The following is a 106,019-nucleotide window of genomic DNA, read 5'->3' on the forward strand; positions in this document are numbered from 1 at the left end:
ACATTTCGCTAAAATATCCGATTGGAGTAAATTATGGCCATTTCTATTGAAAACAAAGTCGCAGCAATTACCGGAGCTGCCTCAGGTATTGGGCTTGAATGTGCACGCACACTGATCAAAGCAGGTGCAAAAGTCGTTCTAATTGACCGCGCAGAAGAGCGATTAAACCAACTTGTTGAAGAATTAGGTGAAAATGCAATTCCATTAGTTATCGATTTAATGAAACCGGAACAAGTTGATGGAATGTTAGATGCCATTTTACAAAAAGCAGGCGGTTTAGACATTTTCCATGCTAACGCTGGTGCCTATATTGGCGGCCCCGTTGCTGAAGGTGACCCTGATGTATGGGATAAAGTTTTAAATTTAAATATTAATGCAGCTTTCCGTTGTGTTCGCGCGGTATTACCTCATTTTATTGCTCAAAAATCAGGCGATGTGTTATTCACCAGTTCAATTGCAGGTGTTGTTCCTGTGATTTGGGAACCGATTTACACCGCATCAAAATTTGCTGTTCAAGCCTTCGTCCATTCAACACGCCGTCAAGTCTCTGAGCATGGTGTGCGTGTTGGTGCGGTATTACCCGGCCCTGTGGTTACTGCCTTACTTGATGATTGGCCAAAAGAAAAAATGGAAGAAGCCTTAGCAAATGGTAGCTTAATGCAACCAATTGAAGTGGCTGAAGCGGTATTATTTATGTTAACTCGCCCACGTAATGTCACTATTCGTGACCTTGTTATTGTGCCTAACAGTGTTGATCTCTAACTTGTCATCTCGCAATTCATTGCAGTTAGCACCTTGGAGGGAAAATGAATAATTCACATGCACCATTAAAAGATAACGATAAAGTCGTTATTGGTATCGATGTTGGCACAGGCAGTGCACGCGCAGGTGTCTTTGATATGTCTGGCAATATGTTAGCGTCTGCCAAACATGATATTACACTATTTCGTGACAACGCCAATTTCGCGGAGCAATCAAGTAACGAAATTTGGGAAGCGGTTTGTTATTGTGTCAAACACGCAATGGCATCATCAAAAGCAAAACCACAACAAGTGACTGGTATTGGTTTTGATGCAACCTGTTCACTAGTTGTCATCGGAACAGATACACAACCAATTACAGTTAGCCCATCGAATGACCCTGAGCGCAATATTATTGTGTGGATGGATCACCGCGCGACAGAGCAAGCTGAACGTATTAATCAATTAAAACATCCGGTTTTAAACTATGTTGGCGGTAAAATTTCGCCTGAAATGGAAACGCCTAAGATTTTATGGCTAAAAGAAAATTTACGTCAATCCTATGATAATGCATGGCAATTTTTTGATTTAGCCGATTTTTTAACTTGGAAATCGACTAATTCTTTGGCTCGTTCAACCTGTACGGTAACCTGTAAGTGGACATATCTAGCCCATGAAAAGCGCTGGGATGCAGATTACTTTCAACAAATTGGGTTATCTGAACTCGCAGATGAAAATTTCGCGCGTATTGGGCAGCTTATTGTCGAGCCAGGAACGCCTTGTGGTGAAGGCTTGACGGAAACCGCAGCTCAGCAAATGGGCTTACTAGCAGGAACTCCTGTCGCCGCAGGTATGATAGATGCTCATGCTGGCGGTATTGGTACCGTTGGTGTTAATGGCGATGCAACCGCTAATATGGCCTACGTATTTGGTACATCTTCATGCACGATGACGACCACCAAAGAACCCGTATTTATACCCGGTGTATGGGGGCCTTATTTCAGTGCAATGGTGCCAGGTATGTGGCTAAATGAAGGTGGCCAAAGTGCGGCAGGTGCTGCAATTGACCAGTTACTTTCCTTGCACCCCGCTTCAGCACAAGCAAAACTCACTGCAAAAGAACAAGGTAAACCCTTGCCTGTTATGTTAGCGGATTTAGTATTAGAAAAAGCATCGTCACCATCGCAGTCTGTTGAGCTAGCTGAAAAAATACATGTTGTCCCTGAGTTTTTAGGAAATCGAGCACCTTTTGCTGACCCTCATGCCAGAGCCGTCATTGCTGGCTTAACCATGGATAACAGCATGGAAAATTTACTTTCTTTCTATGTTGCTGGTGTGTGTGGCATTGGCTATGGGTTACGACAAATCATTGAAGCACAAGCAAAATCCGGTGCAGCTATTGAAAATATTGTCGTCAGTGGAGGTGCTGGCCAACACCCGTTGATCCGCCAATTACTTGCGGATGCGTGCGGTGTCCCTGTGATTTCAACACAAGCCAGTGAGCCTGTTTTACTCGGTTCAGCTATCCTCGGTGCAGTTGCAGGAAAAGTCTGTGACGATGTTGCACAAGCCATGGACCAATTTAGTGCAATTGACCTCACCTATCAAGCCAATGAAGCTTATAAAGCACGCCACGATACAAGATTTACCTCTTTCTTGCATTTACAGCAATGTGCTAGAGAATTAAAAGGCTAATCACGCTAATATGACGTTGAGTCATATTTATACTAAAGAAAGCCGGCTTACGGCTTTCTTTATTTAGGATTCGTATTACCTATTGCGTTTAATTTAATAAAAGGCATACGCTATCACTCAGTTTAAAAACAATATCTTGCCCATAACGAATCCACCATTTCTTTTGGCATTAAATCGTAATCTCCCTCAACCATAGGAATTGACAAGGATACCTTCCCTTGTTTATCACTATAGGCTTTCACAATGAATTTTTTATACCCTTCTAATCTTGCATTCTTAACCCGAAACACTTCACCACAAACGTAGCCTAAATCACCCTTATCCGCAGTTTGGCGAATAAAATTATATTTCACATTTTTAAATGAAGCGGATTCAGGGAAAGATAAATAGTCTTCAACACTACTTTTTGCCATTTTCACAAGATCAGGTGTAGGGGAATAGTTCAATGTCACCCCTAAAATAAAAGAGCCCCCAGTTAACAATAAAATTGTGAGCAACTTTATAATATTCATATTCTTAAGCTCTCATTTATTCAATAACAAGCCAATTGACCTGGATGACCTAATCACCCCGCCCAAAAATACACTTAAGTAGTTATCATTAGCCAATTGTAAGTAAATAATAATTATTTTAATAATATCCAGCCTTATCTATATAAGAATACCTTATTAGATAGCTTGTTTTTTCTAATTACTATCTCCGATAACCATCACAAACAGAGCAAATAAACACAATTAAATTTATAAAGTCTGTTCGTATTTATACTTTATTTTACACATCACATGAGTAAGTATACCAGTATTAAACTAAGAATATAAATAGTACTTGAAACATTAACTGTTTCAATTTGTATTTTTTGAACTAGAGAAGTTTCATTTACCAAAACACAGAAACAATAATAAGCCTTAATTGTTCATCATAGCTTAACAAAAATAAACCCAAATATGTAATAAAACAATTCAATTTAATAATAGCCATGTCTAAATGTTAATTAACTCACTTTGTGAGTATTTAAACTCAATATAAGCGTAAATTAAAATTAAATTATAATATATTCGTTATTTTCAAATAAGCCATCCTTGCTAGATCTCACCATTAAAAAACAAAAAATATTTAAATTTCAATTTGATATAAAAAATACATTAATTCATGCCATTTGCCATCTTAATTTTTAACCTATTGTTCATTAATCTCTTTTTTCAAACTAAATTAGCCGAGTTATCGCTTCCACCTTAAGCGCAATAACGCACAACCAATTGATTAATAAGATAAAAACAAACAAAGAGTTAATTAATGAAATGTTAATGTTATGATACCAAACAGTTAACATCAATAGTCAACCTCAAAATGCATAAGAATATTTAACAATATCCATATAGTAATTTACTATTAAACTTCTCGATATATCTTCTTTTATCCAATTTTTGATATATACCACCAACCTAAATTACAGAATATTCCTAGTAAAAATTGCTTCTTTTAGCCAATACATAAAATTATCCGGCCAAATTTGACAAAATATTTTTTTTATCTCATGTAGCATTGTTTTCCAAAGAAAAGGGTAAACCATGACAAATATTCAATTACTATTACTTGCAACTAATAACATCAAAAACAACACAGAGCTAAGCCACTCTCAGGAGTCTTATGTATACCAATTTTACTATGCTAACGTCGCAGGCCATTTCGATAGCATTCAAGATTTTCTTACCGTATTTAAGCAGCAGACAGATGCAACATTAGATGCATCGCAACAATTAGCCGAACAGAGTCAGCAAATATACTCAACAGTTGAGTCTTATTTGGAAGTAGCCGAAAAACGGTATATTGAAAGGAAAAAATTGCTAGCCAATTAAGTTAGCATTTACAGTTGAAAAGGCCTACAAACTAAATGAGGCCTTTTATCGATAATTTTTCTGTTAAACTTCTATTGCTCTTGTAGCTCTAATTCAGCAATTATAGGTAGGTGGTCGCTAACACTTGACCATTGAAACTCTTTGCTATCTGTTGGGATTTCCATATTTTTCACATCCCAAACTTGGCCTTTAAATGTAAAAATATGGTCAATATCTATCGCTGGGTTTACCGCTGGCCAGCTACGGTAATCAATACCTTTAAATTCAACTGGGTTCCACATATAACGAATTTCTTGGATAGGCTGTTCATTCGCTGTTGAATTAAAATCCCCTGCTAATATTTTTATTGATGCCGCAATATTATCAAATCCCGTATCCGTATCCCCAATACTTGCATCTAAAATATGGCGAACCTGTCCAATGCGAATGGTTGGATCTTTCTGCCAATCAAGGTGCGTTCCCATCACTATAATTGGCGCATCAAAACCTGGTTTTGATATCTGGGATATTAATACAACACGTTGTTCAGCATCACCCGAAGGTAAATTAATTACTTTAGATTTATCGATTTTATATTTTGATAAAATTCCTACACCATATTCTCCACCATCAAAATCCAATGCCTTACCAAAAGCAAAATCCATCTTATTAGCTTTAGCTATTTCTTCTAACTGGTGAACTTTTTTACTGCGGGCTGTTTTATTATCAATTTCTGTTAAAACAATCACATCAGCATCTATTTTCGCAATCGCCTTATTCAATCCATCGAGATTACTGACATCTGATGCCAACTCATTTTTACCAATGTTATAGGTTGCAACTTTAATTGTCGGTTTGTTTGAAGTGTAAGCTTTATTCGGCGTTCCTCCATCCTGTACTTTTAAAACTTCAGAACCCGTCATCGATGCCATCGCACCACAAGAAACTAAAATTGTAGTGGAAATAACTGTTTTTAGTAATTTCATTGTTTTCCCCTGTGAATATCTAATATGACAAAATAGTGCAAGTGTTGAATAAAATTCTAGCTAAGCTGAATTCATTAACTTGCAGTTTTCATACATTAACAGAGAATAAAAAAGATGTAGTGACCAAGTCGACAATCTTATTTCGAGAGAAAAAAAAACCACCATTGTTTATACAAAATAGTGAGTTACCGCACTATTATTCACTAAGGACAAGCAAGATATTCAATAAAACGTGATTAATAACAATAAATTAAATTTTACGCACTTTGTCTTGCTTCAAATTTATACGGAAAAACAACTCCTTCTTTACGTTCAACAAAATCACAATCGACATCAGCAAGCCATTTTTGTAGTCTTTTCGCTGTTTCTCGAGCCATTTTACTGTAATCAATCCGCACGGAAGTCAGTGATGGATGAATGTGATCACAATTTGAAGAACCTTCAACACAAGCAATTGCTAACATTTTAGGTATCTGAATTAAACGTCTCTGGCACTCAAAAATGACGCCAAGCGCAATCATTTCATGGCTGCAAATCACAGCTTCAAGCTCAGGTTGGCGAGTCAACATCTCACTAATTGCCTGACGACCAAAATCCATCGTTGCAACATACGGCGTTGTAATACTTTGATCTGCACTTTGGTTATACGTCAGCATCGCTCGGTTCCAGCCACTTAATTGTTGGCTTTGCATTTTACTGTCCATTTGAGCGCCAATATAGCCTATCTTCTTATACCCTTTTTGTAACATATAGTTAGTTAAAAAATTAACCGCATCACCAACGTTACTCTTGATATTCAACGTGACTAGATGGTTCGACTCCCCTGCAACACTGACAACTGGAATATCTAAATTCTTTAGATAATTAGACACACTTTCTGAATTTATTGCCCCAAAAATAATCAATGCCGCGGGGTTACTCTGTAATAGTGTCGATAAAACTTCAGACTCTTTTTTTTGCTGGTAATCATGGCTACCAATAACAACTTGATAACTATTTTTGTTCAGCGCTTCTTGTAAAGATTGCAGAAAAACTGAACTGGCATTATCACGCAGAGACGGAATTAAAACAGCAACAGTACGGCTTTGACCAGAAGCCAAAATACCTGCCGCAGAATTAGGTATATAACCAAGTTCTTCAACCGCAGCATTAATTTTTTCACGTAATTTGTCGGATACTAATTCAGGTGTACGCAGAGCTCGAGAGACCGTCATGGACCCAACGCCTGCAAATTTTGCGACATCCTGCAACGTGACTCGCCCTGTATTTTTTCTTTTTCGTATTTTTTGCATGTAATACTTTTACTTAGCCTAAACTCATTATTAACCCTAAGGTTGTTGATCTTCAATGGACAATTTTCATTCGAATCAAGCGTGTTTTTTTGCTTTTTTCGTGTTCTAGATTAAATGAGCTAAAAATAGCCAATATGGTTCTCTGAAATCTAAAGAAACACTAAAAATCACCAGCTCAGATTAACTTACCACAGGTTGAATTTGTTAATCAGCCGACAAGTGTACTCATTTTGTTTTTGTTCGCTATATTTTCTTAAAATGATAGCGCTATCACGAAAATGAAAGATTCAGCTAGATAGCGCTACCATAGAACACTACTATTCATTCAACCATTACAAAGATAATAATTTCACTCTACCAGGAGCAACCCGATGCTAACGACATTACTGACCCCTAACGTCATTCAAGTCGTCGACAGAGCCAGTGATTGGCAAGAAGCGATAAAAATCGCCTGTAACCCATTAATTAATAATAAACTCATTGAACCGAGATATGTTGATGCAATAATTCAATCGCACGAAAAAATCGGTCCTTATTATGTATTAGGTCCAGGAATTGCCATGCCTCACGCACGCCCAGAAGATGGCGTGAACCAATTATCCCTTGGTTTAACCGTTCTTAAACAAGGGGTTGAATTTGGTTCTGAGGGCAATGACCCAATCAAATTATTAATTGTACTCGCAGCAACCGATAGCAATAGTCATATCGGCGCCATCGCAAAATTAGCTGAACTTTTTGATAATCAAGAAGATATTGACCGCATCATGCAATCAGAAAACGTAGATGACATTCTTAAAATCATCGCTAAATATGAATAATTAGATATTAAGGTAAATATTATGAAAATTACTGTTGTTTGTGGAAATGGCTTGGGCACAAGCTTAATGATGGAAATGAGCATTAAGAATATTTTAAAAGATCTGCAAGTCAGTGCAGATGTTGACCATGTGGATTTAGGTTCCGCAAAAGGCACCGTAAGCGATATCTTTGTTGGTACAAGCGACATTGCAGAGCAATTAGTTGCTCAACAAGTTGGTGGTGAAATTGTTGCTCTGGAAAATATGATTGATAAAGTTGCAATGAAAGAGCGCCTGACTGTTGCTTTACAAAAACTTGGTGCAATGTAAGCGGAGGCACTATGTCATTTTTTCGTTTTCTGATGCAGGATGTTTTATCTGAGCCAGCCATTCTTGTAGGTTTAATCGCACTTATTGGTTTGATCGCGCAGAAAAAACCGGTAACTGAATGTATTAAAGGCACCATCAAAACCATCATGGGTTTTGTGATCTTAGGTGCTGGTGCAGGCTTAGTCGTCAGCTCGCTAGGCGATTTCTCAGCCATTTTCCAACATGCCTTTGGTATTAACGGCGTTGTTCCAAATAACGAAGCTATCGTGTCTATCGCACAAAAAAGCTTCGGCCGTGAAATGGCAATGATTATGTTCTTTGCGATGCTAATCAATATCTTGATTGCTCGCTTAACACCCTGGAAATTTATTTTCCTTACAGGGCACCATACTTTATTCATGTCCATGATGATTGCGGTTATCTTAGCTACCGCAGGAATGGAAGGAACCCTATTAGTGACTGTTGGTTCATTAATTGTTGGCTTTTGTATGGTATTTTTCCCTGCAATTGCCCACCCTTATATGAAAAAAGTGACGGGTTCAGATGACGTTGCGATTGGTCATTTCTCAACGATTTCTTATGTTTTAGCTGGGTTCATTGGTAGCAAGTTCGGTAACAAAGAACATTCAACAGAAGATATGAATGTCCCGAAAAGCTTGCTGTTTTTAAGAGATACTCCTGTCGCTATCTCTTTCACCATGTTCATTATTTTTATCATTACATGCTTATTTGCCGGCGGTGATTTCGTTCGCGAAGTCAGTGGTGGCAAGAATTGGTTCATGTTCTCATTGATGCAATCCATTACATTTGCTGCCGGTGTATATATTATTCTGCAAGGTGTGCGCATGGTTATTGCAGAAATTGTTCCTGCGTTTAAAGGTATCTCTGACAAATTAGTCCCTAACGCAAAACCGGCTTTAGACTGCCCAGTTGTCTTCCCATATGCACCAAACGCGGTGTTAGTCGGTTTTTTAAGTAGTTTCGCTGCTGGTGTTTTGGGAATGTTCGTTCTGTATGCATTAAATATGACGGTGATTATTCCAGGCGTTGTACCGCATTTCTTCGTGGGTGCTGCTGCAGGTGTTTTTGGTAATGCAACAGGCGGTCGTCGTGGGGCTATCTTGGGTGCATTTGCTCAAGGATTACTAATTACCTTCCTACCTGTATTCCTATTACCTGTTCTTGGGGATATTGGTATTGCTAATACGACATTCAGTGACGCTGACTTTGGCGCAATCGGAATTTTATTAGGCATTATAGTTCGCTAAGGTAAGACTCCCCATCGCAAATTTGCGAGTGGGGAGTTGTTTGCGGTTACCCTACTTTCCCAGCCAAGCCCCATCTCTAAATAAAAACTCCTGTAGCATAATTAAATCTTCCGGTGTTACGTGGATCATACCTTCTCCGGGAACATCAATTTCCGCAATCATAAATAGTGCTAACGTGGTTAATGATGGCAATATGAGTATCAACCAATTTTTCCCTTTTGTTCCGCGTATATTGTAACCAATAAGAATATTTGAACAGATAGCAAAAAAGATCAGCAAAAACCAAACCGCATTTAGATTTTCATTCAATATATCAATAAAAATTCGTTCAATCTTAAGATGAAGCGCCTCTAACTAAGGATCATACATAGAAACATGTACGACAAAGGACAGCGCTTGTAGCCCCATAGCTCTATTTATCAAATGCCATAATGCAACTTGTTGCAGCTTACATTAATAACACAGACTAACCTTATCTTAGTTATATTGACAATTAAAACGGAGACCTGTATTGTCCTTGTTTATAAATAGATGCTTAGGAAATTTAAATAAATGGCACACATTACTGTCAGTGTTGAATATGGTATCCATTGTCTACTTTGGTTTGTTGATAATCCCGAACGCTCTCTTAGCAGTAGAGAACTTGCAGAGTTACAAGGCATCTCTCCAAGTTTTCTAGCAAAAATTTTGCCTCGGTTAGAAAAGGCTGGGATCGTGAGTTCGAATGAGGGAATTAGAGGTGGATATCGATTGGCATTGCCTCCTGAAAAAATTACATTTCTATCTATAATTGATGCAATAGAAGGCTATAAACCTCTTTTCGAGTGTCAGGAAATACGGCGCCGTTGTGCTGTTTTCGAAGAAAATGATCTACCACAATGGGCTATTTCTGGTACCTGCTCCGTACATAAAGTCATTCTTCAAGCTGAAAATGCAATGAGAGATGTATTAGCTAACCAAACCCTTGCTGATGTGGCGCAGCGTCTATGTCAAATCGCGCCTAATAGCTTTTATAGAGATGTAAACTCCTGGATGGATCAAAAAATTGAGGCTAGAACAGTTCGTTCGAGTAAAGGAGGTCGTGGGAAAACATAACATATAATCCTATAGCCTTACCTTAAATTCACATCGTTTGTATTTAATTAATAACATCTTCACTGGTGCGGGTTTTTATTATTTAAAATTTGCATATGAGCACTTAACGTTAATCTTCAAAGGAATTCAATAATGACAGCTAAAATTGTTATTGCAGGATCGGGTTTTGCTGGTTTTTGGGCTGCTATTTCAGCAATGCGGGTAATTTCACAAGCTAATAAAGAAAATAGCATCAAAGTTATTTTAATTTCACCAAGGCCTAACCTCACTATACGACCGCGTTTATATGAAGCAAAGCTGGATAATATGTCCCCAGATATTTCAAAGCAGCTAGCTGCCGTCGGAGTTGAATATATTGCAGGTAAAATCCAAAATATCGATACAGATGCAAAATTATTAACCATTAATCTAGCTAATGGCAACCAAACTTCACTAGTTTATGAGCGCTTTATTCTGGCAACGGGTAGCCAATTAAACGTACCTCCTGTTCCTGGATTTGATAAGTATGGCTTTGATGTTGATTCATTAGAAGCTGCGCATCGTCTTGAAACACATTTACAAGCACTAAAGAACAAACCGGAAACTTTAGCTAGAAACACCGTTGTGGTAGTAGGTGGAGGGTTAACAGGCATAGAAAGCGCCGCGGAAATGCCAACACGCCTGAAAAAAATTCTAGGTGGATCTACAAAGAGCCGAGTATTTATAATTGACTCAGAACCCACTGTGGGAGCCGGAATGGGAGCAGACATCTCTCCTGTAATTCAACAAGCTTTAATTGAATGTGGCGTTGAATTACGCGCGGGATTACGAGTCGAAGCACTAAGCCATGATGGAGTTACTCTGTCAAACGGTGAGTACATAGAATCAAATACTGTCGTATTAGCGACAGAAGTAAAAGCAAGTTCTCTAACGGAACAGATTCGCGGTGAACGTGACGCTAGTAATAGGATTATCTCGGATAATTATTTACACGCACAAGCTGTCTCAAATGTTTTCGTCGCAGGAGATACTGTCAAAGCTCCCACTGATAATCAAGGAAATCATAATTTAATGACTTGCCAACATGCCCTAAGTTTAGGCCGTGTTGCAGGGCATAATGCAGCCGCTGAACTGTTAGGGCTTCCTCTTCATCCTTACAGTCAGCCTAAATATGTAACCTGCCTTGATTTAGGGGCTTGGGGGGCTCTTTATACCGAAGGTTGGCAGAGAGAAATACATTATATTAAAAAGGAAGGGAAAAAAATAAAACAAGAAATAAATACTAAGTGGATATACCCGCCTGAATTAGAAAAAAATGAGCTATTTGCTATCGCCGCTCCAGATTATGTCATCGTTCCTTGAGGTAAAATTTAGATTTAATATATTCAAGTAAAATAAATCGGAATAACCGCATAAAAATACAATAAGTATGATTTGTATTGCTTTGTGTCGTTTATTTTTCAATACTGATAAATAACTAAATATTAATAAGGTTTAAATATGTATATTAAAAAAATTATATTTGCTTTTTCATTACTTACTTTTGGGTCAGTATCACAAGCCCAAGTTGTTAATAATAATAACCCTTTAAAATATAGGCATTTTAAAACAGATTACGCTACGATGGTCGAACTAGCGAATAAAGAACGTTTACCTTGGAGAGTCTTCTATGAAAGCCCTAGTGAAGGCGTCAATGCCGAATGGTTTGATGCCGTAAAGCAGGGAGATTTAGACAAAGTAAAACAAATGGTTACTGAGGGGCAAGATATAGAAGCCAAAGACACCGGTAGCTTAGACCAAACGGCTCTGGGATGGGCGGCCTTTATTGGTGATGAAGCAATGGTTGATTATCTTATATCCCAAAATGCTAATCTTTGGGCAACCGATACAGGTGACGTATATAACGTACTAAAATCCGCGGTACTCGGTAATAATGTCAATGTTGTAAAAAAAGTCCATCAGCTAATGAAAGACGAAGTAGACTTGAATAATCAGCAAATTGAAAGTGATGGTGAAACATTAGTCATGATAGCTGCAAGTAATAATAGAATGGAAACGGTTAAATACTTATTATCGCAAGGCGCAGATATTAACCGAAGTACAACGACTGATGATGTAACCATGTTTTCTTATGACCAAAGTGCATTAACTTATGCATGTAAAAATAATCTTCCAGAAATGCAAAAATTCCTTATTGATAATGGTGCACTAAATCATCGTACCGGTAAACCATCTTGTAATTGATTTATAGGAATATTGGGTAATAACAGAATTATTTTCACCAATCATGCAAATAAGTTATTTTTAGCATAACAAAAGTATTGGACGTACCCTTCTATATATTAAATAGCCTGATTCCGATTATATATCGAAATCAGGCTATACAATCAATTGACTAAAAGTGCCCAACTTTATGTGGTTACTTCAAGCTTAATAGAACAGGTTGTAAATATAGTCATTCTTTTAATGAGAATTACTGGCTATTACGCATATCCATAATCATTTTGCCATCATAGTCTGCACCAACCACAATATTAGGCACCTCACCTTTATATTTGTGAGCTTTAATTTGTTCAATCTCTAACTGTTTCCAATTGATCATTTCACGGGTAATAGTACGTTGTAATATCGCATTAGCTTCAGCTTCTTTCTGTGCAGCATACAATTTTGCATCCGCTTCTTGGCGCATCGCAAATGAACTTGCTTGTGCATTACGTTCTCTAGCGATGGCTTGTTGTTCAGCAGACTCTCTTTCCGCTTCAGCAATAACAACCTTTTTCTGAGCTAATTCACGCTCTTTTTCTGCCTCTGCTTTTGCTTGGTTAATTTGCTCTTGGCGCATTTTAGTATTAACCACTTGCTCTTGTACAACTTCAGGCAAAGTAATATCTTGGATCATAATTTCTTTTATTGTATAGCCATAAGGGGATGCATACCCTTGAATAGCATCACGAATAGATTCTTGTAATTTTCTTTGTGTATCTGCTGTATAAAGATCTTGCGCATTAGCAACATCTTTACCAAATTCCAAAATCGTTGAAATCAATTTTTGGCGTACATATTTATCTAAAGCTTCACTTTCTGTACCACCATTAATACGTAATACCGGAGCTTTAGAACCATCAAACTGAAGCATTACCGTAATATCAACAATAGATTTTAGTTTATCTTGTGAAGGTACTCTTAGCTCTTTTAGTGATACACGAATATCTTTTGTTGAGTACGTATCAAACGTTGTAAACGGGTTAATTGGAAAATGTAAACCTGCATCATAAGCAACTGGATCGACCTTTCCTAAAAATGTTCCTACCTTAACCGAACCATCTTGGACAATGGTATATGAGTTAATACCTACAAGGCCGATAACTAGTAGTAATGCAGCGCCAACAACCAATTTAATCATTGATTTAAATTGCATGAGTTAATCCCTATCAAATAATAATTATAATAAAGCGCCTATTGTCACTACTTGCTTTCTAACTACAAGTCTAATAATCCTAAATTTAAAAACACTAAATTTACTGTTTCTATCTTGGTAAAAATGTATTGCTAAGTCATTACAGATAATTTTTTTATAAAGCTAGTTTTATCCTTTTAAATTATTACTGCTTATTTTCAATCATAAAACATATGAATGATTATTTATAATCACCACCTTAATCAGTTGAGATGACGTTCACCCCATCTTAAAATCAATAAATCGTTATTTTCAACCAAAAAAACAGCAATTTTAAGCATGTAACGCCGATTAATAATAAAGGGGATTATTGCGATCTTGATCACTGTTGTTTTTGATTGATTAAATATAATCATTGTGACTAAAATAAATCATGGCGGAGAAAACCATGCAAATAAAAAAATCGATTGAACGTATACCTGGTGGCATGATGGTTGTGCCATTAGTACTTGGTGCCCTAATCAACACCTTTGCTCCTCAAGCTCTCGAAATCGGTGGCTTTACGACATCACTATTTAAAAATGGTGCTCCTGCTCTTATTGGCGCATTCTTGCTTTGTATGGGTGCAGGAATTAGTTTCAAGGCAGCACCTCAAGCTTTATTACAAGGAGGTACAATTACCTTAACAAAATTAGTCGTTGCGATTGCTCTTGGCCTAGGAGTCGATTATCTCTTTGGAATGGAAGGGATTTTTGGTTTAACTGGTGTTGCAATTATTGCAGCAATGAGTAATTCAAATGGTGGTTTATATGCCGCTTTAGTTGGGGAGTTTGGTAATAAACGAGACGTTGGTGCTATCTCAATTTTATCTCTTAATGATGGCCCCTTCTTTACGATGATCGCGCTAGGCGCAGCTGGTATGGCAAATATCCCTTTAATGGCATTAGTTGCGGTTCTTGTTCCGTTAATTGTTGGTATGATCTTAGGAAATCTAGACCCACATATGCGCGATTTTCTAACAAAAGGTGGGCCAATATTAATTCCTTTCTTCGCGTTTGCACTAGGCGCAGGGATCAACTTAGAAATGCTATTACAAGGTGGGCTCGCGGGTATTTTACTCGGTGCGCTGACTACGTTTGTTGGCGGCTGGTTTAATATTCGAGCAGACCGTCTAGTTGGAGGCTCTGGTATAGCAGGTGCTGCAGCCTCAAGTACCGCAGGAAATGCAGTGGCAACACCACTCGCTATCGCACAAGCCGACCCATCCTTAGAGGCTATCGCGCTTTCTGCGGCTCCATTGATTGCTGCATCCGTGATTACCACCGCTATTCTAACCCCTATCCTGACCTCTTGGGTTGCTAAACGTCAACAAGCAAGACAACCCCAACAAACTGAAGAGTAAGGAGTTATTTATGAAGCTATTAGTTATTGCGGATGACTTTACAGGGGCAAATGATACCGGTGTTCAATTTGCTAAAAAGCATGCGCGTACAGAGATACTTCTTGATAGTACACAAAAACATTCTTGGTTTGCTGATGTCGTTGTGCTTAACACAGAAAGTCGTGCATTAAATGCACAAGTTGCTTCAGAAAACCTACGAAATAGCCTGAAACCTTTTTTATCTCAGAAGGATAAACCTGTCATTTATAAAAAAATTGACTCAACATTTCGCGGTAATATCGGTGCAGAAATAGAGACAATTATGTCAGAAACAGGCTTAAAATTTGCTATTGTTGCCGCAGCTATTCCTGCGGCAGGACGCGTAACGTTAAATGGTGAATGCCTCGTTCATGGAAAAGCACTTGTTGAAACTGAATTTGCTTCTGACCCTAAAACACCAATAGTTTCATCACGCATCCAAACTATCGTCCATCAACAGACTACCCTGCCTGTTATTGAAGTGTATCTAGACCAAATACGTTCAGGCCAATTCGTAACATGGTTACAAGCACAAAAGCCAACGCAAGCCAGTATCATCGTCACGGATGCTGAAAATGATGAAGATCTAACCCTAATTGCTAAGGCTGTATTTTCAATAGCTCAACCTTGCCTACTCGTTGGAGCTGCGGGCTTTGCAAATGCATTGCCTGAGATTATTTTCATGGATAAAAAGCAAGGGCTACCGTTATTTATTGTCGCTGGCTCAATGAGCAGCGCAACAATTGAACAGGTAAACTATGCACAAACGCATTGTGATGCCAGTGTTATTGATGTTGATGTAACGCAAGTACTTGCAGCCACTACACAAGATAACTATATGGCTGCGCTCATCAAAGAAATTAGTCAAACATTAAACCAACAAAAACACACCATCATACGAACCAGCCGAGATGTGCAAGATAGGCATCATATTGATGACCTATGCACTACCTACGGTATGACCCGTAATGAATTGGGAAAAAATATCAGCGACTTTATTAGTTTGCTGACCTTAAAAACGCTGTCTGTTTCCAGCATCGGGGGACTTTTTTTAACAGGTGGAGATATTGCGATTGCGGTTGCCAATACTTTGGGAGCAAAAGGTTATCGAATTCAATCTGAAGTAATGCCATGTATACCTTGCGGCACTTTTATTGACAGTGAAATTGATGATTTACCCGTGATCACCAAAGCGGGAGGGTTTGGTCAAATAACCACTTTATGCGAAGCCATCAAATATATTGAGGAAATTTATTGTGAAAAATAATGTTGTTGCTATTACGATGGGAGATCCTGCTGGTATTGGCCCAGAAATTATCGTCAAATCCCTTGCAGAAGGTGAACTTGCAGGAGCCTCTGCCGTTGTTATCGGTTGTGCATCAACAATGCAGCGATTAATTAAATCGGGGTTAGTTCCTCAGGTAAAAATCAATGTGATACAAAATATCAAAGAAGCTCAATTTTCAGCGGATACCATCAATATTATTGATGAACCCTTAGCCGATCCTAGCGCGCTTATTGCGGGCAAGGTCCAAGCTCAAGCTGGTGACTTAGCATTTCGTTGTATTAAACGTGCGACTGAACTAGCACTCGCAGGCGAAGTGAAAGCGATTGCTACTGCACCTTTAAATAAAGAAGCATTACACCTTGCTGGGCACAACTACCCAGGTCACACTGAACTTCTTGCCCAGCTAACCAATACCAAAGATTATGCCATGGTGCTTTATACAGAAAAATTAAAAGTCATCCATGTCACGACACATATTGCATTGCGTAAATTTTTAGATACATTAAATAGCGAGCGTATCATAACCGTGTCTCGTATCGCATCAGACTTTTTAAAACGCGTTGGTTATGAAAAACCGCGTATTGCTATCGCAGGCGTTAATCCTCATGCTGGGGAAAATGGTTTATTTGGTGATGAAGAAATCGTATATTTACAACCAGCTATAGAACAGGTAAGGTCTGAAGGTATTGATGTTTATGGCCCTTGTCCTCCAGATACTGTATTTTTACAAGCCTATCAAGGGCAATATGACATTGTCGTTGCCATGTATCACGACCAGGGTCATATTCCTTTGAAATTATTAGGTTTTTATGATGGTGTTAATATCACTGCGGGTCTTCCGTTCTTGCGCACATCAGCCGATCACGGTACCGCATTTGATATTGCTTGGACGGGTAAAGCAAATCCTGAAAGTATGGCCATCTCACTTAAACTTGCGATGAATGTAGTATAACTAATGAGCACAATGGATAGATTAGATTTAATACTTGAGTATCTTAAACAGCATAACCTCGTCACTGTTGAGGAACTAGTACAAGCACTATCCGTATCAGCGGCTACTATCCGGCGTGATCTCATTAAACTTGATGAAACTGGGGTTATCTCTCGCACACATGGCGGTGTAACCCTCAATCGTTTCATTCCTGTTCAGCCCACTACATCGGAAAAAAACCAGCGTAATCTAAGAGAAAAACGGGCTATTGCGAAAACAGCAGCCCGTTTAATTGAACCAGGTAGCACAGTTTTACTTGACGCAGGAACAACCATGCTTGAGCTAGCGCGGGAGCTCACTCATATGCCCCTGCGTGTTATCACCTCTGACCTCCATATTGCTCTTTTTCTTTCTGAATTCAAACAAATTGAAGTCACAATTGTTGGTGGACGAATTGACGATAGTAGCCAATCTTGTATTGGTGAGCATGGGCGCGTTTTATTACGTAGTATTTATCCTGATATCGCATTCATTAGTTGTAACTCTTGGAGTTTAGAAAAAGGAATTACAACACCAACAGAAGAAAAAGCTGGGCTAAAACGTGATCTAATAACAAATGCTACACGTTCTGTTATGCTTGCTGATAGTAGTAAATACGGTAAATGGTCATTATTTCGTGTCGCTCAAATAGACGAATTCACAGATATTATTACAGACAACCAACTTCCTCTCGATATTCATCAAAAATTTATAGATTCTTGTCGTACTAATCTAATATTGGTTTCCACAAATGCCACTTAATGCTATTGAACGTGATTTCTTTATAAAATAAAGTAGCGCAACCTTCCAACCAAACCGCACCAAACATTGCATTTTATCTGACAACAAAATATGTAAGGAATCACTCATGAGTGAACTGAGATTAGCCTATTACAATTTATCACCTGAAGCTTATAAAGGGCTTATTGATTGCAAAAATGCATTGGATAAGAGCGGGTTAGATAACGAACTGATAGAACTCATCTATTTAAGAGTTTCACAAATCAATGGCTGTGCATTTTGCCTAGATATGCATGCAAATTCATTGCGTTCAAATGGCGTTAGTAACAAAAAAATTGATACTCTCGCTGGCTGGCAGGTCAGTCATCATTTTAATTCATTAGAACGCGCTGCATTAGCTTGGACAGAAGCGGTTGTTAATATAGCTACCAGTGGTACATCAGATGCTCTCTTTAATGAATTAAAACACCATTTTTCTGATGCTCAAATTTCTGATCTAACCATCGCTATTGGTTTAATGAGTGCATTTAATCGTATAGCAATAGCACTGAGACAATAGTAAAAATTTGCATAAAAAAAGCTTGTTACCATAATGGCAGCAAGCTTATAAACTCTATTTTTAACGCTATTTTTCTTCATCGCGTAGTGTTAAAACTTCATAACCATCTTTAGTAACTAATACCGTATGTTCCGATTGAGCAGATAATTTTTTATCTCGCGTTACGACTGTCCAGCCATCTTTTTTTGTTTTAATTTTCATTCCACCTTGGTTGATCATTGGCTCTATCGTAAATGTCATTCCTTCTTTTAATTCTACCCCTTTCCCTCGTACGCCATAATGAAGAACTTGCGGGTCCTCATGCATTTCACGGCCAATACCATGCCCACAATATTCACGTACAACACTATAACCTTTAGATTCCGCATAATGTTGAATAGCAGAACCAATATCACCTAACGTTGCGCCTGGTTTAACTTGCTTTATGCCTTCCCACATAGCGGCATAAGTATCTTTAACTAACTTACGTGCCAGTGGTGAAGCTTCCGGCATCACATACATTTTACTTGAATCGGCAATGAAACCATTTTTCTCTAGCGTAATATCAACATTAATAATGTCTTTTGCTTTTAAAATTTCATCTGTTTTTGGAACGCCATGGCAAACGACTTCATTTAGAGACGTGTTCAAAACATATTGGTAGCCATATTGCCCTTTACTGGCAGGCCTTGCTTGTAACTCATTAACAATATAGCTTTCAACTTTATCATTAATTTCCATCGTAGAAATACCAGGTACGATAAATGAATCCAACATCTTAAAAACACTAGCCAAAAGTCGTCCAGACTCACGCATCAGTTCAATTTCTTCTGCTGTTTTAATTGTAATATTATTCATGAACCTTTCCTTTTAATTCAATTGACTCTTTCTCTAACATTTCATTGATTAACATAGTAAATGTCTTATTCGGGTTTAATTCAGCTTGCATTCCAATTTTAATCCAAAATTCTGCCTGTGAATTAATCGACCGGGACATAACTTGGCTCGCATGGCGTAGATAATCATGCAATTCATCTGAAATTTTTACGATACCCAAAATAACCTCAACAATATGATATGTATACAAACCATGTATAGATCATATAACAGGAAGGTGATGATTCAAAGTACTCACGTTTTGTATAGCACAAAGCGCATGAAAAACAGCCTATAAATATCACCATTAAGTTTCTTAAGTTAAATCCGCCATCAAAGTATTTATTTTGTTGATCCGCTATGATGGAGCCCGAGGTATGTAATTCCTATGTGTAAATTAACATTATTTTGATTGACTCGGCCATTTACTAATTTAACAGCTCTACTCTTTATAAACTAACGACCCGATTACTGCATGAACTCAATAAATAAAAGCTGGAGAAAAATATGTATAATAAGATTTTGGTTCCGATTGATATAACAGAAAAAAGCTTAGCACATTTAGTTATGGCACATATTCAATACCTTGCTGAATATGAAAAAGCACACATTCATTTTTTAGCGATTATTCCTACTATCCCTTTCTATACCACGATGGGATTTGGTTTTGCTGAAAAAGCGGATAGTGAACAAGATAATGTAACAAGACAACTCACTGAGATTATTAAAGAATTTAATCTTTCAAGTGATAAGTACAGCGCGCAAGTTTTAATGGGAACACCAAGAGATGAGATTTTACGCGTTGCTGAAGAAATTTCTGCTGATTTAATTGTAATTGGCTCAAAGCGTCCCGGTATGTCCACATATTTTTTAGGTTCGACAGCATCAATGGTTATTCAAAATTCAAAAATTTCTGTTTTAACGGTTCGATAACCACTATCAATTATAATAACCTAGGTAACCTATTATTGGGTTACCTTGTTTTTTCGTGTTAAGCTTACATATCGAGATTATTCACTCTACTAGGCTATATATTACAGGTTTATTTTTCACTCAAGGAATGTAATGAAAAGATACTTTCTCTGGATCAGTATAAGCATCAACATTATTCTTGCTATCGCCTTAATTACATCTATTACCTTGTTTTTTAACATGAAAAATCAGGTAATGACTATCGTTGAGCAAGTAAAAACAGGAAAGTATATCGAGCAGGTACAACAGCAAACCAAGCAACTGATTCCAAATACGCTAAATGAATTAAAAACCTTAGAAATTGATGGTGACTCCTGTGGCCAATTTTATCAAAAAGTTGATGAAGTTATTGAATACTTAAATAATAATCCAGAGATTATTGGGGCACAAACCTACACAGATCAACTGTCTTCAGTAAAAATGGCTATTGATAAAACTCCGACTATATTAAAAGACAAGGCCTGCAAAAAGGGTGTTTCAAGTATTAATTATATCGTTAATGCACTGCAGCCTGATGAGCTATAACGGGTTTATTTATTAATACTATTAGAGCGCTCACAATCTAACCAATTGATAAACTGGATTAATTTCTCCACGAATTGCTCATCAGCAAACGGAACAGTTCCTTGATATAAAAAATAATTTATCTCAGGTTGCCGTTCAGGGTAACGTTGGACTAATTTCTGTGTATATTCAGATAATGTTTCTGGCCAGTCATTGTCTTTTTTCCAACGTAAAATGTTGGTCGAACGAATGAGTTTTCTCGATGCCGCCCGATATAATAACTTTAGTTCAGCGTCATCATTACAATGATTAATTTGGTCAATATAATCATTGAGCACATTAACAAAATCACCATTAACTGCTTCTGCTATTTCCCGCGAAGGGATAAGTTGGCTAAAATATGTAGCTAAATCATGCCCATAAATGCAACGGCAATGATGCTTAATCCAATATCCCCAACTATATAAATTAGCCTCACTCATCACATCCGTAAGTATACCAATATCAAAATCAATTTTGCTTATCTCGGTGTGACTAATCGTTAGTTGTAGTTGTATTCCATTAAGTCTGGTTGTCTCAAATTGGGTAAGATCGTCACGTAATATGATGCACAGATCTAAATCTGATTGTTGAGGTTTTGCACAGCCCTTTGCAACACTGCCATAAACATATAGGCTATGGAGCTTTTCTTTTAGTATGTGACTCAGCCAGTAAATAGATTCTGTTATTACTAACTGAAATTCCGATTGAAAAGGCCTTTCCTCAAGAACAGGGATATACGCATAATCTTTTAATTTCATAACCCACTAACTCTCTAAGATAAGTGTTTCTGTTTGTACTAACCATTCATAATAGCCAATAACCTCACGACCATTTAACCAGCGAAACAGCATATCTAGTACTAACATTACACTGACTTCTTGCTTTTCTTTCTGCGAATGATTATTTGGTAAATAGTGAATTCTTTGCACATAACACTTATCTGGGGTTGATAATGCAACGTTTAGATACTGCTCCTGATATTCACCAATCACTAAACCAATAGATAAGGGGTGGTTAATCGTTATATTCTGAGCTCTTTGCGCTAGAGTTTCTAATGTTTGCTCCACATCAAGTGGTAAAATTTGACTGTCAGAAATAACGATTCCTGCTGAATCCAATGTCCAATTTAATAACCCAGCACTATATTGTTCACTAGCTATTACGTTTAATTTCTTTTCTTTTAATAAGTTACCAATTTTTTGTGCTAAACCTTCAGTACCTTCAAATATCAGATTATCCCCTACTCCTTGCTTCACGAGTTGCCAATCTCTCTCCATCAATTCTTTTTGTGATGCAGGCCCCGTCAGTTTTAATTCAATAATAGGCATTGAGGAGCGGTAGCCTAAAACACAATTTTCAGGTAAAGGTAAGCTATCAAATTGCTTCGCAAGACTACTTTCACTACGACCAAAACTGGTTAGACGTAAACAAATTGGTGGCTCTGGCAATGTAAACCGTTCACGTAACCTCGGCAAAATTTGCTCATTCACCATAACTTTAAACTCTGAAGGAACCCCCGGTGTAAAAAAAATTAGACAATCATTCAAAACTAATGAAAAGCCACAAGCTGTTCCGACTGGGTTATCAATTAATTCCGCATTGGCAGGAAGTAGCGCTTGCTTACGATTTGTCTCAGGCATAACTCGCCCTCTGGCAATAAAATAGCGCTCCATAACCTCAATCCACTGTGAATGCTCAACTAATGGAACTCCCGCAGCTTTAGCCGCTGCCAAAGCACTTAAGTCATCACTTGTTGGCCCAAGCCCACCATTAACAATCAGAACATCTGCAGATAAACTACGTTCAAGGAAAGTAGCGACTAAACTATCTAAATCATCACCAACAGTTGTTCGGCTACTCAAAGGGAGACCTTGTTGAAAAAAACAGTCTGCTAACCAAGCGGCATTTGTATCAATTATTTGTCCGTGTAAAACCTCATCGCCAGTACTCAACATTTCAACAACTAACATCCATAACTCCCTTATTATGCAAATTACATTAACTTGCTAAATTACCTTATTATTAAGCTGACTAACATTAATATTTATTCAGCAAAACTGCTCTTCAAAAGTCACCTATAATCTATTAGAAACAAATAGTTTAGGATAACTATCACAATATGTGAGTCATAAAAAGGCTATAGTTTTATATGCAATTGAATCCATTATTTTTTATCGTAATAATAGAGGCTACATTTTCAAGCTAAAACTAATTAAGTCTATCGCACTACTTTCTTTATTTTTATTTCCGGATGTCAACTTGGGGGCTCTACAAATTCCAATTCAAACTCAGATTCAAAATTTGGGGAATTAAATGAGTTAAAAACGATAGAGTTTCCTTCCACAGAAACACCTAAAGATCTTGCTGAAGGCGCATTTGAAACTGAGTACGATAATGGCCAGCCAAAATTCAAAACTTGGGTATCTAAAGGATGTCTGGATAAATACATCAAAACCTACTATGAGAATGGCCGTATCGATATCGAATTAACCGCGCTATAAGGCACCATTTAAAATCTACCATAACACTCCAAGTAAAAACCAAGCATTACTGGTACTTTTAAAAATGGAGAACTTGTTGGCACAGTAACTGAATTTGATGAAAATGGAGAACTTGTTGGCACAGTAACTGAATTTGATGAAAATGGAGCGATTATTTCTAAAACACTGATCCGTGATGGTAAGGCCATCGTAGTAGAATAATTTAATGAACAAAATAAAGCAGAAGCATATGATTTACAAAATAGCTAAAAAAGAAACCCGCAATTAGCGGGTTTCTAAGATATTAACAATCAAGGACAAAGCGACTAAATCAGCTCTTTTACTTCAAAATTCACTTCACCGCTAAGGTCAGCATCATAATCAACACCGTTTAGACCGAAGCCAAACAAACGGAGAAACTCAGCTTTATAACCTTGGTAATCTGTTAGCTCATTGATGTTATTATCATTCAACTGCTGCCAAATTTCACGACATGTATTTTGAACATCATCACGCAATTCCCAATCATCTAAACGTAGACGATGCTTTTCATCGGTATCTGGCACTGCGTCATTGAATAATTTAGTGGCAAATAAGCGTTGAATTTGTTCAATACAACCTTCATGGATCCCTTTCTCTTTCATGATTTTAAAGACAATAGAGATATATAAAGGCATTACAGGAATTGCAGAAGAGGCTTGTGTTACGACAGATTTTAATACAGCAACATACGCTGCCCCACCCTTAGCTTGCAATTTTTGGTTAATTGCATGAGCCGCACGGTCTAAATCTTCTTTTGCTTTACCTAATGTACCATGCCAATAAATTGGCCATGTTAAATCTGTACCAATATAAGAATAAGCCACAGATTGTGCATTATCAGCTAAAACACCTGCTTCATCTAATGCATTCATCCACAGTTCCCAATCTTGGCCGCCCATGACTTTTACTGTATCTGCAATTTCTTGTTCATTTGCGGGCTCAACAACGGCTTCAATTAGCACATCTTTGTTGGTATCCAGAGCAACAGATTTGTACGGTTCGCCAATAGGTTTCAAGGCCGAACGTACGATTTCACCTGTTTCAGGCATTTTACGCACAGGTGAGGCCAGTGAATAAACTACTAAATCAATTTGGCCTAAATCTTGTTTAATTAAATCAATAACGGTTTGACGGCATTCATCAGAAAAAGCATCACCATTAATGCTTTTCGCATACAAGCCTTCTTCTTTCGCTGCTTTGTCAAAACCTGCAGAATTGTACCAGCCCGCAGAGCCTGTTTTACCTTCACTGCCTGGCTTTTCAAAAAATACACCGATGGTAGCCGCACCGCTGCCAAATGCAGCATTGATACGAGAGGCCAGGCCATAACCGGTAGATGCACCAATAACTAAAACTTTCTTAGGGCCGTTTTTCAGTTCACCACGTGATTTCACGTAGGCAATTTGCTCACGCACATTGGCTTCACAGCCTGCCGGATGAGCTGTAGTGCAGATAAAACCACGAATTTTAGGTTTGATAATCATAGTCATTTTTTCTTGGTAGCTAACAATCAGGGTCTAATATACCTGATATTATCCATTTACTTAAGACAGAGTGAAAATAAATAGGGAGAACAGACCAGTTTATGGCTTATTTTCTCATTAATTATCTATTTTAAATCGTTAAGCGCTTCAATAACACGACGTAATGAATCTAATTCCCGCTCAAGGCTAGTTTCTTTTCCTCTAGAATAATGGTCATATATTCTAGTAGCGCCAGAGTGGCTATCATAACACTTATTACTAATTTTATGGATTTTCTTCCTGATTTTGGACACTTTGTTTTTATTACCATGGTATGAAGCGTGACGCAGTTGCTGCTCTAAACTCATGAGCGTTTTTCCGCAATCATAGTATTTTGAGCCTGCTTGCGAAGAAAATGGGATAAATAGCGCCAAGAGAGCGACTAATAACGTTTTTCTCATGATAATTTCCTGATATAACTCATAAAATAATTTCTACTAGTCCAACATTTATGAGTATTTTCATCTACGAGATTTATCTTAGTTAAATAATCATCGCACTTATGTATAAAATATTGAAAGATAGCTATTCTTGAAACATACACTGTTGAGATGAAGGAATTTATAATCATGTCCCCAGATCAATTCCATGACCGCATGTGGGAAATACTGCAAGATATTAACAAAAATGAATTTCATGCTGTTGCAGCTAAACCGCCTACGGATAAAGCAATTGCCAATTTAGCTACATCCACAGGAATAGCATTACCCAAAGATTTTTTAGCCTTTTCGCAAAAAACTAATGCTCTTTGCATCATGGCCCGAGAAGAATTATGGCCTGAAGCTAAATTATTCGATGTTGGCCCAGCATGGACATTTCATCGAGGTTTAGTCATTTTAGGAATCGAAGCAGAAGATCTTCCTGAATGGGCTAATATACAAAATGCCTATGAAAGTTTAGTTGAACTTTATGAGCTAACCGATGTTTTGCCACTATTAAAAATCATGGGTGACGGTAACCATTATTGGGGCGTAAAACAGGATGGAACTTTTGTTGAAGTTTTCGATGGTGAAGCCACCACTCTCGAATGCAGCTTTATCGACACTTATGCGACAGAAATTAAAGAACTCATCCAGCGGCAAAAAGATATGTGCGAGCTGATAACTAAACGAAATAAAAAACAACATTAGCGTGTGTCAAATAACTTGATAGCCGCTTATTGCGGTTTAGTTGGTATTAAATTATGGATAACCATAACTGAGTAAACAATATCTTTTTTATCGTGAATTTTGCGAAAATGGGCATTACTAACAATACCAACCATAATCTGCATGCCATTTTTTTCATAAACTCGCTTAAATGGCGTTGTTTCGTCATCAGATATTTTATCTAAGAAATAAATATCCCGTTTATAACGCTCGATTGTTTGCTTTGGCAAACCATATGCTTCAAACATTTTCTGGTTAATCGCATCATACTCGGCCAAAATGACTGATTGGTCGCGGCTATCTTTTCCTTGAGAAGAAACTAACATTAATGTATTTTTTTCCCGAGAAAACATCAATAAAAACAGTTTATTTGCTATTTGAGGAGAGTTTTCTGATGAACATAAAGCACCTCCCTCTTCAAATTCAGTGCATTGTAATCCTTTTAAATGCAATTTTTTTATATCAACGGGGGTTTGCCCCCATTTGAACCCATAGGGGGCATCCAATTTTTTCGTTGTACAACCAGAAGCAAACACCAGTATTAACGTAAACAAAATCCCTTTATTCATCACTTCTCAAATTCCAATTAAGTCATCTAATTTGATACTACCAAAAACGAATAATTAATCAAAAATTAACTTTTCTATCATTACATTAAATGACTCGATTAATTTCTGCGTAGTTAAGGCCATCTTATTCTTCTTTACTCTCCTGCTGTTTAGCCTTTGCCATAGCAATTTCTTTCAGCCAATCCGCTAATAAAGGTTTTGTTTTTACTGTGTCTAGTAGTGCTCGTTCGTGTTTCGTTAATCGTACAACAACAACTTCAGTTTTCATGTTAGACATAGCTCGATCCTCTTCAAGAATCAAAATAGTGCCACAAAACATCAACAGAACGGTCTGACTTACGGTTTTTTACACGAATTACGCGTTAGCTGACACAACAAAGCAACTTTTGCGCTCTTATAAAAATAATTCATTGAATATAAAGAAGAAATATAACTAACAAACCGATATTAGTTGAGTAGATACAACGAATTTAAAGAGGATTAGATACAAAAAAACCACCTATAGGTGGTTAATTGTTAATTTCAAATCATCACTGATTGAAATTGAGATGGTGCCCAGGGCGGGACTTGAACCCGCACAGCCTAAAGGCCGAGGGATTTTAAATCCCTTGTGTCTACCGATTTCACCACCTGGGCCAAATTGTCTTTCTCACAAACTTGGATAAATTATTAATTTACCCAACTAACCATATATTCAATAACGATGCATAGTGGTTAGCTAACTTAAAATAAAACACTTAATGGTGTTTAATTACTTTAAGATGGTGCCCAGAGCGGGACTTGAACCCGCACAGCCTAAAGGCCGAGGGATTTTAAATCCCTTGTGTCTACCGATTTCACCACCTGGGCTAAATTTTGGAGGCGCGTCCCGGAGTCGAACCGAGCTACACGGATTTGCAATCCGGTGCATAACCGCTTTGCTAACGCGCCTTATCCGAATTTCTTTCGAAATTTGGAGCGGGAAACGAGACTCGAACTCGCGACCCCGACCTTGGCAAGGTCGTGCTCTACCAACTGAGCTATTCCCGCGTAAAGCTTCACTTTTCAGCTTATGCTTTTCAAACTGGCTGATTTACTTATTTATTTTCGTAAACCATGTTGCCGTTCGATGCGTTGCATTCTACTGATTTCACCTATCGAGTCAATACAATTATTGAAATAATTGGATCGTTCGCTGTTTTTTCAATCATTTCGATCACGCTTCGCTCAAATCGCCCCATGCAGCCTTTAAATATTGGAACATTGACCAAAATGTTAAGATAGCAGCCACATACATAAGTGCAATTGAAAGGTTTTCAATTAATGGTGTTGGGCGCCACAATAAACCGACTAATGACATCATTTGAGCTGTTGTTTTAAATTTCCCGATCCAAGAAACAGCCACACTGCTACGTTTACCTATCTCTGCCATCCATTCACGTAAAGATGAAATAATGATTTCACGTGCAATCATAGTTGCCGCAGGTAAAGTCACATACCAAACATCATAACTTTCTGTGACTAACACTAACGCCGTTGCAACCATGACTTTATCAGCAACTGGATCTAAAAAAGCACCAAACTTTGTGGTTTGCTTCCACAATCTGGCTAAAAAACCATCAAACCAATCAGTTACCGCTGCGATAACAAAAATAAGCGCACATGCAAACGGCCCCCAAGTAACAGGGAGATAAAAGGCTAATACAAAAAACGGTATTAGGATGACGCGAAATAATGTCAACCACGTTGGTATGTTTAATTTCATCACGCTCACTAACTTTTTGACCAAGTTGGATATTATGAATATGTTGCCCTAAGACACTCACTGTTTCAATGCATTATAAATCTTTTCTGCAAGGGCGTATGAGATCGAGGGCACTTTTGCGATTTCTTCTATACTTGCATTACGTAAAGGCTGTAACCCGCCCATATATTTTAGCAACATTTGCCGACGTTTTGGCCCAACCCCTTCAATAGATTCTAATGCGCTAGTACTTTTGACCTTTGCTCGTCGTTGTCGATGCCCTGTAATCGCATGATTATGCGACTCATCTCGGATATGCTGGATCACATGCAACGCCGGAGAATCTGGTGGTAATGAAAAACCTTCACCTTCAGGTTTTAAAAATAACGTTTCAAGCCCCGCTTTACGGTCGCTTCCCTTAGCTACACCAATTAGCAATGGGTGTTTTTTATCCCAATCGACCTCAAGTGAATTAAATACATCCCTTGCCTGCCCTAGTTGGCCTTTACCACCATCAATAAAGATGATGTCAGGCACTTTGCTTTCATCAATATGTTTACCATAACGACGCGTTAAGACTTGATGCATCGCCGCATAATCATCTCCCGGAGTGATCCCTGTAATATTATAGCGCCGATACTCTGATTTAACTGGCCCTGATTTATCAAATACAACGCAAGAGGCGACGGTTTGCTCCCCCATCGTATGTGAAATATCAAAGCACTCCATGCGGTTAATATTTTCTAAATTAACGACTTTTGCTAGTGCTGCCATGCGTTGTTGTACCGTCGAGTGTTGCGCTAATTTTGTAGAAAGCGCAATTGATGCATTCGTTCTCGCTAATTTTAAGTAACGAGCCCTCACACCACGCGGCTGGCTTTGAATATTAATTTTACGTCCGGCTATCTCAGAAAGAGACTCCGCTAATAATTCTTTTTCTGTTAATGCAAAATCTAATAATATTTCACCCGGTAGCGTTCTATTTTCGCTGCCTTGTAAATAAAACTGACCTAAGAAGGTTTGCACCACTTCCTCAAGCTGAGTATCTGCTGGAATTTTAGGAAAATAGCTACGGCTGCCAAGGACTTTCCCTTGACGAATAAAAAGTACATGCACGCAAGCAAGGCCAGACTCAAAAGAAACGCCAATAACGTCTAGGTCATCGCTGTCCCCAGATACATACTGCTCTTCCGTAACAGCCCTTACTGCTTGAATTTGATCTCTAAAACGTGCGGCATCTTCAAAGCGTAGTTCTAAACTTGCCTTTTCCATACGCTCAACGAGACCCGCCAAAACTTGTTTATCTTTTCCGGTTAAAAATAAACGGACATATTCAACTTGTTGATTATAGTCTTCATCGGAAACCAAGCCTTTAACACAAGGACCTAAGCAACGGCCAATTTGATATTGCAGACAAGGCCTTGAGCGATTTCGATACATGCTATCTTCACATTGACGTATCGGAAATAACTTCTGCATTAACGCCAGTGTTTCTCTCACCGCATAAGAACTGGGGAAAGGGCCAAAGTACTCACCTTTTGCATGTTTCGCTCCTCGGTGCATCGAAATTCGAGGATGTGTTTCACTGCTCAAAAATAGGTAAGGATAAGATTTATCATCACGCAGCAATACGTTATAACGTGGTTGATACAACTTAATATAGTTGTGTTCAAGTAATAGTGCTTCTGTTTCAGTATGAGTCACCGTAACATCAATAGAGGCGATTTGCTTAACCAACTGCTCTGTTTTACGACTTCCCACATTTTCACGAAAATAACTGGATAAGCGTTTTTTAAGATCCTTTGCTTTCCCTACATATATGACCGTTTCCCCAGCGTCATACATACGGTATACACCAGGTTGATTAGTGACTGTTTTTAAGAAAGCTTTCGGCTCGAACTGTTCTGACACTCGGATAAACCCTGTTTTGCTGTAATTAAACCATAACTGATGGCTATATGAGTTAATTCTACATCACTACAGATATTAAGTTTACTAAACATTCGATATCGATAGGTATTTACTGTTTTAGGGCTTAAGGAAAGCGACTCTGCCACCCGTTTGATAGGTATCCCTTGAGTAATCATTAGCATGATTTCCAATTCACGCCCTGATAATAAATCATATATATCTTGTTGATTGCTATAGATTAACCGCTGGAGAGCAAGGTCTTGCGCGATATCCGGAGAGATAATTCGCCGTTTAACACTCACAATCTGGATAGCTTCAATGAGCTCTTCTTCTGTCACATTGATACTTAATAAACCAAAAATACCGATATCTAGTGCTTTTAAAAAAAATGACGGATTATTTCTGACATTGTATATAATGATCCCAACATCCGGTTGAGTTCTGCGCAGTGTCTGGACTGTTTTTAGTGAATCATAACGGAAGCTATCACTACTGATTAAAATCATATTTGCTTTCTGGCATCTATTCCATGTAATCGCATGTTCCACAGTTGGAAAAGAAGCAACAACCTTATAGCGTATATGACGTGAAAAAACTGCCTCAAAACCACGAATTGCAATATTATTATCGTCAATTATTATAATATTAATCAATTAATTCCCCTATTGGATTTTAAAATTAATTGTAAAAATAATAAATGAATAAATAAAAAAGTCATATACACTTTTTAATTTATCTTTGTTTTATTAAAAATAATATTAAATTATAATTTAGGTGAATGACTCATGGAAATTAATAATTAAAGACCACCTTATTAAGTGGTCTTATTATTAAGAGTTAACTGATGCGTTATTTTTTTCCAACTAAACGACAAATAGTTTCTGATACTAGGTAGCTTTTCTCAAAAGAACTGATTGGTAAAAATTCAAAGCATGAGTGGAAATTAAGTGCGCCAGTAAAATAATTTGGGGTTAAGACGCCTCTTGCTGATAAAGCTGAACCATCCGTACCACCACGCATCGGGATCACTTTAGGCTCAACCTTTTGAATTTTCAATGCATCGAAAATTAAATCAATCGCTGTACGATCATCACCTAACGAGTCACTAATATTGCTATACACATCTACAATGCTGCATTCAATTTTTGCTCTTGGATGACGTGCTTTTATTAATTCAATAGCTTGTTCTATAAAACGTTTTCGAGCTGCAAAACTATGGCGGTCAAAATCACGGATCGCCATTTTAATTTTAGCATTATCAGGGTTTGCGATTAAATCTGTGACATAAAAATAGCCTTCGCGATGCTCTGTGTGCTCTGGGGTATCAAAACGGTCAAAACAGCCAATAAAATCATGCGCAACCCGAATAGGGTTCAATAATACATTCTTAGCTGACATGGGATGTGCGGTAATACCTTTAATTGAAACTTCGATAGAAGCTGCATTAAACGTTTCATACACAACCTCACCAAGCGCACAGCAGTCAATAGTATAAGCAAAATCAACATTAAAGCGGGTTAAATCCATAATTTTAGAACCGCGTAGACCAATTTCTTCATCAGGTACAAACGCAACGTAGATATCCCCACAATCAAAATCAGCATATTGCAGTTTATGCATTAATTCCATAACAACCGTTACAGCGGCTTTATTATCAGCACCCAGTACGCTGGTTCCATCACTAAAAATAATATCTTCACCAATATAAGGTGCAGCTTCAGGGTGCTCTGCAGTCTTAAACCAAATGTTTTCTTTTTCATTTAAACATAAATCCTGGCCTTCATACCTCAAAGTTTGAGGCTTAATGATGGGAGATAACCCAACATCGACAGTATCTAAATGAGTCACAAAACCTATTTTTGGCGCTGAAGGCTTATTTCCTGGACGCATTGCATATAAGATGGCATGGTCATCAATATAAACATTTTTCAGACCATAGTTTTCAAGCTCTTGAGCTAATAATTTTGCTAGTTCACGTTGCCCTTCTGTACTTGGAACAACTATGCTTGCTGCGTCACTTTGGCTTTCAATAGCGAGATAGCGGTAAAAACGCTGCTCTAATTGTTTACCTAATTCGTTCATTTCATATTCCTTGCATTGACTATATTTACCCTATCTACTTACTTAATAGATAAGGTATTGGCCCTACTTACTGTGCAGGATGCCATGTGTAACCGCTGTCGAAACCAATTGGGATATCAAAAGCCCAGAACAAATATAATGTTGAAGTCAAAATAATTAATAACCCAACAGTAAACGGGATCATCATTGAGCACAATGTTCCTATTCCTGCATTTTTATAGTATTTTTGACAATACATCAGGATTAACGGATAAAACGGAAACATCGGTGTGCTCACGTTCATTGCTGAGTCACTGACACGAAATGCCGCTTGTGTTAACTCAGGTGAAATTCCCACTGCCATTAGCATCGGTACCAATACTGGCGCCATGACTGCCCATTTTGATGTCGCTGAAGTAATCATGATATTTAAAATAGCGGTTAATAGAATGACGCCAAAAACAGTCATTCCAGATGGCATATCAAGTGTACGTAATAACTCAGCTCCTGAAAGTGCTAATAATGTGCCTAAATTAGAATGTTGAAATGAATATAAAAATTGGGCAGCAAAAAAAGCAAAAACAATAAATGGGATAAGTGACTTAGTAATATTTTCCATTGCCTTAACAACATCTTTTGTTGACGTAAAAGATTTCGTCATATAACCATAAACAATGCCTGGCAAAGCAAAGAAAATAAACAGTAAAGGCACAACGATTTGCATAATAGGTGCTTTAGGGCTAGTTAAGCTGGCATCAGGCCCGCGTAATGGAGAATTCTCTGGCCATAACAATGCAAATAATCCGATACCTAACGCAATTAGCACTAAACCTGAAATACGAAAAGCACGATTCTCAGTGGCCGTAATTTTACCTAAATCTTTTTCAGAATCAGTATCCACTTCGTTTGAATTGATCGGACAATTTTTATTTAACCATGGTTCAACAATCTTTTCAGTGATAAACCAACACGTGAAAATAACCCCAAATGTACCACCCAAACTAAAAAAATAGTTACATAAAACATTTACGCTATAACCTGGCGCTAGCATTTGTGCGGCATCTTGCGTAAAACTTTGCATTATTGGGTCAATAATTGACGGCGTATAACTTGCAGTAAATCCCCCCGCTAAACCTGCAAATGCAGCAGCAATCCCAGCTAATGGATGACGACCACTCGCATAAAACATCATCGCTGCCACTGGCATTAAAATCACATAGGCAGAGTCTGAAGCAATATGAGAAACAATCCCGACAAACACCACGGTAGGCGTTAACATTCTAGGAGAAATAAACGACAACATTTTTTTCAATGCAGTATTAATAAAACCACTGCTTTCAGCAATACCAATACCTAACGTTGCCACTATCGTTATACCGAGAGGAGGGAAATTAATGAAGTTTTTAACTGCCGCAGTAATAAATAATATTATTTCCTCATACTGAAACATATTAACTATAGCAATTTTTTCTTTTGAAATAGGATGGTAATAACTAAAATCTACGAAAGAAAGTAGATAAGATAAAAACCAACATATAATCAGGGCATAAACAAACAGCATAGTCACATCAGGCATAACATTACCAATGCGCTCAACACGGTTTAAGAACCCTTTTTTCTTGGGAAGTGTTTTAGTTGTCATATTTACAAGCTACTTATGTTATTAGAATAGAAACTTTATAACAGTAAATAACCTATATATAAAAGTAAAATACTTTTGTGATTAGTTTTAACAGGATAAACTAGTTGCAAATTAAAACATTAGAATTATTTATATTAATTTTATATTTCAAATATGCTATATCTTAAATTTTATAAACTTATAGGTTTAGATGTAGAATATATCACTTAAGTGTTTGGCTTCGTGGTTACGCATACAAAAAAAGGAATAATAATTACACCTTTTTTTGTATGCAAGTAAATTACACTAATGTATGTTATTCACGCTTTAATTTTTCAGTATTTGCAATATAAAGTGCTACAACAAGAACCAAAATCGCCCCTGCATGTAACAGAGTTGTCATTGGGTCACTATGGTCAACAATAATTAAGCGAATAATTGCGGTAATACCTATATATATAAAATACCTTAGTGGAAAGTGATAGCCCGACATAAAATACTTTATTATCAAAGCAATAAACTCAAAATACAGAAAATAAATGACAATACCTTCTAGTAACTCATAAGCCGTTGCTCCTTTTGAGCTACCAAACATTAATGAAGCCATTGTCACTGTTTCTTTAGCTAAGAAGAATACAAGTACAGCAGCGAGTGCTATCAAGCCTATATTTAATATCCATTGCAGTACCCACGCGATATTACTCGCATGACGCATTCCTTTCATACTGTTCATTTTTTATCCCTCTGAACAACTTCTAAGTCTATTTATTACCTTAATTGTAAAACAAATTTAAGTCGTTCGCATGACAAATAAGAACTTAATTTAACCAATAAAATCAAAAAATACAGTCTGAATAGCTACTGCCGAATTGCCTATTTCTTGCTATTAATACTATAACTAGAAACTTTAGTCAGATGATGGGGACATCATTTCCATAATATCCTTCTCTGTCAACATAGGTGTTTTTTCTACAAAGTTATAATACTTAGGCTTGCTATCGATGTAAATTTGCATACTCATTTGCGCATCTTGGCTCTCTTTAAATAAAGCGGCTGATGCATAATATGTTGAAGGTGAAAGTAAATGATAAAAAAGGTGTGAACCACAATTTTTACAAAATGCACGTTCTCCCCATTGAGATGACGCAAAAATTGTCACAGCTTCTTGCCCCTCAATTATTAAATCGTTACCGCAATCAACACTAAAACCTGGGCCGCCATTCCATTTTTGGCACATTCCGCAATGGCATACACTGACATGACTAATATCTTTTGTAGTTGTGATTTTTACAGAACCACACAAACATTGGCCTTGATGCATAGAATCCCCTTTATTTTGATCGTAGATTTATAATCTCAATATGAACATGTCCGCAGAAAAGTTAAGTGATGATTTACCTTTCATCTATTCTGAATTGTCGCCCGCTAAAACGTTTATCGTTAACAATACTGCGCAGCTGTGAACTATCAAATTCTTTCGTTTCCCGTTCAAATTCAATATCTGCATCATTTCCATCTGTGTTTTGTAGTACATATTCATACGTCACTTTATTATGCATTGCAATTTCTGTTAATACCGTATTACTCGTAGCTTGGGCAGCTATTGAAAAACCAGTCAAAATAACAACCATAATAAATATACGAGCCAGTAATGTTTTTTTCATCATCATCTCCTATTCTGTTAGAACTGTTTTAGCGCAAATCCCCGTCAGAAAAAACAGACTACAAGTAAGAGTTATCATGATTAAGTAAAGAGATGTCAAAACTGTCAACGACGTAAATTAATACCAAATAGGGAACCATTCCCTATTTAGTTAATAAAAATCTAGTTATAGCTCTTCATTATTTGTTTTATCTGAAGAGTTAACTTCTCTTAATAAATACCAGCAAAAATACCCTAATACTAATATTCCAATAAATAACAATACCCATAAGGTAATTGTCAGCCAGTTAAAATTATCATCAACTGCGTCTGTTGCAGTTAACCTATCTACACCACCCAATTCAATGACTGTATTATCAAGAAAGAGCTGAGGGTAATTCGTCATTAGTTCATCAATGCTATCTGGTTTCCCTATCAGCTGGCTTGTGGTCAATTTATCAAAGCTTGCTTGTTTATTCCCCCAAACAAGCAAATACGGAGCGGGACCTTGTAAATTAAAAATAAGGTTATAAGCATCTCGTTTCCCCGTTAGCCTTGGTGGTTGGTCCTCCCAACTGCCTTTGAGTGCAGAAATTCTTACTTTACCTACCATTTCGCCATAAAGTGTAGTGCTCGGATTACTAACTAATTCACCATCTATTATTTGATTATATGCAACAATATTAGTGAGTAATTTCCAACTTTCACCTCTATCAGATGAATACTCTATTTTTAGTGGGATCACGCGATTTGATTGCTGCAATTGTATTTGTAATTCACTTAATGGCTGAGCTCTTGGCAATTGATATATAACATGGTCTTTTGAAACTCCATCATTGGTCATTTCAAAATGGAATAATTCCTGGCGATAAGTTGAATTAAGTATACTAGAAGTAGCATTTACTTTTAATAAGTCAGGGATAACAATATCAGGGCCACTGACAATCACAGCCATAAGATAAGGTGCATTCAATGCCTTTGAATTACCATTTAATAATTCAATATTATTACTTGCAATAGTTTCAGAATTTAACTTCAAATTCATAATTGGCTGGTTTGTTGCTATATTTAGCCAGTTTTCTTTGTCATCACTGGAAAAAACAAATACCTTTGCCTGCCATTCATTCTCACTTTTAGCCCAGTCTAATGTCAGGTTTTTAATTGGCGTATCTTTGGTTTGACTTTGATTTCTCGTTAATAAATAAGCCTGATAAGCAACATTGTCTTTTACCTGCATACTAGGCAACTCAATTCTATCTACCTTGCCTGGAATAGATTCAACTAATAGATGTTGCCTTTCTCTACGCACATCATCATGAGAATTAACGCTATCAACCTGCGTCACTAAACGTTGTGGCGTAAAAGTCACCTTCTCATTAGAAATGGACTTTTCCGTATCAGAAAATAAGACTGAAGGAATTTCATTACCCGTACCGTTAAAGACGCGAACATCTTGCAAGGTCTTGGGGTACGCTGAATTAATGTATGCATTTACAGGGAGCTCTAACCAATAAAAAGGAGTCGATGTATCGAGTACATTTATTTCTGAGCCTTGATAAAAGCTATAAGGTGTAGCCTCTTCTACTGTCTGCGCATTTAAGTAACTTGAAAACAATAATGACAAAGAGAAGACTGCAAAAAACCTTCTTAGCCCGGTATTTTTTATTAAACTCATGATTGTTTCTCCTGTTCGACTTTCCCTTTTGTTTCTTTTGGTGGTAATGGTGAAAAATACCCAACAATTAAAATTAATAATGCAACGCCAATAAATGAAATTGCGCGAGAAATACCACCCTGCCCATAAATATCAATTAAGAATAACTTGGCAATAACACAAGCAAAAATACCGGCTCCCATAAACCACCAAATACGATTTTTCTTAATAGCGGCAATAGTGATACAGGCTAGTGCAGCCAATGCCCAACTGATAGAAAGCACAGTTTGCAATAAGCGCGAATCATAAAGAGTATCATAGTTCCAATTTAGCTCAGCGAAATCTGCTATTGCACGAATTAAGATACCGTTAAACCAATAAGCAGAAAGTGCAATTATAGCCACTAATAAACTACGTAGAATCCAAAAATTAGCCACTGTCATGTTGCGTATTTTTTGAGTGAAACCTTTACGTATTAAAATTAGAGTCGCAATACTAAATAACCCAGCTTCATCTAATGGGTTGATTAACGGCACATAACTCCAAAAGGTCAATTTGCCATCTTCTAAATTCGCATAGCAAGATAATACAATTAACCCCACTGTCACAGGGAGCATTGCATACCAGTAAATTAACCCATTACGTTTCATTGGTGGCATTCTATTTTGTTGTAGCCAATAAAGAACAATCACGGTTAGCGTTATCGCCATGACATAAATAAAATACCCCACTTCGTGCATTCCCCATGGCAAAATGGAGACAAACCAATTCACCTGAGTACCAATAAATGCAAGAATTAGCCATAAATTAGCGCTATGAAGTACTCTTTGCATCCAGCGATCACGAAGTTTATACGCATGAATAACAAATAAAACAGAACTACCCAATACAACTGGCCATATAAGAGAACCTTCGCCACGCCCCATCGGGTTTTGGTCATTTAAGAAATCTAAACCAAGATAATAATATCCCGCAATCCATAGGATGGATTGGCAAAGTAGCAATGGCACCCAATTTATATGGATAGCATATAAACGCCAGAACCAAACAGAAATAACGACCAAAACTAAAATAATAAAGCCTTCAGATTCACGGCTCCATGATAAAATATCCGTAAATAAGGGGAGCCAGCAAAACCAAGTCACCAAGCCAATAATTAAGAAACCATAGCTAAATAAAGTAAAGTTGCTGTCTTCATGACGACGAGTATGGAAAAGCCCTCCGGCCATAAAACATGCGATTAATAGCACTGGCACCATATAAGTACTACTGCGACTCCAATATAAATAAGGATAATCACTTAATAAGGTTATTGCGCTAATAACAATCAATAAAGAGCCAATAGCCGCCATTTTTTTCTGGTTTTGCTGTAAACCGAACCAAAGAATTAACAGCCCTTCTAATGACCAAATAATGGAAGTCCACTCAAATGTTAACGCTAGTGGAATAGCTAAAGTAATAAAACCAGCACCAATAATAATATTCGCTAATGCCATATTTTTGCCAGCAGATTTATAGCGCTTATGTACTTGTGATCCAGTAATCAGATATAACAAACCAACCATCAGTGAAATAAAGGCTGGTAATAGACCTTCCCCTTGTGAAATAAAGAATTGAAGGGCAATACTAATAAAAGGTGGAACAAACAGAAGTGTATTATCAACAATCAGTTGCTTGCTATGTTCAAAACGCAGTGAAAACAGTTGAGTTAAGGCATTAAATACAACTAAATTAGCGATGATAAAGAGTTGGCAAGATAAATAATAGCCTGGTTGGTAATTTTCTAATCCCCATAAAATGGCAACACCATAAGTCATCACCATACCAACTAAATTTAAAGGGCGCCAAGCTTGCCACACACTAATAACCAAAATACCAATGGACAGCATCAGGTAATAAGAGAACAAGACAACATGACTTCCACCGCCAGTAGAAAGCAATACCGGTGCTAAATACCCACCTATTGATGCTAAAACGGCTAAACTAATAGTTCGCTGCAATAATGCCAAAGCTATACTTGCTGCACAAATAAGTAACATAAACGCGAATGCCATTCCATATGGCACTATCGTATATAATTTAAAGGCAGCAAAAATAGTGATATACAAGCAGCCTATCGCCCCTCCTTGTAAAATCAACCCAAATAATGCCTTTTTGTTTCGTAACCACCAGCCAACCCCTAGTAAAGCTAAGCACCCTACTGCACTGAAAATTAACCGCATTTGCGGTGAAATAATTTCATTTTGCACGCTGTAATTCAGTAAATATGCCACACCTAGGAATAACAGTAGGATACCTATTTTCGCAACCGGGTTTCCTTTAAATAGCCAACTAAAGAAATGGCTGAATATTGATTTATCGTGACTAACCGAATGCTGATTGCTTTGATTTGTATTAGGCTTATTACGATTAAATCGATTTGGGTCAATTTGCTGTACTAGCGTGTTATCAAACCTATTTGGATTGGTATTTTCATGAGTAGATTGCTCCCTCATCGGAGCTGAATTCACATTATCAGATAAACCATGTTCTTTTTCAGCTTGCTGGTAAGCAACATGGCTCATCGAGGCAAGCTCTTGAGTTGCTCCCTGTTCGTTGTCTAATTTAACGTCCGCACTAGAAGAGAATTCATTTCCCTCTTGCTCTACAGGCGCATCCTGTATTTCATTTAAAACTGGTTGAGGAGATGCCACACCATAAACGGATATACTCTGCGTATATTTTGCTTTTGAAAGCAAAGTCTCTAATGAGGAAACCTTCTGATTTAACAGCGAAATTTGGTACTGCAACCGACCTGTTCGATTGATGGCAATGATAGCAAGAATCGGAGCTAGCACTAGCAGAAAAACTAATACGAGTCCTACTAGTATCCAAGTATCCACAAATAGGTTTCCTCATAATAAAATTCACAATTGAGAATCTGGAAAATAATGACCACGATTACTGCTAGTGTAAATAGCATTGATCCCCTTGCCAACTAAATGTAATAAACTGTTACAAAATAATTCGTTACATGCTGCTTTTAGGTATACCTTAGACAAAAAAGAAGCGATACTTCCCTTCTTTTATGTATGACTTATTAATACTCCCATTAGTTATTTTAGTAACTAAGAAAACCCTTAATCATCATTTAATGATAATTTCATTCATAAAGAATAGGTAACTGATATAACTATCTATTCTTAATATTCCTTTTTAGATGCTCAAAAAATTAGTCATTAAAATTTTATTAGTACAATTTTTTTTATTATGTTATCTATATAATAGCTTTATCTGCAAACATTACTCTAATACTTATTATCCTTAAATGACTAAAGTCATTTATAATTATGTTAATTAGTTTCTTAATTAAGCACTGATAAAAACATAAATGTTTTAATTTAAATAAAGTTAACACACGGGAAAATGTTAACTGTCATTCCACAGATTTTTTATTCGACAAAGCCTATCGCATAATATCGGGAGAATTTTTAATGTTAACTCACATTATACTTGCTGCTTTAGGGCCCATTGTTCTTGGATTAGCCGTCGGTTGGCTATCGGGTAAATATGGGTTTATCAAAAGAGAGTATTCCCAAGCCTTTGCTGACTTTGTAGTTAAAATAGCATTACCATTTGCATTATTTCTAGCTGCTGCACAGGCTCCACCCTCGGTATTGCTCAATATTGACTACTTATTAGCATTAGCCGTAGGACTAATTGCAACATACGTGATTGGTTTTATTTTTGGTAAGTTTATTTTTCGTCACAATAAGAAAGATGCTGCAATGCAAGCATTGTCGGTGTCTTTTCCTGATATGGCCTACTGTGGGCCACCTGTCTTGCTCGCAACTGTCGGGTCATCAGGCTTAATCGCTATGGTATTAGGCAACCTTATTTATACTGTCATTATTATCCCATTTACTCTCTTAATGATCAGTGGCTCACAGCAAGGGCATAGTGTCTTTAAATCTGTTGGGAAAGCCATTGCCCAGCCCTTAGTTTTTCTTCCTATTCTAGGGGCATTATTGGCTATTTTTGGTGTCAAATTACCTGAAATATTACAAAACTCAGTTAATGAATTAGGTAAAACAGCAGGCGGAGTCGCTTTATTCTTCCTTGGATTGCTCCTTTCAGGAATCAAACTGACAATAAGTAAGGAAATTATATTTAACGTCTTTATAAAAAACTTTGTTCAAGCCGCTCTTATTTTAGGGACTGGGCTCGCTTTAGGATTACAAGATGATTTACTTAAAGCCGCGTTTATCATTGGTGTATTACCCACCGCGACCGCTGTTCCTGCATTAGCAATTAGTAATCAGGCCTATACGGAAACCTCTGCTGGAACCGTGTTATTAAGTACACTTGCTGCCTTAATTTCGATTATTGGCGGTATCACTATCGTCGAAATGCTTTAGCTTTCAAATTAATGGTAGCCTAAACATAGGCTGCCATTTCATTGCGGCACTAAATTCTCTGTTGCTTTTATCACCTATAATTTGCCAGACAGATCACAAAAAACGTATCATAGAGATAAGTACTTTTCTTTTATACACCTAGGATACGAACAAAAAATGAAAATTAGTGATGAGTTAGCTTCCGCTATCGCTTCCGTTACTGAAGTCGCTGCTGTAGCTGCCTTCGATTGGGTAGGTAAACAAGATAAAAATGCCGCAGATAAAGCCGCTGTTGAAGCAATGAGAAATCGCCTAAATGAAATTGATTTTCATGGCAAAATTGTCATTGGTGAAGGTGAAATCGACGATGCTCCCATGCTATATATTGGCGAGCAAGTTGGCAAACAATCCGGGTCTGTTGGGTTAGATATCGCAGTAGATCCTATTGATGGAACACGTATGGTGGCTTGTAATGAAAAAAATGCCATTGCCGTACTTGCTGCCGCGCCAACGGGAACACTGCTTCAAGCACCTGATATGTATATGGAAAAACTTGTTGTTGGTGCCGCAGCGAAAGGAGCTGTTCACCTAGCAAATCCCCTAGAAAAAAATTTAGAATTTCTTTCCTCCGCACTGAATAAACCCATTTCAAATCTTTCAATCGCAGTGCTTGATAAACCTCGCCATCAACATATTATTAAAACTATCCGTAATTTTGGTGCGAATGTGATTACCATCCCTGATGGTGATGTACTCGCCTCATTACTTACCATTCTTCCGGAGCATCCCATTGATATGATGTATGGGACTGGTGGTGCTCCTGAAGGCATTATCAGTGCAGCCATCGCACGCGCTTTAGGCGGTGATATGCAAGCAAGGCTAATTTCTCGAGATAAAGCCAAAGGTGATAGCGAAGAAAACAAACAGCTCGCGGCACAAGAAATTTTGCGCTGTCAGCAAATGGGGTTAGAAATTGGTGAGGTGTTATCTTTAGACCAGATGGTGAGTACTTCTGATGTCATATTTGCCGCCACAGCTATCACACCAACAATCTTGATGGATGGTGTATCAATAGATGCTTACAGCCGTATTTCAAATACCATTTTGGTTAATGGCCGTGACCGTTCGCTAAAACTGATTAATAATCGCTATTTTAATTAATGCAACAATACAGTATGTCATATATATCAAAAGGGCTTTTCAGCCCTTTTGATTACAACTATTTAAGATGAAAATTAACGCTCAAGAGTCATACGATTTAACATCGGAGCAGTTAAAACCATCAAAATTGCCATCACACCAGTCACTAAACCAATCTTCAGGAATACGTCACTGTACACAGCTAAAGATTCAACTTTACTAGTAAGTTCACCTTCTGGTGCCGCTGCCATTGAGGCAACATACCCTGCGATAAATGCTGCTGCTGAGTTAGTCAGGAACCACGCGCCCATAATAAAGCCCATTAAACGCTGTGGAACTAACTGAGCTACCATCGCAAGGCCAAGACCTGAGATCATCAGCTCACCAATACTTTGGAAGCCATAGCAGATAACTAGCCATTGAACAGAAACAATCCCAGCTTCATTTGCAAATTTCGCACCTAATGGCAAAACTAAGAATGCCGCGGAACATAGCAACATACCAATAGCAAATTTATGTGGCATCGGTAAGTTGTCGCCCATTTTATTATAAATTGCAGCTAAAATTGGGCTTCCAATCATGATCCATAATGGATTCAGAGCTTGGTATTGTGCAGGCTCAATAGAAAAACCAAAAACTTCATGCTCTACGTTATGTAATGCAAAGAAGTTTAGCGATGTAGGCATTTGGCTATAAAGAACAAAGAATACAATCGCTTCAAGCATTAGAATCAATGCAACAATCATGCGGCGACGCGCCGTACCTTTCAGTGCTAATGTTTCTTTGATAAAGATAACTAAAATACCCAAAGAAATAATCGCTAATGCTGTACGAGCAATACCGAGGTTATGCAATAGCCATGTTGAAATCGCAATGAGTGCAACAACACCAGCGACAGTTGCGACCAACCTTGAGATCACGACAGGAGCGAAGTCAGGCTTTGAGCCATGTTGAGAAACCCATTTTTTACACATATAGAAGTTAATCAATGTGATAATCAGGCCTACAACACTAAGAGAGAACGCAACATCCCAGCCATAATGTTTTGCTAACCATGGTGTTGCAATCATTGAGAAGAATGAGCCGATATTCACGGACATATAGTACATGGTGAATGCACCGTCCAAACGAGGGTCGTCTTTTTCATAGCAGGTTGATAACAGTGATGATGGGTTTGCTTTAAACAAACCATTACCAACTGCAATAGTCGCTAAGCCAACATACACCATCGACACGTCATGCCCTGAGAAAGCAACAAATGCGTACCCCGCAATCAGTGTTATCGTTCCAAGAACAATAACACGTTTTGTTCCGAGAACTTTATCCCCTAACCAACCACCTACCGCAACAAAACCATAAACTAATGCTGCAAACGCCGAGAAAAGTGTAATTGATTCTGTTTCTGACATACCCAGCACTTGGCTTAGGTATATTGGAAGGATCCCTTGAAGACCGTAGTAACCAAAACGTTCCCAGAGTTCGATAGAAAAAATAAGATAGAATGAGCGAGGTTGCTTAAACGCGTTAAGACTGACTTCCTCTTTGTTATTTGTTGTGGACACAAGTTACCTCTAGTACAACCTGTACATATGCAAAAAAACCACGGAACGCTCTATGCGCTCTCGCATTGTTATGATCTCAAGAATTCAAAGTTGAAAAGATTCACTTTTGGTAGGAGGAGTATCATTCCCTGACCTCAAAACAAACAAAACTGTGTGTAGACTTGTTTATGGATCTCAAACATAAATTCAATGAGTTAAAGCACATTTGATTATTTATTCAACATTAATTGGCAGATAACCCGCCCAGAACCCAATAATCAATTAAGCCATATACGTTATTTATGCACCAAAATTAAAGAATTAGCTAGTATTAATTACTGCTTGAATTGAATTTAATCGTGATTTACTTCAATTTTTTACAAAATCACCAAATTATTATCGATTACTAATTAGTCATTTGTTTATTAAATGTTAAGAACATTATTCTATAGTAAAACTATAACACCCTGTTTATAACTCTATGATTTATTGCTTTAAACGTTATGGAAAACTAAAAATATCCATAACAAATGAACACTTTTTTCTTTTATGATCTTTTATGATAAGAAAGGATTTAGAGAGTCGCAGCTAAAGAGACATTCAAACTGGAATTTTGGATAAAAAAAAGCCCAGTTAAAAACTGGGCATAATGCATTCTACTCAAGGATCTTTTTGCTAAATTCAAACTATCACTACGTAGGTGCATTATTACATTACTTCGTGTAAAGAAATGAATGATGAGGGTAAATATATGAATGTTTACGCAAGCAAACAGTATATAGATACTACTAAGACACAGTATCACTGAAAAAAGTTCATCTTTTTTTAAATTATTTATGTATTTTTTGCTCTATGCGCTAATAGCAACAATTAACCATCTGATTTAGTAGAATTAATATAAAATGTCCTTCATATCATTGCAGGAACTTATCTAACAAGATAACGTAGCCGTTAAGAGCTTAGTCCAAAGGATGTCATGTGAAAAAAGTATTTTTACTGTTTTTTATCTTTATTAACGTATTTTTCTCTCCTGCCTTTGCAGAAGAAGCAACGCCACTAATTAATGAAAAAACGCTAATTGCACTTGCGGAACAGGGCCAAGCCGAAGCTCAGTTTAATTTAGGTATGTTTTATCAGTCTCACCATCAGTTTGACCAAGCTTTACATTGGTATCTTCTCTCTGCTAATCAAGGCTTTACAAAAGCACAAATTAACCTTGGTTTGATGTACCAACAAGGTACCGGGGTTAAGTTAGATGAGAAACAAATGCTGCACTGGATGAGCAGAGCAGCCGAAAATGGTGATCCTATTGGCCAAATGAATATGGCCGAATATACCTTATACGGCCTTGATAATTTATTAGAGAAAAACCCAGAAAAAGCAGAACAGTGGCTAGAAAAAGCGGCCGAACAACATTTCCAACCTGCTATGCTCACCCTCGCCTATTGGTATGAAGAGGGAAAAGCTGTTACAAAAGACCCGCAAAAAGCCCAAAAAATATATCTTGCTCTTGCTGAAAAAAACCATCCTCAAGCACTCTATTTATTGGGTTATCAGGCTGCTGTAGGCATGTATGATAAGGTGAACTACCCTCTTGCCTTTCAATATTTTACCCGTGCCGCAGAATTGGGCTTTTCCCCCGCCCAAAATAGCTTAGGTATGCTGTACCTAACCGGGCAAGGCACCCCAAAAAATACCCAATCAGCCATAAAATGGCTAACCCAAGCCGCTGAACAAGGTGAAGTTTCGGCTCAATTTAATGTTGCGCTTATCTATGCACGCGGTGATGGTATCAAGGCTAACCAAGCAAAAGCGTGTCACTGGTTTATAAAAGCCGCTCAGCAAAATAGTGTCGATGCGCAATATGCAGCAGGAGCTTGCTACCAATATGGTATGGGTGTTGAAGCCGATGATAAAAAAGCCCTACGCTGGTATCAACTCGCAGCCGCTAAAGGCCATGAGCGGGCTGAAAAGAAAGTGTTAATTTTAGAAAACCAGCAACAATAAACTCTATTTTTCCAACTTACTGTTGTACCACTAATATAAGTAAGATAAAGAAAATCTGCATTGTTTATAGCCAATGCAGAGCTTCTATAGGCATATACTTATTAGTTCAGACACTCACAATTTAGCGCGATAAATTCGCTGCGGTCGGCCAACTTTGCCATACTCAATTTCGGCTTCAATTTTATCCTTCGCTAAACAATACTCCAAATAACGCCTTGCCGTGGTCCGACTGAGTTTGATGGTTTCAGCAATACTTTCTGCCGTATATTGCACATCAGGTTCAGTGAACAAAGCGAGTATTTTTTCAAGTGTAATAATATCAATGCCTGTTGGAAGTTCTTCCTTTGATTCCCCTCGCGCATAGGTATTGAACATATCATCAATTTTACTTTGGTTGGTTTTGCTATTGTCCTGTACAACAGATTTACGTTGAATATACCTATCCAATGTTTGGCCTAAACGCTCATAGGCAATTGGCTTCACTAAATAGTCAAAAACGCCTAAACGAATAGCTTCAGAAACCGTATCCATATCACTTGCAGCCGTAGTGAATACAATATCTGCATTATTCCTTTCTTGTATTAACTCATGGACCAGATCAATCCCTTTACCATCTGGTAAATAGTTGTCTAATAAAATCAGGTCTGGTTTCATGTATTCAATCATTTTTCTCGCTTCAGCAAGGTTACCTGCAAGCCACACTTTCTCACATGCGGGATAGGCTTTTATATACTCACTGTGCATTTCAGCAAGTAGTAACTCATCTTCCACAATGAGGATTTTTATCTTAATCATTTTATATCTTCACTTTCGGAATAAAAATTGAAAATACTGTACCATGCGGTTGATTTTCTTCAATAATAACCGCACCATTACAGCGTTTAACATAAGACGCAACAAGATATAACCCGATACCATGGCCATCTGTCACATCGGTTTTCGTTGTCACACCGCGCTCGAACCATTTATCTTGCATTTCTGATGGGAAACCACACCCCTGATCCGCGACTTCAATGACAATCTCCTTCCCTTCATCAGAAAGGTATAATTCCACTTGTTTATTACCCTGATTATTTTTCAAACTTGCTTCAAATGCATTATCAAGTAAATTTCCCAATATGGCACAAAATTCCGTACTATTTAACGAATCAGGTAATTCATGCAACTGACTACCGGCAGTAAATTTTAATTGTAGCCCTAATTCTTTGGCTCGATGGTGCTTACCAAATAATAAACCTGCAACCTGCTTATCAAAAAACTGCCCACGGAGTGTATCAATTAATTGCTGCTGAGATTCTGATTCCCCTTTAATCAAAGCCAACGCTTGGTCATATTCTTTCATTTGCAATAACCCACTTAATGTTGACATCCAATTAAGATGTTCGTGCCGTAAAGTGCGTAAATTTTCAATATATTGACGAACTTGAGTCAACTGAGAGTTTAACGATTCAATATCGTTTTGACTACGAAAGCTAATAACTGCCCCCACCAGATGCTCACCATCACGAATCGCAACCCGGTTTGCAATCACATTTAAACCATTAAACTCGCCAATCACATCATGCTTAGTTGTTTCAAGGTCGGTAATAAAAAAATCAGCTGGCGATATATGCTCTGACACAAATGTTCCTGTTAACTGGCCCAATGGCTTACTTAGGGATAACATTTTTCTCGCATTTGAGTTGATATTGATAATTTGCCCTTGTGTATTTACCGCAATCACACCTTCAAAAACGGCTTCAAATATTCCTTTTTGTACTAACACCAGTTGAGTAATCTCTTCAGGTTCCATTCCCAACATTTGTTTTTGAATTAAACGTGAAAACCCCCAAGATAAAAACAGCAAAATAATCAATATTCCTAAAAAGGTAGCACCTGTTTGCACAAACAATTCACTGCGTGACGTATCAATTTTGTTGGATAAGTAACCAATAGAAACAACGCCAATCACTTTACCTTGTTCATCAAAAATAGGGGTCTTGGCTCTAACAGCATTTCCCATCGAGCCTTCGCCATTAATGAAATAGCTTTCCCCTTTCTCTAAGGCGCCTGGTTTGTTCCACTGCATTTCAAAACCAATTTTTTGGCTATTTGGGTGATATAACCGAATTGATTTTTCATCACCGATAACTACATAATCATAGTTGGAATCTTGGTTTAGTTTGTCAGCAATAACCTTCAGTCTCGGAATATCTCTATTCTTTACTGATTGCACCACACCATCAATAGAAGCAATCAGCTTTGCTTGGCTCATCGCTAACGATTGAATGTTTGCAATCAATCGATTTTCAGCCGTATCCGTGAAATATTTGCCCAACCCGAACGTTAAAAAAACAGAAACAATCAATAACAGAAAAAAAACTCGTACTGAAAATGAAACTGAATTTACTTTTTTCAATGAAGAGAATGCATATTCTTTTTTCATGTTATATCTCGTTACTGGCTGAAAAGTAAAAAATTTGTTAATTCAAAAAAGGTAGGATAACCGATAAATCGGATTCAAGCCAAAGGTATAATACACATATTAATAATTAAACACATTAAAACCAAGCAATAAAAAACATATCCAATAATTAAAAACTTTAAAACCATTAAACAAATACAATCTCATTTAAGAAACATGAAATAGGTCAAATATATTAAATACAGTATCTTTAATATAAATATCAGAGAGGATAATTAAATAAGAATTTATATTTACTTTTATAAGAATAACCAAAAATATTTATTTAATTAACTTTAACATTAGCAACATTTTAAAAACATCTCTAAATGAGATGCAGGATACTATTATGTTCGAAAACATAACGTTTAACCAAGTAAAACGTCATGAGAACAGGAAACTTGCTGAAATAACTCAGTTTTTAAAGGAAAACGATTTAGAGCTTGATTCAAGCATTGACGTTTTTATTACAATCTCACGCAATGAAAAATTAATTGCGTGCGGAGGCTTAGCAAAAAATGTTATTAAATGCGTTGCTATTAGTGATGATGCTCGAGGTGAAGGCCTTGCATTAAAATTAGCAACAGAACTGGTTAATCTTGCTTACGAAAATAATACAACGCATTTATTTATTTATACTAAATTTCAAAATGAAAGCTTATTCCAACAATGTGGCTTCCATACTATTGCCACCGTTCCTGATATTATGGTGTTGATGGAAAACAGTTGCTGTTATCTAAAACGTTATATCGAAAGTTTAAAAGCACAACGTAAGGAAGGAAAAAAAATTGGCGCAATCGTCATGAATGCCAATCCCTTCACCCTTGGCCATCGCTATTTAATAGAACAAGCCGCGAAGGCCTGTGACTGGCTACACCTATTTGTTGTCAAAGAAGATACCTCTCGTTTCCCTTATAAAATTAGATTAAATTTAATCGAAGCTGGGACTAAAGGAATAGAAAATCTCACTATCCACAAAGGCTCCGAGTATATTATTTCTCGCGCGACTTTTCCTTGTTACTTTATTAAAGACAAAACGGTTGCCAATAACTGTTATACCGAAATAGACATTAAGATATTTCGTCAATATATCGCCCCTGCTCTGGGGATAACCCATCGATTCGTAGGCTCGGAACCATTTTGCCAAGTCACCAACCAATATAACCAAGACATGCGCTTTTGGTTAAAAACCGATGCTATGAATTTTCCACCTATAGAACTCGTTGAATTTCCGCGAACAATCATCAATGGAACGGCAGTTTCTGCCTCACAAGTTAGACGATTGCTCGCTAAAAAAGATCTTGCGGCGATTAAGCCGATTGTACCTGAGGCAACCTATCAATATTTACAAGAGATGGTCGCCAATCAAGTCGCATCCGCTCAAAGCCACACCGAAAGTTCTGAATTAGCCATAGGTGAAATATGAAGATAAAACACGCAGCAGTAGCTGGCACACTTGAATCAAGTGATGTCATGGTTCGTATCGAACCGCTAGAAGACACTCAAGAGGTCTCAATACAAATTACCAGTAGTGTTGAAAAGCAGTTTGGGGATGCTATCGCAAAAATCGTACAAGAAATGATTCAGCAGCATGATATTCAAGGAGCACAAATCATTGTAGATGATAAAGGTGCACTGGAATGCGTACTTAAAGCGCGTTTAGAAGCCTTATTGGCTCGCGCCTGTGATATCGACTATCTGCCTTGGGAGGATAAATAATGACTCCAGAACAAAAATCACGTACACGCAGAAGTATGTTATTTGTGCCCGGTTCCAATGCAGCCATGTTAAGCAATTCCTTTATTTATAAAGCGGATGCTTTAATGTTCGACCTTGAGGACTCTGTAACTTTACGCGAAAAAGACACAGCTCGTCGCTTGGTTTACCATGCATTACAGCACCCGCTTTATCAAGATATTGAAACCATTGTGCGGGTCAATGCATTAGATTCCGCCTTTGGTGTTGCTGACCTTGAGGCCGTTGTTCGTGGTGGTGCAAATATTGTCCGCCTTCCTAAAACAGATACTGCGCAAGATGTTATTGATATTGAAAGTGAAATCTTACGTATAGAAAAAAGTTGTGGCCGCGAAGAAGGTAGCACGGGTTTGCTCGCCGCTATCGAATCTCCAATGGGCATCACTCAAGCAGTCAATATTGCTCATTCATCACCAAGACTTATAGGCATCGCATTAGGTGCCGAGGACTATGTCCGCAATTTGCGCACCGAGCGGTCTCCAGACGGCGTAGAACTCCTCTATGCTCGGTGCGCCATTTTACAAGCCGCTCGTTCAGCCGGTATTCAAGCGTTTGATACCGTATATTCTGATGCGAATAATGAAGAAGGTTTCCTACGCGAAGCCGCTCACATTAAACAGCTCGGCTTTGATGGCAAATCATTAATTAACCCAAGACAAATTGAGTTACTTCATAATTTATATGCACCAACTCAAAAAGAAGTCGACCATGCACAGCGTGTTGTTGAAGCCGCTGATGCCGCAGCCCTTGAAGGTAAAGGTGTGGTTTCATTGAACGGAAAAATGGTCGATGGCCCAGTTATTGACAGAGCTCGCCTCGTGTTATCACGAGCAGCATTATCAGGAATTCGGGAAGAGTGAGGCAATAAAAATGACAAATAATACTCAGCGCCAGGCTCGCGTATCAGCCTACTTACAACCAAATACTGACGATGTACTACGTGAATTTAAAGATATCGGCAAAGTACAACAACAGGTACAAAAGCCGAGAAATCGCAAATTATGTGATGACTTACAAGTCGCGATCCGTCGTTCTGGTCTTAAAGACGGTATGACTATTTCTTTCCATCACGCCTTTCGCGGTGGAGATCTTACGGTCAATATGGTGATGCAAGTCATTGCTGAAATGGGTTTTCGCAACTTAACACTTGCATCAAGCTCATTAAGTGCTTGCCATTCACCACTTGTTGAACATATTCGTCATGGTGTTATCCGCAAAATTTATACCTCTGGTATCCGAGGCCCACTCGCTGAAGCTATTTCACGTGGTGAATTAGAAGAACCTGTACAAATTCATTCGCATGGTGGAAGAGCCAATCTAATTCATAGCGGTGAGCTAGTTATTGATGTGGCGTTTATTGGGGTTCCTTCTTGTGATGAATACGGCAATGCCAATGGCTACACTGGCAGTGCGAGTTGCGGTTCTTTAGGTTATGCCAAAATTGATGCTGAGACCGCGAAAAAAGTGGTGATGCTCACTGAAGAGATATTAGATTACCCCCATAACCCATCCAGTATTAAGCAAGATGAAGTCGATTACATCGTCAAAGTTAAACGGGTGGGTGATGCCGATAAAATTGGGGCTGATGCGACACGTATGACGTCGAACCCTCGTGAACTTCTGATTGCTCGTACTGCAGCTGATGTTATCGAAAAATCGGGTTACTTTAAAGATGGTTTTTCATTACAAACCGGTACGGGCGGTGCTTCTCTTGCCGTCACTCGCTTCCTTGAAGACAAAATGAGACGCCATAATATTCAGGCTGGCTTCGCACTTGGCGGCATTACCTCAACTATCGTTGATTTACATGAAAAAGGATTAATTCGTAAATTATTGGATGTCCAAAGTTTTGATAAAGCGGCAGCAGAATCACTTGCTCGCAACCCGAATCATATTGAAATCAGTGCTAACCAATATGCGTGCTTTGATTCAAAAGGTGCTTCCGTTGATATGCTTGATGTGGTTGTGCTCAGCGCGTTAGAAATCGATACTCGCTTTAATGTCAATGTGTTAACGGGTTCTGATGGCATTATTCGTGGTGCATCTGGTGGCCATAGTGACACAGCTGTTGCATCAAAATTATCTATCATTGTTGCACCACTGGTACGTGGCCGTATTCCAACATTAGTGGATGAAGTGCTCACGTGTGTTACACCTGGTTCCAGTGTCGATATTCTTGTCACTGACCATGGAATTACAGTTAACCCTGCTCGTCCTGAATTAAAACAGCAACTTGAAAGCCAAGGTATTAAAACCGTTTCAATGAACTGGTTACGAGAACGAGCACAATTATTAACTGGTACTCCTAACCCAATTGAATTTACAGATAAAGCTGTTGCGGTTGTTCGTTATCGTGATGGCTCAGTCATTGATGTTGTTCATCAAGTGAAGGAGTAAATATGTTTTACCCACTGCCTGATACTCAAGAGCAATTTGATATTTCTTTACCTGAACTGTTGGATAGCCGAGATGCCCGTCAGGCTCGCCAACAAGCGTGGATTGGTCTCCATCAGGTAACCTTGATTTCATTTACTGTCGTTTTTCCTGGAGCTGTCAAAGACAACTCTCTTGTTAGACATGTGTTTAATCAGGGCCTAAATGCGCTTAAACAAATTGCTTCATGCGGGCAGTGGGTGTTTTTATCACAACAATCTTGGGCATTAAAAACGGGGCCGGAATGCTTGGTTGCCGTTGACGGAGATGCTATCGAGATTAAAAAAGCGTTAATTCGCATGGAAGAATCGTCTGCTGTTGGTCGGTTATGGGATTTTGATGTGTTTGATGCCAAGGGGCAGCAATATTCACGTAGTCAATTAAATCTGCCACCAAGACAATGCCTAATTTGTGAAAATGAAGCGAAAATTTGTGCTCGTCAGCGGACACATTCATTGGTTGAGATACTTAATCGTATCGAGGAGTTAGCGTATGCAACCCATTAAACAACTCAGCCATATAAATGATAAATTAACCCACTATTACAGCCAATTAGCATGGCAGGCGATGTTAGCTGAAGTAAACTTAACCCCTAAACCTGGGTTAGTGGATAAACATAATACCGGTGCCCATAAAGATATGGCACTGACAGATTTTCATTTAAGTGCCAATACCATCGCGACACATTTTCCTCAATTTTTGCAAGCAGGCGCTCAATACAAAAATTGTCCTATAGAGCAACTATTACCCCATATTCGCCCTATCGGAATGGATTGTGAAAAGTCGATGTTCCGTGCAACAAAAGGGGTTAATACCCATAAAGGCAGTATTTTTTCCTTGGGTTTAGTCTTAACCGCAATAGGCCGTTTGATTGCACAACAACAATGTGTCTCACCTGAAAATGTCAGCTTATTGGTTGCTAGTATGTGTAAGGGAATTACCAATGAACTTAAACAAAAAACCGAAAACCCTACCGCTGGCCATCGCTTATATCAGAGACATGGGTTAACAGGTGCAAGAGGTGAAGCTGAAGGCGGTTATTCGTTAGTAATCAAACATTCACTTCCTTATTATTTGCAGCAACTTGCTAAAGGCAAACTCGCCGATATCGCTCTACTTGATACCTTAGTTTTACTCATGAGCCTGAATGATGATACGAATATTGTCAATCGTGGAGGTATCAAGAGCTTAACATGGATAAAGCAACGTGCAGAACAGCTTTTAACCGCAGGTATCAATACCCATGATGACTTAGTTAAGGTTAAACATTTCGATAATGAATGTATTCAGCTAAATGTGAGTCCTGGGGGAAGTGCGGATTTACTAATTCTAACTTGGTTTTTTGCTCGATTACCCAACCAATCCTTTATTTAACATTACGTAATTTTTTAACATTAATAAAACAGGAATAATTTAAAAATAAAACAATTTAACCAAATAAAAACCAATTAATTATTTAACTAAATTATACACCTTAGAGTGAATTATTAATGAAAATTAAAATCATTATATTTCATTCAAGATACAGCCATATTAAAAATTATCATTTTAACAAATTCCTAATATTAAAGTTCATTCAATTTAATATTAAATAAATTTAATATTGATTTAATCAAGGAAATTGGCTTATGCAAAAAGAAAAAATATGGAAGCTATTCGTGTTAATAGCCATTCCAATTATTATTGCTTTAATACCTACACCAGCGGGGCTACCACATATTGCGTGGTTGTTATTCGGTCTTTATCTTGCCGCTATTGTTGGTTTGGTACTTAAACCATATTCAGAGCCTGTTATTTTATTAGCCACTATTGCTGCAAGTGCAGTAATTATTGGAGTAACAGGTACTAAAGATGTCAAAGCAAGTGAAGTTTTAAGTGGATATGCATCCGGTACGACATGGCTTGTATTTGCTGCATTTACTCTGAGCGCTGCCTTTGTTATTACTGGTTTAGGTAAACGTCTTTCTTATATCTTGATTGGTAAGTTAGGTGGTACAACGTTAGGACTCGGTTATGTAACCGCAATCCTTGATTTAATTATCGCGCCTGCAACACCATCTAATACCGCACGTGCAGGAGGGATTGTTTTCCCAATCATCAATAGTGTCGCCGTTGCTTTAGGGTCTGATCCAGAAAAAAGTCCACGTAAAGCAGGCCACTATCTCCTCGTCAACGTTTATATGGTGACTAAAACCACCAGCTATATGTTCTTGACCGCAATGGCGCCAAATGCACTCGCCCTTGCCATGATGAGTGACATTATGGGAATCCATTTAAGTTGGGGTGGATGGGCACTTGCAGCCTCTGTACCGGGTTTAATCATGCTGATTTTGACACCGTTAATGATCTACAAACTGTATCCACCTGAGTTGAAAAAGGTGAATAACAAAGAGATCGCGGCCAAAGGCCTGGAAGACTTAGGCCCAATGACTATGCGTGAAAAATTGCTGGGAATTGTCTTCATTATCGCGCTGTGTGGCTGGATTTTCTCTGACCTTATCGGTGTCAGCGCTTCTAGCGTCGCGATTGCGGTCATGGCATTAACCCTGATCCTAGGTGTTGTAACTTGGGATGACGTACTGAAGAATAAAGGCGGCTGGAATACCCTGATTTGGTACGGTGGTATCATCAGTATGTCTGGTGTTCTCACAAAAGCAGGCTTCTTCAAGTGGCTCGCCGATACCATGAGTCAATATCTCTCCTTCGGTGACCAAGCGATGCTAGCTTTCTTTGTCATCATGTTCATCAGTGTTGCCATTCGCTACTTATTTGCCTCTGGTGGTGCGTATGTTGCAGCCATGGTTCCGGTATTTGCCACTGTCGGTATGGTTGCAGGGGCTCCTCCGATGTTACTCGCTCTAGGTTTGCTGTTCTCGAATGCTTACGGCGGAAGCGTAACTCACTATGGCGGCGCCGCAGCACCTATCGTATTCGGTGCGGGTTATAACGATATCCGTTCTTGGTGGATCATTGGCGGGTTAGTGGCCTTCATTAGCTTATTCGTTCACATGACTATCGGTTTAGGTTGGTGGGAGATCTTGATTAGCATGGGGCTGATTTAATGCGCTCTATTCTAATCTCTCATTAAATTATTCCATGGGGCGCAATGCAAATTGTGCCCTAAACCCAAATATAACGGTAATTCACGCTAATCCTCTAAATAGTTCGGGTTGTAACAAGGCGGCAAAACAAAGGCATCCCATGGAGCATACAAAAGTATGTGACTTGGGTAACTGAGCGTAGCCAACACCGCCACTGCGGGAAGCTGAACGGGTTTACCCTAAATAGTTCACGTTGTGGCAAGGCGGCAAGTGAAGGCATCCATGGAGCATACAAAAGTATGTGACTTGGGTGACTGAGCGTAGCCAACACAGGCACAGCGTGAAATATAACGGGTAAACAGATGAAAAAAATTCCTTGTACCTTAATGCGTGGCGGCACCTCGAAAGGCGTATTCCTTTTAGCAGACTCCCTTCCTAAAGACATAAAACAACGGGATGAGCTGATCCTAGCGATTATGGGGTCTGGTCATGCTTTGCAAATTGATGGCATTGGTGGTGGCAGCCCACAAACCAGTAAAGTCGCTATTATTAGCCCTTCAACTCACAGTGATGCTGATATTGATTATTTATTTGCTCAGGTTTCTATTACTGAGCGCATTGTTGATACGGCACCAAATTGTGGCAATATTCTTTGTGCCGTAGGTTCTTTTGCTATTGAAAAAGGCTTGGTGCCCATCACAGGAGAAACAACGACTGTGAGGATCCGTAATGTCAATACAAACACCTTCGTCAACTCTACTGTACAAACGCCTGATGGCCATGTCGATTATGATGGTGACACCGAAATTGCGAGTGTACCCGGTCATGCCGCGCCTGTTGCACTGACATTTTTAAATGCTTGTGGAACTAAAACAGGAAAATTGCTCCCGACTGGCCATGCAATTGACACCATTGAAGGTATTGATGTTAGTTGTATTGATATGGCGATGCCTGTGGTGTTAATTGATGCCCCTCAGCTTAACAAAACTGGTTATGAAACCGCGGAACAGCTTGAAGCCGATGCCGAATTTATGCAAAAGCTCGAAGCTATTCGTATACAAGCAGGCGCAGTGATGGGACTTGGTGATGTTAGCAAAAAAGTTATTCCTAAACCTATATTGATTTCACCAGCCATTCACGGTGGAACAATTAATGTCCGTTATTTTATGCCACATAAATGCCATGGCGCACTTGCCGTGACTGGTGCTATCGCCATTGCGACAAGTACTATTGTTCCTAATAGTATTACTCAGCAATATATTCACTCTGTTGATATGAATAATATTTCCATTGAACATTTAAGTGGAAAATTTGACGTATCGTTAAACCAGCAAGGCAATTCACCGGAAGGGATTCAGGCATCAATTATTCGTACAGCGAGAAAACTCTTCGAGGGCGATGTGTACGTTCCTTAAAACTAATATCACGTCCTGCCTCTAGCTAAGAGGCAGGCGATTAATTTTACTTTTCTGCAAGTAACGGTTCAAAATTACCGTCAATATAATAGGAAACCTGATGGGCTTCATCTGGCGTTGGTAATTCTAACTTCCCTGCCATTTTTTCCATAACCAGCTCTGGAACCGCATATTTACGCTGTTGATTTTGTTGTCGCCACTGTTTAAATGACACTTCCAAATAAACTAAATGAACTTTGGCTTGGTAGCGTTCAAATAAACTGATCATACTGGCACGTAGCGAAGCACTTAATGAGGTCGCATTCCATATAAAATCCGTTTTCGTTCGCAAAAAAACCTTAGCCTGTTCTTTCGCTTGCTGCGCCACCCAGCCTTGGGCATTTTTATCTGCTGGGTTAATTTTATGTTCTCGGCGAACATCATCTAAACATACCACCGGAGTTCGTGGGTAAAACTGTTTGATAAAATGGTCTTTTCCCATCCCCGGCAAACCACATAGCATAACGACTTCGCTCCCAGTTTCTTCAAAAGGTTGATAATCTGTAGTACCCTTTTGGTGATGAAAATAATGGAAACGCCCAGCTTGCGAAGCAAATGATTTAGGTTGATCCCAACAACCCTGCTCACGACAGAACAACTCAAATAGTTCGATTCTGACCAACAATTCCGCTTTATCTTCACACGTACGCCCTATCGCATCGGCTTTCGCTAGCATACACAATAAAGACATTTCAACGCGCAACGAGGCGGCAAATAACGTGCGTTCAGGATCTGGCTTTTCCATTAACCAAAGCGGTAAACCATGAAATCGAACTAAAGCTGCAATTTGTTCACGAATAGCAAAAGGAGTTTCTATTTGTCGAAATAATATATTGCGTACCGATAACTCGCCTTTTTTGGCATGTCCAGGCGAATGAATTCGCCCTTCTTCATCTTCTTTTGTTGTACTGCGTTTTTCGACGTCATGTAGCAACGCTGCCGCCCAAACGATTTGTTGTTTAAGTTCTGGAAGCTGTTGATATTCAGGTAACCCCTCCAAAGCCGCTAACACCATTTGAGTGTGAATAGCCACATTGCCTTCCGCATGGTGCAAACGGTCTTGCTGCACATATTGCATATCACGCACAAAATCGAACTCTCTTTCAAGCTGTGCCCAATCACGATATTGGGTTAATTGCCAACTCATGGTTGTTCTCCTTGTAATTCAAAGGCCAGCTTGGCTCGCTGCCAATGCCGCTTCCAGTGGATATCCGTTTTGACATGGTTTTTACGCACATATTTAAAAACATGTGCCATAAAATCATCCACATGAAACCCTTGGCTATCACGGCTCACAATCCCTTCCATGCTACAGGCTTTCCCTGTGTGAGTATCACGCGCAATAAATTGGCTATCTAATGATGCAGCAGTAATTAATAAACTTGCATATTCTTGCTTGTCCATATGTTTACTGAGTGATAAATCTAATTGGGGGACAGTTGGAAAATCAAATAAAGCCGCATAAAATTGCACCTCTTCCCAACTAAGCCAATACTCCCCTTGCCTAACAGCAAACACATAGAAATAATCTTCAATATGTTGATATTCAATGGAATGTATTGCGTAAAGGTTTTCACCGAATAGTTCAATATCCCCTAAATCGTCTTTAATCAACTGCCAACGTTGGCGAATTTGCTGGCTCCATGCCGATTGAGTTGGAGCCCCATGAGAGCGCGCAAAAACCCCATAACGGTTTAAGCAATTATTTTCACCGTCCAGTTTTTCTGTGTGAACCAGTTTGTCTATATTTTGGATGTGCGACCACCAATCGCGATTAATGCGATCATCACTAGTCGTACCAGGGGAGAACGGATAGTGATACGTTCTACCATACTTTCTTGATTGCATATTCATCATGCTTTCTCTAAAGAAATAGAAATAACCACAAATCTTTTTGCTAGATTTGCGTCTTTAATTGTTGAGAAATCAAGTGTAGGTATTACATATCTATTCCGAGTAACGGCCTCATTTTTACTTAGCTAAGGGTCAAAATTAGCGAAATTGAAGGAAAACAGTTGAATTTTAGTCTAATTGTCAAGAAAAAGGCTATCAATTTATTCCTAATCTCATTGCTAGCGATATTATTCAACCGCTATCTGGCTTTCATCTAAGGAATATTTCACTATCACCTTATTACGATACAAACAATTATCCTGCAAAGTACTAGGTTCTTGTCCTTTAGTTGTCACTTTTTGCCAAATTTCGTTATGCCTGTATATAACTCCATTTTCTCGGGTAAACTTATGGTTTTTCTCATAAATATGGTATTTATGTTCACGTGAGGTACAACTCAATAATTCCCCTTCGAGTTGATGCTCAGCGATATTAAATACCAATTGAAAAGCACTTTGTGTCGGATTATAGAAAACCAAATCTATATAATTATAAAAGATTGCCGCCCCTGAACCAAAAGGCAATACACGACCTTCATCTGGAAATGGGTCAAAACTATGATTAGCGCGCTCAACCACTTGCAATGGAGAATGCAATACCATCCAATGAATTAAATTACTTAGTTGACAAATTCCCCCGCCAATCCCTGAACGAGCTTCACCAAATGAAAGTTCCATACCTTCAAGAAAACCTCTGCGCGAAGTCGGTTTTCCTACGAGCCGACAAAATGAAAAATATTCTCCTGGGTAAATAATAACCCCATTCATCGCTTCGGCAGCAATACGCAAGTTCGTTACTTTGTTGTATTGCAAACGTAGGTCTGATTCACCTAATTTACGGATCAGCTTAGATGTATGCTTGTTGTAGCGATACTCAAGGCGTTCACTGGATTTTGACTTCGCATAATGCTTGGCAGAACATACCCAATGCAATCTTCGAACTAAGCGCTTTTGAGTCACGCGCAGCCAATAGAGAATAGGATGATAGGAAGAAAGTGGCCTACGCATAACAAACCTTATTGATATAATTAACCAATAAATCATGTCATAGCCATTCGTATTACGACATAGTAACTATCTGATAGTTAATACGTGATAGTTGAATAGCTAAAAAATAATCAAACCCTAGTTACCTATCACTAGAATTTACTTTTGAAGCCAAAAACGCGGTGGCAAGCAAGATGGAGATGGTTTGATATAAGGATTTAAGAAGAGATAATTTGCTCTAAGGATTTCATGTCACAGCTAGGCCGCAAAAAAGTAAATCCCTAGGAGCATACACAAGTATGTGACTAGGGTTTACTTTTGAAGCCAACGAGCAAATTAATACAAGCCGAGTAGCGCCCCAACTGCTAACAAAAAGAAACTAAACAACCAAATCCAACCAAATGAATAGCGTAAGTGACGGCCCATATCAATTCCAGCCAAACCCATTGCTAACCAAGCTGCTGGTGAAAATGGGCTCACGAAGGTTCCCGCGTTGTTACCTATCGCCATGGCGTAAACAACGGAAGATGGGTCAACACCAACTGTGGCTGCAATTTGTTGAATTATTGGTAATAAAGCAAAATAGTAAGCATCTGTACTCGTAAAAATATCCATCGGTACACCTAAAATACCGACAAAAATATGGACTTTAGAAACCCATTCTGTTGGTAAAATAGCCGTTAAGTCTGTTGCAATTGACTCAAGCATCCCACCTTCAGATAAAATACCTAAGAATGCTCCCGCTGCTAATATTATGGCCACCATTCCCAACGCTTGCGGTGCATGGGCTGCCAAAATTTTCATTTGGTCCCTAGGGTTAGGGAAGTTAACCATTAAAGCAATGGAAAGTGCGATCATAAAAACATAAGGCGCTGATAATAATCCGAATGCTAAACAGATAACAGATGCGATGATTAACCCACCATTGATAAGTGGTTTTTTGGGTTTCTGAACTGTATCGCTTATATCTGCAGTGTCATCACTAACAGGTAGTAAAGAATCCATTTCATATGGCGTAGTGCCTTTCAAACTTGCCGCTGCAATACGTCTTTTCTCACGTAATCCCATCAGAATAGCAAATACCACTGCGCCAGCCATGCCAATTAATTGTACAGGGATCAAATGTTGCCATAGAGTCGAGGCGTCAATTCCAGTGACTGCCGAAGCTCGACCTAATGGGCCACCCCAAGGTACCATATTCATGACCCCCATACTGGCGCACATCAGCAATAACATTAAATAAGGGCTCATCCCTAGTTGGCGGTATAAAGGTAATAAGGCAGGAATAATAATTAAGAATGTCGCAGCGCCTGACCCATCTAAATGGACAACCCCCGCAATTAACGTTGTCATAATACAAACAATAATAATATTTCCACGCGTCATTTTAACCATAAAACGAATCAACGGATCAAAAATGTGCAGGTCTTTCATTAAGCTAAAAAATAAAATCGCAAATAAAAACATCGCAGCGACTTTTGACACTTTATTAATACCACTTTCAAAGAATACTGAAATTTCAGCAACAGAGTAACCAGCAAATAAAGCACCAATAAAGGGGATACAAGACATTGCGATAATTGGGCTAACTTTCCCCATCATCAATAATGTTACTATCGATAAAATGATTAAAATACCAATAATTGTCAGCACATCTACTTCCTTCTTAGAATTATATTTTTCAGGTGAACACAAAATTTAGCTTGGCTCGCATTAGCTTAACAAGCTTGTTTCTTATATAAACCATTGAATATAACCGCAAGGAATATTTTATATTTTTGCTTCACAAACAATGCATTAATTCTTATTTAAATTATCATTTAAAATAAAAAAATAGCTTTATTCTCTATTAGAACCATTAAAACCATAAGCATAAATTAACGCCACTCTAAGTTGGTGGTAATTAATTTTATTTATAAGTTACAGAATTATAACAATCAAAAAATAATAGTTATTATTATATTTTATTTTTTATCTCATTTTTTTATATTTTTTCCCTCTTTTTTCATTATGTTGCTAGGGAAATATACTTTTTATGGTTTTGATCAAATATGCAAAATTTTACTTGATTTTCTATCAACGATCCGTCTAAAAATAAAATTTCCCCGTAAAACCACACCATCTCACAAAAAAAACTTGGCTAACCGAGTATAATATTAGAATAATTTAAGTTTGCTAATAAGGAATGTTTCAATGAGCCGCCTTTTTTCACCTGTATCAATAGGCCAAGTTTCTCTGAAAAATCGAATTATTGTTCCCCCTATGTGCCAATACTCCGCAGAAAATGGCATGCCAACAGCATGGCATAAAGCCCACTATATGAACCTTGCTTTATCTGGTGCCTCTTTAGTTATTGTAGAAGCTAGCGCTGTTGTTCCTGAAGGGCGTATTACCTACAAAGATCTTGGTTTATGGAATGATGAACAAATGACTGCAATGCAACAAATGCTCAACGATATCAGGCAGTTTTCAGATGCACGCTTAGGGGTACAAATCGCTCATGCAGGCAGGAAAGCATCAACTGATTTACCTTGGTTGGGAGGTAAAAGTATCCAGCCCACACAACCTAATGGTTGGCAAACTGTTGCACCATCTGCGCTCGCTTTTGGTGATAATGCGGTACCACATGCATTAACCATTGAAGAAATTTTACAGCTAAAACAACAGTTTACTGATGCAGCTATTCGTGCTGAAAAAGCAGGTTTTGACGTTATTGAGATCCATGCCGCTCATGGATATTTACTGCATGAGTTCTTATCACCAGTATCAAACTTACGACAAGATGAATATGGTGGATGCTTTAAGGGGCGTACTCGATTACTTATCAATATTTTCCATGAAATGAGAAAAGCGATTAACCCTAATATTGCAATTGGCGTGCGGATCTCGGCAACAGACTGGCTTGAATCGGGTTGGAATACACCTGAATCTATTGAGCTTACTGAATTACTAGAGGATTTGGGTTGCGACTACATTCACGTTTCGTCAGGTGGGCTATCACCAGAGCAACAAATACCATTGAGCCCAAATTACCAAGTCCCTTTAGCCCAAGCTATTCATGAAAATACCATGATGCCTGTCATTGCTGTAGGTCTTATCACTGAACCTTTACAAGCTGAAGCCATTATTGCAACCCACCAAGCAGATTTGGTGGCTATTGGCAGAGGGATCCTATTTGAGCCACGTTGGCCTTGGCGAGCAGCGAGCGAATTGAATGAACAGATAGATGTTGCGCCACAATACTTGCGCAGTGCTCCACATCAATTTAAACATTTATTTAAATAAAAATAATAAACTCGCAGCTATTGTTGATTGATAATAAATAGCTGCGAGTAATAAACAATTAACGCGCGTTAGTCGAACACTGTTGAACAAATTCAATCATGGTTTTTTGGAATTCAGGTTCTGCAGTACCTGATTTTTCTAATTCCGCATCCATACGTTTAAACTCAGCTAAACCATATTTTTCAATTGTTTTATCGTAGGCACAACCACAAATTGCACTGACCGCATTTGCCGTTTCACCTTGCGGGTTTCCTGATGCAACAACACAGGTATTCACAAAATTCTCTTTGTACTCCGCAATTTCTGATTTTTCATCAGAACATGCAGACAACACAACCATCGCTCCCGCCATACCTAATATTAATGCTAATTTTTTCATTTTATGCCCATTTCCTATTCAGCTTTAACTAAGGTGATAATAATAAACCGCTATTATTCCTAGTTCACGCTATTTTGGATATATCGTTTATATTTTCAATACCATTAATCTTAATACGCAAAATAAGACGCTCTTATTAAGATTAATATCCCTATCACTAACTATTCATAACAATCATAGCTGTTTTCTGGTAAAAAAGCTGTATTAACCCATTTTTTATTATGTGTATTTTACCTTGGTAATGAATTAGAACAACGCCATCGATAGTAGAATAATGATGATAAAATTAGCACACAACCCACAATTTGGATAAAAGGCATTCTTTCATGGTACCAAATCGCCGCGACAAAAACGGTCATCACGGGTTCAAGGATCATAATAATTGCCGCATTTCCTGCTGTGGTATTTTTTTGACCAATAAGCTGTAACACAAAGCGCAAACTCGTTGCTATCACCACACTAGCAATAAACCACATCATGGTAGGCGTTGTCATGCTGCTCGGCCATTCTTCTAAAAAGAATGACAAGACTAGCCCTGTCATTCCTGTACAAGCAAGTTGAATGGCCGTTAACGGTAAAAGAGGAATTGTTCGGGTATATAAACTGGTATAACAAAAATAGATAGCTTGGACAATTGCCGCGCCAAGAAACCACAGTTGACTTGCTTTAAATTCAAGCTGAGCCTTAAATAGGGTTAAGCATGCCAGCCCTAATACCGCAACAGGGAGTGCTTCCCAGAAATAACGGACAGGTTTATTTTTTAAAATGACCCATGCAACTAACGGAACAAATAACATAGCGAGGCTCATAATAAAAGCCCCTTCGCCAATTGAGTCTGTTATTGCCACCGCGTGGATCCAGAGCGCCATATTTAATGACATCCAACCGCCTGTCATTAATATTTTTGGTAATTGCTTCAGCGTTATTCTATTTTTTTTCCCTCGGCAAAAAGGGGCTAAAATGATAGCAGCTAGTAAAAAACGGCTACCAAGAAAGGCAAATATTGGCATTCCCTGCACAGCTTCTCGGGAAAATACCCATCCCCAAGCTGCAATTATCGTGGTAAGCACCAAGAAAAATTCTGCCTTCCTTTGTGAATACATGTGTTCCTCTGAATGAATTAACTGACTCGCAGCTACATCATACTGGCTTTTGCATGTAAACCAATCACATTTATGGCCTTTATCTCCGACTTCTCTAAATAAAAAATATCTCGCCCAAAAATAATAAATGTAACCTTAAATCAAGAGCCATTTCCTCTTAATAAAGAGGATTTTTCTCTTAAGCTACCTTTTTCCTTATTAAATAGATTAAATCTCATTTCAAATAGGATAAAAGAGGAAGTTTGCATAAAATCTCATCAATTTTTCTTCTTGTATGACCTGAGATAATTAAGACAGGCGAACAGTGTCAATCTTACCGATTGAAGTTTCATCTTCAACTTAATGGAAGGTCATAGCATGGTTATTCAAAAAACATTACCGATAGATAACGATACAATCAAAAAGGTAAAGGCGGCGATCAATAAAAGAAAGTATGCACATGCCAACGAAATAAGTCTGTTATGGCAACACGCATTAAAATCATCGTCAGTCTGTAGTTGGGGGAAAGTGATGTTGATTTCTATAATAAGTGGCCTTGTTGTCACAATAGCCACTTCTTTGTAGCAAGGGATATTAAAAAGAAGAAATCGAGCCGATAGCCCGATTTCTATTGGTTGTTTTTAATAACTAATTCAGCTAATTACCAATAACCTAAGAATTTCCACCAAACGCTACCAATGAAGAACCAAATGGCTAAGTTAACCACACTCATGACAAAACCAGTTTTCCACCATTCAGCAAGAGTGGCATAACCTGACCCAAAGATAATCGGGGCTGTTCCTGTACCATAATGTGTTAATGACATCATTAGTGATGATGAGAATGCTAACGTTAAGGCCAATAACATTGGTGGAGCACCAAGCGCTAAACCCGCGGAGAAAAATGCCGCATACATTGCCGTAATATGCGCCGTTGTACTCGCGAAGAAATAATGGGAATACACATAAATTAAAACAAGAATTAACATTCCCCATACCCAGCTAATGCCCATTCCATCAATGGTTGCACCAACTGTTAATGACATCCATTTAATGAGACCGAGTTTTCCTAAGAAACTCGCCATCATCACTAAAGCGGAGAACCAGACAACCGTATCCCAAGCCCCTTTGTTTTTTAGCACGTCATCCCAATTAATGACCCCTGTCGCTAATAGAATACTCAACCCAATAAAGGCAGCAGTGGTAGCATTAACACTATATGCAGGCCCAAAAATCATTGCAGGTACACCGGCCCACATCAAAAGTAATAACCCAAAAACACCAAGCGTTATTTTTTCAGGCAATGAAACTGGACCTAATTGCTGCAAACGTTCTTTGGCGAAATTTGGCGCATCCGGTGTTGAGGTAATTTCTGGTTTATACATAAAATAGATAACCAAGGGCATTAATATTAATGACACGATGGCTGGAACAAATGCGGCAATAGCCCACATCCCCCAAGTTAATTCATTTTCTTGGCTAGTCTCGCTAATTATCAAGCTAACAATTAATGGATTGGGGGCTGTCGCCGTAATAAACATTGCGGAAGTAATCGGGTTAATATTGTAGTTAACGAGTGATAAGTAGCGCCCTATTTTACCTGCGGTTCCATCTTCGGCCTTTGACCCAAAACTATCTGAAATCGAGCGCATAATTGGGTGAATAATTCCCCCACCTCGCGCAGTATTACTTGGTGTGACAGGAGCCAAAATTGTTTCTGCTATTGCCAATGAATAAGCAATACCCAATGTTTTTTTACCAAATAAAGAAATGACATAATAACCTATCCTCGCCCCTAAACCTGTTTTATTCAAGCTCATGGAAACCATGATAGAAATACCAATTAACCAGATTAGGTCATTGGAAAAACCACTTAAGGCATCCGCAATTGCCCCTTTGGTTGATTCAGGATTAGTGACTCCTGTAGCTGCAACTAATGAAATTGCGACAATAGAAACACCCCCTATCGGTAAAGCTTTACCAATAATGGCAGCGATTGTGCCGACAAATAATGCCAAAAGGTGCCACGCATTTGGATTAACACCTTCAGGAACAGGAATTAAAAACCAAATAATTAATGTTATTGCGACTGCGATTAGAGTTGGAACAGGTTTTAAAGGTGTCAGTTTATTCATAAGGTTATCCATACACGTTTAAAGATGGAAATACAGAGTAATTTCAGTTATATATTCTAATTTTATCTTTAGATTAACAATATATAGCTCAAAAACCTTGATATTTATCAGTACGTAGATTTTTTTATGATAAAAACTCAAACTAATTTGTAACAATACGTAATATATTATTTCAGCAATTAATCTTCTGATATATCTTGCACACAAAAACAAGCTTATTCTTACATTAATAAGAGTAAGAATAAAACTGGGCTTATTATTTGCTTTTTTACTAGGCTAACAGCACATAAACTCGCATTTTTCGTCTAATCAATTTTTTTCTTAATATACTAAAATTTCAATTATTTTTATAGAGCGTCATCAATTTATGATTGCTGAATCGAATTAATAAAATAAAATCAAGAAATATTCTAAATTGTGTTGAATATATAAAAAATTATAATAATGATAACAACTGATTAAAAAACGCACACTTTACTATTGAACCCATACTCTCTGCTTAATTTATATTAGTTATTATCTAATCTGATAATGCTAAAAAACACTTATAGTGATTATCCTTTGTTCTCATACTCTTTTTATCACTAATCTAATATGAGTAACAAAGCCCATCTAAATATGACTAATAAGGAAATAAAATGTCTACTGATAACATTTACACCACAAATGCTCAACGCCCATGTATTGTGTTATGTACGACCAATAGCCATGAAAGTGCAATTAAAATAACTCAACATTTGTTAGCTAATCGTTTAGCTGCATGTATTTCTCTACTCCCAGAAATAACATCAGTTTATCTATGGCATGGTAATATCACACAAGATAAGGAGATCTTACTATTGATCAAAACGACTCAAGGAAATCAACTCAATTTATTTAATGAGATAAAAAAAATACACCCATATGAAACCCCAGAACTCATTCGCTTAGACCCAAGCCAAATTGAAGATAATTATCTACAATGGCTGATTAATTCTGTTAAATAATAGATGTTCATCTAAATTGAATAACTAAAACGCTATAAATTGTGAGCTAATGTCGTTTTTGTATAAATTAATTCAACTGGTCGGCTATGGTTTACCGTAAATTAATGTTATATAAATAGGCTCGCTTTATATTTATTTTCCCTCCTTAAATATTTGGAGGTTTTTTTTGTCTAAAATTGACTAGTGCATATTCCTTAAACCCGAAGAAAAAAGTCATAAAAAGCGCAACTAATAAACAACATTACACACTGTTTTATTTAAATTATCATAAAAATTAATCTATTAAAGCCATATAATGAATTCTATATTACCTTAGGCTAATATAAACCTAAGGTAATAATCACGAAATTAACTAAAATGTTGCTTCGACGCCAAGTCTAAACGTTCTTCCTGGGATAGGCATATAAATCACAGTTCCTGGGTCAAATGCATAGCGATTAGTGAGGTTATCAATGTTAAAATTCACATGAATATTTTTCGAAACATGATATTTGCCTAACAAATCGAATGTAGTGGTTGAATATAGCTTAGTTACTGGGGCCGCAGCGGTTCCCACTAGCCACTCATGAGGGTAGTCTTTGCCTGAGTTATAACGAACTCGCAAACCTGTTTGTAATTTTTGGTCAAACATTTTCACCCCAACAACTCCGGTCACAACCTTTTTCGGTGGAATACGTGAAGGCGATAACCCCCAAGCAAACCCAACTGAATTACATGCCGTTGGAAGGCGACCTAACTCCATTTCGTCTCGTGAACATAACTCAGAATTGTTATAAAATGTCGCATCGAAGGAACCAAATGCATAATTAGAATCGTATTTCAGTTCGATTTCATAACCTGAGAGCTTGAAACTATCGTAGTTTTTCATCACGATATAAGGGTGATATACGCCCGTTGGGTTCACTCCTTGAGAGAGATAGCTTTTTATATCATTATTAAAATAAGCCACACGTATTTTAGTTTTATCTTCATCAAATATAAGATTTTCTTTTTCTAAATTCATTCCAACTTCAAATGATTTAGCATGTTCTGGTTTTAATGGAACATCAGGAGAATAAGAGTAGGTTTGCCCTGATGCTGTGGTCTCGAATAAACTCGGTTCTCTATAGCTATCAGAATATTTGGTATAAATATCAAATTCGTCAGTCACATGAAAACGTAGCTCACCCATTAAATCATTTTTCGGACCGTAGCTAATACTTTTACCTAAAACATGGTCATCAACATCAAAAGCGTGAATACGCCACCCGACTAAAGTACTCACCCATTCCCCTTTGTATGCCATATTGGTAAAGGCTGATTTATTCGTTCCTTTAGCATTACGCGTTACAGGATCTAACTCCTCACCGGGTATGGTTCCTTCTGGTGTCCAAATCGGTTGATAGGTTTTAGTCAATGGCTTTGATTTTTGTTGCATATATTCCACACCATAAGTGATATCGATAGGATAATCTGCAAACTCAGACGTATTTTCTAAGTTAAAGCCCATTCGTTCATCGGTATAGCGATGCTGATATTGATTACCGTAGTGCGCGGTAACATCATCCGTTGTGCCATTACGTTGTTTAAATTTACCTTTTGTCCACCAAAGGCCTAAATTCATGTCTACCCATAATGAATCGGGTTTATAAGAATAGTTTAAAGAGGCAGTATCAATATCTGCGCTACCTAATGACCACTGCGGCATTTTCCCATCGAATTGGTACCAATACGCCGCTAAAACCTCGCCTGCTTTTTGTTCATGATGTCGGTAATTTAATTCAATACTTGAGTATGGGTTAAGATAAATATTAGTTTTTAATAATGTTGACTGACTTTCATAGCTGGTATTAACGACTTCTTGCCCAGGTTTAATAGGAGCATCTGTATTTGCGTATTTATGATAACCATTTTTACCGGCAAAGAAGTTCCCTTGTTTTCTATCACTATGAGCCAACAAAATGTCAAATTTATCATTTCGATATGCAACCCCAGTCGTGATAGAGCCATTATTAAAATGTGAATTCTTAACACCGTTTGAAACACGATACCCAGACTCGCCTTTTTCATCTGAAGCGATAGTCGGGCGTCGGTTATTATTGTAAATATTCCCCTTAAATAAGAAACCAAATTGGTCACCTTGAGGAATAATACTATTTGCTGATAATGTTTTTAATTTAACCGTACCTCCGATGGCTCCTCCTGAGAATTTACTCATCGAAGCCCCTTTTTCGATCTCAATTGTATCGATTAAATCCATATCCACATAAGTTCTATCTGTACTTCCTTGGTAACCACGCCAAGTGTTGGTTGATTGCAAACTGCCATCAATGATAATGGGGACTCGCCCGTTTCCTTGTAATCCTCGAATACCGATATCCAGTGCACCGGCTTCGTTTCGTGCATTATTAACTTGCAATGAAGTTTCATTGGCAAATATATCTGAATTGGTCGTTCCTCTTACGGTAGAAATATCATTGGCGTCTATTTGCTTGCTATTTGACTTTATTTTGCTGGCTGTGACGAGAAGTTTATCTTTTTGAGTTGTGGTATTGGTTTGATTCGCTAATGCTGTGCTTGAAGAACATATAATAATTAAGCTAATTATGTTTTTATTTTGAAATATCATTTAAGTAATGCCTTCATTAATTAATGATGATTAGATAGACGTGAAGAAATAGCGTATAAAAGATGTGAGGATACATTTTTATACTTTCCATTTATGCATTTAAAGTAAATTTAAGTGCTATGCCATAGATGTAACTAGTTCGAAAAACCTTATTTATTGAATGGTTACGTACTCATTTCCCTTGTGAATATTATTAAGCCTTGGAATATACACCAATGATAATTATGATCAAGATCATAATGAATATCATTTGCATTATCATTAATATTATTGGTGTTAATTGACTTACCTTTATTCTTTAATCACATAAAAAAAGCGACTGATATGAATATCAATCGCTTTGTATTTAAAAATTGCGTGAATAAACTAATCTCGTAATGGCTGTTTTCTCACTGGCCTATCACCTGCAACATAATAATCTGCATCACTTGTGGGTAATGGAGGACGGTTTCGAATTTTATCGGCAATTTTCTCCGCGATCATGATGGTCGTTGCATTTAAATTCCCCGTAATAATCAACGGCATAATCGATGCATCGATAACCCGTAAATTTTCAATACCGTGAACTCGCCCTGCACCATCAACTACCGCCATATTATCATGACCCATTTTACAGGTTCCGCATGGGTGAAAAGCGGTTTCTGCTCTCTCGCGGACAAATGCGTCTAGCTCTTCATCCGTACTAATCTGTTTTCCAGGGCTTATTTCCTCTCCGCGATATGGGTCAAGTGCAGGTTGAGCCATAATTTCACGGGTAATACGAATAGCAGCACGGAACTCTTCCCAATCCTGTTCCGATGACATGTAATTAAACAAAATGCTCGGATGTTGCCTTGGGTCTAAAGATTTTAAGCGAACACGACCTCGACTAGGCGAGCGCATTGAGCCCACATGAGCTTGAAAACCATGCTGATTGACTGCATTACTACCATTGTAGTTAATCGCCACAGGCAAAAAGTGGAATTGAATATTTGGCCATGCAAATTTTTCACTGGTACGAATAAATCCACCGGCTTCAAATTGGTTACTTGCTCCAATTCCAGTACCTTTAAATAGCCATTCGGCACCGATTTTGGGCTGATTAATCCATTTTAATGCAGGATATAATGAAACAGGCTGTTTGCATTCATACTGCAAATACATTTCAAGGTGATCTTGCAGGTTTTGCCCAACACCGGGTAAGACATGGACAGGCGAAATATTAAATTCATCTAAAACATCTTCAGGCCCCACGCCAGAGCGCTGCAGGATTTGCGGTGACGCAATCGCCCCCGCGCACAATAATACTTCTTTACGGGCTTTCACCACCGTAGGTGCCGTGCTCTGGCCTTGGTAATACTTCACACCAACCGCTTTTTTCCCTTCAAACTCAATGGTATCTGTTGTCGCATGTGTCACAATGGTGATATTTCTTCGCCCTTTCGCTTGGTCCAAATACCCTCTTGCGGTGCTAGCACGTCGCCCTTGTGGTGTGACTGTGCGATCCATCGGACCAAAACCTTCCTGTTGAACCCCATTTAAATCATCTGTTTTTGGATAGCCCGCTTGTACACCAGCTTCCACCATCGCATGGAATAACACATTATTGCCATTCTTCGGTGTGGTCACACTAACGGGACCATCTCCACCGTGGTAATCATTAGGGCCAATATCACGCGTTTCCGCTTTCCTAAAATAAGGTAAACAATCGAGGTAACGCCAGTCTTCTAACCCTGGTGCCTCTGCCCAACCGTCAAAGTCTAGAGCATTCCCTCGGATGTAACACATCCCATTAATCAATGATGAGCCACCAAGCCCCTTTCCACGTCCACACTCCATGCGGCGGTTATTCATATGCGGTTCAGGGTCAGTTTCATAAGCCCAATTATAACGTCGACCTTGTAATGGGTACGCTAATGCCGCTGGCATTTGTGTGCGAAAGTCGAACCGATAATCCGGTCCACCTGCTTCAAGGAGCAGCACAGTAACATCAGGATCTTCTGTCAGGCGGGTAGCAAGAACGTTACCGGCTGAACCAGCACCGATAATAATATAGTCATAGACCATTGTTATCTCCTCTGTTTCAGTCAAATTAAAATGATGTGATTAAAATACGGATGAAAACTCCCCGAGTTCTACTTGGATAGATTTGATTTGCGTGTAATTTTGTAGCGTCATAATGCCATTTTCACGACCAACGCCGGAATGCTTATATCCGCCCACAGGCATTTGAGCAGGTGATTCACCCCATGTATTAATCCAACAAATTCCTGCCTCTAATTGATGGATAACCCGATGTGCACGCGTTAAATCTTGTGTCACGACCCCAGCAGCAAGCCCATATACGCTATTGTTTGCACGAGCAATCACTTCATCTTCTGATTGATAACTCAAAATACTCATGACAGGACCAAAAATTTCTTCCTGCGTGATCTGCATTTCATCATGGCAATCGGTGAATACCGTTGGTGCAACATACGCACCTTGCGCAAAATCACCTTTCATTAAGCGTTCACCACCACACAATAGTTTCGCGCCTTGCTGTTTACCTAACGCAATATAACGCAATACATTTTCCATATGAGCAAAGCTGACTAATGGCCCAAAGTTAGTATTTTCGTCAACAGGTGAACCTATGTTAATCCGAGCTACACGCTCAATGATCTTGTCTTCAAACTGCGATTTAAGCGATTCAGGAACAAAAACCCTTGTTCCATTGGTACACACTTGGCCTGAACTATAAAAATTCGCCATCATGGCAATATCCGCGGCTTTATCTAAGTCTGCATCATCAAAAATAATGAGAGGTGATTTACCACCTAGTTCCATCGTCACCTCTTTTAATGAAGAGGCTGACGCATTCGCCATCACTTTTTTACCCGTTGCGATCCCCCCTGTGAATGAAACTTTGGCAATATCAGGGTGCTCTGTTAACCATTGGCCCACTTCACCGCCTTGCCCGGTCACCACGTTAAATACTCCTGCAGGCACGCCCGCTTCCGTATAGATTTCAGCTAACTTTAAGGCCGTTAACGAAGTGACTTCACTGGGTTTGAATACCATAGCATTACCAGCTGCCAGAGCAGGTGCAGATTTCCATAACGCGATTTGGATGGGGTAATTCCATGCGCCAATCCCTGCCACCACTCCTAGCGGTTCACGACGGGTATAGGCAAACGCGCTATCACGCAGAGGGATCTGCTGCCCTTCTAACATAGGGATTAACCCTGCATAATATTCAAGGACATCCGCTCCTGTAACGATATCTACATAACGAGTTTCAGAAAGTGGTTTCCCCGTACCAAGCGTTTCGAGGTAAGCCAGTTCGTCGTTACGTTCCCGTAAGATATCCACCGCACGGCGTAAAATACGTGAACGTTCCATTGCGGTCATTGCCGCCCATACTTTCTGGCCTTGTTTGGCGCTTTCTACCGCCCATTGGATATCTTCAAGCGTTGCAGACTGCAAATGCGCGATAGTTTCACCATTTGCAGGGTTGACTGCAGGAAATTGCCCGCATTCAGGTTGTGAACTGTCGACATAGCCACCATGAATATAAAGCTTATGTATCGGTGGATGTTGCATATTATCTCCTCTGAATTGGTCATTAGGTTCCGATAACCTCTGCACGTTTCAGTTGCATATCGATATACTCGTTGGTGATCTTGAGTGCATCCTTGACAGGAAATTGCTCATTACTCAAAGCACTCCGTAACCATAAGCCATCAATTAAAGCAGCTAGTCCCTTCGCAGCCATCCGCGCATCCGCTTTGCTTAACACTCGCCCAAACTCATAACTTAAATTTGAATACAAACGCCGGTCATTGACCTGCTGTAAACGGTTTAAATTTGGTTGATGCATACTGCTAGCCCAGAAGGCTAACCATGTTTTCATCGCCGCCTCACTGGTTTGCGTTGGGTCGAAGTTACCTTCAACAATCGCTTGAATGCGTAATTTTGGCTCCGCCCCAGCTAACATGCGTAGGCGTATTGCTACCGCAAACCCCAATTGATATTGAATATGGCGCATAGTGGCTTCAAGTAAGCCATTTTTATCACGAAAATAATGACTAATAATTCCTGTAGAAACCCCGGCTTTACGGGCAATTAACACAAAACTGGCTTCCTGCATTCCAACTTCATTAATCACTGCCAACGTGGCTTGGATTAACTGCTGTTTACGTATCGACTGCATTCCTATCTTCGGCATGGTATTTGAACCTAAAAAATACATTGATCCCTTGTATTAAACGTTTTTTTAATTGAATGTTCAATCAATATTAACTATTGTTTACAACAATTCGTTCACAATTAGCATAAAGGAGAGGATAACAAAAATCAAATCTTAGCTGATAAATCAATTAATTAGCTTAGAAAGTAATTTTAACCTGTTAAATAAATAAAAATGTGGAACTACCAATGACAACTCAAAATAGTCCAAAAAATAAGCAGAAGGATAAATTGAATTCTGTGGTTTTTTTTACTTCCGCCGGCCTTATTCTGGCGTTTTCTTTTTTCACCATCTTGATGACCGAAACAGCAAATCAGTGGATCGTTGCCGCCCTTGGGTGGGTATCCAAAACCTTTGGTTGGTATTACTTGTTAGCAGCGACGCTGTATATTGTTTTCGTCATTTTCGTTGCCACTTCGCGCTTTGGTAATATCAAGCTCGGCCCCGAGCAATCTAAACCTGAATTTAGCGTACTAAGTTGGTCTGCGATGCTATTCGCCGCAGGAATTGGTATCGATTTAATGTTTTTCTCTGTCGCTGAGCCGGTCACTCAATACATGCTGCCGCCAACGGGTGAAGGCGAAACCTTAGAAGCAGCTCGTCAGGCGATGGTGTGGACCCTGTTCCACTATGGCCTAACGGGCTGGTCTATGTATGCCTTAATGGGGATTGCACTGGGTTATTTCAGTTATCGTTATAACTTGCCGTTAACCATTCGCTCCGCACTTTATCCTATTTTTGGCAAACGGATTGACGGCCCGATTGGCCATACCGTGGATATTGCTGCAGTACTAGGGACGATTTTCGGTATCGCAACAACTCTGGGGATCGGTGTTGTTCAGTTAAATTATGGACTCAAAGTATTATTCGATTTACCCCAAGGGCTTCCCGTGCAAAGTGGATTGATTCTGCTGTCGGTGATTATGGCAGTGATCTCCGCTACATCAGGGGTAAATAAAGGTATTCGCGTGTTATCAGAGCTCAATGTGCTTTTGGCACTTGGCTTGATTTTATTTATCTTATTTGTCGGAGATACCGAGTTCTTACTTAATGCCTTAGTACTGAATGTGGGGGACTATGTCAATCGCTTTATGGGGATGACTCTCAACAGCTTTGCCTTTGATCGCCCAACCGATTGGATGAATAGCTGGACGCTGTTTTTCTGGGCATGGTGGGTCGCATGGTCGCCATTTGTTGGCTTATTCCTCGCGCGTATATCTCGCGGTCGAACGATTAGACAATTTGTGATTGGCACTTTAATTATTCCGTTTGTTTTCACACTATTGTGGTTATCTATTTTTGGTAATAGTGCATTGTATGAAATCATTCACGGTAATAGCGAACTTGCTAAAACCGTGCTCGATGCACCCGAAAAAGGCTTCTATTCACTACTTGAGCTTTACCCCGGCTTTGGCCTAACCGCTTCCGTCGCCACAATTACTGGGTTGTTGTTCTATGTCACCTCAGCGGACTCCGGTTCTTTGGTGTTAGGCAATTTCACCTCAAAACTCAGTGATATTAACAACGATGCGCCCAATTGGTTACGGATTTTTTGGTCTGTCGCGATTGGTTTACTCACCTTAGGGATGTTAATGACAGATGGCGTCGCTGCGTTACAAAATACGACAGTGATCATGGGCTTACCATTCAGTTTTGTTATCTTCTTTATTATGGCTGGGCTATATAAGTCATTAAAAGTTGAGGACTTTAGACGAGTTAGTTCGTTAAACACCAATGCGCCAGCACCACTGTATGGCAATGGAACACTCAATTGGAAACAGCGTTTGGGACGAGTGATGAATTTCCCTGGAACAACGTATACCCAGCGAATGCTTGATTTAGTCTGTATTCCAGCCATGCAAGAAGTGGCAAAAGAGCTCAGTTTAAGGGGAGCAAAAGTGGAATTTAACACCTTACCACCGATTGCTGATGAGCGATTAGACCATTTAGAGTTAACGGTCGACCTTGGCGAAGAACAAAGCTTTATTTACCAAGTATGGCCTCAGCGCTATTCGGTTCCTGGTTTTACCTATCGCGCACGTTCAGGAAAATCCCATTATTACCGCTTAGAAACTTTCTTATGGGAAGGTTCGCAAGGGAATGATTTAATGGATTACACCAAAGAACAGGTGATCAGTGATATTCTCGACCAATATGAAAAGCATATGAATTTCATTCATTTAAGCCGTGAAGCCCCCGGTGCAACCTTAACATTCCCTGAATCTGTATAATGTGATCTCTAAGGGGGCTATGCTCCCTTAGAGTCAACACACAAACAAATAATTAATAAGGGCGACCTGCTTGCTCCAGCATTTTTTTCATTTGCTCGCGGTCATTCATCCAAGTCATTGAATTAGGGCACCCTGCTCCCGTCGGGTTAACATCACACACATTAAAACGCTGTGGAAACGCGTTTTCATCTGCATTTCGCTGTTCTAACAACGCTTGATAACTTTGTTCTTCTTGAGAAAGTTTCTTTTTGGGATCAAAGACAAACTTTTGTTGTGCCTGTAATTCTTTAATTCCTTGGTAGTCTTTATCAAACTCGCGATCAGCGGGTGACTTTTCTTTAAATGTAAAGTCGCTGGCAAAGCCATAAGAAGTGAAACAAAGAAAAATAATAACAATAATCTTTTTAAACATATCAATTTCCTGCTGTGTCCATAAGCGAATATTATATGTCAGCAGCAACACTGAATGTTGAATAATAATAAGTGAAATTTATAAAAACCTTAATATTCAAATAAGTAATTTACATAAGTTATTAAATCAATTGATTGATACATCGTTGTTATTGACTTATCCGAATACTAAGGGTGTTTTTTCACCAACCATCCCCCACATCAATCCATTAATTTCTGTTACTTTTCAACCTTGTTATCCTCTTCAATTTTGTCCAAGTATATAAGCTCAACTTCAAAACAAATCAGAATAATTAATTAGTTCCATTATGGGTTTATTTTAAATCTGTTGGTTGTTTTTATGGCAATGCGAAGATGAAATATTAATCTCAAAAAGGGTGTTTACACGGCATATGATGATGCAAATGGCAATCTAAGCGTCTCTGCTAATTGGAGTAATACAAATTTGAAAGAAGGCAAAGCGCCAGCTCCTAGATAAAAAGTGGAGGTAGGCGAACAAGCAAATATCAGTATATGATCCGGCTTTCTGAACGCAGTCGACAGCGAATCACTTCCATTTCCATGCTCATAACCGACCTATAACCTATTAGGTTACTAATAATTTTTGTTCTTGTTACAGAGTCAATTTTCTATAAAAGTGACCTTGTCCTATCAATTACACCGTAGAGCATAGGCTAAAATTTCCTTTTATAAATTAATAAACTAAGGGTATACAATGCATAAAATTTATTTTGGTCCTTATATGGATGTCAGTGTTGATGCAACTTGGAATGATTGGCAAAATTACCCAAATGGCAGGCCTAATGCAAAATATAGCCAAGCCGCTATTAAGTATGGGGTAGATATACTGTCTCTTGGTTTTTTAACCGCCACATTAGATAAAAAAGCAGCATGGTCAGCCCAGCCATCCATGCCAATTAGCTGGGCTAAACCTTTGTGTGATGAACTGATTGCTGGCGGTGTTAAAGTTGCTGTTTCATTTGGGGGAGCTGCTAACCAAGATGTTTCATTGGTACAAACACAAGAACAACTCATCAACACCTACCAAGAAGCTATTGATACACTCAGTGCCTCACATATTGATTTAGATTTCGAGAATGGTCTGTACGATGCTGATAATGCATTTTCTGCCTTAAAAGTCATTGTAGATAATAATCCACAAATCACCCTCAGCTTAACCTTGCCAACTATGCCAACAGGGCTAACCAGCACAGGCTTAGCACTCGTGAAAAAATCGGTTGATGCGGGTTTAATGATGAAGGTTAATGGGATGGCAATGGACTACTACGACCCGAATATCACGAGCCTTGGGGATGCAGCGGTAAAAGCCGCCAATAGCATCAAAAACCAACTAAAACCGCTATATCCAGGGATAGACGATAACGAACTATATAATTATGTACAAATTACACCCATGATTGGTCTCAATGATGACCTCACCATGTTTAACTTTAATGATGTCAATATTCTCGCTGAATTTGCTAAAAATAATGGCCTTAACTTGGTGTCAATGTGGAGCTTAACCCGTGACCGCCCGGGAAATAAACCTTTTCCAGAGGCCATAAGCTCTGGCAACCCAGAACAAACCTATGAATTTGAATATACCGATTTATTTACTCAACAACTTAATTCATAAATAGCCCATATCACCAATATTATGGATATTGGTGATAACCCATTTTCTGTGAAATATTACGCCCGGCTGTTTTCAGTAATTCGACATAATCGCCAATGCGTTGTTCATCAAAACGAATAGTTGGGAATGAAATCGATAACCCTGCAATCACATGGCCTAACCTGTCATACACTGGTACTGCAATGCAGCGCAGGCCTAACTCCTGCTCTTCTCGGTCCTGCGCATAATGGCACTCACGAACTGTGACTAATTCCGCCAGCAAGTCCTCTAAGGTTAAAATCGTCGTTGCTGTTTTTTGGCTAAAGGTTTCATCTTTCAATGCCAAACGAATCGCTTGTTCATCTTGCCAAGCGAGTAAAATCTTACCGATTGCAGTGCAATATAATGGGTTACGACGCCCAACTCGTGAATACATACGCAAATTATAACTCGAGTCGATTTTATGAATATAAATAATGGCGTCTTCATCTAATGCACCCAAATGCACCGCTTCATTCGTCAGTTGGCCTATATGGCGCATTTCCTTATCTGCAATTTCGATTAAATCAACATACTCGAGGGATTTCGCACCTAATTCGAAGAGCTTCAAGGTCAGTGAATACTTATCTGCCTCACCTTCTTGTTCGACATACCCCAACTGCTTCATCGTTTGCAAAAAACGAAATGTAGTGGCTTTTGACATCAACAAACGTTGGGACAATTCAGATACGCCAATCTCCTTTTGCTCTCCAAGGGCACTAAGAATACTAAATACCTTTACTACCGCTGACACGGCATCCGTTTGTGTTGTCTTATCCATTACCTTTCCATCATCCTATAAATTGCATCCTATAAATTGATAGCAATATTATACCCCAAATTAACGAAATTAACTGATATCACCTAAGTTTGAGTAGCATAATTGTCTCTTCATACAAAAACAAGAACGATGATTCGATATTTTTAAAACAGCGTTTCATTTTTATTGAAATTGGCAATGAAATGCGCTTTAATAGCACTATCAAGTCAGCAATAGTTTACTAATTCGGTGGTGAAAATGAGTGCATATCCGCAAGTTGCCGTTATTGGCGAATGCATGGTTGAGTTGCAAAAATCGGGCGAGCTTTATAAACAAACGTTTGGTGGGGATACGCTAAATACCGCACTATACCTGTCTCGTTTAACCAAAGATCACAGTGTGATAACCCGTTACATCACCGGTTTAGGCAAAGACCCATTCAGCCAACAAATGCTAAACAGTTGGCAACAAGAAGGCATCAATACTGAAGAAGTGTTTATTTCAGACAAACATTTGCCCGGGATGTATTTGATCGAAACCGCTGCCGATGGCGAACGTCGTTTTTTCTATTGGCGAGATAATGCCGCGGCAAAATTTTGGCTTGATGCAGTGTGCCTTGATCAAAACAGCAAAGCCCACACACAGCAAATTCTAAATTCACAACAATTTATCTATTTAAGTGGCATCAGCCTAGCCATTTTGCCTGACGCTTCACGTCAGTTACTATTTGAAATGTTACAACAAGCTAAGCAGAATGGCGCCAAAATTGTATTTGATAATAACTATCGCCCAGCACTTTGGCCATCGAAACAAGCCGCTCAACAAGCATACCAGCAAATTCTCACGTTAACCGAGATCGCTTTTCTGACCTTTGATGACGAACAACTGCTTTACGGTGATATTGATGAAACCGATGCAATTGCCCGTACCCAACAATATGGCGTGAATGAGATTGTGATTAAGCGCGGTGCCGATGCCTGTTTTGTGGTTATTGATAACGAACGCATTGAAGTTCCTGCCAATAAAATAAGCCATGTGGTTGATACCACTGCCGCAGGGGATTCTTTCAGTGCCGGCTACCTTGCTTGCCGTATTTTAGGTGGCAGCCCATGCGAAGCGGCAAAAACAGGTCATTTACTGGCTGGAACCGTCATCCAACACCGGGGAGCGATTATTCCATCCGAAGCTATGCCAACCACTGCTTTAGAAACATGTTAAGAGGCTTTAACCATGAATCAATTACTTGAAAGAATTAAGAAACTCAATGTTGTTCCTGTTATCACCATTAATAGTGCAGAGCATGGTGCGCCATTAGCAAAAGCCTTAGTGGATAATGGCCTGCCATGCGCAGAGGTCACCTTCCGCACCCCGGCCGCGGTACAAGCGATTAAAAATATGCGTGCTGCCTACCCTGAATTACTGATTGCTGCAGGTACCGTATTAACCACAGAGCAAGTTGACCAAGCCATTGAAGCGGGTGTGGATTTTATCGTCAGCCCGGGCTTTAACCCCAAAATTGTCGCCTATTGCCAACAAAAGAACGTGATTATTATTCCTGGTGTGAATAATCCAAGTTTAGTAGAACAAGCCCTTGAATTTAATCTCACCACGTTGAAATTCTTTCCAGCCGAAGCCTCTGGCGGGGTTGCCATGCTCAAAGCACTCAGCGCCGTTTACCCGGTTAAATTTATGCCAACTGGCGGTATTGGTGTGAAAAATATTAAAGAATACACAGCACTACCTTCTGTATTAGTGTGCGGCGGTTCATGGATGGTGCCCAATGACCTTATTGATAGTGAGAACTGGCAAGAGCTTGGTAAGTTAATTGCTGAAGCTGCAACCATTTAATTAACAATAAAAAATCTCGTTGTCGTTATTACGCCCTTACTGGATGGTAAGGGCTTTTTTGTTGTTCGTGTTCATTAAAATATTATTTAATTATTAGCTTTATCAAATTAATCAAAAAATATAATACAATTTACTAATAATTTAGATTTTAGATGTGATTATAACCACCACAAACCTAATTTACTTATTAAGGTTCGTGGTGGTGAACAATTAAACTATTAGCTAACTAACCAATAAAACGTTTTAATTGTAGCCGCAGCATCTCATTTTCACGCTGAAGCCGCTCATTTTGCTCCATCAAGCTCATTGCCATTGCAATTCCCGGCCAGTCAATTTCGAGCTCATGGTAAAGTCGCACTGCCCTTCTTACGATGATCACAGCGTGGTCATCAAATAACCATTCATTAGCAGTTTCAATGGGTTGAACTATTCCAAGGCCGACAATTTCCCGTAATTCCTCTTCCGCAATACCCGTGTGAATACAGAAATCAATAACGGTTAATGATGTGAACTGTTCCATTATTTGCCTCCCCAATTTTTACGTGGGTCAAAACTCTGCTGAGTCTCCGCCAATTTCTGCCACAGCGCATCCGCTTCTGCATTACTGCTATTTGGCATCACGATTTTTATAATCGCATACAGATCCCCTGCTGTACCTTTATGTTTCAGTCCTTTACCTTTAATACGTAATTTTTGTCCGGCTTGGCTATTAGCAGGAACAGTGATCACAATTGGGTCTTTTAATGTTGGAATGGTGACTTTAGTTCCGAGGGCTGCCTCCCATGGAGCAAGCGGCACGACCACTTCTAAATCATGGCCTTTGATATCAAATAATGGGTGTGGTGCAATGCGGATGGTTATCCACAAATCGCCATTTTCACCGCCATTTTCCCCCGCAGTGCCTTGCTCTTTTAAACGGATGCGTTGCCCGTCAATCACGCCTGCTGGGATAGTGACATTAAGTGTTTTGGGAACTTCATTTTCGATAAAACCAAAAGCGTTATAGACCGGTAGGTTATAACTGATGGTACGTTTATGCGATTCTTGACTTTCTTCAAGGAAAATAGCCAATTCAACTTCTAAATCCTGCCCACGATGACTGCGCGCCTGTCTTGTGCTGCCACCCCGTGCTCGTTGAGAAAACATCGATGAAAAAATGTCATCAAAGCCGCCTGCATCAAACCCTTGCTGGGAATAGGTGTGGCTTTGTTGGCCTTGGTTAGCTTGGTTAAAATAAGGGTCATTCCTGTGTTCCCACATTTCATCGTATTCTGCGCGTTTTTCTTTGTCACCAAGTACCGCCCAAGCCTCTGCAATTTCTTTAAAGCGCGCTTCGGCATCCGGTTCTTTACTAACGTCAGGATGATATTTTCGCGCTAAACGGCGATACGCAGTCTTAATGGTTTTTAAATCATCAGTGCGTTTAACACCCATGATGCTGTAATAATCCTTTAGTTCCATAGTCATATCTCGTTCACTTGTCTGTTGAATAGAATTCTTATGGTATTTACCCAGTTGGGCTAAACATCACAACTACCTTAAATTTAACTTAGGACATTTACGCAGTAATTGGAATAGCTAGGCTATGATAAAATTCCACAAAAAACAGGAAATTTACGTTATTTCAGGCTAAACCTATAAGAGTATCGTTTGATTACGAGGGGAACTCTATGGATGCTATTGCCAGTCGCCTGAACTATAAAGTCAACTTTGCTATCTCTATTGAGGATTTTATTCGGTTAATTCGCCAGTCTCCATTTAACGAAACAGTGCCAACCGATAATCTTACCCAATTAGATGCGATGCTGAATAATGCGGATTTATTGGTTAGTGCATGGGATGGCGAGCAGGTGGTAGGGTTTGTCCGCACAGTAACGGATTTTAGTTCTTGTTGTTATATCTGCGAACTGGCCGTTGATGCGCATTATCAAAAACACGGCATCGACCGCCAATTAATGCGCCTCGTCGCTGAAGAACTCCCCGCCGATTGCCAGATTTTATTTTTTTCCACCAACAGCAACCTCACCGAATATTTAAAACTGGGCTTCACCCAATCCCCAAGAGCGTGGCATACCACGGCAGGGAATTATTTGGCTAGATCGGCAGAACTGGATGAATAATAGAAAGTAACATCGTTAAAAGCGTAGAAATATAGTAGAAAAAACAAATTTAAATGAGCTTTAAAATACCCCTATGCGTATGCTCTAAATAATTCGTATTGTGGGTAGGAAGCCGGAGCAGACATAAGTCTAGAAAGCAGCGATGTGCTTGAAGTATAAAAAACTTAAATATCAACAGCCTAACCAATTCATCCTATAATAGAAAAAACAAATTTAAATAAGTTTTAAAAGTACTCAATACTGATGCTCTAAATAATTCGTGCTACAGCTAGGCGGCAAGCTAGTTTAGCCCTAGGAGCACACACAAGTATGTGACTAGGGTGAACTAGTGAAGCCAACAACGCTGTGGTGCGAAGTATGACGAGCATCTATCTGAGGCGGCCGCGGAGACGCTTAATAGCCTGACTATGCAGCTGACTCACCCTTGACTCCCCGACATCCAACACCGCCCCAATCTCTTTAAGATTCAGCTCTTCTTGGTAATACAGTGTCAGCACCATTTTTTCGCGTTCTGGTAACTGATTGATTGCCGCCGCGATTTGGTCACGTAGGCTAGAATCCAGCAACAAACTCAGCGGGTTGCCGCCATCGTCTTCATCCATTTGCGGCTCACAGCTTTCCCCGTGAATTTCATGCCACTCATCGTAGGAAAACAGTTGACTATTATTGGTATCTAGTAGCGCTTGGCGATACTCCGCAAGGTCGATATCCAACGCTTTGGCGATTTCCGGCTCGGTGGCGCTGCGCCCTAACGATTGCTCCAGCACACCAATGGCTTTGGTCATTTCTCGTGCTTGGCGGCGCACACTGCGCGGCACCCAGTCACGGCTACGCAATTCATCTAACATCGAACCACGAATTCGCTGCACTGCATACGTGGCAAACGATGCCCCTTGGGTAACATCGAAACGTTCCAATGCATGCAGTAAACCAATGCCCCCCGCTTGAATTAAGTCGTCGATATCAACACTGGCGGGTAGTCTGACTTGCAGTTTCAGGGCTTCATGGCGTATTAGAGGGTAATAACGCTCCCATAGGCTATTTTTATTAATCACACCTTCGGCAGTATACAAATCACTCACAACCTGAATCACCCTTCAAGCTTTATAAAAGGTATTCATTATCTGTGTTGGTTTTGAATTCAATCCGTAGAGTAAGGCACTAAATGTGGCTTTATTTGCCTTATCCTAAATAGGTCAAATTTGAATGATTACCAGGTTAATGATTGTTTTAACACAATTTTCAGAGGGTTTTACTGGTAATACAAGTGGGAGTGGTTGTTTTGTTGAGTTGTGATTGTGTCATCATATTGCAATTTTGGGCTTTAGACTTTGCTATTGATTGTCGATTTAGCTAACCTCCTTTAAAACAAATGAAGTCATCGATGAACTACAAGCTCCTAAGCATACCAAAGCTGGTTTTATTACTTTTTGTTAACGACAAGACAGCTCTGTTTATCCACTTCGTTAAACAGCTCAATTCAATGGTTATCACACCGTATAGTGGCCACTTATTTTGGTGTGAGTTTTTAAAGTATGAACAACAACCTTAGTCTTAGTGTGTAAGGCTCTGGCAGTATCACGTTTACATCAACTTTGGCTAAGAATAATTCTCCGGCAAATAACCTTATTTTACAGACTATTCACCGGATTAAATACATGACCAATTAAGCAGTAAAAATTCTGATGCGGTATATAACAATATACTATAAACAGACCTAACTCATTTTTTCGAAATAATTTTCGATATCCTTATGGGTATCCTTTAATTTCATATCGAAAAGTTCATCTTGATGATTATTTAATTGAAATCTTACTTCACTAAAAAAGTCACCAAAATCAAAGTCTAAGACAAAAAGAATACTTAATAATGTATCTACCGAAATGCGACTTTTACCACACTCATACCGTGAATAATGCTGTTGTGAAATCCCCAATTGCTTGGCAACCTTTGCACCAGAAAGCCCTTTTCCTTTACGAATACGCCTAAGTTCCTTACCTATTATGGATGAATAAATATTATTTTCTGGTTTGCTACCTTCATCTACATTTTTCATATTTTAGATATCTCCCTACACCTGAACAGTAAAATCAAGTTATTGACTCTCGTTCCAGCTGATAGATAAAACATTACTCCTTATGAGTTACTTTTATTATATCGTCATTTGAATTTTTAAATCCGTAACGGCTTAAAGGTGAAATTACCAATTCTTGCGCCTTACTTTTCACGTCAATGGTTTTACTTTCATTCGGTCTTAAATAAAATTGCTCAATTGAATAAGCCTCATTGCTCGGCAACACCTTCACAGATGGAGATAAACGAACAACTTGGTTACCTATATTAGTCAACGTCAGTTGGTTATTTTTTTGGTTAACCGTAATATTTTTCCAAGGTGTTTGGCTTAATAAACCATTAGATGGTGTAATTAACATTGCTACATCTTGACGAATCGGCATTTTTGCAGAGTTTTGCTTAACGGCTCCGACACCTTGGAAAGAAACACGTAAAATTTCCTCTTGTTTTAAATCTAAACCTTTCTTTAAAACAAAATTAATTTGTTGGCTTTCATTCGGTTCAATACGCACAATTGGTGGAGATACCATTACCTCTTTTGCCATTGGCTTTGAACCATCCAGATCAGAAACCTTCGTCGATAGTAAGATAGGCTCTTTCGATGTGTTTTTTACGCTAAAGACTTTACGTTCTTCATCCGCATCTAAAATAACGGTCATTGTTTCTAATTGGAAACTTGCTTTAGCAGACATGCTAACTAAACTAATTAAACCTAAAATTGTTGCATAAATTAACTTTTTCATCAAAACCTCAAACTTGTATTTGATACTACTAAGATTAATGGCAGATAGCATCTGCCTCTTCATAAAGTGATTCAGCGGAAAACTCTTTCGGTACAATATATTTAATAATGCAATCATCGGTGTTAGGTGAACGCAAAATAATGTCATCGCCAATTTGCTCATTACTTAATAATAGATTCCCTTCCCCCATGATAACCCCCATATAGTCACCTCTTTTATTTAGTACACTGGCGCCAAAAGGAACGGCATCACCATTCGCCATTTTGATACTCAGTAATAATTGCTTCATCGTCGTTGCATTAATACGCTTAGTAATGACTGAACCTCTTGCGGCCGCCACATCAAATGAAGTGGTATCTAACCGCACATTCAATGGCAATTTCTCTGTATTTAATTGCACTGACGATTTTTGGTTTCTCGGCAAGGATGAGATAGCCGCAGTACCAAAATGATTCGTTATAGTTGTTCCACTTCCCATGGTATTCACTCTAACACCGGGCTCATTAGGAACATAAACGATACCAAAAGTGTCTCCTAACGGGACTGAGGACGTTGCCAACAATCCATCTGAGTACGCCAATCCACCAGATGCTGCTACTGTGACTGAATGTGTATTATTCTGAGACATAGAGCCATTCAACGAAATATTGCTATACGCGTTAGAATTATTAATACTTCCATTGACAATATTAACGCCATCATTACGACTAGCGCCGACCGAATACCTTAAATTATCACTGACTTGCTGATTATAATTTGCCATTACCCGGTTTTTATCTTGATAGTACTGGCTTTGCATGCTAATACTTTTTTTCTTACCTAGCGGCATTGATGCATTAATAAATATTCGGCTATCTTGGTCATCGCCAGCTTGATAATTCACATTCAAAGATACATCAGCTATTTTTCTGCCATAACCGATAGAATAAAAAATCGTATCGGATTTATTGCCATAAAAATGGCTATGGTTGACATTAGCACTCAAGCGGCCCCATGTAACATCTCCCCAACTGGCAAATAATGAGGACGATGTCTGTACTTCCCCACTAAGCCATCCATCCGTTTCTTGTTGTTCGTCCTGAGCTATCGGCTTTTTTAATAATGAGCTATCCAACATAGGAAACTTATTTGTTCGATATAAAGCAGAAGCACCTAATGTCATTTTTTCAAACGCTATATTGCTGTTGAAATCAATTTGATCCCCACGCTTTTCATTATTACGAGCACTTTGCACGCCAATACCTGTAGAAATGGGCGTAGCAATATCAAAATACGAATTCAGTCGCCCACTCACCGCCTGAAATTGATCTGAATAAAGAACCCCCGCGGCATAATTTGACATACCGTGTTGCTGACTTATCTCCGCACTACTAATAATCGGCTTTTTCGTTTGCTGATCATTTCGGCTACGATATCGCCCAATTGCCAACTGATAACTCATTGGTGAAACAGCATTTTGTTGGTTTGCCGTTATTACCTGAAACTGTTGCTTTTCACCATTATCTTGTATCACCGTAATATCTAACGGCGAGCCAATCACCACATTGTTAATGCGGTTTAACTCGAAAGCCCCCGCAGGTATCATCGTGCGGTATAACAATCGGCCATTTTGCTGTACTTCAACCGTTGACGGTGTACTGGCAAACCCAGTTACTGGAACAACTAAAGCATTCGTCGTTTGCAAAGAACTGTCTGAATAAAGTTGAACACCATCAATCGAGGTTCCACCAAAAAACGCACCTTGGGTATTAAGCTGACCAATATCTAACAAAGAGTGTAAAGGCTCTATACTCTTTGACAGCACTGTTTCATTAAATTGATATTGAGAATCTGAGCCTCCAACAGAGACACTGCTGTTATTTCTCAAAACCCAATTTTGCCAATTAACCCCTGTTTCGAATTCGCCTTGGTAAAAACGTTGGCTGTAATTTCCGCTAATATTCATACCATATAATTGGTAATTACTGACAACACCAAATCCACCGTAAGTTAATTCACTGCCTTGCAGTTTTTGGTCAATATTTTCTTCAGAAACCACCATGTCGATGCGATATGAGCTAGGATATAATGCAATCTTTGCATCTGGATAGACCTGCTTGAAAGTATTGCACCCATTAACTAAGTTAACCTTTTTTAATCTCAGCCTATTCATCAATCCATCAGTAAGGCATAGCTCACCGCTTTCATTAATTTCAACATTCGCAGTATATTCATTACCGCCATTTAATTTTATGGTGACATCATGGTGACCAGGTAAAAATTGATTACCCTTCATAAAAAACTCTGCAACTTCTGGTCCATATCCTAGTGATTTTAAAGAGTCGATATCAAAATTAATTGTCGATGGTGTTTCACTCTTTGTTGTTTCAGATGCAACGGAATTATTTACATGCAGTACGATAAAAATTAAAAATAGCTGGTAATAAGAAAAATTGTTTTTCTTATACATTAATATTTTTATTTCCAATATAAATTATTAAAAATTAAAACTATATTCCAAATGAAAATATAATATCTGCACTCCCATCTAATTCCATTGCCTCAATAATTGGACCGTTTGTCTCTTTAAGGCTATTTAAGATAGGTTTCACCGCAATATTTACAGAGAAATTTTTCCCACTAGATAATACATTTTCATTTGTAAACCATGCATATTGTTTGTTTTTTAATACCGCCTCCCCTTGAGTTGGCAGAAATCCCCCAACACCTTCCAAGATTCGAATTCCGACAGATTGCCCATCAACTTTAGGCTGATTAAGAATGAGCTGATAGTTACCTAGTCGCCCTTGGTTATTTACTTTACCTAACCCAAAGTAGCTTTCATTTCCCATCTGCGACGTATCACTTCGATTATCAGAAAACTGGACAAGTAACTGAGTCGGAGTATTACAGGAAACTTGCCATATTTTCGAAATCTGCAGAATTTCGGTCGTCTTAACTAAATTAAACTGGCGGGCATGCAATTGATTAAACTGGTATTGCCCGCCATCAGGAATAACGATGTCACACGTAGGAGGTGATTCAACCTGTTCAATAATATTTCTACTTGAGAAAGTATGCGAATATACAGCCTCACTAAAAAATAGACTACAAAATGTGTATAATAATGTAGCTTTAGCTGATTGAGTAATAAATAAACGCATACGTTCTCCTAAATCACTTTTGACTAACGCTTAATTAGATACCGAAGTTAAAAGCCAGCACAGCTTCTGCCTGATAATCAACATTAGAAGTTAAATCGATACCTGCTGAAGTTAATTGATTGATTGAGCTAATATAAACGCTGTTTGTTAAAAAATCCGCAGAAAATACTTTTCCTGCTGTTAATTTATTAGCAAATACTGATGAGCTTTTTGTGCCAAAACCATTAAGTATTTTTTTACGCATGACAATATTATTTACTGTAAAACCATCACTTGCAATAAAAGCCGTTTTAGAATCAATAGTGATATCAGAAACAGTAAACATAACTGCCCCAACTGATTTATCTGGGTTATCTGAATACACCATAAAAAAATAATCATCAGTATATCCTAAAGACCACGGCGTATTTTGATATGTATCAGTTGTACGATATGTTAAATATGTCTCTGCATCGCAAATAACAGTAACGTTCTTTCTTACTGGTGACTGTAATATTGTATAGGATGTTTGATTCAAATATCTAGGTGACGTTTTTGCTAGTTCAAAAATAATATCCGATTGCTCATTACCATTAATTAAACACGTTGGCATTTTAACGACACCAGATACTTTTATATTTGCAGTTGTCTGTGAAAATACAACAGGAGACATTAATACTGATGATAATATTAAGGTCGTAACTTTTTTAATCATGAAAATATCCCATAATGAATAGATATAACAATATATCTATTCATCTTAATAATGAGTTTACAGTGAGAAGGCGAAAGCTAATGTTGCATAACCATCTAAATTAGCATCACCTGAACTGGTTTTCAGATCAGCGCTTAGGATTGGTCTAACATCAATATCAGCGGAGAAAATTTGTCCTGCTCTTAATGTGCTAGCTGACGTTGCCCAAGCCATTTTCTTCGTTTTATCAACAGCTAATGATGATGCATAAGATGTACCATTTGAAACACCAACAGTTTGAGCTGTGCTTGAGGCATCCTGTTTCACTGTTGCATTCTTCATAGTAATTGTATAGTAACCAACTTTTTTATCCGTATCAAACAGACCTAAACCAAAGTTATATACGCCAGCTGTTAATACAGAACTCGCACGGTTATCTGTAGAAGAGAATGTTAAATAGGTCGAAGCATCACAAACTACTTCAATATTATTTGTTTTTGCATCAAGCGTTAAATTACCAGAAACAGGGAACATTCCCGGAGAAACATCAAATACATATTCTAAATCAACTTCATTTTGACCTTTAACAGTACATGTTGGTGGCGTAATTGATCCTGTTACTTTTAAATTAGCAACTGGGGCCGCTGCTAATGTAGCTCCTGAAATAGAAATTAAAGATAATGCAATTATAGCTTTCTTAAACATGAAATAAATCCTATAAAATAAAGAAAAATAAAATTTAAAAAAACAAAACCCTTATCTCAGAATTTTAAAAAAAAATTCCAAAAATAATACGCTAGATACTTAGCTAGTTTTATTTATTTTTAATATCGATTTATCACTAATGTATTCCATCAGACTAATTAATTCGATGGGCTTATTATAAGCATATATTTTCAGGATTTAAATTGGTCTAAATAAGATAAATAACTTAAATTTACTTTATTACAAAATATTTCCTTATGTTTCATCATAAAAAACAAATGAATAAACCGTATTGCTCTTTTTTTGATTATCTCATAAATGTATATAAACCTAAAACAATCCAAAAAGGAATGAAAATATAGTTAAATATGCCAAATATTCTTATAACGTCACCTTTATCAGAGACAAATTACATTTTAACTCATATGGAGAGTAAAACTAGAGTGATTAGAAATAACAAAAAAGACGAGGAATAATATAATATCAATATAAATCAATGCATTAAGTAGAATGACATTCATAGACCAGTTTAAATGTATTAATAGGTATTATAAAGGAGATATGCAAATCGATTAAACTCAATAAAAATTACAGCTAGTTTTTTACGCATATAATGAATTGCAGTGATTAGCTAAACTAAATTCTTTCTTGAATCGACTTATTTAGTGCCTACATATAGTGCATAGTCATACAGACTATTCGCAAAATTGAATACATCACCGATTTTCTAGTCAACTACACTCTTATTATTATTTCGTTTATTCTGCTATCAAATATATTAATTTATGCCTGTGCCAAAACGAGTACTAGAAACCATACAGAACTTACCTGAAAATACCAAAGTCTGACCTAACTGAATCCCTTATATAATTTAAGTTGTAGGTAGATGACAAGCTAGGTTATCGCAATGAGTGTACATAGGTACGTGATTCGGGTGACCGACTGAAGGCAACCCCCTGTAGTGCAAAATATGACGGGCAAAGAAAAGGCCAGCATTGCTGGCCTTTATAACTCACCAATTACGAATTAACGTAACAGGCTCAGAACACCTTGTGGAACTTGGTTAGCTTGTGCCAACACAGCAGTACCTGCTTGTTGCAGAATTTGACCACGGCTCATGTTAGAAACTTCTGTTGCGAAGTCAGCATCTTGAATACGGCTACGTGCTGCGCTTAAGTTGTTAACAGAGTTGTTCAGGTTGTTGATGGTAGATTGGAAACGGTTTTGGATCGCACCTAATTTAGAACGGCTTTCATCAACTTTGTTGATTGCGTCGTCTAAAGTTGCTAATGCATCTCCTTTTACGTTTAATGCATCAGCCGTAGAAGCCTTACCCGCATCAGGTGTAAATTCATTTCCTGCAACTGCTGCAGAGGTTTTTAAATTAATTTGAGTTGTAGTTGTTGAATCAGCTTCAAAATCCGATGCACTAACTAAGTAAGACTTACCACCTTCAGTTGCAATATATTTATCTGCAACTGCTTTGCCATCTACTACATATTCTTTAACATCCAGACCTGTTTTATACGTTGTCGCCCCTGAGATACCTAATTTAGCCTCATTTACCGCACTACCAGCTTCAGTTTTGCCAGTAACAGTACCCGCAGGAACTTTATCAAATAACTTATCACTTGATACCCCTAAAGTATCATTGTCAATTTTATCCAAACTAAATTTAATTACTTCATTATCGTTAGTACCCACTTGGATACTCATTTCATTTTTTTCGCCACTCAGAACTTTAACGCCGTTAAACTGCGTTTGTTCTGAAATACGATTGATTTCGGCTAAACGTTCAGTTACTTCATTTTGAATTGAAGTAATGTCTGAGTTGGAGTTAGAGCCATTTTTCGCTTGAACCGTTAACTCACGAATACGTTGTAAGTTATCATTGATTTCGTTCAATGCACCTTCAGTGGTTTGTGCGATAGAGATACCATCGTTAGCGTTACGAGCTGCCTGAGTTAAACCTTTAACGTTTGAAGTAAAACGGTTAGCAATCGCTTGGCCTGCCGCATCGTCTTTAGCGCTGTTGATACGTGAGCCAGAAGATAAACGCTCAATTGCAGAACCTAATACGCCTTGTGAACGGTTTAAGTTGTTCTGAGTTGTCAGAGACAGAATGTTAGTGTTGATAACTTGTGCCATGATGTGATCCTTATTATTCAAATTAATGCGTTAAGCCAAAATGCTTAACTTGATGAATTTCGTCAGCAACTAGGTTATCGGCTACAAAAAAGTCCCCTTTAGGCTTTTTGATGAAAATTTTTATCTATAAGGTTAGAAATGGCTTTACCGCCCGCTTTTAATGCCATTATTTTTTAACACTTTCGTTTTTAACACACTCATTTATCTTTATTAACTTTCTTATTATTTAATTTCAATAGCGATAATTAACTACTTTTCTCTTATCAGCTCCCGCCATCACTCTTTTTCAGAATAGTCTAAAATTTTGCTCCGTTTTGCCGATAAGACTCTAAATAGATTTTATTACAGGTTTTATGTCACAGACATAGCGTAGGAGAAAATATGGCAGGAATATCCACTCTCGGTATCGGGGCAAACTTAGATTTAAATGTGCAAATGGACCAAATTGAGGCAATGGAGCGTCGCCGCCTTGACCCATTAACCACACAGAAAGCCAGCTATGACGCGCAAATTAGCGCCTATGGCAAAATGCAATCATCATTAGAAAAACTGAAAAAAGCCGCTGAGGACTTAAAAAAATACGGCGATATCAGTACCACCAAAGTCACTGGTGAATATAAAGCCTTTGACGTAAAAACCGATGGTAAAGCAGTCGCCGGTGTGCACGATGTGTTAGTGACGCAACTTGCTAAAGCACAAACTATCGCCACTAAAGGCCATTCTGACAACAAGCAACTCTTAGGCAGTAATGCTAAAGAACGTACCATCACGATCACTCAGCCTTCACAAAAAGAAGAAAAAGATAAGATTGTTATTAAACTTGATGACCAAAGTACGTCTTTAATCGAGCTCGCCGATGCAATTAATAAAACAGATAAAGGTGTTACCGCATCTGTTATTAAAGACCGAGATAATCAATACCACCTTGTCGTAACCTCAAAAAAAGAAGGTACTGACAACCGCATTAGCATTAATGTGGAAGGTGACGATGAACTGGCTAAAATACTAAATGTGGAATCTGATGTTGATAAAGACGGAAAAATTATCATCAAAGATGAGAAAACTAGCGGTATGGAGCAAAAGGTTGCCCCTCAAAATGCACAGTTAACTATTGATGGATTCGAACTTGAGTCGCAAACCAATGAAGCCAAAGATTTGTTCCCTGGTTTAACACTGACACTAAAAAAAGAAAGCGAAGACAATAAAGCTGACCATTTAATGGTTTCTGAAGATATCGAGCCCGCTAAAGATAAAATTAAAGCATGGGTAGATGCCTATAATGAATTCCAAACGTTAGCGAAAGAACTGACAAAATACACACCAAATGAAAGTGGAACAACTCCTAATAAAACCAACGGCCCGCTCATTGGAGATTCCACGTTACGAGTTATTCAAAGTACGATGCGTACTCAAGTCCGTGCTCCACAAAATAGTGGTGAAATCGATACATTCAATAAAATGGGGGTAAAACAGAAAGTAGATGGCACATTAGAAATTGATAACAAATTGCTGGATAAAACCCTCAAAGAAAACCCATCGAGTGTTAAAGTATTTTTTGCTGGTGACGGTAAAGAAACTGGATTTGGGACTGAAAATTTTAATTTTTTAAAAGGTACTTTAGATACAAAAGATGGCTCATTACACAACGCCACCGATGGCGTTCAGAAGAAAAAGAAAAGTTTAGATAAACGTATTGAGCAGACCAATAAACAAATCGAAAACACCATGGACATGTACCGTCGTCAATTCCAAAACCTCGATAAAATGATGAGTTCACTCAATAGCACAACGAATTCTTTAGGCCGATTATTAGGCTAACACTTTTAGGTTAAAAACATGTATCAACGACACGCACAGCAAGCTTACCAACAGGTTGATTTAGAGAGTGAAATCACCAACGCGACCCCATACCAACTGATCCAAATCCTGTTTAAAGGGGCCCTTAGTGCCCTGAAACGTGGTGAGATTTTTATGCAGCAAGGTAAGGTGGCAGAAAAAGGTAAAGAAATCTCAAAAGCTATCGACATCATTGACACTGGGTTAAAGCAGTCGTTAAATTATGAAGCTGGCGGCGAACTTGCAGAAAATTTAGCAAGTTTGTATGAGTACATGACAATGCAGTTACTTCGCGCCAACCTCGAAAACAACGTGGCTTATGTCCAAGAAGTTTACCAGTTACTCTCCGATATCGCCTCTGCGTGGCAACAAATCGGTGCAAATGTGGATGAAAGATAATCAGGTGGACAATAAAAATCCTATCGATTTACATGAAATATACCGTAATGTCTTAGTATTAAGTGAAAATTTAGTTGCCTTAGCGCAATCCGGGGAATGGGAGACGTTGGTCTCCCGAGAGACAGAATATGTCCTTGCGGTGGAAAACCTCACCAAGTTAACGCAAGCGTTCGAAGAACAGCAGCCAATAACTGAAGAGTTTATTCAGTTATTGCATAAAATTATTGAAAATGAACGCATTACTAAAGAATATTTACAACAGCATTTAAACTTTTTAAGCAAAGAAATTAAGCAATTAGACCAAAAACGGGTATTAAATAACAGCTATGGCCAATTTGATGAGCCGGATACCCCGTTAGTCGTTCGCCCGATGGAATAATTTGAGTGTCAGGCCGACAGACCTGACACGCCTTTTATCTTCAACTCTCAGCCTATTGCTGCTGTTTTAAACGTTGCTGCTTTTTCAGCTTTTTCAACAGCATATTGCGTTTTAGCGGCGATAAGTGATCGAGGAACACTTTACCGTGTAAATGGTCGATTTCATGTTGCATGACAATCGCTAAGAACTCGTCGCTGTCTACTTCAAACGCTTTACCGTGCCTATCGAACGCTTTCACTTTAACGCGCAGGAAGCGGTCTACATCGGCGTAGATTTCGGGTACTGACAGGCACCCTTCTTGATAACTGGTTTCCCCTTCACTTTCGACGATTTCAGGGTTAACAAATACCATCGGCTCATCACGGTTTTCTGAAATATCAATCACCATAATGGATTTAGTTTCCGCAATTTGCGTGGCAGCGAGACCAATACCGTTATCGGTGCTGTACATGGTATCTAACAAATCGTCGATCAAGGTTTGTACCGCAGCGAAATCCGTCACTGGGCTGCATTTAATACGCAGTCGTTCATCTGGAATTTCAATAATTTCTCTTACTGCCATAATTTAAACCCTATAAATTCGATTACTTTCATTCAAATATCAATCATTCAAACTATTTTAAGCAACAGTGACGCATACAATAGCCGCTAACTGCCGCCACAACTCTGCCTGTGAAGTATGAAGAACAGATAAAATATTATCGTCTTTCTATTTCACCAACAACATGCAAAAAATGGCATTGTTAATCAGAAAACAAAATTTATTTTAAACATCAATAAATTAACGCCTGCCTATTTAGACTGCCCCTTCATGGAACATAAGCCACATAAAATTTTACAGAAAAATAACACGTTATTTGGAAAAAAACATCTAAAACAGGAAAAATGGTGACCCTTTGTAGGCTCTTCACTGTTTTTTCTTTTACCCACTGATGGCATCTATTCGCTTGTGGCTATTTTTTCGCTTTTAGTTTTTATTAATATTGAGAATATATTTAGGCCACATTAAAGTTACTATCAATTTAAATTAAATTTTCAAAATAAGCACTATCAACTATAATTCCATCAAATAAAAGTATCTAGTTAATATAAAAAATATATATCACTGTATTTATTTCACTCAAACACGGATATCCCGAATAAATATCATTTTAAAAATCGATTTTACCCACCAAATAAATATCTTTATTATAAACGAATAAAGGAAAATAAATTTATCTTTCATTCTTCTTTTAGATAATAATTTTAAATAATACGGAAATTAACAAATGAAAAAGAAAATATCATCCCGTCTTTTATCAGCTCTATTACTTAGCGGTGTGTCTTGCAATGTAATAGCCAACACTTCATTTTCAAGTCCTCCACCATCCTTAAGCAGTGTCAACGCGCAAGGTATCAGCACTAATGTTAAAAAAATTAGTGATATCAGTGGAAAAATCAACCATATCAACACTACAATTAACCAAATGGACTCACGTTTTAATAGCGACATTGACACATTAAAACAAAATAATAGTAAACTTAAATCAGAAACTATAGATATACGAAATGATTTAAAAGCATTGAATGATGAAATCGTTAGTTTTGAACAAATATATTCTCAAGATATTTTTCAGGAAATAAAAAACAACAATGATTTAATTAATAGTAAAATCACATCAATACAACAAGGCAGAGAAAAAGAGCACCATGCACTTGACTCAAAATTAAAAGATGTCGAATTACATTTGCAAGGAGCACTAACTGGTGTCAATGCGGCTGACCAAATCACCAACCAATTAAATACCAATATGCAAAATCTAGATAACAAAGTGATTGGAAATACCTCGTCAATTAAGACCCTAAAAAGTGACACGTCGAAAACGCAAAAAGCTAATGAACTCAAATTCACCAGCTTAGAAAATAAAGTTGATCATGGGCTCCATCAGCTTGATAGGAAAATAGATAAACGTGCTCAAGAAGCGAATTCCGGTATTGCGTCTGTCGCAGCAATGAGCAATATTCCTTACGCAACAAATACTCGTTTTAGCGCAGGGATTGGTGCAGGTAATTACAAAAATGGCTCAGCGATCGCTGCCGGTGCTCAATATCAACTAAAAGAAAACATCAACCTACGCAGTTCTGTATCTTGGAATAATTCAGATGCTGCGGTTATTGGAGCGGGTATCGCCTTCGGGTGGTAATTCTTCAACCTATATTGTTCTTATCATTTTTATAAATTATTTATAAGCCTTAACCAATAGTACCAATGATATATTGGTACTATTTATATTCGCCACGCAAATTAATATCAACATTAACTGGCTTTAAATTAAGCTTAATCTTGGCTGTAAGTGATAATGGCAATTGGTGTAGGGTTAATGGTAACCCAAAGATTAGACATGCCACTACGAGTTTGAGATGACTCACTCACTTTGTGACAGCTAGTCTCTGATTGGCATTTAGTGAGAATGTCACTAGCGACTTGTGAGCTAAACCCTTGCTTTGTCAAATAGCCCATTTCATTTTCTAGCTTCTGTTGGAAGTCCAAAAAATCCGGTTTTGGCGAGGCATAATCCTCAACCCCAACAAGTGTGGTAGCCACTTGAATGAGCGTACCACCATCAAAAGTGAGTTGGTTTTCATAGCTCCAATCATTAAATGGCTTTTGCTGCCCAAAAGTACAAACTGTTTTACTACCACTTGCTTGGCATTTCCCCGCCTTAATAAAACTGATGCTATCAATGCTTTGCCCCCAGTTTAAGCCAAATGGTGCAGTCGATGTGCTATCACACCCTACCAATAACAGTGCAGTAGCACCAGCTATCATCCATTTCATACCCTTACCTCACAAGTCAATTTTCTTCATGCTACAGCGAGGAGTCGCTAAATTAAAGTAAAAAAGCCATCAACTATTCACACACTCAAAATTAATCTTTAAATTATACATTATTTATTTAACGTTAAATTTACAGATAATTATTTATTATCAATAAGATAAAATTAAAACATATAAATTATCGGATACTCATTGCCAGATTTACCTTAGCTCTATACAATGCTTTTCTTTACACGGCCCCAGAGTCACTGCAATTACAAATAACTATCCTATTATTAGTCAGTTACCCCTCTAGCCATACCTAAAACTCCCTAGATGGTGTTCGAATAAAAGATAGCTGAATCGTTAAAGCTTAACTCTAGAATAAATTGGCTTTGCAGCTAATGGGCTTAGTAACCAAGCGATAGGCTATAGCATTCATCGTCCGTATTATTAACAAACAACCATAACGTAAAGTGCATATTGTGAAATTACTATTTTGTCTTTCTTTAACAACCGCCATTCTTTCTGGTATATGGGCTTGGGTTGCTGATAGTTTAGGGCTAATCGGCTGGGCAGGCTTTTTAGACTGTACAGCCTATTTTGCTTATCCTAAAGATGGGATAAAAGGTCTGGGTATTACCGCATTAACCGTCTGTAGTGGTGTGGTTTGGGGCTTAGTGATCCTGCACAGCGGTGACTACCTGAAGCAGTTACCTCACTTTGTAGGGTACTTCGTTACTGGTATTGTTGCCTTTTTGATGTGTATACAAGCTAAAAAACAGTGGCTTTCTTATATACCCGGCACGTTTGTCGGCACCTGTACTATTTTTGCGGCAGAAGGTGTTTGGTTGGTCACTATTCAATCACTATTAATTGGTGTGCTATTTGGTTTCGCAATGAAAAAAAGTGGGCTTTGGTTATTTGAAAAGTTCTCACTGGGTAAAAACTAAAAAAAACCGCCTATATGGCGGTTTAAATAAATCAATGAAACCAAGGGAATTTCAAACAGATTCGATATTACATTAAAATTCTCTTACGACAATATATAACATTTTGATTTAACTTGTGATTAATTAAAAAATCGACTAAGTATTATTACATAAGCTCACAAATATAATAACGATGAATTTGTTAACAAAATGATAAAATTCCATCATGGAATATCCATTTAGATTAATAAAGTTTATGTAACTGGTCTAATATCAGTCGCATTCATGTTTACTAACATAAGGATATAGTGGAATTCGGATTTTTCTGTATCTTTCTTTTCTCTAAAATAGTTAAAACTATTTATCATTTATTGCTATAATTCTCTTTTTATTTATTAATTTATAGCCTTATACTTCATTAAAATGAAAAATCAAAGCATAATAAACTGATAATTTTTATATTATCAAATCGCAACATACGTCAGCTCAAAAAACACTCATTTATCCTTCTGCTATACTTATACGTGAAATGTCTTATAACCCGTAAGTGAGTTTAACCAAAGGAAGAAGATATGATTAAAAAAATTTGTTTTTTGGCCTGTTCATTAGCTGTAGTATTCTCTTTAAGCGCATGCAACACCACTCAGGGTGTTGGTGAAGACATAGAAGCCGGTGGAGAAGCCATACAAAGAGCTGCTAAATAATTGTTAACTGACATCATCGTTAAATATTAACTTTCCCACCTAAAACTCACATATATTTCAAACGGTGATGATCTCACCGTTTGAGATATAAATTAAAATACCTATAAATTCTCAAGCCTTATAATTTAAAAATACAGAACCTTTTAATATTGGTTAGCAGGATCACAACTTAATTATGCCCCCCTTTTACAATGGAAACATCTAGCTAGGAGAGCATAATGAACAAAAAAAATAAAATTAATGTGTTAGACCTTATTTCACCAGAGATGCAATCTGTAATGCGATTTTATGCAGAAAATCCATCTCCTGCCCCCCTTGACGCCACTTATAATGGTATGCGACAAGCGTATATTGAAGATAGAAAATATTGGAATTCAGAAGCGCCAACGATGCACTCCATTCACGATATTCAAGTTCCAACTAAATATGGCAATATTTTGACGCGCATATTTCAGCCGATTGAATCCCCATCAGCCACCTTGTTTTATCTCCATGGCGGTGGGTTTATTTTAGGTAATTTACAGACTCACGAACGTATTATGCACTTACTGGCACTATATTCGGGCTGTACAGTTATTGGAGTTGATTATTCGTTATCCCCTGAAGCACGCTACCCTCAAGCAATTGAGGAAATATCCATGGTTTATCAGTACTATCAGCAAAATGCTGAACAATATAATATCAATATGCAACAAACTGGCTTTGCCGGTGACTCAGCTGGCGCGATGTTATCTCTTGCTTCTGTACTTTGGTTACGTGATAACGTGATAGAATGTGCCAATATAAAAGCTGTTTTATTGTGGTATGGGCTGTATGGTTTGCAGGATTCAATAAGCCGACGGCTATATGGTGGAGAATGGGATGGGTTACAAAAACAAGATTTAGAAGATTATGATAATGCCTATCTTGGTGAAGCTGGCGATAGAGAGGCGCCATATTATTGCTTATTCAATAATGATTTAACCTACGGTATTCCACCTTGTTATATTGCCAGTGCTGAGTTTGACCCACTATTAGATGATAGTTTGGCTTTATTCCGAACGCTAGATGCCAATGATATACCTTGTGAATATAAAATGTACCCAGGAACTTTGCACGCCTTCTTACATTATTCACGCATGATGCAAATATCAGACGAGGCGATTCGTGATGGTGCTAATTATTTTATCAAACAACTTTTATAATATTAACTCTGTATTTATTGAAAATAGCAGGCTATAAAACGAAAAAACCTCGCATTTAGCGAGGTTTTTGAATGCTTAGCGATTCGTTATCGTTATTTAGCGATAACGTTAGCTGCTGCTGGGCCTTTAGCACCATTTTCGATGCTGAATGAAACTTGTTGGCCTTCTGCTAATGATTTGAAGTTATCACTTTGAATTGCAGAAAAGTGAACAAATACATCTTTGCTGCCGTCTGCAGGAGTGATAAAACCAAAACCTTTATCATCGTTAAACCATTTTACTGTACCAGTCATTGTATTAGACATAGAATTTCCTTTAATTTTTTAAAATTGCCATAAGGCATGTTGCGGTTTGTTCTTGTGGTACTTATGGGAATTAATTAGAAGGAATTCGCAATGAAGTGGTATCTGAGATAGCGCTTAATGGTGAACATCTTAAAACTGACTAACATAAATAGGCCTGTACTTCCAAACCAGTGAGCATATTAAGCCACACTTAGAACCAAATGGCAAATTTTATTTTCGCGTCGATTTTATAAACAAATAGTTTGCTGTTTATCTTAATCTTAACCCAAAAGTTCTTACGTCCTCGGGTTTAGTATCTATCAAAAACGCCGTAATCCGGTCTTTCACCTCTCATCACAGCTCGCTGTTGCTCATGTACAGCCTCTCTATCAGCTCTTTTTTGTTCAGATGAACGGGCGTCTTTATGTGGCTTAGGCCAGGTTGACTTATTGGGCTCAAAAGAAGGTGTAAATGTACAACCTGTCACTAAAAAGAGGCAAAAAAGCGAAGAGATTAATTTCATAATGATCTACTTGGGTAATTATTGACAATAGAAAAACCTAGCAAAATTAAATATCGATAACAACCTTAAATATCCTATGTGAATGTTGAAAACATTAAGGATTGGCGGCTTAATCCTATTTAAATGAATAATAGGTAATAGAAACGACTATAAAAAAGTATCAATCAACTGACTGATTTATTCCATAATATAAAAAGCAGCCATTTATAGCGGCCTCGCCATACTAGATGTCTATATATTTACATTATAATCATCGAATTCTTTAATTATCTCATCAGCTATCTGCTCAAAAAAACTACTTATATTTATATTAAGGATCCTTAGTACTGATACCAACATATGGTATCAATTTTATTAACACCTCGTACATCGCGATACAATTATTGATCACTTTTACAGCCGCTCAATCTTGCAAACTCACTTGCGGTATATCCAGCATTGCGCCTTAATATTTTAATTTTCTTTCCTATTAATGTTGGCACAGTGCTTTCAGTCTTCATACAAAGACTCCAGTCGAAATCGATAAACTTACTATTTTTAATCTATCTACCATTAACTAATGTAATGAAGTTTAGATTAAAAAAATGTAATCAAACTGTAAGGCTAACCATTAGCCTCCATTGATAAAGTATCCTCAATATATCAATAGAGGATATCTAAATGAAAAAAAAACTACTTTTAGTATTCATTCCTTTTATTTTAACTCCAGCAACTTCAATAGCGTCAAATAATATTTTAAGTGTTCATATTCTTAATCAGCAAACAGGGAAGCCAGCCCCTAATGTTGAGGTTACATTAGAGAAAAAACAGGGAAACAATTGGGTACTCATAAACACAGAAAAAACAAGTAATGATGGCAGAATTAAATCTATCTTACCTGACAGCCCTGAGAAGCCTTCTATAGGAGACTATAGAGTGATTTTTAAAACTGGTGAGTATTTTAAGCAACAAGGTAAACACAGTTTTTTCCCTGAAATCCCCGTTGAATTTCAAATAGATAATTTAGATGAACATTACCATATCCCCTTGCTTTTAAGCCAATATGGTTATTCAACATATAGAGGGAATTAACTCTTTTCAGCTTATAAACCAATGCAGTATTAATCAGGTATTGATACTGCATTCGCATAATATAATTACAAGTAACTATCTCGTATTATTTCCGCATTTTTTGCAATAGATGTTTTCTCCAAAAAATTAGCAATAACAAAAATATACCTACAGCTATTAGCATACTTATTGAAAAATGAGTTGGTAGTGAAAGAACTAGTTTACTAATAAAATATCCTGCAGAAACTATCAAAGCTCCCCAAATTGCGCCACCGATAATATTTAATATAAAAAATTTAAATGGACTTACATCACTAGCACCGATAATAATAGGTCCTATTGTCCTTAACCCATAAGCAAAGCGAATACCTATAACAACCCAATTCTCATTTTTTTGAATATATTCTTGCGCATATACTATTTTATCTTTTTGACTATGTAGTTTGGGTAAAATTTGTGCTCCAAAATAACGGCCTATAAAAAACAATACATTATCACTAACAATCCCACCTAAAGAGGCGGCTATAACTACTTGAGGGTAAGAAAGTAATTGATTATGTGCTGCTATGCCCGATAAGAAAGCTACTGTTTCTCCCTCAATCATGGAACCCAGAAACACAGCTAAGTATCCATATTCAATTATCCAGTGAGATAGAGCCTCCGACATATTATGATTGACCTTTATTATGACGTTTAACAATAGCTATAAATATCATGTAATTAATTCAATTGCGAGAATTAAATAAATACACTATATACTAGTATAGTAATCACTTTATCGCTCCTCCCTATATAGTAAAAACCAACCGTTTACAGTTGGTTTTTGCTATATAACTCAAGCGAAAGCAAGTTTCATCGAAATAAACTTAGTTTATATCTCCGCTACATGCAATTATAGTTTTATACTCATCCAAATTACTAAAAAAACTTTCAATATCAACATTCAATACCTTTAATATAGCTACTGTCTCCGCTATTCCTATCTTATCAATTTCATATTCATAACGATATAGTTGCTGCTCACTCTCTATTCCCGCCATTCTAGATAGCTCGAATACTGATAACCTAGCTTTTATCCTTAATTGACGAAGACTGCAAGCAATATGATTAGAAATCGAATTTTGGTTATCCATTAAATATCTCCTATTATTAATTAGTATTTACATAAAAAGCCTTGAAGGTAGTGACCTGTTTTATGGACTAATTAATAATATATGGAAACATTTAATTTATATCGTATGCTGTAAGTATTAAAAATTTCATTACTAAATTTCTGACTCTACCTTTTGCATACTCTTTAGCCTGTTTATTTAGTAAGTAATTGAATACCAAAATTGGAAAACTCACATAATTAGATAATGTTCTAAATATACCAACCACTCAAGCTGACACATGAGTTTTTTCCTTACGGTGATTGATTAAATCCATTTTCACAAACTTTAAATTCATCACTCAATTTCCCCCAGTTTTCAGGTGCGCCACTACCTTCATAAGTCCATAATGAATTAGCTTGCGATGAAAAAGTGAAAGCAGCCAAAATACATAATATTATCTTATTGTAATATATGTGATAATAACTCGAGTTATTAATTTGAGTTTCAAAACTACACTTTGATTCACACAAATAGCATTAGGATTCACCCCATTAATTCAGCAAAAAGCACTCCTTATCAAAAACAAACCATACAACACTCTGTTATAATCAAAATACCACCCAAAAGTTAACCTAAATCTCCAAATCCATTTCCACTTCGTCCGCTAATTGCTCTGCTTCTAGCTTAGCGAGTCTCTCAGCTTTTCCGTTCAATTTGCTCTTTAAATGCCTGAATTTTGACATTCTTACCTAAGAGCTCATGATTTTTAATCTTTATCAGGCCATTTGATTTTCATGAGAATAGTTTCTTTGGTGCTCTCATCGTAGTCACGGATTGTCGTAGAGATATCAAAACCTGATAATGTTGTCCGCCATGATTTAGGCCAACTGCTTATTGGTTTTAGCTTCCCACCATCATTGACAATATCTGATACATCCATTTGGTCAATTTCGACAAAGCGGTTAAAAACATAATCAGCATTTATTTCGACACGTTCATTCCTATTTAATTTAAGTCTTTAATTCTATTTTGAATGTTAACATTTATTAACAGTCGGCTTGATTTTACGTTTGCAGTTTTATCGCTGTATCCTGCACGAATAGCCTCCTGTGTAGTGTTTAAATCGCTGAGGTACTCGCGACAAAACATTTCTTATCTGTCGGTAAGCGCCATATTATGCCTATAACTTTGCTTAAGAGGATATAGGTAATAATGTCAAATAAGAAACCCGCACTTGGCGGGTCATATATTTCACTTGTTAAACTTCTCATTTTTAATAAAGAATAGGTTCTACTGGAATATCAATATTCTTTGCCTATCAAAACCATGGTTACTTGCAAAACTAAGGTATTCATTTAATAACTCTGGTGGCATAGTTGGAGTACGCGATAGTACCCATAGATAATCTTTATTAGGTCCAACAACTAATGAATACT

Annotated in this window: 97 protein-coding genes, 4 tRNA genes and 2 pseudogenes; 43 read left to right on the top strand and 60 right to left on the bottom strand. The window is 38.0% G+C overall.

The window, feature by feature from the left end:
- Window positions 1-33 precede the first annotated feature (33 nt).
- On the top strand, window positions 34-762 hold the full coding sequence (locus tag PR767_RS02280; RefSeq protein ID WP_004910250.1) for an SDR family oxidoreductase: 729 nt from the start codon (window positions 34-36) through the stop codon (window positions 760-762).
- A gap of 44 nt (window positions 763-806) precedes the next feature.
- Window positions 807-2,435 carry an FGGY-family carbohydrate kinase gene (locus PR767_RS02285; protein WP_004910248.1) on the top strand — a complete coding sequence of 543 codons (1,629 nt, stop codon included), beginning with the start codon at window positions 807-809 and terminating at the stop codon, window positions 2,433-2,435.
- A gap of 122 nt (window positions 2,436-2,557) precedes the next feature.
- Here the strand turns inward: PR767_RS02285 and PR767_RS02290 are convergent, their stop codons facing one another.
- Window positions 2,558-2,947, bottom strand: coding sequence for a hypothetical protein (locus PR767_RS02290; RefSeq protein WP_004910246.1), 390 nt, complete (start codon window positions 2,945-2,947; stop codon window positions 2,558-2,560).
- Window positions 2,948-4,003: 1,056 nt separating this feature from the next.
- Between PR767_RS02290 and PR767_RS02295 the strand changes: the two genes are divergently transcribed.
- Window positions 4,004-4,291, top strand: coding sequence for a hypothetical protein (locus tag PR767_RS02295; protein WP_004910245.1), 288 nt, complete (start codon window positions 4,004-4,006; stop codon window positions 4,289-4,291).
- Window positions 4,292-4,362: 71 nt separating this feature from the next.
- Here the strand turns inward: PR767_RS02295 and PR767_RS02300 are convergent, their stop codons facing one another.
- Complete coding sequence (locus PR767_RS02300; RefSeq protein WP_109911225.1) at window positions 4,363-5,256, bottom strand: endonuclease/exonuclease/phosphatase family protein; 894 nt, start codon at window positions 5,254-5,256, stop codon at window positions 4,363-4,365.
- A gap of 257 nt (window positions 5,257-5,513) precedes the next feature.
- A complete protein-coding gene (locus PR767_RS02305; RefSeq protein WP_272519834.1) occupies window positions 5,514-6,548 on the bottom strand; it encodes a LacI family DNA-binding transcriptional regulator in 1,035 nt (344 codons plus the stop codon).
- Window positions 6,549-6,919: 371 nt separating this feature from the next.
- Here PR767_RS02305 and PR767_RS02310 point away from each other — a divergent pair, with 371 nt between their 5' ends.
- Genes PR767_RS02310 through PR767_RS02320 form a run of 3 tightly spaced genes read left to right on the top strand, consistent with a single transcriptional unit; the run spans window position 6,920 to window position 8,943 of the window.
- Entirely contained in the window at window positions 6,920-7,366 is a 447-nt protein-coding gene (locus tag PR767_RS02310) for a PTS sugar transporter subunit IIA (RefSeq protein ID WP_272519835.1), read from the top strand.
- Between the two features lie 21 nt (window positions 7,367-7,387).
- Complete coding sequence (locus PR767_RS02315; RefSeq protein ID WP_004910231.1) at window positions 7,388-7,675, top strand: PTS sugar transporter subunit IIB; 288 nt, start codon at window positions 7,388-7,390, stop codon at window positions 7,673-7,675.
- Between the two features lie 11 nt (window positions 7,676-7,686).
- Window positions 7,687-8,943 (top strand): PTS ascorbate transporter subunit IIC, encoded by a 1,257-nt coding sequence (locus PR767_RS02320; protein WP_036958647.1) that lies wholly within the window; start codon window positions 7,687-7,689, stop codon window positions 8,941-8,943.
- Window positions 8,944-8,994: 51 nt separating this feature from the next.
- On the opposite strand, the pseudogene PR767_RS21205 reads toward PR767_RS02320, so the two are convergent.
- Window positions 8,995-9,237: pseudogene (locus PR767_RS21205) on the bottom strand (hypothetical protein); the annotation flags it as partial.
- A gap of 258 nt (window positions 9,238-9,495) precedes the next feature.
- On the opposite strand from PR767_RS21205, the gene PR767_RS02330 reads away from it, so the two are divergent.
- The 3 genes from PR767_RS02330 (at window position 9,496) to PR767_RS02340 (ending at window position 12,261) form a co-directional block, all read left to right on the top strand.
- A complete protein-coding gene (locus PR767_RS02330; protein ID WP_272519837.1) occupies window positions 9,496-10,038 on the top strand; it encodes an RrF2 family transcriptional regulator in 543 nt (180 codons plus the stop codon).
- 132 nt (window positions 10,039-10,170) lie between these two features.
- The gene (locus PR767_RS02335) at window positions 10,171-11,379 is read left to right on the top strand and encodes an NAD(P)/FAD-dependent oxidoreductase (RefSeq protein WP_272519838.1); all 1,209 of its coding nucleotides are present in this window, start codon (window positions 10,171-10,173) and stop codon (window positions 11,377-11,379) included.
- Window positions 11,380-11,517: 138 nt separating this feature from the next.
- On the top strand, window positions 11,518-12,261 hold the full coding sequence (locus PR767_RS02340) for an ankyrin repeat domain-containing protein (RefSeq protein WP_181937010.1): 744 nt from the start codon (window positions 11,518-11,520) through the stop codon (window positions 12,259-12,261).
- Between the two features lie 229 nt (window positions 12,262-12,490).
- Here the strand turns inward: PR767_RS02340 and PR767_RS02345 are convergent, their stop codons facing one another.
- Window positions 12,491-13,435 carry an SPFH domain-containing protein gene (locus PR767_RS02345; RefSeq protein WP_004910213.1) on the bottom strand — a complete coding sequence of 315 codons (945 nt, stop codon included), beginning with the start codon at window positions 13,433-13,435 and terminating at the stop codon, window positions 12,491-12,493.
- 427 nt (window positions 13,436-13,862) lie between these two features.
- On the opposite strand from PR767_RS02345, the gene PR767_RS02350 reads away from it, so the two are divergent.
- From PR767_RS02350 to PR767_RS02370, 5 genes are all read left to right on the top strand, one after another.
- Window positions 13,863-14,816 (top strand): 2-keto-3-deoxygluconate permease 1, encoded by a 954-nt coding sequence (locus PR767_RS02350; RefSeq protein ID WP_109911221.1) that lies wholly within the window; start codon window positions 13,863-13,865, stop codon window positions 14,814-14,816.
- Between the two features lie 10 nt (window positions 14,817-14,826).
- Entirely contained in the window at window positions 14,827-16,101 is a 1,275-nt protein-coding gene (dtnK, locus tag PR767_RS02355; protein ID WP_110731867.1) for a D-threonate kinase, read from the top strand.
- Entirely contained in the window at window positions 16,091-17,074 is a 984-nt protein-coding gene (locus tag PR767_RS02360; RefSeq protein WP_109911219.1) for a D-threonate 4-phosphate dehydrogenase, read from the top strand. Before dtnK ends, PR767_RS02360 begins: the two co-directional genes overlap by 11 nt.
- 3 nt (window positions 17,075-17,077) lie before the next feature.
- On the top strand, window positions 17,078-17,854 hold the full coding sequence (locus tag PR767_RS02365; RefSeq protein ID WP_109911218.1) for a DeoR/GlpR family DNA-binding transcription regulator: 777 nt from the start codon (window positions 17,078-17,080) through the stop codon (window positions 17,852-17,854).
- 106 nt (window positions 17,855-17,960) lie between these two features.
- The gene (locus PR767_RS02370) at window positions 17,961-18,392 is read left to right on the top strand and encodes a carboxymuconolactone decarboxylase family protein (protein ID WP_109911217.1); all 432 of its coding nucleotides are present in this window, start codon (window positions 17,961-17,963) and stop codon (window positions 18,390-18,392) included.
- Between the two features lie 66 nt (window positions 18,393-18,458).
- Here PR767_RS02370 and map read toward each other — a convergent pair whose 3' ends face one another.
- Together map and PR767_RS02380 are read right to left on the bottom strand one after the other, a co-directional pair.
- Window positions 18,459-19,229, bottom strand: a complete 771-nt coding sequence (gene map, locus PR767_RS02375) for a type I methionyl aminopeptidase (protein WP_004263445.1) — start codon at window positions 19,227-19,229, stop codon at window positions 18,459-18,461.
- Complete coding sequence (locus tag PR767_RS02380; RefSeq protein WP_004910200.1) at window positions 19,222-19,428, bottom strand: ParD-like family protein; 207 nt, start codon at window positions 19,426-19,428, stop codon at window positions 19,222-19,224. Before PR767_RS02380 ends, map begins: the two co-directional genes overlap by 8 nt.
- Window positions 19,429-19,754: 326 nt before the next feature.
- On the opposite strand from PR767_RS02380, the gene PR767_RS02385 reads away from it, so the two are divergent.
- Together PR767_RS02385 and PR767_RS02390 are read left to right on the top strand one after the other, a co-directional pair.
- Window positions 19,755-20,180, top strand: a complete 426-nt coding sequence (locus tag PR767_RS02385) for a universal stress protein (protein WP_004910195.1) — start codon at window positions 19,755-19,757, stop codon at window positions 20,178-20,180.
- 132 nt (window positions 20,181-20,312) lie between these two features.
- Window positions 20,313-20,744: a DUF5339 family protein gene (locus PR767_RS02390; RefSeq protein ID WP_042851572.1), complete on the top strand. Its 432-nt coding sequence runs from the start codon at window positions 20,313-20,315 to the stop codon at window positions 20,742-20,744.
- 5 nt (window positions 20,745-20,749) lie between these two features.
- Here PR767_RS02390 and PR767_RS02395 read toward each other — a convergent pair whose 3' ends face one another.
- The 4 genes from PR767_RS02395 to PR767_RS02410 form a co-directional block, all read right to left on the bottom strand.
- The gene (locus tag PR767_RS02395) at window positions 20,750-21,523 is read right to left on the bottom strand and encodes a nucleotidyltransferase domain-containing protein (RefSeq protein ID WP_004910190.1); all 774 of its coding nucleotides are present in this window, start codon (window positions 21,521-21,523) and stop codon (window positions 20,750-20,752) included.
- A 6-nt stretch (window positions 21,524-21,529) separates the two neighbouring features.
- On the bottom strand, window positions 21,530-22,735 hold the full coding sequence (locus PR767_RS02400) for a nicotinamide mononucleotide deamidase-related protein YfaY (protein ID WP_272519839.1): 1,206 nt from the start codon (window positions 22,733-22,735) through the stop codon (window positions 21,530-21,532).
- Window positions 22,736-23,571: 836 nt separating this feature from the next.
- On the bottom strand, window positions 23,572-24,771 hold the full coding sequence (fabV, locus tag PR767_RS02405; RefSeq protein ID WP_109911334.1) for an enoyl-ACP reductase FabV: 1,200 nt from the start codon (window positions 24,769-24,771) through the stop codon (window positions 23,572-23,574).
- Between the two features lie 125 nt (window positions 24,772-24,896).
- Complete coding sequence (locus PR767_RS02410; protein WP_115167415.1) at window positions 24,897-25,211, bottom strand: DUF1090 family protein; 315 nt, start codon at window positions 25,209-25,211, stop codon at window positions 24,897-24,899.
- Between the two features lie 168 nt (window positions 25,212-25,379).
- Between PR767_RS02410 and PR767_RS02415 the strand changes: the two genes are divergently transcribed.
- Entirely contained in the window at window positions 25,380-25,940 is a 561-nt protein-coding gene (locus PR767_RS02415; protein ID WP_109911213.1) for an SMI1/KNR4 family protein, read from the top strand.
- A 26-nt stretch (window positions 25,941-25,966) separates the two neighbouring features.
- Here the strand turns inward: PR767_RS02415 and PR767_RS02420 are convergent, their stop codons facing one another.
- The 16 genes from PR767_RS02420 to PR767_RS02495 form a co-directional block, all read right to left on the bottom strand.
- Window positions 25,967-26,527: a hypothetical protein gene (locus PR767_RS02420; RefSeq protein WP_109911212.1), complete on the bottom strand. Its 561-nt coding sequence runs from the start codon at window positions 26,525-26,527 to the stop codon at window positions 25,967-25,969.
- Window positions 26,528-26,651: 124 nt separating this feature from the next.
- Entirely contained in the window at window positions 26,652-26,804 is a 153-nt protein-coding gene (locus PR767_RS02425) for a hypothetical protein (protein WP_042851570.1), read from the bottom strand.
- Between the two features lie 272 nt (window positions 26,805-27,076).
- Window positions 27,077-27,163 (bottom strand) — tRNA-Leu (locus tag PR767_RS02430).
- 126 nt (window positions 27,164-27,289) lie between these two features.
- Window positions 27,290-27,376, bottom strand: a tRNA-Leu gene (locus tag PR767_RS02435).
- A gap of 7 nt (window positions 27,377-27,383) precedes the next feature.
- A tRNA-Cys gene (locus tag PR767_RS02440) sits at window positions 27,384-27,457 on the bottom strand.
- Window positions 27,458-27,480: 23 nt separating this feature from the next.
- Window positions 27,481-27,556, bottom strand: a tRNA-Gly gene (locus tag PR767_RS02445).
- Window positions 27,557-27,722: 166 nt separating this feature from the next.
- Window positions 27,723-28,271, bottom strand: coding sequence for a CDP-diacylglycerol--glycerol-3-phosphate 3-phosphatidyltransferase (pgsA, locus tag PR767_RS02450; RefSeq protein ID WP_004263394.1), 549 nt, complete (start codon window positions 28,269-28,271; stop codon window positions 27,723-27,725).
- 57 nt (window positions 28,272-28,328) lie between these two features.
- Window positions 28,329-30,161, bottom strand: a complete 1,833-nt coding sequence (gene uvrC, locus PR767_RS02455) for an excinuclease ABC subunit UvrC (RefSeq protein ID WP_109911211.1) — start codon at window positions 30,159-30,161, stop codon at window positions 28,329-28,331.
- Window positions 30,128-30,814: a LuxR C-terminal-related transcriptional regulator gene (locus PR767_RS02460; protein ID WP_004910157.1), complete on the bottom strand. Its 687-nt coding sequence runs from the start codon at window positions 30,812-30,814 to the stop codon at window positions 30,128-30,130. Before PR767_RS02460 ends, uvrC begins: the two co-directional genes overlap by 34 nt.
- A 196-nt stretch (window positions 30,815-31,010) precedes the next feature.
- Window positions 31,011-32,243 (bottom strand): peptidase T, encoded by a 1,233-nt coding sequence (gene pepT, locus PR767_RS02465; RefSeq protein ID WP_109911209.1) that lies wholly within the window; start codon window positions 32,241-32,243, stop codon window positions 31,011-31,013.
- Between the two features lie 67 nt (window positions 32,244-32,310).
- Window positions 32,311-33,864, bottom strand: coding sequence for an AbgT family transporter (locus PR767_RS02470; protein ID WP_272519840.1), 1,554 nt, complete (start codon window positions 33,862-33,864; stop codon window positions 32,311-32,313).
- Window positions 33,865-34,159: 295 nt separating this feature from the next.
- Window positions 34,160-34,567: a phosphate-starvation-inducible protein PsiE gene (gene psiE / locus PR767_RS02475; RefSeq protein WP_371021253.1), complete on the bottom strand. Its 408-nt coding sequence runs from the start codon at window positions 34,565-34,567 to the stop codon at window positions 34,160-34,162.
- 183 nt (window positions 34,568-34,750) lie between these two features.
- Complete coding sequence (locus tag PR767_RS02480; RefSeq protein ID WP_109911206.1) at window positions 34,751-35,164, bottom strand: GFA family protein; 414 nt, start codon at window positions 35,162-35,164, stop codon at window positions 34,751-34,753.
- A gap of 73 nt (window positions 35,165-35,237) precedes the next feature.
- Window positions 35,238-35,507 (bottom strand): hypothetical protein, encoded by a 270-nt coding sequence (locus PR767_RS02485; protein WP_109911205.1) that lies wholly within the window; start codon window positions 35,505-35,507, stop codon window positions 35,238-35,240.
- Window positions 35,508-35,672: 165 nt separating this feature from the next.
- Window positions 35,673-37,160, bottom strand: coding sequence for a DUF3999 family protein (locus PR767_RS02490; protein WP_210783343.1), 1,488 nt, complete (start codon window positions 37,158-37,160; stop codon window positions 35,673-35,675).
- Window positions 37,157-40,021: a DUF2339 domain-containing protein gene (locus PR767_RS02495; protein WP_110731866.1), complete on the bottom strand. Its 2,865-nt coding sequence runs from the start codon at window positions 40,019-40,021 to the stop codon at window positions 37,157-37,159. The genes PR767_RS02490 and PR767_RS02495 overlap by 4 nt, the downstream gene beginning before the upstream one ends.
- 591 nt (window positions 40,022-40,612) lie before the next feature.
- Here PR767_RS02495 and PR767_RS02500 point away from each other — a divergent pair.
- A complete protein-coding gene (locus tag PR767_RS02500; protein WP_004910140.1) occupies window positions 40,613-41,536 on the top strand; it encodes an AEC family transporter in 924 nt (307 codons plus the stop codon).
- Between the two features lie 162 nt (window positions 41,537-41,698).
- The gene (glpX, locus tag PR767_RS02505) at window positions 41,699-42,676 is read left to right on the top strand and encodes a class II fructose-bisphosphatase (protein WP_181937027.1); all 978 of its coding nucleotides are present in this window, start codon (window positions 41,699-41,701) and stop codon (window positions 42,674-42,676) included.
- Between the two features lie 74 nt (window positions 42,677-42,750).
- Here glpX and dtpA read toward each other — a convergent pair whose 3' ends face one another.
- A complete protein-coding gene (gene dtpA / locus PR767_RS02510; protein WP_109911202.1) occupies window positions 42,751-44,217 on the bottom strand; it encodes a dipeptide/tripeptide permease DtpA in 1,467 nt (488 codons plus the stop codon).
- A 957-nt stretch (window positions 44,218-45,174) separates the two neighbouring features.
- On the opposite strand from dtpA, the gene PR767_RS02515 reads away from it, so the two are divergent.
- On the top strand, window positions 45,175-46,203 hold the full coding sequence (locus PR767_RS02515) for an SEL1-like repeat protein (protein ID WP_004910134.1): 1,029 nt from the start codon (window positions 45,175-45,177) through the stop codon (window positions 46,201-46,203).
- 114 nt (window positions 46,204-46,317) lie between these two features.
- Here the strand turns inward: PR767_RS02515 and dpiA are convergent, their stop codons facing one another.
- Both dpiA and dpiB read right to left on the bottom strand, forming a co-directional pair.
- Window positions 46,318-46,998: a two-component response regulator DpiA gene (gene dpiA / locus PR767_RS02520; protein WP_004910133.1), complete on the bottom strand. Its 681-nt coding sequence runs from the start codon at window positions 46,996-46,998 to the stop codon at window positions 46,318-46,320.
- Between the two features lies 1 nt (window position 46,999).
- Window positions 47,000-48,628, bottom strand: coding sequence for a sensor histidine kinase DpiB (gene dpiB / locus PR767_RS02525; protein WP_109911200.1), 1,629 nt, complete (start codon window positions 48,626-48,628; stop codon window positions 47,000-47,002).
- 367 nt (window positions 48,629-48,995) lie between these two features.
- Between dpiB and citC the strand changes: the two genes are divergently transcribed.
- The 8 genes from citC (at window position 48,996) to PR767_RS02565 (ending at window position 57,290) form a co-directional block, all read left to right on the top strand.
- On the top strand, window positions 48,996-50,072 hold the full coding sequence (gene citC / locus PR767_RS02530) for a [citrate (pro-3S)-lyase] ligase (protein WP_004910073.1): 1,077 nt from the start codon (window positions 48,996-48,998) through the stop codon (window positions 50,070-50,072).
- Window positions 50,069-50,365 carry a citrate lyase acyl carrier protein gene (gene citD / locus PR767_RS02535; RefSeq protein ID WP_004910070.1) on the top strand — a complete coding sequence of 99 codons (297 nt, stop codon included), beginning with the start codon at window positions 50,069-50,071 and terminating at the stop codon, window positions 50,363-50,365. The genes citC and citD overlap by 4 nt, the downstream gene beginning before the upstream one ends.
- On the top strand, window positions 50,365-51,261 hold the full coding sequence (gene citE / locus PR767_RS02540; RefSeq protein WP_004910068.1) for a citrate (pro-3S)-lyase subunit beta: 897 nt from the start codon (window positions 50,365-50,367) through the stop codon (window positions 51,259-51,261). Before citD ends, citE begins: the two co-directional genes overlap by 1 nt.
- A 10-nt stretch (window positions 51,262-51,271) precedes the next feature.
- Window positions 51,272-52,798 (top strand): citrate lyase subunit alpha, encoded by a 1,527-nt coding sequence (gene citF, locus PR767_RS02545; protein ID WP_004910067.1) that lies wholly within the window; start codon window positions 51,272-51,274, stop codon window positions 52,796-52,798.
- 2 nt (window positions 52,799-52,800) lie between these two features.
- On the top strand, window positions 52,801-53,340 hold the full coding sequence (gene citX / locus PR767_RS02550; protein ID WP_117162035.1) for a citrate lyase holo-[acyl-carrier protein] synthase: 540 nt from the start codon (window positions 52,801-52,803) through the stop codon (window positions 53,338-53,340).
- Window positions 53,327-54,208 carry a triphosphoribosyl-dephospho-CoA synthase CitG gene (citG, locus tag PR767_RS02555; protein ID WP_272519841.1) on the top strand — a complete coding sequence of 294 codons (882 nt, stop codon included), beginning with the start codon at window positions 53,327-53,329 and terminating at the stop codon, window positions 54,206-54,208. The genes citX and citG overlap by 14 nt, the downstream gene beginning before the upstream one ends.
- A gap of 254 nt (window positions 54,209-54,462) precedes the next feature.
- Window positions 54,463-55,896, top strand: coding sequence for an anion permease (locus PR767_RS02560; RefSeq protein WP_109911196.1), 1,434 nt, complete (start codon window positions 54,463-54,465; stop codon window positions 55,894-55,896).
- 341 nt (window positions 55,897-56,237) lie between these two features.
- The gene (locus PR767_RS02565) at window positions 56,238-57,290 is read left to right on the top strand and encodes a 4-oxalomesaconate tautomerase (RefSeq protein WP_109911195.1); all 1,053 of its coding nucleotides are present in this window, start codon (window positions 56,238-56,240) and stop codon (window positions 57,288-57,290) included.
- 46 nt (window positions 57,291-57,336) lie between these two features.
- Here PR767_RS02565 and PR767_RS02570 read toward each other — a convergent pair whose 3' ends face one another.
- The 4 genes from PR767_RS02570 to PR767_RS02585 form a co-directional block, all read right to left on the bottom strand.
- Window positions 57,337-58,476 (bottom strand): AAA family ATPase, encoded by a 1,140-nt coding sequence (locus PR767_RS02570; protein WP_109911194.1) that lies wholly within the window; start codon window positions 58,474-58,476, stop codon window positions 57,337-57,339.
- Window positions 58,473-59,183 (bottom strand): RNA ligase family protein, encoded by a 711-nt coding sequence (locus PR767_RS02575; protein WP_110732277.1) that lies wholly within the window; start codon window positions 59,181-59,183, stop codon window positions 58,473-58,475. The genes PR767_RS02570 and PR767_RS02575 overlap by 4 nt, the downstream gene beginning before the upstream one ends.
- A 227-nt stretch (window positions 59,184-59,410) precedes the next feature.
- Window positions 59,411-60,229, bottom strand: a complete 819-nt coding sequence (locus tag PR767_RS02580; RefSeq protein ID WP_117162038.1) for a VanW family protein — start codon at window positions 60,227-60,229, stop codon at window positions 59,411-59,413.
- A gap of 315 nt (window positions 60,230-60,544) precedes the next feature.
- Complete coding sequence (locus PR767_RS02585) at window positions 60,545-61,861, bottom strand: CitMHS family transporter (protein ID WP_109911191.1); 1,317 nt, start codon at window positions 61,859-61,861, stop codon at window positions 60,545-60,547.
- A 540-nt stretch (window positions 61,862-62,401) separates the two neighbouring features.
- Between PR767_RS02585 and PR767_RS02590 the strand changes: the two genes are divergently transcribed.
- The gene (locus PR767_RS02590) at window positions 62,402-63,493 is read left to right on the top strand and encodes an NADH:flavin oxidoreductase/NADH oxidase (RefSeq protein WP_109911190.1); all 1,092 of its coding nucleotides are present in this window, start codon (window positions 62,402-62,404) and stop codon (window positions 63,491-63,493) included.
- A 58-nt stretch (window positions 63,494-63,551) separates the two neighbouring features.
- Here the strand turns inward: PR767_RS02590 and PR767_RS02595 are convergent, their stop codons facing one another.
- The 3 genes from PR767_RS02595 to PR767_RS02605 form a co-directional block, all read right to left on the bottom strand.
- A complete protein-coding gene (locus tag PR767_RS02595) occupies window positions 63,552-63,872 on the bottom strand; it encodes a hypothetical protein (protein ID WP_004910043.1) in 321 nt (106 codons plus the stop codon).
- Between the two features lie 230 nt (window positions 63,873-64,102).
- On the bottom strand, window positions 64,103-64,975 hold the full coding sequence (locus tag PR767_RS02600) for a DMT family transporter (RefSeq protein ID WP_109911189.1): 873 nt from the start codon (window positions 64,973-64,975) through the stop codon (window positions 64,103-64,105).
- Window positions 64,976-65,615: 640 nt separating this feature from the next.
- Window positions 65,616-67,088 carry an anion permease gene (locus PR767_RS02605; protein WP_004910038.1) on the bottom strand — a complete coding sequence of 491 codons (1,473 nt, stop codon included), beginning with the start codon at window positions 67,086-67,088 and terminating at the stop codon, window positions 65,616-65,618.
- Window positions 67,089-67,726: 638 nt separating this feature from the next.
- Here PR767_RS02605 and cutA point away from each other — a divergent pair.
- Window positions 67,727-68,074 (top strand): divalent-cation tolerance protein CutA, encoded by a 348-nt coding sequence (gene cutA / locus PR767_RS02610; protein WP_004910033.1) that lies wholly within the window; start codon window positions 67,727-67,729, stop codon window positions 68,072-68,074.
- Between the two features lie 352 nt (window positions 68,075-68,426).
- Here the strand turns inward: cutA and PR767_RS02615 are convergent, their stop codons facing one another.
- The 4 genes from PR767_RS02615 to betI all read right to left on the bottom strand — a co-directional run bounded on the left by PR767_RS02615 (window position 68,427) and on the right by betI (window position 74,871).
- Window positions 68,427-70,682: a TonB-dependent receptor domain-containing protein gene (locus PR767_RS02615; RefSeq protein ID WP_109911187.1), complete on the bottom strand. Its 2,256-nt coding sequence runs from the start codon at window positions 70,680-70,682 to the stop codon at window positions 68,427-68,429.
- A 366-nt stretch (window positions 70,683-71,048) separates the two neighbouring features.
- Window positions 71,049-72,728 carry a choline dehydrogenase gene (gene betA / locus PR767_RS02620; protein WP_272519842.1) on the bottom strand — a complete coding sequence of 560 codons (1,680 nt, stop codon included), beginning with the start codon at window positions 72,726-72,728 and terminating at the stop codon, window positions 71,049-71,051.
- A gap of 39 nt (window positions 72,729-72,767) precedes the next feature.
- Window positions 72,768-74,246: a betaine-aldehyde dehydrogenase gene (gene betB, locus PR767_RS02625; RefSeq protein ID WP_272519843.1), complete on the bottom strand. Its 1,479-nt coding sequence runs from the start codon at window positions 74,244-74,246 to the stop codon at window positions 72,768-72,770.
- A 22-nt stretch (window positions 74,247-74,268) separates the two neighbouring features.
- The gene (gene betI, locus PR767_RS02630; protein ID WP_042851798.1) at window positions 74,269-74,871 is read right to left on the bottom strand and encodes a transcriptional regulator BetI; all 603 of its coding nucleotides are present in this window, start codon (window positions 74,869-74,871) and stop codon (window positions 74,269-74,271) included.
- 209 nt (window positions 74,872-75,080) lie between these two features.
- On the opposite strand from betI, the gene PR767_RS02635 reads away from it, so the two are divergent.
- Entirely contained in the window at window positions 75,081-77,123 is a 2,043-nt protein-coding gene (locus PR767_RS02635; RefSeq protein ID WP_109911184.1) for a choline transporter, read from the top strand.
- A 52-nt stretch (window positions 77,124-77,175) separates the two neighbouring features.
- Here the strand turns inward: PR767_RS02635 and PR767_RS02640 are convergent, their stop codons facing one another.
- Entirely contained in the window at window positions 77,176-77,535 is a 360-nt protein-coding gene (locus PR767_RS02640; RefSeq protein ID WP_272519844.1) for a hypothetical protein, read from the bottom strand.
- 714 nt (window positions 77,536-78,249) lie between these two features.
- Between PR767_RS02640 and PR767_RS02645 the strand changes: the two genes are divergently transcribed.
- Window positions 78,250-79,170 (top strand): chitinase, encoded by a 921-nt coding sequence (locus PR767_RS02645; protein ID WP_272519845.1) that lies wholly within the window; start codon window positions 78,250-78,252, stop codon window positions 79,168-79,170.
- Window positions 79,171-79,189: 19 nt separating this feature from the next.
- Here the strand turns inward: PR767_RS02645 and kdgR are convergent, their stop codons facing one another.
- On the bottom strand, window positions 79,190-79,969 hold the full coding sequence (kdgR, locus tag PR767_RS02650; protein ID WP_004910012.1) for a DNA-binding transcriptional regulator KdgR: 780 nt from the start codon (window positions 79,967-79,969) through the stop codon (window positions 79,190-79,192).
- A gap of 237 nt (window positions 79,970-80,206) precedes the next feature.
- Here kdgR and PR767_RS02655 point away from each other — a divergent pair, with 237 nt between their 5' ends.
- Both PR767_RS02655 and PR767_RS02660 read left to right on the top strand, forming a co-directional pair.
- Window positions 80,207-81,166, top strand: a complete 960-nt coding sequence (locus tag PR767_RS02655; RefSeq protein WP_109911181.1) for a sugar kinase — start codon at window positions 80,207-80,209, stop codon at window positions 81,164-81,166.
- A 12-nt stretch (window positions 81,167-81,178) separates the two neighbouring features.
- The gene (locus PR767_RS02660; protein ID WP_004910004.1) at window positions 81,179-81,796 is read left to right on the top strand and encodes a bifunctional 4-hydroxy-2-oxoglutarate aldolase/2-dehydro-3-deoxy-phosphogluconate aldolase; all 618 of its coding nucleotides are present in this window, start codon (window positions 81,179-81,181) and stop codon (window positions 81,794-81,796) included.
- Between the two features lie 226 nt (window positions 81,797-82,022).
- On the opposite strand, the gene PR767_RS02665 is transcribed toward PR767_RS02660, so the two are convergent.
- On the bottom strand, window positions 82,023-82,316 hold the full coding sequence (locus PR767_RS02665) for a chaperone modulator CbpM (protein ID WP_004910002.1): 294 nt from the start codon (window positions 82,314-82,316) through the stop codon (window positions 82,023-82,025).
- The gene (gene cbpA, locus PR767_RS02670) at window positions 82,316-83,257 is read right to left on the bottom strand and encodes a curved DNA-binding protein (protein WP_272519858.1); all 942 of its coding nucleotides are present in this window, start codon (window positions 83,255-83,257) and stop codon (window positions 82,316-82,318) included. Before cbpA ends, PR767_RS02665 begins: the two co-directional genes overlap by 1 nt.
- Before the next feature lie 209 nt (window positions 83,258-83,466).
- On the opposite strand from cbpA, the gene PR767_RS02675 reads away from it, so the two are divergent.
- Window positions 83,467-83,916: a GNAT family N-acetyltransferase gene (locus PR767_RS02675; RefSeq protein WP_272519846.1), complete on the top strand. Its 450-nt coding sequence runs from the start codon at window positions 83,467-83,469 to the stop codon at window positions 83,914-83,916.
- A gap of 368 nt (window positions 83,917-84,284) precedes the next feature.
- On the opposite strand, the gene PR767_RS02680 is transcribed toward PR767_RS02675, so the two are convergent.
- The 8 genes from PR767_RS02680 to PR767_RS02715 all read right to left on the bottom strand — a co-directional run bounded on the left by PR767_RS02680 (window position 84,285) and on the right by PR767_RS02715 (window position 93,401).
- Window positions 84,285-84,998 carry an RNA polymerase sigma factor FliA gene (locus tag PR767_RS02680; RefSeq protein ID WP_109911178.1) on the bottom strand — a complete coding sequence of 238 codons (714 nt, stop codon included), beginning with the start codon at window positions 84,996-84,998 and terminating at the stop codon, window positions 84,285-84,287.
- Window positions 84,999-85,633: 635 nt separating this feature from the next.
- The gene (locus tag PR767_RS02685; RefSeq protein ID WP_004909988.1) at window positions 85,634-85,972 is read right to left on the bottom strand and encodes a helix-turn-helix domain-containing protein; all 339 of its coding nucleotides are present in this window, start codon (window positions 85,970-85,972) and stop codon (window positions 85,634-85,636) included.
- 73 nt (window positions 85,973-86,045) lie between these two features.
- The gene (locus PR767_RS02690; protein ID WP_042851796.1) at window positions 86,046-86,732 is read right to left on the bottom strand and encodes a fimbria/pilus chaperone family protein; all 687 of its coding nucleotides are present in this window, start codon (window positions 86,730-86,732) and stop codon (window positions 86,046-86,048) included.
- A 34-nt stretch (window positions 86,733-86,766) separates the two neighbouring features.
- Entirely contained in the window at window positions 86,767-89,181 is a 2,415-nt protein-coding gene (locus tag PR767_RS02695) for a fimbria/pilus outer membrane usher protein (protein WP_117162042.1), read from the bottom strand.
- Window positions 89,182-89,221: 40 nt separating this feature from the next.
- Entirely contained in the window at window positions 89,222-89,875 is a 654-nt protein-coding gene (locus PR767_RS02700; protein WP_117162043.1) for a hypothetical protein, read from the bottom strand.
- A gap of 34 nt (window positions 89,876-89,909) precedes the next feature.
- On the bottom strand, window positions 89,910-90,569 hold the full coding sequence (locus tag PR767_RS02705) for a fimbrial protein (RefSeq protein ID WP_272519847.1): 660 nt from the start codon (window positions 90,567-90,569) through the stop codon (window positions 89,910-89,912).
- A gap of 57 nt (window positions 90,570-90,626) precedes the next feature.
- Window positions 90,627-91,253, bottom strand: a complete 627-nt coding sequence (locus tag PR767_RS02710) for a hypothetical protein (RefSeq protein WP_004909976.1) — start codon at window positions 91,251-91,253, stop codon at window positions 90,627-90,629.
- 1,026 nt (window positions 91,254-92,279) lie between these two features.
- On the bottom strand, window positions 92,280-93,401 hold the full coding sequence (locus PR767_RS02715; RefSeq protein ID WP_196723442.1) for a FliC/FljB family flagellin: 1,122 nt from the start codon (window positions 93,399-93,401) through the stop codon (window positions 92,280-92,282).
- 381 nt (window positions 93,402-93,782) lie between these two features.
- On the opposite strand from PR767_RS02715, the gene fliD reads away from it, so the two are divergent.
- From fliD to fliT, 3 genes are read left to right on the top strand one after another with little or no spacing between them, the layout of a single operon-like run.
- A complete protein-coding gene (fliD, locus tag PR767_RS02720; protein ID WP_196723441.1) occupies window positions 93,783-95,219 on the top strand; it encodes a flagellar filament capping protein FliD in 1,437 nt (478 codons plus the stop codon).
- Window positions 95,220-95,237: 18 nt separating this feature from the next.
- The gene (gene fliS / locus PR767_RS02725) at window positions 95,238-95,636 is read left to right on the top strand and encodes a flagellar export chaperone FliS (protein WP_004909969.1); all 399 of its coding nucleotides are present in this window, start codon (window positions 95,238-95,240) and stop codon (window positions 95,634-95,636) included.
- Complete coding sequence (fliT, locus tag PR767_RS02730) at window positions 95,626-96,015, top strand: flagellar protein FliT (protein WP_109911176.1); 390 nt, start codon at window positions 95,626-95,628, stop codon at window positions 96,013-96,015. Before fliS ends, fliT begins: the two co-directional genes overlap by 11 nt.
- 52 nt (window positions 96,016-96,067) lie before the next feature.
- Here the strand turns inward: fliT and def are convergent, their stop codons facing one another.
- Window positions 96,068-96,577: a peptide deformylase gene (def, locus tag PR767_RS02735; protein WP_004909962.1), complete on the bottom strand. Its 510-nt coding sequence runs from the start codon at window positions 96,575-96,577 to the stop codon at window positions 96,068-96,070.
- Between the two features lie 706 nt (window positions 96,578-97,283).
- On the opposite strand from def, the gene PR767_RS02740 reads away from it, so the two are divergent.
- Window positions 97,284-98,198 carry a YadA C-terminal domain-containing protein gene (locus PR767_RS02740; RefSeq protein WP_272519848.1) on the top strand — a complete coding sequence of 305 codons (915 nt, stop codon included), beginning with the start codon at window positions 97,284-97,286 and terminating at the stop codon, window positions 98,196-98,198.
- Window positions 98,199-98,332: 134 nt separating this feature from the next.
- Here the strand turns inward: PR767_RS02740 and PR767_RS02745 are convergent, their stop codons facing one another.
- Window positions 98,333-98,833 (bottom strand): hypothetical protein, encoded by a 501-nt coding sequence (locus tag PR767_RS02745; protein ID WP_042851567.1) that lies wholly within the window; start codon window positions 98,831-98,833, stop codon window positions 98,333-98,335.
- Window positions 98,834-99,297: 464 nt separating this feature from the next.
- On the opposite strand from PR767_RS02745, the gene PR767_RS02750 reads away from it, so the two are divergent.
- The 3 genes from PR767_RS02750 to aes all read left to right on the top strand — a co-directional run bounded on the left by PR767_RS02750 (window position 99,298) and on the right by aes (window position 101,632).
- A complete protein-coding gene (locus PR767_RS02750) occupies window positions 99,298-99,765 on the top strand; it encodes a DUF1097 domain-containing protein (RefSeq protein WP_272519849.1) in 468 nt (155 codons plus the stop codon).
- A 551-nt stretch (window positions 99,766-100,316) separates the two neighbouring features.
- Window positions 100,317-100,448: an entericidin A/B family lipoprotein gene (locus PR767_RS02755; RefSeq protein ID WP_004909948.1), complete on the top strand. Its 132-nt coding sequence runs from the start codon at window positions 100,317-100,319 to the stop codon at window positions 100,446-100,448.
- A 218-nt stretch (window positions 100,449-100,666) separates the two neighbouring features.
- Window positions 100,667-101,632: an acetyl esterase gene (aes, locus tag PR767_RS02760; protein ID WP_210783509.1), complete on the top strand. Its 966-nt coding sequence runs from the start codon at window positions 100,667-100,669 to the stop codon at window positions 101,630-101,632.
- 92 nt (window positions 101,633-101,724) lie between these two features.
- On the opposite strand, the gene cspE is transcribed toward aes, so the two are convergent.
- Window positions 101,725-101,937 carry a transcription antiterminator/RNA stability regulator CspE gene (cspE, locus tag PR767_RS02765; RefSeq protein WP_004909940.1) on the bottom strand — a complete coding sequence of 71 codons (213 nt, stop codon included), beginning with the start codon at window positions 101,935-101,937 and terminating at the stop codon, window positions 101,725-101,727.
- Window positions 101,938-103,099: 1,162 nt separating this feature from the next.
- Between cspE and uraH the strand changes: the two genes are divergently transcribed.
- The gene (uraH, locus tag PR767_RS02770; RefSeq protein WP_109911174.1) at window positions 103,100-103,510 is read left to right on the top strand and encodes a hydroxyisourate hydrolase; all 411 of its coding nucleotides are present in this window, start codon (window positions 103,100-103,102) and stop codon (window positions 103,508-103,510) included.
- Between the two features lie 85 nt (window positions 103,511-103,595).
- On the opposite strand, the gene PR767_RS02775 is transcribed toward uraH, so the two are convergent.
- The 4 genes and pseudogenes from PR767_RS02775 to PR767_RS02790 all read right to left on the bottom strand — a co-directional run.
- On the bottom strand, window positions 103,596-104,156 hold the full coding sequence (locus PR767_RS02775) for a DedA family protein (RefSeq protein ID WP_004909929.1): 561 nt from the start codon (window positions 104,154-104,156) through the stop codon (window positions 103,596-103,598).
- Between the two features lie 199 nt (window positions 104,157-104,355).
- Window positions 104,356-104,622 (bottom strand): helix-turn-helix domain-containing protein, encoded by a 267-nt coding sequence (locus PR767_RS02780; RefSeq protein ID WP_004909925.1) that lies wholly within the window; start codon window positions 104,620-104,622, stop codon window positions 104,356-104,358.
- A gap of 657 nt (window positions 104,623-105,279) precedes the next feature.
- Window positions 105,280-105,732, bottom strand: a pseudogene (locus tag PR767_RS02785) (terminase small subunit).
- Window positions 105,733-105,873: 141 nt separating this feature from the next.
- Window positions 105,874-106,019: lipocalin family protein (locus PR767_RS02790; RefSeq protein ID WP_196719012.1), on the bottom strand; the 146-nt coding region annotated here is incomplete at its 5' end.

Origin of the sequence: Providencia sp. PROV223 (assembly GCF_028479245.1) — a bacterium.
Taxonomy (GTDB): Bacteria; Pseudomonadota; Gammaproteobacteria; order Enterobacterales; family Enterobacteriaceae; genus Providencia; species Providencia rettgeri.

Coding starts and splice junctions, on each gene's coding strand:
- PR767_RS02740 (WP_272519848.1), top strand. CDS start 97,284: ATGAAAAAGAAAATATCATCCCGTCTTTTATCAGCTCTATTACTTAGC.
- PR767_RS02575 (WP_110732277.1), bottom strand. CDS start 59,183: ATGAATATGCAATCAAGAAAGTATGGTAGAACGTATCACTATCCGTTC.
- PR767_RS02305 (WP_272519834.1), bottom strand. CDS start 6,548: ATGCAAAAAATACGAAAAAGAAAAAATACAGGGCGAGTCACGTTGCAG.
- PR767_RS02780 (WP_004909925.1), bottom strand. CDS start 104,622: ATGGATAACCAAAATTCGATTTCTAATCATATTGCTTGCAGTCTTCGT.
- PR767_RS02600 (WP_109911189.1), bottom strand. CDS start 64,975: ATGTATTCACAAAGGAAGGCAGAATTTTTCTTGGTGCTTACCACGATA.
- PR767_RS02420 (WP_109911212.1), bottom strand. CDS start 26,527: ATGAATAAAGGGATTTTGTTTACGTTAATACTGGTGTTTGCTTCTGGT.
- dpiB (WP_109911200.1), bottom strand. CDS start 48,628: ATGAAAAAAGAATATGCATTCTCTTCATTGAAAAAAGTAAATTCAGTT.
- PR767_RS02320 (WP_036958647.1), top strand. CDS start 7,687: ATGTCATTTTTTCGTTTTCTGATGCAGGATGTTTTATCTGAGCCAGCC.
- PR767_RS02340 (WP_181937010.1), top strand. CDS start 11,518: ATGTATATTAAAAAAATTATATTTGCTTTTTCATTACTTACTTTTGGG.
- PR767_RS02685 (WP_004909988.1), bottom strand. CDS start 85,972: ATGAAAAATGTAGATGAAGGTAGCAAACCAGAAAATAATATTTATTCA.
- def (WP_004909962.1), bottom strand. CDS start 96,577: ATGGCAGTAAGAGAAATTATTGAAATTCCAGATGAACGACTGCGTATT.
- PR767_RS02295 (WP_004910245.1), top strand. CDS start 4,004: ATGACAAATATTCAATTACTATTACTTGCAACTAATAACATCAAAAAC.
- dtnK (WP_110731867.1), top strand. CDS start 14,827: ATGAAGCTATTAGTTATTGCGGATGACTTTACAGGGGCAAATGATACC.
- PR767_RS02690 (WP_042851796.1), bottom strand. CDS start 86,732: ATGAAAAAGTTAATTTATGCAACAATTTTAGGTTTAATTAGTTTAGTT.
- PR767_RS02745 (WP_042851567.1), bottom strand. CDS start 98,833: ATGAAATGGATGATAGCTGGTGCTACTGCACTGTTATTGGTAGGGTGT.
- citG (WP_272519841.1), top strand. CDS start 53,327: ATGCAACCCATTAAACAACTCAGCCATATAAATGATAAATTAACCCAC.
- PR767_RS02290 (WP_004910246.1), bottom strand. CDS start 2,947: ATGAATATTATAAAGTTGCTCACAATTTTATTGTTAACTGGGGGCTCT.
- PR767_RS02590 (WP_109911190.1), top strand. CDS start 62,402: ATGAGCCGCCTTTTTTCACCTGTATCAATAGGCCAAGTTTCTCTGAAA.
- PR767_RS02695 (WP_117162042.1), bottom strand. CDS start 89,181: ATGTATAAGAAAAACAATTTTTCTTATTACCAGCTATTTTTAATTTTT.
- PR767_RS02280 (WP_004910250.1), top strand. CDS start 34: ATGGCCATTTCTATTGAAAACAAAGTCGCAGCAATTACCGGAGCTGCC.
- PR767_RS02485 (WP_109911205.1), bottom strand. CDS start 35,507: ATGAAAAAAACATTACTGGCTCGTATATTTATTATGGTTGTTATTTTG.
- PR767_RS02490 (WP_210783343.1), bottom strand. CDS start 37,160: ATGAGTTTAATAAAAAATACCGGGCTAAGAAGGTTTTTTGCAGTCTTC.
- betI (WP_042851798.1), bottom strand. CDS start 74,871: ATGCCGAAGATAGGAATGCAGTCGATACGTAAACAGCAGTTAATCCAA.
- PR767_RS02660 (WP_004910004.1), top strand. CDS start 81,179: ATGAATCAATTACTTGAAAGAATTAAGAAACTCAATGTTGTTCCTGTT.
- betA (WP_272519842.1), bottom strand. CDS start 72,728: ATGGTCTATGACTATATTATTATCGGTGCTGGTTCAGCCGGTAACGTT.
- PR767_RS02395 (WP_004910190.1), bottom strand. CDS start 21,523: ATGAAATTAAAAGATTATGCGTATATCCCTGTTCTTGAGGAAAGGCCT.
- betB (WP_272519843.1), bottom strand. CDS start 74,246: ATGCAACATCCACCGATACATAAGCTTTATATTCATGGTGGCTATGTC.
- PR767_RS02390 (WP_042851572.1), top strand. CDS start 20,313: ATGAAAAGATACTTTCTCTGGATCAGTATAAGCATCAACATTATTCTT.
- PR767_RS02330 (WP_272519837.1), top strand. CDS start 9,496: ATGGCACACATTACTGTCAGTGTTGAATATGGTATCCATTGTCTACTT.
- PR767_RS02705 (WP_272519847.1), bottom strand. CDS start 90,569: ATGATTAAAAAAGTTACGACCTTAATATTATCATCAGTATTAATGTCT.
- PR767_RS02775 (WP_004909929.1), bottom strand. CDS start 104,156: ATGTCGGAGGCTCTATCTCACTGGATAATTGAATATGGATACTTAGCT.
- dpiA (WP_004910133.1), bottom strand. CDS start 46,998: ATGATTAAGATAAAAATCCTCATTGTGGAAGATGAGTTACTACTTGCT.
- PR767_RS02755 (WP_004909948.1), top strand. CDS start 100,317: ATGATTAAAAAAATTTGTTTTTTGGCCTGTTCATTAGCTGTAGTATTC.
- PR767_RS02595 (WP_004910043.1), bottom strand. CDS start 63,872: ATGAAAAAATTAGCATTAATATTAGGTATGGCGGGAGCGATGGTTGTG.
- fliD (WP_196723441.1), top strand. CDS start 93,783: ATGGCAGGAATATCCACTCTCGGTATCGGGGCAAACTTAGATTTAAAT.
- PR767_RS02365 (WP_109911218.1), top strand. CDS start 17,078: ATGAGCACAATGGATAGATTAGATTTAATACTTGAGTATCTTAAACAG.
- fliS (WP_004909969.1), top strand. CDS start 95,238: ATGTATCAACGACACGCACAGCAAGCTTACCAACAGGTTGATTTAGAG.
- PR767_RS02655 (WP_109911181.1), top strand. CDS start 80,207: ATGAGTGCATATCCGCAAGTTGCCGTTATTGGCGAATGCATGGTTGAG.
- PR767_RS02315 (WP_004910231.1), top strand. CDS start 7,388: ATGAAAATTACTGTTGTTTGTGGAAATGGCTTGGGCACAAGCTTAATG.
- cspE (WP_004909940.1), bottom strand. CDS start 101,937: ATGTCTAATACAATGACTGGTACAGTAAAATGGTTTAACGATGATAAA.
- fabV (WP_109911334.1), bottom strand. CDS start 24,771: ATGATTATCAAACCTAAAATTCGTGGTTTTATCTGCACTACAGCTCAT.
- PR767_RS02415 (WP_109911213.1), top strand. CDS start 25,380: ATGTCCCCAGATCAATTCCATGACCGCATGTGGGAAATACTGCAAGAT.
- PR767_RS02640 (WP_272519844.1), bottom strand. CDS start 77,535: ATGTTTAAAAAGATTATTGTTATTATTTTTCTTTGTTTCACTTCTTAT.
- psiE (WP_371021253.1), bottom strand. CDS start 34,567: ATGAAAGGAATGCGTCATGCGAGTAATATCGCGTGGGTACTGCAATGG.
- citD (WP_004910070.1), top strand. CDS start 50,069: ATGAAGATAAAACACGCAGCAGTAGCTGGCACACTTGAATCAAGTGAT.
- cbpA (WP_272519858.1), bottom strand. CDS start 83,257: ATGGAACTAAAGGATTATTACAGCATCATGGGTGTTAAACGCACTGAT.
- citC (WP_004910073.1), top strand. CDS start 48,996: ATGTTCGAAAACATAACGTTTAACCAAGTAAAACGTCATGAGAACAGG.
- PR767_RS02310 (WP_272519835.1), top strand. CDS start 6,920: ATGCTAACGACATTACTGACCCCTAACGTCATTCAAGTCGTCGACAGA.
- PR767_RS02710 (WP_004909976.1), bottom strand. CDS start 91,253: ATGTTTAAGAAAGCTATAATTGCATTATCTTTAATTTCTATTTCAGGA.
- PR767_RS02560 (WP_109911196.1), top strand. CDS start 54,463: ATGCAAAAAGAAAAAATATGGAAGCTATTCGTGTTAATAGCCATTCCA.
- PR767_RS02385 (WP_004910195.1), top strand. CDS start 19,755: ATGTATAATAAGATTTTGGTTCCGATTGATATAACAGAAAAAAGCTTA.
- PR767_RS02645 (WP_272519845.1), top strand. CDS start 78,250: ATGCATAAAATTTATTTTGGTCCTTATATGGATGTCAGTGTTGATGCA.
- citX (WP_117162035.1), top strand. CDS start 52,801: ATGTTTTACCCACTGCCTGATACTCAAGAGCAATTTGATATTTCTTTA.
- uraH (WP_109911174.1), top strand. CDS start 103,100: ATGAAAAAAAAACTACTTTTAGTATTCATTCCTTTTATTTTAACTCCA.
- aes (WP_210783509.1), top strand. CDS start 100,667: ATGAACAAAAAAAATAAAATTAATGTGTTAGACCTTATTTCACCAGAG.
- PR767_RS02410 (WP_115167415.1), bottom strand. CDS start 25,211: ATGAGAAAAACGTTATTAGTCGCTCTCTTGGCGCTATTTATCCCATTT.
- PR767_RS02580 (WP_117162038.1), bottom strand. CDS start 60,229: ATGCGTAGGCCACTTTCTTCCTATCATCCTATTCTCTATTGGCTGCGC.
- PR767_RS02400 (WP_272519839.1), bottom strand. CDS start 22,735: ATGTTAGTTGTTGAAATGTTGAGTACTGGCGATGAGGTTTTACACGGA.
- PR767_RS02335 (WP_272519838.1), top strand. CDS start 10,171: ATGACAGCTAAAATTGTTATTGCAGGATCGGGTTTTGCTGGTTTTTGG.
- PR767_RS02300 (WP_109911225.1), bottom strand. CDS start 5,256: ATGAAATTACTAAAAACAGTTATTTCCACTACAATTTTAGTTTCTTGT.
- PR767_RS02370 (WP_109911217.1), top strand. CDS start 17,961: ATGAGTGAACTGAGATTAGCCTATTACAATTTATCACCTGAAGCTTAT.
- PR767_RS02470 (WP_272519840.1), bottom strand. CDS start 33,864: ATGACAACTAAAACACTTCCCAAGAAAAAAGGGTTCTTAAACCGTGTT.
- PR767_RS02700 (WP_117162043.1), bottom strand. CDS start 89,875: ATGCGTTTATTTATTACTCAATCAGCTAAAGCTACATTATTATACACA.
- citF (WP_004910067.1), top strand. CDS start 51,272: ATGACAAATAATACTCAGCGCCAGGCTCGCGTATCAGCCTACTTACAA.
- PR767_RS02715 (WP_196723442.1), bottom strand. CDS start 93,401: ATGGCACAAGTTATCAACACTAACATTCTGTCTCTGACAACTCAGAAC.
- kdgR (WP_004910012.1), bottom strand. CDS start 79,969: ATGGATAAGACAACACAAACGGATGCCGTGTCAGCGGTAGTAAAGGTA.
- citE (WP_004910068.1), top strand. CDS start 50,365: ATGACTCCAGAACAAAAATCACGTACACGCAGAAGTATGTTATTTGTG.
- PR767_RS02615 (WP_109911187.1), bottom strand. CDS start 70,682: ATGATATTTCAAAATAAAAACATAATTAGCTTAATTATTATATGTTCT.
- PR767_RS02345 (WP_004910213.1), bottom strand. CDS start 13,435: ATGCAATTTAAATCAATGATTAAATTGGTTGTTGGCGCTGCATTACTA.
- pgsA (WP_004263394.1), bottom strand. CDS start 28,271: ATGAAATTAAACATACCAACGTGGTTGACATTATTTCGCGTCATCCTA.
- PR767_RS02665 (WP_004910002.1), bottom strand. CDS start 82,316: ATGGAACAGTTCACATCATTAACCGTTATTGATTTCTGTATTCACACG.
- PR767_RS02350 (WP_109911221.1), top strand. CDS start 13,863: ATGCAAATAAAAAAATCGATTGAACGTATACCTGGTGGCATGATGGTT.
- PR767_RS02570 (WP_109911194.1), bottom strand. CDS start 58,476: ATGAGTTGGCAATTAACCCAATATCGTGATTGGGCACAGCTTGAAAGA.
- PR767_RS02565 (WP_109911195.1), top strand. CDS start 56,238: ATGAAAAAAATTCCTTGTACCTTAATGCGTGGCGGCACCTCGAAAGGC.
- PR767_RS02285 (WP_004910248.1), top strand. CDS start 807: ATGAATAATTCACATGCACCATTAAAAGATAACGATAAAGTCGTTATT.
- PR767_RS02605 (WP_004910038.1), bottom strand. CDS start 67,088: ATGAATAAACTGACACCTTTAAAACCTGTTCCAACTCTAATCGCAGTC.
- PR767_RS02480 (WP_109911206.1), bottom strand. CDS start 35,164: ATGCATCAAGGCCAATGTTTGTGTGGTTCTGTAAAAATCACAACTACA.
- PR767_RS02500 (WP_004910140.1), top strand. CDS start 40,613: ATGTTAACTCACATTATACTTGCTGCTTTAGGGCCCATTGTTCTTGGA.
- PR767_RS02425 (WP_042851570.1), bottom strand. CDS start 26,804: ATGTCTAACATGAAAACTGAAGTTGTTGTTGTACGATTAACGAAACAC.
- pepT (WP_109911209.1), bottom strand. CDS start 32,243: ATGAACGAATTAGGTAAACAATTAGAGCAGCGTTTTTACCGCTATCTC.
- PR767_RS02635 (WP_109911184.1), top strand. CDS start 75,081: ATGACAACTCAAAATAGTCCAAAAAATAAGCAGAAGGATAAATTGAAT.
- cutA (WP_004910033.1), top strand. CDS start 67,727: ATGTCTACTGATAACATTTACACCACAAATGCTCAACGCCCATGTATT.
- map (WP_004263445.1), bottom strand. CDS start 19,229: ATGAATAATATTACAATTAAAACAGCAGAAGAAATTGAACTGATGCGT.
- PR767_RS02675 (WP_272519846.1), top strand. CDS start 83,467: ATGGATGCTATTGCCAGTCGCCTGAACTATAAAGTCAACTTTGCTATC.
- fliT (WP_109911176.1), top strand. CDS start 95,626: ATGAAAGATAATCAGGTGGACAATAAAAATCCTATCGATTTACATGAA.